At 39.3% G+C, this 115,343-nt stretch carries 102 protein-coding genes and 1 tRNA gene (2 of these 103 cut by a window edge); 56 read left to right on the forward strand and 47 right to left on the reverse strand.

All coding sequences use genetic code 11. The features are described from left to right. The 4 genes from ilvB to atpD all read right to left on the reverse strand — a co-directional run. Nucleotides 1-844, reverse strand: the beginning of a protein-coding gene (ilvB, locus tag BLR27_RS01725) for a biosynthetic-type acetolactate synthase large subunit (RefSeq protein ID WP_090698573.1). It extends 893 nt beyond the left edge of the window; 844 of the gene's 1,737 nt are visible here — the first part of the coding sequence; the start codon lies at nt 842-844; its stop codon lies off the left edge, out of view. Nucleotides 845-906: 62 nt separating this feature from the next. Next, a complete protein-coding gene (gene ilvD, locus BLR27_RS01730; RefSeq protein WP_090698577.1) occupies nt 907-2,586 on the reverse strand; it encodes a dihydroxy-acid dehydratase in 1,680 nt (559 codons plus the stop codon). Between the two features lie 584 nt (nt 2,587-3,170). After that, the gene (gene atpC / locus BLR27_RS01735) at nt 3,171-3,419 is read right to left on the reverse strand and encodes an ATP synthase F1 subunit epsilon (protein ID WP_090698582.1); all 249 of its coding nucleotides are present in this window, start codon (nt 3,417-3,419) and stop codon (nt 3,171-3,173) included. Nucleotides 3,420-3,522: 103 nt separating this feature from the next. Continuing rightward, entirely contained in the window at nt 3,523-5,028 is a 1,506-nt protein-coding gene (gene atpD, locus BLR27_RS01740; protein WP_090698585.1) for a F0F1 ATP synthase subunit beta, read from the reverse strand. A 429-nt stretch (nt 5,029-5,457) separates the two neighbouring features. Here atpD and BLR27_RS01745 point away from each other — a divergent pair, with 429 nt between their 5' ends. The 6 genes from BLR27_RS01745 (at nt 5,458) to obgE (ending at nt 10,033) form a co-directional block, all read left to right on the forward strand. Next, the gene (locus BLR27_RS01745) at nt 5,458-6,318 is read left to right on the forward strand and encodes an amidohydrolase family protein (protein WP_090698590.1); all 861 of its coding nucleotides are present in this window, start codon (nt 5,458-5,460) and stop codon (nt 6,316-6,318) included. 301 nt (nt 6,319-6,619) lie between these two features. Beyond that, complete coding sequence (locus BLR27_RS01750) at nt 6,620-7,528, forward strand: SDR family oxidoreductase (protein WP_090698594.1); 909 nt, start codon at nt 6,620-6,622, stop codon at nt 7,526-7,528. Between the two features lie 88 nt (nt 7,529-7,616). Continuing rightward, a complete protein-coding gene (locus BLR27_RS01755; RefSeq protein ID WP_090698598.1) occupies nt 7,617-8,078 on the forward strand; it encodes a redoxin domain-containing protein in 462 nt (153 codons plus the stop codon). 101 nt (nt 8,079-8,179) lie between these two features. Further along, a tRNA-Arg gene (locus BLR27_RS01760) sits at nt 8,180-8,253 on the forward strand. Between the two features lie 110 nt (nt 8,254-8,363). Continuing rightward, on the forward strand, nt 8,364-8,936 hold the full coding sequence (locus BLR27_RS01765) for an adenylate kinase (protein ID WP_090698600.1): 573 nt from the start codon (nt 8,364-8,366) through the stop codon (nt 8,934-8,936). A gap of 80 nt (nt 8,937-9,016) precedes the next feature. Continuing rightward, entirely contained in the window at nt 9,017-10,033 is a 1,017-nt protein-coding gene (obgE, locus tag BLR27_RS01770; protein ID WP_090698604.1) for a GTPase ObgE, read from the forward strand. A gap of 86 nt (nt 10,034-10,119) precedes the next feature. Here obgE and BLR27_RS01775 read toward each other — a convergent pair whose 3' ends face one another. Next, the gene (locus tag BLR27_RS01775) at nt 10,120-10,338 is read right to left on the reverse strand and encodes a hypothetical protein (protein ID WP_090698609.1); all 219 of its coding nucleotides are present in this window, start codon (nt 10,336-10,338) and stop codon (nt 10,120-10,122) included. Between the two features lie 194 nt (nt 10,339-10,532). Here BLR27_RS01775 and gap (BLR27_RS01780) point away from each other — a divergent pair, with 194 nt between their 5' ends. From gap (BLR27_RS01780) to BLR27_RS01790, 3 genes are read left to right on the forward strand one after another with little or no spacing between them, the layout of a single operon-like run. After that, a complete protein-coding gene (gene gap, locus BLR27_RS01780; RefSeq protein WP_090698613.1) occupies nt 10,533-11,531 on the forward strand; it encodes a type I glyceraldehyde-3-phosphate dehydrogenase in 999 nt (332 codons plus the stop codon). Between the two features lie 9 nt (nt 11,532-11,540). After that, a complete protein-coding gene (locus tag BLR27_RS01785) occupies nt 11,541-11,972 on the forward strand; it encodes a GNAT family N-acetyltransferase (RefSeq protein WP_090698616.1) in 432 nt (143 codons plus the stop codon). 32 nt (nt 11,973-12,004) lie between these two features. Continuing rightward, entirely contained in the window at nt 12,005-13,213 is a 1,209-nt protein-coding gene (locus BLR27_RS01790) for a phosphoglycerate kinase (protein WP_090698619.1), read from the forward strand. 163 nt (nt 13,214-13,376) lie between these two features. On the opposite strand, the gene BLR27_RS01795 is transcribed toward BLR27_RS01790, so the two are convergent. The 9 genes from BLR27_RS01795 to BLR27_RS01835 form a co-directional block, all read right to left on the reverse strand. Further along, nucleotides 13,377-13,835 carry a nuclear transport factor 2 family protein gene (locus tag BLR27_RS01795; RefSeq protein ID WP_090698623.1) on the reverse strand — a complete coding sequence of 153 codons (459 nt, stop codon included), beginning with the start codon at nt 13,833-13,835 and terminating at the stop codon, nt 13,377-13,379. Between the two features lie 9 nt (nt 13,836-13,844). Then, nucleotides 13,845-14,561 carry a hypothetical protein gene (locus BLR27_RS01800; protein WP_090698627.1) on the reverse strand — a complete coding sequence of 239 codons (717 nt, stop codon included), beginning with the start codon at nt 14,559-14,561 and terminating at the stop codon, nt 13,845-13,847. Between the two features lie 250 nt (nt 14,562-14,811). Beyond that, nucleotides 14,812-15,153, reverse strand: coding sequence for a hypothetical protein (locus BLR27_RS01805; protein ID WP_090698631.1), 342 nt, complete (start codon nt 15,151-15,153; stop codon nt 14,812-14,814). A 334-nt stretch (nt 15,154-15,487) separates the two neighbouring features. Next, nucleotides 15,488-16,042, reverse strand: a complete 555-nt coding sequence (locus BLR27_RS01810; RefSeq protein ID WP_090698636.1) for an energy transducer TonB — start codon at nt 16,040-16,042, stop codon at nt 15,488-15,490. 296 nt (nt 16,043-16,338) lie between these two features. Next, nucleotides 16,339-16,845 carry an SRPBCC family protein gene (locus BLR27_RS01815; protein ID WP_090698640.1) on the reverse strand — a complete coding sequence of 169 codons (507 nt, stop codon included), beginning with the start codon at nt 16,843-16,845 and terminating at the stop codon, nt 16,339-16,341. Beyond that, entirely contained in the window at nt 16,823-17,161 is a 339-nt protein-coding gene (locus tag BLR27_RS01820) for an ArsR/SmtB family transcription factor (protein ID WP_090698644.1), read from the reverse strand. Before BLR27_RS01820 ends, BLR27_RS01815 begins: the two co-directional genes overlap by 23 nt. A gap of 236 nt (nt 17,162-17,397) precedes the next feature. Next, nucleotides 17,398-18,156: a DUF1835 domain-containing protein gene (locus BLR27_RS01825; RefSeq protein WP_090698648.1), complete on the reverse strand. Its 759-nt coding sequence runs from the start codon at nt 18,154-18,156 to the stop codon at nt 17,398-17,400. Nucleotides 18,157-18,208: 52 nt separating this feature from the next. Next, nucleotides 18,209-18,544 carry a n-acetylglutamate synthase gene (locus BLR27_RS01830; protein ID WP_090698652.1) on the reverse strand — a complete coding sequence of 112 codons (336 nt, stop codon included), beginning with the start codon at nt 18,542-18,544 and terminating at the stop codon, nt 18,209-18,211. Nucleotides 18,545-18,669: 125 nt separating this feature from the next. After that, a complete protein-coding gene (locus BLR27_RS01835; RefSeq protein WP_090698655.1) occupies nt 18,670-19,641 on the reverse strand; it encodes an NAD(P)-dependent alcohol dehydrogenase in 972 nt (323 codons plus the stop codon). A 353-nt stretch (nt 19,642-19,994) separates the two neighbouring features. Between BLR27_RS01835 and mraZ the strand changes: the two genes are divergently transcribed. From mraZ to BLR27_RS01910, 15 genes are all read left to right on the forward strand, one after another. Then, nucleotides 19,995-20,462, forward strand: coding sequence for a division/cell wall cluster transcriptional repressor MraZ (gene mraZ / locus BLR27_RS01840; protein WP_090698660.1), 468 nt, complete (start codon nt 19,995-19,997; stop codon nt 20,460-20,462). Then, entirely contained in the window at nt 20,455-21,357 is a 903-nt protein-coding gene (gene rsmH / locus BLR27_RS01845; RefSeq protein WP_090699326.1) for a 16S rRNA (cytosine(1402)-N(4))-methyltransferase RsmH, read from the forward strand. The genes mraZ and rsmH overlap by 8 nt, the downstream gene beginning before the upstream one ends. Before the next feature lie 17 nt (nt 21,358-21,374). Continuing rightward, complete coding sequence (locus BLR27_RS01850; protein ID WP_090698664.1) at nt 21,375-21,794, forward strand: FtsL-like putative cell division protein; 420 nt, start codon at nt 21,375-21,377, stop codon at nt 21,792-21,794. Between the two features lie 148 nt (nt 21,795-21,942). Further along, entirely contained in the window at nt 21,943-24,045 is a 2,103-nt protein-coding gene (locus tag BLR27_RS01855) for a penicillin-binding protein (RefSeq protein ID WP_090698667.1), read from the forward strand. Further along, the gene (locus BLR27_RS01860) at nt 24,042-25,505 is read left to right on the forward strand and encodes a UDP-N-acetylmuramoyl-L-alanyl-D-glutamate--2,6-diaminopimelate ligase (RefSeq protein WP_407641174.1); all 1,464 of its coding nucleotides are present in this window, start codon (nt 24,042-24,044) and stop codon (nt 25,503-25,505) included. Before BLR27_RS01855 ends, BLR27_RS01860 begins: the two co-directional genes overlap by 4 nt. Further along, complete coding sequence (gene mraY, locus BLR27_RS01865) at nt 25,505-26,746, forward strand: phospho-N-acetylmuramoyl-pentapeptide-transferase (RefSeq protein ID WP_090698672.1); 1,242 nt, start codon at nt 25,505-25,507, stop codon at nt 26,744-26,746. The genes BLR27_RS01860 and mraY overlap by 1 nt, the downstream gene beginning before the upstream one ends. After that, a complete protein-coding gene (gene murD / locus BLR27_RS01870) occupies nt 26,746-28,098 on the forward strand; it encodes a UDP-N-acetylmuramoyl-L-alanine--D-glutamate ligase (RefSeq protein WP_090698675.1) in 1,353 nt (450 codons plus the stop codon). Before mraY ends, murD begins: the two co-directional genes overlap by 1 nt. A gap of 87 nt (nt 28,099-28,185) precedes the next feature. After that, nucleotides 28,186-29,349: an FtsW/RodA/SpoVE family cell cycle protein gene (locus tag BLR27_RS01875; RefSeq protein WP_090698679.1), complete on the forward strand. Its 1,164-nt coding sequence runs from the start codon at nt 28,186-28,188 to the stop codon at nt 29,347-29,349. Between the two features lie 45 nt (nt 29,350-29,394). After that, nucleotides 29,395-30,492 carry an undecaprenyldiphospho-muramoylpentapeptide beta-N-acetylglucosaminyltransferase gene (gene murG / locus BLR27_RS01880; RefSeq protein ID WP_090698683.1) on the forward strand — a complete coding sequence of 366 codons (1,098 nt, stop codon included), beginning with the start codon at nt 29,395-29,397 and terminating at the stop codon, nt 30,490-30,492. Between the two features lie 12 nt (nt 30,493-30,504). Further along, nucleotides 30,505-31,860, forward strand: coding sequence for a UDP-N-acetylmuramate--L-alanine ligase (gene murC / locus BLR27_RS01885; protein WP_090698686.1), 1,356 nt, complete (start codon nt 30,505-30,507; stop codon nt 31,858-31,860). Beyond that, nucleotides 31,853-32,713 carry a cell division protein FtsQ/DivIB gene (locus BLR27_RS01890; protein ID WP_090698690.1) on the forward strand — a complete coding sequence of 287 codons (861 nt, stop codon included), beginning with the start codon at nt 31,853-31,855 and terminating at the stop codon, nt 32,711-32,713. The genes murC and BLR27_RS01890 overlap by 8 nt, the downstream gene beginning before the upstream one ends. Before the next feature lie 10 nt (nt 32,714-32,723). After that, the gene (ftsA, locus tag BLR27_RS01895; RefSeq protein ID WP_090698695.1) at nt 32,724-34,076 is read left to right on the forward strand and encodes a cell division protein FtsA; all 1,353 of its coding nucleotides are present in this window, start codon (nt 32,724-32,726) and stop codon (nt 34,074-34,076) included. 125 nt (nt 34,077-34,201) lie between these two features. Beyond that, nucleotides 34,202-35,827 (forward strand): cell division protein FtsZ, encoded by a 1,626-nt coding sequence (ftsZ, locus tag BLR27_RS01900; RefSeq protein WP_090698699.1) that lies wholly within the window; start codon nt 34,202-34,204, stop codon nt 35,825-35,827. A gap of 159 nt (nt 35,828-35,986) precedes the next feature. Continuing rightward, the gene (locus BLR27_RS01905; protein ID WP_090698704.1) at nt 35,987-37,228 is read left to right on the forward strand and encodes an aminotransferase class I/II-fold pyridoxal phosphate-dependent enzyme; all 1,242 of its coding nucleotides are present in this window, start codon (nt 35,987-35,989) and stop codon (nt 37,226-37,228) included. A gap of 273 nt (nt 37,229-37,501) precedes the next feature. After that, complete coding sequence (locus BLR27_RS01910; protein WP_090698710.1) at nt 37,502-37,699, forward strand: histone H1; 198 nt, start codon at nt 37,502-37,504, stop codon at nt 37,697-37,699. Nucleotides 37,700-37,750: 51 nt separating this feature from the next. On the opposite strand, the gene dapA is transcribed toward BLR27_RS01910, so the two are convergent. The 3 genes from dapA to BLR27_RS01925 all read right to left on the reverse strand — a co-directional run bounded on the left by dapA (nt 37,751) and on the right by BLR27_RS01925 (nt 41,544). After that, the gene (dapA, locus tag BLR27_RS01915) at nt 37,751-38,635 is read right to left on the reverse strand and encodes a 4-hydroxy-tetrahydrodipicolinate synthase (protein ID WP_090698714.1); all 885 of its coding nucleotides are present in this window, start codon (nt 38,633-38,635) and stop codon (nt 37,751-37,753) included. Nucleotides 38,636-38,731: 96 nt separating this feature from the next. Then, a complete protein-coding gene (gene ligA, locus BLR27_RS01920; protein WP_090698718.1) occupies nt 38,732-40,744 on the reverse strand; it encodes an NAD-dependent DNA ligase LigA in 2,013 nt (670 codons plus the stop codon). Between the two features lie 122 nt (nt 40,745-40,866). Then, the gene (locus BLR27_RS01925; RefSeq protein WP_143007682.1) at nt 40,867-41,544 is read right to left on the reverse strand and encodes an ACP phosphodiesterase; all 678 of its coding nucleotides are present in this window, start codon (nt 41,542-41,544) and stop codon (nt 40,867-40,869) included. Between the two features lie 136 nt (nt 41,545-41,680). Between BLR27_RS01925 and tyrS the strand changes: the two genes are divergently transcribed. The 3 genes from tyrS (at nt 41,681) to BLR27_RS01940 (ending at nt 46,592) form a co-directional block, all read left to right on the forward strand. Next, nucleotides 41,681-42,964, forward strand: a complete 1,284-nt coding sequence (tyrS, locus tag BLR27_RS01930) for a tyrosine--tRNA ligase (protein ID WP_090698725.1) — start codon at nt 41,681-41,683, stop codon at nt 42,962-42,964. A gap of 62 nt (nt 42,965-43,026) precedes the next feature. Next, nucleotides 43,027-44,826, forward strand: coding sequence for a MutS-related protein (locus tag BLR27_RS01935; protein ID WP_090698728.1), 1,800 nt, complete (start codon nt 43,027-43,029; stop codon nt 44,824-44,826). A gap of 545 nt (nt 44,827-45,371) precedes the next feature. Beyond that, the gene (locus BLR27_RS01940; protein ID WP_090698731.1) at nt 45,372-46,592 is read left to right on the forward strand and encodes an alanine racemase; all 1,221 of its coding nucleotides are present in this window, start codon (nt 45,372-45,374) and stop codon (nt 46,590-46,592) included. A gap of 172 nt (nt 46,593-46,764) precedes the next feature. Here the strand turns inward: BLR27_RS01940 and BLR27_RS01945 are convergent, their stop codons facing one another. From BLR27_RS01945 to BLR27_RS01970, 6 genes are all read right to left on the reverse strand, one after another. Next, nucleotides 46,765-47,481, reverse strand: a complete 717-nt coding sequence (locus tag BLR27_RS01945; protein WP_090698735.1) for a 3-keto-disaccharide hydrolase — start codon at nt 47,479-47,481, stop codon at nt 46,765-46,767. Between the two features lies 1 nt (nt 47,482). Further along, complete coding sequence (locus tag BLR27_RS01950; RefSeq protein WP_090698738.1) at nt 47,483-47,893, reverse strand: c-type cytochrome; 411 nt, start codon at nt 47,891-47,893, stop codon at nt 47,483-47,485. Nucleotides 47,894-47,934: 41 nt separating this feature from the next. Next, nucleotides 47,935-48,987 carry a sugar phosphate isomerase/epimerase family protein gene (locus BLR27_RS01955; RefSeq protein ID WP_090698742.1) on the reverse strand — a complete coding sequence of 351 codons (1,053 nt, stop codon included), beginning with the start codon at nt 48,985-48,987 and terminating at the stop codon, nt 47,935-47,937. A gap of 10 nt (nt 48,988-48,997) precedes the next feature. After that, nucleotides 48,998-50,155, reverse strand: a complete 1,158-nt coding sequence (locus BLR27_RS01960; protein WP_090698746.1) for a Gfo/Idh/MocA family protein — start codon at nt 50,153-50,155, stop codon at nt 48,998-49,000. A gap of 187 nt (nt 50,156-50,342) precedes the next feature. After that, a complete protein-coding gene (locus tag BLR27_RS01965; RefSeq protein WP_245704396.1) occupies nt 50,343-51,569 on the reverse strand; it encodes an aldose epimerase family protein in 1,227 nt (408 codons plus the stop codon). Nucleotides 51,570-51,584: 15 nt separating this feature from the next. Continuing rightward, on the reverse strand, nt 51,585-54,986 hold the full coding sequence (locus tag BLR27_RS01970; protein WP_090698749.1) for a ThuA domain-containing protein: 3,402 nt from the start codon (nt 54,984-54,986) through the stop codon (nt 51,585-51,587). A 408-nt stretch (nt 54,987-55,394) separates the two neighbouring features. Between BLR27_RS01970 and BLR27_RS01975 the strand changes: the two genes are divergently transcribed. Genes BLR27_RS01975 through BLR27_RS01995 form a run of 5 tightly spaced genes read left to right on the forward strand, consistent with a single transcriptional unit; the run spans nt 55,395 to nt 61,286 of the window. Then, nucleotides 55,395-56,606 (forward strand): MFS transporter, encoded by a 1,212-nt coding sequence (locus BLR27_RS01975; protein WP_407641176.1) that lies wholly within the window; start codon nt 55,395-55,397, stop codon nt 56,604-56,606. A 5-nt stretch (nt 56,607-56,611) separates the two neighbouring features. Next, nucleotides 56,612-57,493, forward strand: a complete 882-nt coding sequence (locus BLR27_RS01980) for a hydroxypyruvate isomerase family protein (protein ID WP_090698758.1) — start codon at nt 56,612-56,614, stop codon at nt 57,491-57,493. A gap of 50 nt (nt 57,494-57,543) precedes the next feature. Continuing rightward, the gene (locus BLR27_RS01985; RefSeq protein WP_090698763.1) at nt 57,544-59,223 is read left to right on the forward strand and encodes a GMC oxidoreductase; all 1,680 of its coding nucleotides are present in this window, start codon (nt 57,544-57,546) and stop codon (nt 59,221-59,223) included. Between the two features lie 11 nt (nt 59,224-59,234). Then, on the forward strand, nt 59,235-59,807 hold the full coding sequence (locus tag BLR27_RS01990) for a gluconate 2-dehydrogenase subunit 3 family protein (RefSeq protein WP_090698766.1): 573 nt from the start codon (nt 59,235-59,237) through the stop codon (nt 59,805-59,807). Between the two features lie 33 nt (nt 59,808-59,840). Beyond that, a complete protein-coding gene (locus BLR27_RS01995) occupies nt 59,841-61,286 on the forward strand; it encodes a Gfo/Idh/MocA family protein (RefSeq protein ID WP_090698770.1) in 1,446 nt (481 codons plus the stop codon). A 516-nt stretch (nt 61,287-61,802) separates the two neighbouring features. Here BLR27_RS01995 and BLR27_RS02000 read toward each other — a convergent pair. The 3 genes from BLR27_RS02000 to BLR27_RS02010 all read right to left on the reverse strand — a co-directional run bounded on the left by BLR27_RS02000 (nt 61,803) and on the right by BLR27_RS02010 (nt 65,800). After that, nucleotides 61,803-62,798 (reverse strand): LuxE/PaaK family acyltransferase, encoded by a 996-nt coding sequence (locus BLR27_RS02000; RefSeq protein ID WP_090699338.1) that lies wholly within the window; start codon nt 62,796-62,798, stop codon nt 61,803-61,805. A gap of 126 nt (nt 62,799-62,924) precedes the next feature. Further along, entirely contained in the window at nt 62,925-63,293 is a 369-nt protein-coding gene (locus BLR27_RS02005; protein ID WP_090698775.1) for a hypothetical protein, read from the reverse strand. Nucleotides 63,294-63,355: 62 nt separating this feature from the next. Continuing rightward, nucleotides 63,356-65,800: a penicillin acylase family protein gene (locus BLR27_RS02010; RefSeq protein ID WP_090698778.1), complete on the reverse strand. Its 2,445-nt coding sequence runs from the start codon at nt 65,798-65,800 to the stop codon at nt 63,356-63,358. A gap of 223 nt (nt 65,801-66,023) precedes the next feature. Between BLR27_RS02010 and BLR27_RS02015 the strand changes: the two genes are divergently transcribed. From BLR27_RS02015 to glgB, 3 genes are all read left to right on the forward strand, one after another. Continuing rightward, nucleotides 66,024-68,900: a TonB-dependent receptor gene (locus BLR27_RS02015; protein ID WP_090698783.1), complete on the forward strand. Its 2,877-nt coding sequence runs from the start codon at nt 66,024-66,026 to the stop codon at nt 68,898-68,900. 259 nt (nt 68,901-69,159) lie between these two features. Next, nucleotides 69,160-71,616 (forward strand): glycoside hydrolase family 31 protein, encoded by a 2,457-nt coding sequence (locus BLR27_RS02020; RefSeq protein WP_090698787.1) that lies wholly within the window; start codon nt 69,160-69,162, stop codon nt 71,614-71,616. 50 nt (nt 71,617-71,666) lie between these two features. Then, nucleotides 71,667-73,625: a 1,4-alpha-glucan branching protein GlgB gene (gene glgB, locus BLR27_RS02025; protein ID WP_090698791.1), complete on the forward strand. Its 1,959-nt coding sequence runs from the start codon at nt 71,667-71,669 to the stop codon at nt 73,623-73,625. A 145-nt stretch (nt 73,626-73,770) separates the two neighbouring features. Here the strand turns inward: glgB and BLR27_RS02030 are convergent, their stop codons facing one another. The 4 genes from BLR27_RS02030 to pfkA form a co-directional block, all read right to left on the reverse strand. Then, nucleotides 73,771-74,739 carry a Gfo/Idh/MocA family protein gene (locus tag BLR27_RS02030; RefSeq protein WP_090698795.1) on the reverse strand — a complete coding sequence of 323 codons (969 nt, stop codon included), beginning with the start codon at nt 74,737-74,739 and terminating at the stop codon, nt 73,771-73,773. Nucleotides 74,740-74,852: 113 nt separating this feature from the next. Beyond that, nucleotides 74,853-75,851 (reverse strand): type I glyceraldehyde-3-phosphate dehydrogenase, encoded by a 999-nt coding sequence (gene gap / locus BLR27_RS02035; RefSeq protein WP_090698799.1) that lies wholly within the window; start codon nt 75,849-75,851, stop codon nt 74,853-74,855. Between the two features lie 5 nt (nt 75,852-75,856). Continuing rightward, nucleotides 75,857-76,705, reverse strand: coding sequence for a hypothetical protein (locus BLR27_RS02040; RefSeq protein ID WP_090698802.1), 849 nt, complete (start codon nt 76,703-76,705; stop codon nt 75,857-75,859). A 3-nt stretch (nt 76,706-76,708) separates the two neighbouring features. After that, a complete protein-coding gene (gene pfkA / locus BLR27_RS02045; RefSeq protein ID WP_090698807.1) occupies nt 76,709-77,692 on the reverse strand; it encodes a 6-phosphofructokinase in 984 nt (327 codons plus the stop codon). Nucleotides 77,693-77,812: 120 nt separating this feature from the next. On the opposite strand from pfkA, the gene BLR27_RS02050 reads away from it, so the two are divergent. Beyond that, on the forward strand, nt 77,813-78,508 hold the full coding sequence (locus BLR27_RS02050) for an NUDIX hydrolase (protein WP_090698811.1): 696 nt from the start codon (nt 77,813-77,815) through the stop codon (nt 78,506-78,508). A 110-nt stretch (nt 78,509-78,618) separates the two neighbouring features. Here the strand turns inward: BLR27_RS02050 and BLR27_RS02055 are convergent, their stop codons facing one another. From BLR27_RS02055 to BLR27_RS02080, 5 genes are all read right to left on the reverse strand, one after another. Then, nucleotides 78,619-79,653 carry an alkane 1-monooxygenase gene (locus BLR27_RS02055; protein WP_090698816.1) on the reverse strand — a complete coding sequence of 345 codons (1,035 nt, stop codon included), beginning with the start codon at nt 79,651-79,653 and terminating at the stop codon, nt 78,619-78,621. Between the two features lie 51 nt (nt 79,654-79,704). Further along, nucleotides 79,705-80,067: a DoxX family protein gene (locus BLR27_RS02060; RefSeq protein WP_090698821.1), complete on the reverse strand. Its 363-nt coding sequence runs from the start codon at nt 80,065-80,067 to the stop codon at nt 79,705-79,707. A 58-nt stretch (nt 80,068-80,125) separates the two neighbouring features. Beyond that, entirely contained in the window at nt 80,126-80,536 is a 411-nt protein-coding gene (locus tag BLR27_RS02065) for a hypothetical protein (protein ID WP_090698826.1), read from the reverse strand. Between the two features lie 11 nt (nt 80,537-80,547). Continuing rightward, nucleotides 80,548-80,907, reverse strand: a complete 360-nt coding sequence (gene gldC, locus BLR27_RS02070) for a gliding motility protein GldC (RefSeq protein ID WP_090698832.1) — start codon at nt 80,905-80,907, stop codon at nt 80,548-80,550. Between the two features lie 459 nt (nt 80,908-81,366). Then, entirely contained in the window at nt 81,367-82,743 is a 1,377-nt protein-coding gene (locus tag BLR27_RS02080) for a DEAD/DEAH box helicase (RefSeq protein WP_090698841.1), read from the reverse strand. Between the two features lie 234 nt (nt 82,744-82,977). Between BLR27_RS02080 and BLR27_RS02085 the strand changes: the two genes are divergently transcribed. Beyond that, nucleotides 82,978-84,312 (forward strand): dihydroorotase, encoded by a 1,335-nt coding sequence (locus BLR27_RS02085; protein ID WP_090698846.1) that lies wholly within the window; start codon nt 82,978-82,980, stop codon nt 84,310-84,312. A gap of 177 nt (nt 84,313-84,489) precedes the next feature. On the opposite strand, the gene BLR27_RS02090 is transcribed toward BLR27_RS02085, so the two are convergent. Beyond that, on the reverse strand, nt 84,490-84,999 hold the full coding sequence (locus BLR27_RS02090; RefSeq protein WP_090698850.1) for a DinB family protein: 510 nt from the start codon (nt 84,997-84,999) through the stop codon (nt 84,490-84,492). 151 nt (nt 85,000-85,150) lie between these two features. On the opposite strand from BLR27_RS02090, the gene hscA reads away from it, so the two are divergent. Next, nucleotides 85,151-87,001 carry a Fe-S protein assembly chaperone HscA gene (gene hscA, locus BLR27_RS02095; RefSeq protein WP_090698854.1) on the forward strand — a complete coding sequence of 617 codons (1,851 nt, stop codon included), beginning with the start codon at nt 85,151-85,153 and terminating at the stop codon, nt 86,999-87,001. Between the two features lie 137 nt (nt 87,002-87,138). After that, nucleotides 87,139-88,281 (forward strand): tetratricopeptide repeat protein, encoded by a 1,143-nt coding sequence (locus BLR27_RS02100; protein WP_090698858.1) that lies wholly within the window; start codon nt 87,139-87,141, stop codon nt 88,279-88,281. A gap of 130 nt (nt 88,282-88,411) precedes the next feature. On the opposite strand, the gene BLR27_RS02105 is transcribed toward BLR27_RS02100, so the two are convergent. The 4 genes from BLR27_RS02105 to BLR27_RS02120 form a co-directional block, all read right to left on the reverse strand. Next, nucleotides 88,412-88,723, reverse strand: a complete 312-nt coding sequence (locus tag BLR27_RS02105; protein WP_090698862.1) for a hypothetical protein — start codon at nt 88,721-88,723, stop codon at nt 88,412-88,414. 176 nt (nt 88,724-88,899) lie between these two features. Then, nucleotides 88,900-89,484 (reverse strand): riboflavin synthase, encoded by a 585-nt coding sequence (locus tag BLR27_RS02110; protein ID WP_090699341.1) that lies wholly within the window; start codon nt 89,482-89,484, stop codon nt 88,900-88,902. Nucleotides 89,485-89,504: 20 nt separating this feature from the next. After that, nucleotides 89,505-90,989: an acetyl-CoA carboxylase biotin carboxylase subunit gene (accC, locus tag BLR27_RS02115; RefSeq protein WP_090698866.1), complete on the reverse strand. Its 1,485-nt coding sequence runs from the start codon at nt 90,987-90,989 to the stop codon at nt 89,505-89,507. A 93-nt stretch (nt 90,990-91,082) separates the two neighbouring features. Then, nucleotides 91,083-92,117, reverse strand: a complete 1,035-nt coding sequence (locus BLR27_RS02120; RefSeq protein WP_245704398.1) for a threonine aldolase family protein — start codon at nt 92,115-92,117, stop codon at nt 91,083-91,085. A gap of 230 nt (nt 92,118-92,347) precedes the next feature. Here BLR27_RS02120 and BLR27_RS02125 point away from each other — a divergent pair, with 230 nt between their 5' ends. Then, entirely contained in the window at nt 92,348-93,202 is an 855-nt protein-coding gene (locus tag BLR27_RS02125; protein WP_090698870.1) for an N-acetylglucosamine kinase, read from the forward strand. A 102-nt stretch (nt 93,203-93,304) separates the two neighbouring features. Here BLR27_RS02125 and BLR27_RS02130 read toward each other — a convergent pair whose 3' ends face one another. Both BLR27_RS02130 and BLR27_RS02135 read right to left on the reverse strand, forming a co-directional pair. After that, nucleotides 93,305-93,880 carry a DUF421 domain-containing protein gene (locus BLR27_RS02130; RefSeq protein ID WP_176767582.1) on the reverse strand — a complete coding sequence of 192 codons (576 nt, stop codon included), beginning with the start codon at nt 93,878-93,880 and terminating at the stop codon, nt 93,305-93,307. Nucleotide 93,881: 1 nt separating this feature from the next. Beyond that, on the reverse strand, nt 93,882-94,361 hold the full coding sequence (locus BLR27_RS02135; RefSeq protein ID WP_090698872.1) for a methylated-DNA--[protein]-cysteine S-methyltransferase: 480 nt from the start codon (nt 94,359-94,361) through the stop codon (nt 93,882-93,884). Nucleotides 94,362-94,438: 77 nt separating this feature from the next. Between BLR27_RS02135 and BLR27_RS02140 the strand changes: the two genes are divergently transcribed. The 12 genes from BLR27_RS02140 to BLR27_RS02195 all read left to right on the forward strand — a co-directional run bounded on the left by BLR27_RS02140 (nt 94,439) and on the right by BLR27_RS02195 (nt 103,793). After that, entirely contained in the window at nt 94,439-95,101 is a 663-nt protein-coding gene (locus tag BLR27_RS02140; protein WP_090698876.1) for a heme exporter protein CcmB, read from the forward strand. An 11-nt stretch (nt 95,102-95,112) separates the two neighbouring features. Further along, a complete protein-coding gene (gene ccsA / locus BLR27_RS02145) occupies nt 95,113-95,778 on the forward strand; it encodes a cytochrome c biogenesis protein (protein WP_090699357.1) in 666 nt (221 codons plus the stop codon). Nucleotides 95,779-95,841: 63 nt separating this feature from the next. Beyond that, a complete protein-coding gene (locus BLR27_RS02150) occupies nt 95,842-96,057 on the forward strand; it encodes a CcmD family protein (RefSeq protein ID WP_317040413.1) in 216 nt (71 codons plus the stop codon). A 153-nt stretch (nt 96,058-96,210) separates the two neighbouring features. Further along, a complete protein-coding gene (locus BLR27_RS02155) occupies nt 96,211-97,647 on the forward strand; it encodes a Glu/Leu/Phe/Val family dehydrogenase (RefSeq protein WP_090698879.1) in 1,437 nt (478 codons plus the stop codon). 162 nt (nt 97,648-97,809) lie between these two features. Then, entirely contained in the window at nt 97,810-98,220 is a 411-nt protein-coding gene (locus BLR27_RS02160; protein WP_090698883.1) for a cytochrome c maturation protein CcmE domain-containing protein, read from the forward strand. 7 nt (nt 98,221-98,227) lie between these two features. After that, nucleotides 98,228-100,693 carry a heme lyase CcmF/NrfE family subunit gene (locus BLR27_RS02165; RefSeq protein ID WP_090698887.1) on the forward strand — a complete coding sequence of 822 codons (2,466 nt, stop codon included), beginning with the start codon at nt 98,228-98,230 and terminating at the stop codon, nt 100,691-100,693. Continuing rightward, nucleotides 100,693-101,469 (forward strand): Rossmann-like and DUF2520 domain-containing protein, encoded by a 777-nt coding sequence (locus tag BLR27_RS02170; protein ID WP_090698892.1) that lies wholly within the window; start codon nt 100,693-100,695, stop codon nt 101,467-101,469. The genes BLR27_RS02165 and BLR27_RS02170 overlap by 1 nt, the downstream gene beginning before the upstream one ends. 24 nt (nt 101,470-101,493) lie before the next feature. Next, nucleotides 101,494-101,826, forward strand: coding sequence for a 2Fe-2S iron-sulfur cluster-binding protein (locus BLR27_RS02175; protein WP_090698898.1), 333 nt, complete (start codon nt 101,494-101,496; stop codon nt 101,824-101,826). Between the two features lie 12 nt (nt 101,827-101,838). After that, entirely contained in the window at nt 101,839-102,081 is a 243-nt protein-coding gene (gene iscX, locus BLR27_RS02180; protein ID WP_090698903.1) for a Fe-S cluster assembly protein IscX, read from the forward strand. A gap of 117 nt (nt 102,082-102,198) precedes the next feature. Continuing rightward, nucleotides 102,199-102,732 (forward strand): KdsC family phosphatase, encoded by a 534-nt coding sequence (locus BLR27_RS02185; RefSeq protein WP_090698907.1) that lies wholly within the window; start codon nt 102,199-102,201, stop codon nt 102,730-102,732. A gap of 56 nt (nt 102,733-102,788) precedes the next feature. Next, the gene (locus tag BLR27_RS02190; RefSeq protein ID WP_090698911.1) at nt 102,789-103,148 is read left to right on the forward strand and encodes a hypothetical protein; all 360 of its coding nucleotides are present in this window, start codon (nt 102,789-102,791) and stop codon (nt 103,146-103,148) included. 69 nt (nt 103,149-103,217) lie between these two features. Next, nucleotides 103,218-103,793: a Maf family protein gene (locus tag BLR27_RS02195; RefSeq protein WP_090699364.1), complete on the forward strand. Its 576-nt coding sequence runs from the start codon at nt 103,218-103,220 to the stop codon at nt 103,791-103,793. An 18-nt stretch (nt 103,794-103,811) separates the two neighbouring features. Here the strand turns inward: BLR27_RS02195 and BLR27_RS02200 are convergent, their stop codons facing one another. The 5 genes from BLR27_RS02200 to BLR27_RS02220 form a co-directional block, all read right to left on the reverse strand. Continuing rightward, nucleotides 103,812-104,723, reverse strand: coding sequence for a Ppx/GppA phosphatase family protein (locus tag BLR27_RS02200; RefSeq protein WP_090698915.1), 912 nt, complete (start codon nt 104,721-104,723; stop codon nt 103,812-103,814). A 335-nt stretch (nt 104,724-105,058) separates the two neighbouring features. Beyond that, nucleotides 105,059-106,363 carry an ABC transporter permease gene (locus BLR27_RS02205; protein ID WP_090698918.1) on the reverse strand — a complete coding sequence of 435 codons (1,305 nt, stop codon included), beginning with the start codon at nt 106,361-106,363 and terminating at the stop codon, nt 105,059-105,061. 9 nt (nt 106,364-106,372) lie between these two features. Continuing rightward, entirely contained in the window at nt 106,373-107,269 is an 897-nt protein-coding gene (locus BLR27_RS02210; protein ID WP_090698922.1) for an ABC transporter ATP-binding protein, read from the reverse strand. 214 nt (nt 107,270-107,483) lie between these two features. Beyond that, nucleotides 107,484-108,041, reverse strand: a complete 558-nt coding sequence (locus tag BLR27_RS02215; protein ID WP_176767583.1) for a GNAT family N-acetyltransferase — start codon at nt 108,039-108,041, stop codon at nt 107,484-107,486. Nucleotides 108,042-108,100: 59 nt separating this feature from the next. Continuing rightward, nucleotides 108,101-109,207 (reverse strand): AI-2E family transporter, encoded by a 1,107-nt coding sequence (locus BLR27_RS02220; RefSeq protein WP_090698927.1) that lies wholly within the window; start codon nt 109,205-109,207, stop codon nt 108,101-108,103. Between the two features lie 219 nt (nt 109,208-109,426). Between BLR27_RS02220 and BLR27_RS02225 the strand changes: the two genes are divergently transcribed. From BLR27_RS02225 to BLR27_RS02240, 4 genes are all read left to right on the forward strand, one after another. Then, the gene (locus BLR27_RS02225; protein WP_090698932.1) at nt 109,427-112,165 is read left to right on the forward strand and encodes a DUF1553 domain-containing protein; all 2,739 of its coding nucleotides are present in this window, start codon (nt 109,427-109,429) and stop codon (nt 112,163-112,165) included. Between the two features lie 105 nt (nt 112,166-112,270). Further along, nucleotides 112,271-113,776, forward strand: coding sequence for a DUF1501 domain-containing protein (locus BLR27_RS02230; RefSeq protein ID WP_090698936.1), 1,506 nt, complete (start codon nt 112,271-112,273; stop codon nt 113,774-113,776). A gap of 28 nt (nt 113,777-113,804) precedes the next feature. Further along, nucleotides 113,805-114,740: a sugar phosphate isomerase/epimerase family protein gene (locus BLR27_RS02235; RefSeq protein WP_090698939.1), complete on the forward strand. Its 936-nt coding sequence runs from the start codon at nt 113,805-113,807 to the stop codon at nt 114,738-114,740. 18 nt (nt 114,741-114,758) lie between these two features. Further along, nucleotides 114,759-115,343, forward strand: the 5' portion of a protein-coding gene (locus BLR27_RS02240) for a c-type cytochrome domain-containing protein (RefSeq protein WP_090698943.1). It continues 840 nt past the right edge of the window; 585 of the gene's 1,425 nt are visible here — the first part of the coding sequence; the start codon lies at nt 114,759-114,761; its stop codon lies beyond the right edge, outside the window.

Below are 115,343 nucleotides of genomic sequence, written 5' to 3' on the forward strand. Positions count from 1 at the left end.
TCGGGCCATAATTTCCATGCATTCCCAGCATTCCTACGTTCAGCGGATGGTCTGTTGGGATAGCTCCCGCGCCAAGTATGGTCCATGCAGAAGGGATCCCGCTTTTCTCAACAAAGGCCTTGAATTCCAGTTCAGCTTCACCCAGAATAACACCCTGGCCCCAAATGATAAATGGTTTTTTAGCCTGATTGATCAATTCTGCAGCCTGTGTGATATATTCCTTTCTGATCAGAGGTTTCGGCCGATAGCTGCGAATATGATTACAAGGAGTATAGCCGCTGTAATCAAATTTCTGTATCTGAGCATTTTTAGTGATATCAATTAAAACTGGTCCTGGTCTGCCGCTTCTGGCGATATAAAAGGCTTTACTGATCACTTCCGGAATTTCGGTTGCATCAGTGATCTGATAGTTCCATTTAGTTACAGGTGTTGTGATATTGATTACATCTGTTTCCTGAAAAGCGTCTGTACCTAATAAGTGCGCAAATACTTGTCCGGTGATACATACCAGGGGAGTACTGTCAATCATCGCATCGGCAAGGCCTGTAACCAGATTTGTTGCACCTGGTCCGCTGGTTGCAAATACAACACCTACTTTTCCTGATGTTCTTGCAAAACCTTGTCCGGCGTGGATACCGCCCTGTTCATGTCTTACAAGAATATGGTTTAATTTCTCTTTATAGTCGTATAATGCATCATAGATGGGCATTATTGCTCCACCTGGATATCCGAATATGACATCGGTACCCTCTGTGATCAATGCTTCGAGTAGAGCTACAGAACCCGAAACTTCAATCGTTTCCACTCCTGTAGGGTTACCCAATACCTGCTGCTCAGTTTCCATAATATTTCTCTTTATTTTGTTTTAAGCCAAAGGATAGATAATTCATCCGATGGCTGAATTTTTTACTCTTCGTCAGTAACGCAGCCTTCAGTAGCGTTCTTTACCTGTTTAAAATATTTGAATAAAACTCCGTTCTTAACAGGAGGCTCCGGTTGATTCCAGAGTTTCCTTCTCTGTTCCATCTCTTCATCAGAGATCATCACATTGATGGAATTTTTACTTGCACTTATTTCAATGGTATCACCATCTTTTACCAGTCCGATATTACCACCTTCAAATGCTTCCGGAGTCATGTGTCCAACAACAAAGCCATGAGTTCCACCTGAGAAACGTCCGTCTGTGATCAGCGCCACAGATGCGCCCAGACCTGCTCCAAAGATGGCAGAAGTTGGTTTCAACATCTCCGGCATTCCTGGAGCACCTTTCGGTCCTACATTCCTGATCACAACCACATCTCCTGCTTTTACCTTACCACTGCTAATACCATGGATCAATTCAAACTCACCATCAAACACTCTTGCCGGACCGGTGAACGATTCACCTTCTTTACCACTGATCTTCGCTACCGAACCCAGAGGGGCAAGGTTGCCGTAAAGCATTTGCAAATGCCCTGTTTTCTTTACCGGGTTTTCGTATGGAAGAATAACATCCTGTGTGCTGAAATCCAGGTCGGCTGCATCTGCAACATTCTCAGCAAGTGTCTTTCCTGTAACGGTCAGACAGTCGCCATGGATCAGTCCCTTTTGTAAAAGATATTTTAATACAGAAGGCATACCGCCTATCGTATGAACATCTTCCATCATATATTTCCCGCTTGGCTTAAGATCTGCAATTACAGAGGTCTCATCGCTCACTTTCTGAAAATCGGCCAATTCAAGTTTTATACCTACTGATTTTGCCATTGCAATTAAATGCAGAACCGCATTTGTAGAACCTCCAAGTACCATTACCGTGACTATTGCATTGTGGAATGCTTTTCTGGTCATGATATCTCTGGGTTTGATATCTTTTTCAAGCAGTATTCTGATATATTTTCCTGCTTCCAGACATTCCTGTCTTTTCTCTGCACTTAAGGCAGGGTAGGAGGAGCTATAAGGTAAACTCATGCCCATTGCTTCAATTGCCGATGCCATGGTATTGGCTGTATACATTCCTCCACAAGCTCCGGCACCCGGACAGGCATGCTGGATGATACCCTGAAAATCTTCTTCTTCCAGATTGCCAGCCATTTTTTGACCTAAAGCCTCGAATGCAGAAACAATGTTTAAAGATTGTCCTTTATAATTTCCTGAATGAATACTTCCGCCGTAAACCATGATCGCGGGGCGGTTTAAACGGCCCATTGCCATGATCGCTCCGGGCATATTTTTATCACATCCTGGTAAGGCAATCAGACCGTCATAATAGTGACCTCCGCAAACAGTTTCAATAGAATCGGCAATGAGATCCCTCGAAACCAAGGAATAACGCATTCCTTCAGTACCGTTGGTTATACCGTCGCTAATTCCAATGGTATGGAACATCAGTCCTACCAGGTTATTGTTCCATACTCCTTGTTTAACATCTTTTGCAAGATCATTCAGGTGCATGTTGCAGGTGTTGCCATCATAGCCCATACTTACAATTCCTACCTGTGCTTTTGCAAGATCTTCAGTAGTTAATCCTATTCCGTATAACATTGCCTGTGATGCGGGTTGCGTAGGATCCTGGGTAACTGTTTTGCTGTATTTGTTAAGTTCCATCTATTCTTTTATAAATCGTAATCTATTTTCCGTTGCCGGATATATGGATATGTTAATATTATATTTCAATAATTATTGTCTAAAAAAAAAGCCTTTCTTTCTGAGGAAGGCGTTCGATTTTTAGTGTGTTATTAAATCTTAGGCCTTAATGATAGGAATGAGCAGAATAATATATAGAATGTAAATAGCGGAGATTAATCCCGGATTAGTCAGTTTTTGAGATGTAAAATTCAATCTGCCGATCATTATTTAAACCTTTAAAATTTTCTTATTTATTTAAATCTCAATTTAAGTGCTTAAGATTTAACTATCAATAGCAAGAGTAATTATTTTAAATAAGAATAAAATATTGAAAAAATTAAAATAACAATATTTAATATGTCATAATATGCAATTACGTATATATTGTATGGCATAAATAGACCAAAACGGTTTTCGGTTTTCGGTTCAAAAAATGAGATTTTTCAATTGAGAGGAAATTTCTGCCTGAAATCAGAATTATCAATAAAAAAAATGATTTAATTGAAAACAAAAAAGCCCTTCTGATCCGGGGATCAAAAGGGCTTTTTTATGATTTTTTAAGATCAGGAATTTTGGATTCCTTCGGCAAGTACCATAATTGAATTATTCAATACTTCAATTACTCCACCTTTGATATAAATGGTTTCCTCTGTATTGTCTTTACGAATGATCACTTTGCCATCTTCCAGTGTTGAAATAATTGGCGCGTGGTCCTTAAGAACTTCGAAAGATCCCATCGTACCAGGTACGGTTACTGATCTTACTTCTCCTTCGTAAACCTTTTTATCGGGTGTTAATATTTCTAATTTCATATGTTTTTAGAGTTGAGATCTGAGATGTGAGATGTGAGATGTGAGATGTGAGTTTATTCTCCTATCTATTATCTCATGTCTCACATCTCCTATCTAATATCTCCTACGAGTTTGATTCAGCTAATATTTTCTTTCCTTTTTCAATAGCATCTTCAATTGTTCCAACCAGGTTGAAAGCAGCTTCAGGATATTCATCCACTTCTCCGTCCATGATCATATTGAAACCTTTAATGGTATCTTTAATGTCTACCAATACTCCTTTAAGTCCGGTGAACTGTTCAGCTACGAAGAAAGGCTGTGAAAGGAAACGCTGCACACGACGTGCGCGACCTACTACCAACTTATCTTCTTCTGATAATTCGTCCATACCAAGGATGGCGATGATATCCTGTAATTCTTTATAACGTTGTAAAATTTCTTTCACACGCTGAGCAGTACCATAATGCTCATCACCCAGAGTTGCAGCGTTCAGAATGCGTGAAGTTGAATCCAAAGGATCCACTGCAGGATAAATTCCAAGCTCAGCAATTTTACGTGATAATACAGTAGTTGCATCAAGGTGAGCAAATGTTGTTGCCGGTGCAGGGTCAGTCAAATCATCCGCAGGAACGTAAACGGCCTGAACAGATGTAATTGAACCACGTTTTGTCGAGGTAATTCTTTCCTGCATCAATCCCATCTCAGTTGCCAGTGTTGGCTGGTAACCTACTGCAGATGGCATACGACCCAATAGAGCCGAAACCTCAGAACCTGCCTGAGTGAAACGGAAAATATTATCAACGAAGAAAAGAATATCTTTTCCTTGTCCTTCACCTTCTCCATCACGGAAATATTCAGCAACAGTTAATCCTGAAAGAGCCACACGTGCACGAGCACCAGGAGGCTCATTCATTTGTCCGAAAACCAATGTTGCTTTAGAATCTTTTAATGCTTCTTTGTCAACAGATGCAAGATCCCATCCGCCTTCTTCCATAGAATGCTTAAATGCATCACCATAGTTAATAACTCCTGATTCAATAAACTCACGTAAAAGGTCATTTCCTTCACGTGTACGTTCTCCAACGCCCGCAAATACTGATAAACCTGAATATGCTTTCGCAATATTGTTTACCAATTCCATGATCAATACAGTTTTACCTACACCCGCACCACCAAATAATCCAATTTTACCACCCTTTGCATAAGGCTCAAGAAGGTCAATTACTTTAATACCGGTGAAAAGCACTTCAGTTTCTGTACTTAACTCATCAAATTTTGGTGGAGTGTTGTGGATAGGATAACCATCAGAATTATCCATGGTGTCAATTCCATCAATAGCTTGTCCTACAACATTGAACAAACGACCTTTGATCTTGTCGCCAACCGGCATTTTAATAGCAGATCCGGTATCTACTACCTTCATTCCACGAACAAGTCCGTCTGTTGAGTCCATCGCAATAGCGCGAACACGGTCTTCTCCAAGATGCTGCTGAACTTCAAGAATGATCTTTTGTCCATTGTCTTTTACGATCTCTAAAGCATCATAAATTTTTGGCAAGTGTGCATTTTCAGTGAAGCTTACGTCTACTACAGGTCCGATGATCTGTGCAATTTTTCCGGAGTTTGGCATATAAATTTTGTAAAACTTTATTAAATCAACAATTTGAGCCCATTTTAAGAGGCGTTTTTTTGGTCTGCAAAAATACTCTTTATCCCCGTAAATCAAATACTTAATAAAAGTTTTTTTAGAATATTATGCACATACTTTTCCACTAAGGCAGGAAAGGGATTTTGGATAACTGGATATTAGTTGGCTGTTATCTATCAGCTGTCTGTTTTCAGTTGTCAGTAAACGGCTGATTAAAATCCTGTTGATTTGAAATTGTAGCCTTCCCATTAGGATATCCCGGAGTTAATAGAGATATTTAAGAGAGGATGCTAAAGTAGCTGTAATATCATAGGGTTTGGTGAACCTGTGGTTTTTTATCATCCACAATGCATAATTAAATATGTGCGCAAGTTTGAGGAATCCCGGTATTGAATTATAAAAGATATCCAAATGAAATTCATAATTTATATACTGATAATGTTGCTGTTTCTGACTTCATGTGAGGATAAAAATAAGTATAAAGGAGATATATTTGACACCCATTTACATGCAGCTCAGGATATTAATAAACAATTTGCCGGACTTGAAAAACACAAAATTGTAAGAGGTGCTGTTAGCAGTTCATGGGACAATCAAGAGGCATACAGGACAAGTACTAAAACCGGATTCTTAATTGGTTTAATGTTTCCATGCCCAAATGGGATAGTTCCGTATAGCGGACAAAAATGTTTTTCGGACGGTAGAGAATTTCCTGATATTGCCTGGATAAGACAGCAAATTATTGATAAAAAAATCGACTTTTTTGGAGAACTTTTGAATGAATATTATGGCATTTCTCCATCCGATTCAATTATGTTTCCGTATTATGAGTTAGCCCAGGAATTTAAATTGCCTGTAGGAATACATACAGGCTTAGCAGGTCCCAATAATCTTTGTCCAAACTATAATCCATTGATGGGCGACCCTGCACTAATGAAAGATATTCTGATAAGATTCCCGGGACTCAAAGTATGGATTATGCACGCCGGAGCTCCATATTTAAAAGGCACACTTGAAATATTGAGAGATTACCCTCAGGTATATGCTGACATCTCAGTTCTTGCAAATCCTGATATATTCAAGAAGCCTGACTTTAATGCCTACATGAAATCTCTTATTGACTCAGGATTTGAAGATAGATTGATGTTTGGTTCTGATAATGGAGACCTTGACAAAATCATTAATTCAGTTAACGAGCTGGACTTCTTAACCGTCGAACAAAAAGAAAAGATATTTTTCAAGAATGCTGAAACGTTCTTTGGTGTTAATTAAACCTGTGCATAACAAATTGTATAATCAATAGTGTGGTTCAGTGTAAGTTTATGGTTGTAGTTTTCATATTGCTCATGGTTTGATGTATCAGTGATGAGTATCTTCTCTGCAACAACAAACATTGTTAGCGATTTTGAAAGAACCAGACAAGCCTGAAATATAGGTAACACTAATTTGCCAGGTACGCAGGATGACAGCAATTCAGTGCCATCAACTTTCTTAAATCATAATTACCCTATAAGAAATAACCTTTATTTGCAATAATTTCCCTTCTTAAATAAATCTTGTTTTATTTTGAGCTATGAAAAGAATATTGGTAACCGGTAGTAACGGACTTTTGGGACAAAAACTAACCGATTTGAGTCTTGCAGATAAGGAGATTGAATTGATTGCTACTTCAACAGGTCCTGACAGGCATCCGGTGAAGGCAGGATATATATACGAAGAACTGGATATACTGGACAAGGCCCTAATTGATGAGCTTGTTGCAAAATACCGGCCTGATGCAATAATACATACTGCTGCAATGACCAATGTGGATGCCTGTGAAGTTGAACGATCCAAATGTTATGCGCTTAATGTGCAGGCAGTAAAAAATCTTGTTGAAGTTTGTGAAAGCAGGGATATTCAATTGATCCATTTGTCTACAGATTTTATTTTTGACGGAGAGGACGGGCCATACACTGAGGAAGCAGAGCCTAATCCTTTAAGTTATTATGGCGAAACGAAGCTGGAATCTGAGCTGATTTTGAAAAAATCTTCCTGCAGATGGGCTATTTTAAGAACCATCATCGTTTATGGAATTGTGAACGATATGAGCCGAAGCAATATTGTTTTATGGGCCAAAGGCGCACTCGAGAAAGGTGAGCCTATTCATGTTGTGAATGACCAGTGGCGAATGCCTACTCTGGCCGAAGACCTGGCTGAATGCTGCCTCCTTGCAGTTAAGAAAAATGCTACCGGAGTCTATAATGTCTCAGGAAAGGATTTGATGAGTATACTGGAAATAGTTGAACGTGTGGCTGACTTTTACGGACTCGACAAAACATTGATAAGAGCCATCTCAGCCGAAAGTTTAAATCAGACGGCTAAAAGGCCTAAAAAGACCGGATTTGTTCTTGATAAAGCCAGAACAGAATTAGGTTATGATCCACGTTCTTTTGAAGAGGGGATCGCTTTTATGGATATGCAACTTAAATCTTTATTATAATTCGTGAATTGTGTCCTAAAATTGTAAGGAAATCCTATTGAAGATATGTTGGTCGTTAAAAATATTACCTTCGAAAAAAATATATTTTATGACATTATCAAAAGGACAACAAGCACCTGATTTTACTTTATTCAGCTCTGATCTGAAGGAAATTTCATTAGCAGATTTTGCAGGGAAAAAAGTAGTGATACATTTCTTCCCTATGGCATTCACAGGTGTATGTACTACCCAGTTATGCACCATGCGTGATACTTTCGGATATTATGATGGTCTTGGAGCTGAGGTTTTAGCAATTTCTGTTGACTCTCCATTCACTCTAGCTAAATTTAAAGAAGATAATAACTACCAGTTCTCGCTTTTATCGGATTTTAACAAAGAAACGTCACAGGGTTATGGGGCATTTTATGATGAGTTTGTGTTTAATCTGAAGGGCGTTTCTAAAAGAGCGGCATTTGTACTGGATGAAAATCACCAGGTAGTTTATGCAGAAGTTTTGGAATCAGCAGGTGATCTTCCTGATTTTAACGCAATTCGCGTAGCACTTAACTAAATTAAAGGTCTTTGAACCTTGATTTTTAAGGGATTGCGAGAATTTTCAAAAAAACTATGTTAGTTTAAAAAGAAAGCATATTTTTGCAGTCCGTTAAAAAGGCACCTGTAGCTTAATTGGATAGAGCACCTGACTACGGATCAGGAGGTTAGGGGTTCGACTCCCTTCAGGTGCACATAATAAAAGCCTTTTCCATTATGTTGTGGAGAGGCTTTTAATTTTGCATTAAACCACCCTGTCATCAATTCTTTTTGTATTGACCCAACAGGATTAATTAGATATCGAATGCTGAACTTAGTACTGTTTGGCCCTCCGGGAGCTGGTAAAGGAACACAATCCGAAAAGTTGATAGATAAGTATAAACTTATTCATTTGTCGACGGGTGACATTCTTAGATCTGAAATTTCACTGGGTACTGAACTTGGTCTTGAAGCGAAAAAGCTGATGGATCAGGGATTATTGGTTCCTGATGAAGTGGTGATCGGTATGATCAGTAATAAGCTGGATTCTAATAAGGATGCAAACGGTTTTATTTTTGATGGTTTTCCCCGTACTGTTGCTCAGGCTGAAGCACTGGATAGTTTATTAGTTACAAAATCCTCTTCTATTTCTGGTATGATAGCCCTTGTTGTTAATGACGAGGAGTTAGAGAAACGTTTGTTAAACAGAGGTAAGGCTTCAGGACGTCCTGATGATGCAAATCCGGAGATCATTCGTAAGCGAATTGTTGAATATAACTCTAAAACAGCTCCTGTTGCAAATTACTATAAGGACCAGAATAAATTTACAAGCATTAACGGAATAGGCACAGTTGATGAAATATTCTCGTCTATCTGTACCGTTGTTGATACCTTTTAATTGCTGAATAAATCAGTAATTTCATCTTTTTGAGATCAATAAGATTCCTGCCCGGATTTTGTTCTCTGTAAAATTAAATTATGTCTCAGAGCTCAAATTTTGTTGATTACGTTAAAATATGCTGCCGTTCAGGCCATGGCGGAGCAGGTTCTTCACATCTGCATCGTGATATTTTAACTTCAAAAGGAGGCCCGGATGGTGGTGATGGAGGACGAGGCGGGCATATCATAGTAAAAGGAAGCAGCCAGCTCTGGACTTTACTGCATCTTAAATACAGAAAACACATTATTGCCGAGAATGGATTTCCTGGTTCCAGCGGACAGAAGTCTGGCAGGACCGGAATTGATGAGATTCTTGAAGTTCCTTTGGGCACCATTGCACGAAATGCTGAAACTGGTGAGATTATATTTGAGATCACCAGGGATGGAGAAACCAAAATTCTGACACCAGGTGGTCGTGGCGGACTAGGAAACTGGCATTTTAAAACATCGACCAAGCAAACCCCAAGATATTCGCAGCCCGGAGAGCCGGGCAAAGAGGAATGGATGGTTCTGGAGTTAAAGATCCTGGCAGACGTTGGTCTGGTAGGTTTCCCGAATGCCGGAAAATCAACACTTCTTTCAGTTCTTTCTGCGGCAAAACCTGAGATCGCGGATTATGCATTTACTACCCTTGTTCCAAATCTGGGTATTGTTTCCTATCGCGATAATCGATCTTTTGTGATGGCAGATATTCCCGGGATCATTGAAGGAGCTTCAAAAGGTAAAGGGCTTGGAATTCGTTTTCTAAGACATATTGAGCGTAATTCGGTGCTTTTGTTTATGGTTCCTGCAGATACAAACCGCAGTATCACAGAGGAGTATGAAATTCTGCTGAATGAACTCGAACAATACAATCCGGAGCTAATGCAGAAGCCGAGAATCCTGGCTGTCAGTAAATCTGATATGCTGGATGATGAACTAATGACCGAAATGAAAAGGGAATTGCCCGCTATCCCAACCATATTTATTTCCTCAGTAGCACAAAAAGGATTGGTTGAACTTAAGGATATGCTTTGGAAGGTGATAAATGAGCATATTACACCAACTGAATCCTGATTTTATTCAAAATTCAGCTTCATTCCATATATAATTTGGTCAGATAATTGCCAGCTGTGCTATTGATTAATGATTTGAAATTGCAATTATTTGGTTTCTTCTGATTTATCCGCATCCCTGGGACGTATCACTTGTTCACCCTCTTCTCTCTTTTTAGCAGCATCTTTGAAATCGGCATCTATTTTATGATAGATCTTATCGGCATCTTTTACTACGGCTCCCTGATCATCCTCAGTATGCCTGATTTCCTTTTGTTCTGAGTCGCCGGGTACCAGTTTCTCTGTTTTATCAGATGGTTTCTTCATAAATCTACAAACAATGCTTACACTGAAATGTTTTAATTTTCGATGATTTCTAAGCTGATATTCATCAGCATAGCACTTCTATTCATCAGCATAGCACTTCTGAATGATTATAAATGAAATTATTCGTTCCTCTGATTTTTTTAGAGCCTCTTTTTCATTCAATTGAATAACTTTGAACTATTATCGAGTTGAATATGAAAATAGCAATTAATGGTTTTGGTCGTATCGGAAGAATTACCCTTAGAGCTCTGCTTAAGAAAGCAGGCTTAGAGGTATTGGCCATTAATGACCTCTCCGATACCAAAACTCTTGCTCACCTGCTTAAATACGATTCAGTTCATGGCGGTTTTGATGGTACTGTGACTGCTGATGGTGCCCACCTGATGGTTAATGGGAAGCCAATTCATGTGTTTGCTGAAAAAGATCCTTCCTTACTTCCCTGGAAAGAACTAGGTATAGATCTGGTGATTGAATCAACAGGTAAATTTACAAGTTTCGAAGGCGCCGGTCTGCATTTAAAGGCTGGAGCAAAACAGGTTCTAATTTCAGCGCCATCACCGGATAAAGATGTTGCGACAGTTGTACTTGGGGTTAATGATCATCTTGTTGATCTTCTGTCTCCGGTACTTTCCAATGCCTCTTGTACAACCAATAATGTTGCGCCAATGGTTAAGGTGCTTGATGATAACTGGGGAATAATAGATGGATATATCACTACGGTACATTCAATGACCGGAGATCAGAATTTGCATGATGCCCCGCATAAGGACCTTCGGCGTGCCAGAGCTGCTTCGGCATCAATTATTCCTACAACAACTGGTGCAGCAAAAGCGATCACAACTATATTTCCCCATCTGGATGAGAAGTTAGGAGGTGCAGGAATTCGCGTTCCGGTATTGAATGGCTCATTAACAGATTTTACCTGTACCCTGAAAGTTCGTCCAAGTATGGAAGCAATCAATCAGGCATTTAAATTGGCTTCAGAAGGCTATCTGAAAGGTATTCTGGAATATACTACCGACCCTATTGTTTCTGTTGATATTATTGATAATCCCCATTCCTGTGTTTTTGACTCTGAATTGACCTCCGTGGTTGGTGAGCTTGTTAAGGTAGTTGGATGGTACGATAATGAGTCGGGTTATTCAAACCGTCTTGCCGACCTTGTGGTAAAAATTGCTGCTCTTAGGAACTGACCCCTGATTATGATCAAATTTATAAGTTCACAAGATACACTTGCCCTGAGAAGTCCCGTTTTGCGGGATGGAGCAGAACCTGAATTATGCAGTTTTGAAGGAGATGATGACGAATTATCATTTCATCTGGGTTATTTTAAGGATGACATTCAGGTTTGTGTTGCCAGTTTTCATCAACAGGGCAGAGAAGGTTTTAGTGGGACTGGTTATCAGTTGAGAGGTATGGCTACACTTCCTTCTTTTCAGGGAATGGGAATTGGAAATCAGTTGGTAAACTTCTCAATCGTTTATCTTCGCGGACTAAAAGCAAATTATCTGTGGTGCAATGCTCGTAAGGCAGCGTTTCGATTTTATACCGGATTGGGTTTTGAATTTATTTCAGAAGAATTCGAAATACCAGGCATCGGTCCGCATAGGGCGATGTATGTTAAAATTCAATAAATACGGCGGTCATTCGCTTAAAACATAATGATATGAATACAATAGATTTTTTAAATTTTTCTGGCAAAAAGGCATTAATAAGGGTAGATTTTAACGTTCCCCTTGATGACCACTTTAATATTACTGATGATAACCGTATGGTAGGTGCTGTACCAACTATTGAGAAGATATTAAAAGATGGTGGTTCTGTGATATTAATGTCGCATTTGGGAAGACCAAAAGATGGTCCGGATGATAAATATTCCCTGCGACATATTGTTAAACACCTGGCTATTTTATTGAACAGGGATGTTCATTTTGCTCCTGATTGTATCGGAGAAGATGCGATCGCAAAGTCGAAGGCATTAAAGTCGGGCGAAGTTTTGCTGCTCGAAAACCTGCGTTTTTATAAGGAAGAGGAGAAAGGTGATGAGGCCTTCGCCAAAAAATTGGCACAATTGGGTGATGTTTATGTAAATGATGCCTTTGGAACTGCTCACCGTGCACATGCTTCGACGGCTATTATTGCAAAATTCTTCCCTGATGCAAAATATTTTGGATACCTGATGGCTGGGGAACTGGCTAATGCAGAGAAGATTCTGAATCATGCCGAAAGACCTTTCACAGCCATTATGGGTGGAGCTAAAGTTTCGGATAAGATCCTGCTGATCGAGAAATTACTGGAGAAGGTTGATAATTTGATCATTGGAGGTGGTATGGCCTATACGTTTGCGAAAGCACAGGGCGGACAGATCGGTACATCACTATGTGAAGATGATAAAATGGCTCTAGCTCTTGAGTTAATGGAAAAAGCAAAGCAGAAGAAAGTAAACCTGATTTTACCAGTAGATACGATCATTGCAGATGCATTCTCTCCGGATGCTAAGACAGCAGTAGTTAAAACTGGAACCATACCAAGTGATTGGATGGGATTGGATATCGGTCCGGAGACAGCTAAACTATTCAGTGAAGTGATCAAGAACTCCAAAACTATTCTTTGGAACGGCCCAATGGGGGTTTTTGAAATGGATAAATTTGAAGTAGGTACCAAAGCAGTTGCAGTAGCGGTTGTAGAAGCTACAAAAAATGGAGCCTTTTCCTTGATCGGCGGCGGTGATTCAGCAGCGGCTGTGTCAAAATTCGGATTTGAAGATCAGGTAAGTTACGTTTCTACCGGTGGTGGTGCTTTACTTGAATACATGGAAGGTAAGGAATTACCGGGGGTGAAGGCTATTTACCATTCCGGCTCAGGGCCGGAATGACACTGGAGCGGATAAAAGAATAGCGCGTTGGTAGTAAATTATCTGAGGTCTGAGGTCTGATGACTGAAGTATGAAGTAAGAAGTCTGAGGTCTGAAGTCTGAGGTTGGAAGAAATGCTGATGATTTCAAAAAAGTAATCATCAGCCTGAACCTGATCCGTCTGTCATTCCGGACTCGATCCGTAATCCATAGTAAAGGCAATTGTTGATATTTTCCATCCTTCATTTGTCTTTAACAAAGTAAAAACATCTACTCCGGTGTGGCTAAACTTACTACTGATGTTTAATGTATAGGGCACCCATGCCATAGCTATTTGTTTATGGATTTTTATTTCTGAAGAAAGCATCTTTTCCTGTATCACTCTTGCAGGATTTATGAATGTTTTCAGTCTGTCGCGAAACTGACTCATAGAATATTTTACACTGTTTTCTTTCTCAGAAATCGACCACATTTGTCCCTCTGGCAATAAGATCGACTTAAAAAGTATCGTATCCTGTGTTTCCAATGCATCAAAGAACTGCTGTACTTTCAAGAGGATTTCTTTCTCTTCCTGATTGTGCTTGTTTTGGGCAAAAGAATTAATGCTGATTGCCAGCAAAATGAAAAGGAATAATTTTTTCATGATTGATTTTTAAATGTTCAGATAGGCAAATGCGTTCATTATTTTAGTCCACCATTCCCATTGTGAAGCAAAATTCATCAGTAAATGCTGAAGCATGAATAAAAATAATGCTAATAGGTAAGGCAGGCGTATCTTTCCTGTTTTCTTATCATCCAGTATTAACAGAACCAATACAATTTCGATAAGTATATAACTGATATTGAGTGATTTGTCAAAATTGTTTATATAGGGGATTCGGAAAAGCAGGCGGGTAAGTGCGGGAATTAAAGGCCCAAGCACGGTACAAGCCATATAACGTGCATGAAGCTGAATTTCCTTTCGTTTGTAAATTGCCAGGATGTAGAATAGCAGAAATTGAATTAGGGTTACGAAATCTATGAAGGCAAGCTGATAAGCTTTATGTGGGGGATAGTTTGCCTGATTGATCAGCATGATCTGTACCATGTTTAAGGCACTTATTATTATTAGAGGCACTAGTATAAAGGAGATCTTACCGATCATCCGATGCCACTTAAGCTTACCTGCCTGATATAAATATGGTTGTATGATAAGCAGGATCAACCAAAGTGTGGCTGTAATTCCGTGAAAGTGATGAGCACTGTCTGTGACTGTTAAGCGATAAAAGTAGGATGGTAGGAAAGCGAAAATTGTAATCGCAGCGGCGAGTATAAAATACAGATATGCATTTCTGTAAAAAGGCTTTCCTTTTGTTTTAGAATCCTCCATAAAAATTGCTTTAAATTGAAATTACACTTTAATATCTTTCTTTTTATAAAAGGAGGAAATAAAATTCGTCTCTAATAAAGCATCAATCCTGTAATTTATATCCCACCATTTTGATCACAGCAAATTCACTTAAGGATATATTGGCCCGGTATAACAGTTATAGACCTGTTTTTTTTAATAATAGAATTATTTATCATGTATAATCAGGTTTCCTTTGAATTGAAACGCTTAAAATTATTAACCTGAAACCTCAAATTTTCGTTGTTTGCCTGTTTGAGATCAAAGCAAAAACAAAACTTCCTAAAAAAACAGGCACTATTGCAATAAGAAATACCGGCAGATCTTTTTTGATAAATATTTCCACTTGACCTGCAAATGCAATGCTTAAAATCGTCAGGCAAAATGATGGCCCAACGATCCATATACCCCAGCGCCAGGATTCTCCAGGCCAAAAAAATCCGAATGCTCCTGCTACTAATAAGCAGAAAAGGACAAGAGGGATCGGAAAAGGTTCAATTCCCGCTGTCAGGGGTATAATGAAGCCTGAAATTATCGCTAAAAGGTAGGATATTTTTGAATATTTCGAAGTCATATTGGCTTTTCTTAAAATTGAATTTAGCCAGGATTTTCTTTTATTTCAACAAGTTGGATACTCTTTTTGTTGAAATAGTTGCTCTAATGCGAAATCATTCAACAGAAATAAAGCAATTTCAAACATTTCTCATGTAAAGAATGATTTATTCCAGTATCAATAATCTGGCAAGAATTTCTCAAGAATCCCATTGATCAGAACTCCTGCAGCAAGGCTTAGCTTTAGATTAAATATCTCTAATCTATTATAAATAAGTAGTCCTGGGAAACCCCATTGAATTAACTTCTTGTGTAAAACAGAGACAATGATCGTTAAATTCCCTGACTGTTCTTTGTCATTGTAACCTGAATAAAACTGGTATTGTATGAATAACATTCACCTTTTTGCCGTTCAGCATACCTGGGATCCATCTGTCAGGGATTGATTTTACAGTGCTAAGTGCCATTTCATCACAGCCACCTCCAATTCCCTTAGTTATTTTATAATTCGATGCTTTTCCCTGATCATCAATTAAAAAAGAAATCCAAACGGTTCCCTGAATTCGATATTCTCTGGCTTCCGGAGGGTATTTGAGGTATTCACGGAATGTTTTGCCCACAGTTGCCGGACCTCCGATTAAAATAGGAAAGGAATCCAGCTTGGTTAGGATGGTATCTGAGCCTGTAATTACCTGATGTTTAAATGTTTCTGATTTTTTTACTTGCTTTTGATAGACTAAGCTATCTCCTGTAAAATCATAAGTTTGTTCTAATTCTCCTTTTGCATCATAGAATTCCCAAATACCTTTAGGTTTCCTGGGAATCTCATCTTTCCAGTAATTTTTTTGAACCTTTTGTGCTAATGTGGAAGTTGAAAGGAGAACAAACAGTAATAACAGCTTGATTTTCATTTTATGAAAGTAGAATTTATTTCAGACTTTTCGTTTAACCTAATTTCTCAGGTTAATATGGGCTTCTTCTGAGTTCTAATCAGAGCCTATACCTGTCTGTCGCTGGATGTTATGCCGAACACAGGATAGTAACTTTATACTAGCCAATTATGCGTATCCATTCACGAAGGTCCCTCACCTGCTGAAGGGCAGGTTTCGGGAAGACACAATTGTTATTTGATTGATTCAATCTTTAATAGGCAACATTCCGTCATTTCGGACCTGATCCGCATGTCATTCCGGCCTTGAGCCGCTTGTCATTCCGGCCTTGAGCCGGAAAAATACTCATCCAGATTTTCCATTGCCAAAGTCATTCCTTCTTTAAAGCCCATTTGCAGGGTTGTTTCCAGTTGTGCCAGATCGGGGAAAGTAATGACATAATTTACCAGTGTCTTTTCGCCCCGGTTGGTAAAGTCAACACCCCAGGCCGACTGAGGTAATTCTTTATTGATGTTACCAGCTTCATCTGCAAATCCGTCCAATCCATTGTAATGCTTTTGCGGATGAATTTTAAGATAATCTGCCCAGCACCAATGTATTTCCCCTTCCGGTCCAACCATGGCATAGTGCCAGTGCCCGCCTTCTCTGAAATCCTGGCTTTTGGTTTTAGTTTTCCAGGGTTTTGGTGCCCACCAGAGGTCCATGATCTCGCTTTTAGTGTAAGCATCCCATACCAGTGGAAGTTCTGCTGCAAATTCTCTTTTGATCGTAATGGTGTTGTTTTCCTTGTCCACGGAAAAGTCAAACGCTGGATTGTGGCTCATGTTTGTCTTTTTTAAGAGTTAATAATACATAGTCGAGTTCGTTAAAGCGTTCTTCCCAGATCTTTTTAAATTGCTCCAGCCATTGGTCAATTTCTTTCATTTTATTGACTTCAAGCTGGTAATAGATCTCTCTGCCTTGCTGCTCTTGTTTTATCAGTTTGCACTCAGTTAATATTTTTAAATGTTTGGAGATTGCTTGTCTGCTTGTGTCGAAATGTTCAGCAATTGCATTGGGTGTTAAAGCCTGTAAGGCTATCAATCCAATGATTGCCCGCCTTGTGGGGTCTGCAATTGCCTGAAATATATCTCTTCTCATCTTTATCTGGCTCAAATTGTGAAACTAATCGGTTGCTAATATATGCGCAATCAATTAGCTTCGCAAATTTATTTTCAATTTCTGCTGACAATTTGTAAAGAACAGGTTAATATTCTGAGTAAATAAAATCTTAAAAATACTGGCTTTGACTAAAAGTAAAAGGCAAACAGCTTGTTTCTTAAGTATTTATCTCTGATAGCATAAAATTGATAAACTATAGAATTGCTGAATGTTTTTTAGTGCTGTTGCATTAGTTTGTCATACATGTTTTTTACCTGCAGATCTCCAAAACCATAAATGCCTTCTCTTTCAGAAAATGCGGAAAAAACTTCCTGAAATTCCTTTGAGTAGGTGTTTATTAATTCTGATACCACCCTTTCTGGTCTGCCTAATGCATGATCGGATGGAAACCTGTCGCTATGAGCCTGACAAACCTCCTCCAAATATTCAAAGCAGTTGGATTGAGTTTTAGATAGTTCATGCAATTTTTTTAAGTCGCCATTTTGATAAGCGATCCATAAATTCTTTCCTGATTCAATATCATCGGGTGAAAATTGAATTTTTGTACTAAAGCTTTGCTCAAGTCTTTCGGAGGTTGATCCTCCAAAACCTTTCCAACGGTCAGCTTTGCTTTCAATAGTTGGAAAAACTCTGAAAAGTTTGAGACCTGGCTTCTTTGAAAGAATTGAGATGGTAAACCACATATTAGTCTGACAAAACAAGTCGTTTTCAAACCAAAGACAGACTTCAGAGTAATCAGGCAGTGCATCTATTTTTTGCAATTCTGTTACTGTTTTACTGTAATATTCTGCTGTGGAAACATTAAAATAATCTGAAATAAATTTTGCCCTGACATCCCAAAAATCATCAGGATTCTCTGCAATTAGTGGTCCCTCAATCAGACATTCTCTGCAAACAATAAAGTCCTGATTGATTTTTGTATCTCTTAATTGCACTGCAAGGCAATCGCCGTTTAAAATATGATAGGTTGACATTTAATATTTTTGTTTTTCAAAATTGCTATATTTATTCCTGGCAGATTTTAATTTATTGTTCCTCTAATATTGATTGGCCTTTTGATCGATCACCCGAGGTCCACTGCCAATTTTCATGTAGTCTGATTTTTCCATTTGAAAGTATTTCCGGTTTAGATGTACAGACACCTGTCATGATTTCGTTTTTGTTATTGATCTGGTGGTAACTCATGTCAATATTTCCATTTTGATCAACAAGGCCAATTAAATGACCTTTAATGATTGACAAGCCAAAATATTCGCAGCTAAGTATCGGTCCGTTTTGTTTGTAATGGAAAATTGTTTCTTCAGATGTCTCGCCGTTTTCTGTGGAATAAACAGGTCTGAATATCTTATTATTATAATTCATTTTCTATTCGTTCAATCAGTTTAATACACTTTTTAACATTGAAATAATCCGCCGGAAAAGAATTTCAACCCGGAGCAAAAATAAAAACTTCAGGATAAAATTTCTGAGTAGTGCAGCACTTTCTTCTATAGCTGCTCTCCGATTTCCACAACTACATTTCCTTTTTTATGTCCGGCTTCCACATAGCGGTGAGCGTCAGCAATTTCCTCAAGGCTATAGATCCTGTCAATGACCGCATGGAGATGTCCATCTGCCATTAAGTTCTGTATATACCTGATTTCTTCAGGTTTTTCCATGGCTAAGCCCGAGATGACTTTGTGCTTGCCGCTGATATTGCTGAGAATGCCCTGAAGAGTTTCCGAAATTCCTGCCGAGCCCAGGATCAATATGCCCTTCTCTTTCAGGCACTTAATGCTATCCGCAAAAGACTGTTTGTTTACTGTTTCAAAAACTATATCGTAACGTTTGCTTCCCAATTTAAAAGTTTCCTGAGTATAATCAATATGATGATCTGCTCCAATTGCCTTAACAAGAGCTTTATTGGAGGCACTGCAAACTGCAGTAACTTCAGCGCCAAAATATTTTGCCAGTTGTATGGCAGCGGTACCCAATGCACCTGAGGCTCCATAAATCAAGATACTTTGTCCCTTTTGAATATTGGCCTTTCGTAAAAAATGAAGAGAAGTGGTAGCACCAAATGGAATAGACGCAGCTTCACAGAAATTGAAATTAGGTGGAATCAAACCAATCGGACTATTCTCAGCGACACATACATATTCAGCATAGGTGCCCATTGCCATCCCTGTCATTCCAAATACCCTGTCGCCGGCTTTGAAGCCTGTAACTTTGCTGCCGAGCTCTTCCACAATGCCGGCAAATACACCACCCAAAATTTGTTTGCTCTTTTTTGGATTGAACAATCCAAAGACAAGCCGGACAGCAAAAGGGTCGGGCTTGCGTAATCTCCAGTCGGCAGAGTTCACAGAAGTTGAATAGTTTCTGATCAGGACTTGATTTTTATTTGGCACAGGTTTCTTTACCTCTTCAATATGAAGTACTTCAGGTGGACCATATTTTTTAAAGATTGCGGCTTTCATAAATTCTCCCGGGTTATTTTTTGCTATCAGGATTTATTCTGATGTATTTCCATTCGACAAAGTTTTAGCTGATTTGTTTCAGGAGTGAGTCTGGCTCGCGAATAAAGTATTTATGGCAGGTATAATATATCACCTGATCTCTCCATGCTTTGGCGTTTCACCCTATGAATAACCCTGACACAACCAAAAGCACTTCAATCGATGATTATCCCCTCTAAGCCAAACCCCTGATTATCCGCTATGTGGGAGAAAATTAACCCTGAAAACTGTGGAAAACTTTTTTTGTGGGAGATAGTGGTAAAAAGTGGTAAGTTATTTACTTTTACAATTGAATTAAAGAGTAAAAACCGATAATGTCCCATTTTTTAGGAGAATTTGATTGTAAACTTGATGCTAAAGGCCGGATGATGGTACCATCCAGCCTGAAGAAACAGCTTCCCGAAGCTGAGCGTGAAGGACTTGTGATCAATCGTGGCTTCGAGAAACATCTGGTTATTTACACTAAAAAGGAATGGGATACCATCACGGAAGAGCTGAGTAAATTGAATGCTTATGAAAAGAAAAGCCGTGAATTTATTCGCTATTTTACCCGTGGCGCGACCGACTTAACATTAGATTCCGCAAATCGTATTCTTCTCCCTAAGGTATTAATGGATTATGCAGGTATCACCACAGAGGTGGTTCTTTCCTGTGTATTGAATAAAATTGAAGTCTGGGCCAAAGAGGCTTACGATAATCAGCTGGATAGTGAACCTGAAAATTTTGCCAATCTTGCCGAAGAGGTGATGGGAAATGCAGGAAGAAGGGGGGCTCATGACTGACTATCACAATCCCGTGATGCTGCAGGAATGCATGGAAGGCCTGAATATCAAACCAGACGGGGTATACGTTGACGTAACATTTGGGGGTGGAGGCCATTCCCGCGAAATATTAAAACATTTAGGTCCCAAAGGCCGCCTGCTTGCATTTGACCAGGATGCAGACGCACAGAAGAATTTACCCAAAGATGATCGATTGACCTTTATTGATCAGAACTTCCGCTACCTCAAAAATAATTGCCGTTTGCAGGGCGCCATTTCTGCAGATGGTATTCTGGCTGATCTGGGTGTGTCATCACATCAGTTTGATCAGCCAGAACGGGGGTTCTCTATTCGCTTTGATGCAGATCTGGATATGCGTATGGATCAGGCCGGTTCACTTACTGCTAAACAGATCGTCAATAATTACAGCGAAGAGCAGCTGCACCGTATTTTTGGAATCTATGGGGAGATCAAAAATGCCAAAACTTTGGCCAATACCCTGGTTACTCAGCGACTGAATAAGCCGATCAATACTGTGGATGAACTGAAGTTCGCAATCGCAAAATTAATCCCGAAAGGGAAAGAAAATAAATACCTGGCTCAGGTTTTTCAAGCCCTTAGAATTGAAGTTAATCAGGAATTAGAGGCTTTGAAAGAGTTTTTAGAGCAATCAGTCGATGTTTTGAAACCGGGTGGCAGATTAGTAGTGATGTCCTATCATTCATTAGAAGATAGGCTGGTAAAGAATTTTATTGCCAAGGGTAAATTTCATGGTGAAGTTGAAAAAGATTTCTTCGGAAATCAGATCAAGCCTCTTGAAAGTTTAACGCGTAAGGCAATTGTAGCCTCGGAAGAGGAAATCCAGCAGAATAACCGTGCACGGAGTGCGAAACTGAGAATAGCAGTAAAAAATTAGGCTTTTAAGCTTGATATATGAGTAACCAATTTAGGAGCAATAAAACAGACGAAGAGATTGAATCTCAGGTTGAAGATGGGATTCTTCCGGAGGTAAATGAAAAGGCAGAAATTCCTCGGAATTTCTTTACCCTGATGTTTACCGAAGGTGTGATATCGAAGCAGGCAGCTACAGATATGTTGCCCTTTATCATCTTCATTGCTTTTTTAGGGATGATCTATATTGGCAACCGTCATTTTGCTGAGAATAACATTCGTGATATTGATAAGCTTGGCAAGGAAGTCAAAGAGTTGAGCTGGGATTTTAAAACATTAAAAGCCGATCTGATGTTAAAAAGCACACAGACTGAAGTAGCCAAAGAGGTGGATACTCTTGGCTTATTGGAACCCAATGAACCACCTAAAAAAATTGTAATAACCGAAGGAGAATTTAAATAACTGACAAAAGACCAATTGAACCAGGAACCAGGAACAAAGAGCCAAGATGAGGAAGTGCTAATTTGAAATCAGCAGTATTTCTTCAGATAACAGATAACTGATAACGGGCAACTAACCAACTAACCAACCAACAACTAACCAACAACCAGTGAATATAAGAACCGACATATTGCTCCGAGTGTACATCGCCTTTGGCTTGATCGTGCTTTTGGCCTTTGCGGTACTTTTTAAATTATTCCATGTCCAGTTTGCGGAAGGTGAAAAATGGAGAGCAATGGCCGACAGCCTTTCTACCCGTTTTGCTAATGTGGAAGCTGCCCGCGGAAATATCTATTCTATTGATGGCAGCCTGCTTGCTACTTCAGTGCCGGAGTACGAAGTCAGGATGGACATGCTTGCAGGAGGTATTGAAAAGGATGATGTTTTTTATGAAAAGGTCGATTCTCTTGCTGCCAAGCTATCCGTTTTTTTTGGCGATAAATCAAAAAAGCAATATTCAAGGATGCTTCGTGAGGCACGTGAAGATAAAGCACGTTACATGCTCCTCAAAAGGGACGTTACTCATCAGGAGTTAAAAGCGATCCGTAAGTTTCCAATTTTTAATCTTGGGCGTTATAAAGGGGGACTAATATCTGTTCAGCAAAATAAGCGGATCCTGCCATTCCAGTCCCTTGCAAAACGTACCATTGGCTATAAGAATAAAAATGTGCAGCCTGTTGGCCTGGAAGGTGCTTATAGTGCTTATATAGACGGTGAAAGCGGTAAAAGAATGATGCAGCGTATTGCCGGCGGTGTTTGGATGCCTGTGAATCAGGATATTGAAATTGCCCCAAAAGAGGGTGCTGATATTATTTCCACCATCGATATCAATATGCAGGATGTTGCCCAAAGAGCATTGAAAAAGCAATTGATCACCAGCGATGCTGATCATGGTTGTGTGATCCTTATGGAAGTCGCAACGGGTGAAATTCGGGCGGTTGCAAACTTCAGTAAAGTTAGAACCGGTGAATACGAGGAACAGTTTAATTATGCGATCGCTGCAAGTCAGGATCCGGGTTCAACCTTCAAACTAGCATCCTACCTTTCATTACTTGAAGATAATAAGGTTGATACAAATTCAATGGTAGCAACCGGCGATGGAACCTATCGTATTCCGGGTCATACCATTCGTGATTCTCATGGGGGTATCGGTACAGTTACCGTTAAAAAAGCCTTTGAGGAGTCTTCGAACGTGGCTATTGCCAAAATGATCAATGCCGCTTATCAGAATGATCAGGGAAAATTTTCAGAACACCTTTACGAATGGGGGCTCAACAAAAAGCTGATGCTACAGATTCCCGGAGAGGGGCAGCCTGTCATAAAAAATCCTGAGAACAGGAGCTGGAATAAAAAACAAACCCTTCCGCAGATGGCTTATGGCTATGAAATGCAGATCACGCCATTACAAATGCTTGCTTTTTATAATGCGGTTGCAAATGATGGAAGGTATATCGCTCCCATTTTCGTTCGTGAGATCAGGCGACTCGGAAATACTGTTGAACAGTTCAGGGCTCGTGTGATCAATGAAAAGATCGTTTCAGATAAAACTATTAAAAAGGCTCAAGCCCTTCTGGAAGGTGTTGTGACTGAAGGAACAGGCAAAGGTATTGCTTCACCTTTATATCGGATTGCAGGAAAGACCGGTACAGCTCAGGTTGCTGATGCCAATAAGGGTTATCGCGTAGACAAAAAATATCAGGCATCGTTTTGCGGATATTTCCCCGCTGATAATCCAAAATACTCCCTGATCGTGGTGGTTAATAATCCTCGTAAAGGAACCTATTATGCAGCTTCCGTTGCAGGTCCGGTTTTCCGTGAGATCGCCGACCGTGTTTATGCCAGTGATGTGAACATGTATGATGCATTGAAGGATCAGAAGTTTGCAGGAAACTTAAAAATGCCTGAGTCTAAAACTGGAGAGAAGAAAGCAACACAAAACGTTTATAAAGCATTCGGAATCAAGGCTTTATTTGCCGCAAATTCTGATTATGTGATGGTGGATACAAATAACGGAATTGCAAATAAGGAAGTAAAGCTCATTGAAGGTTCAGTTCCGGATGTGAGCGGGATGGGCTTAAAAGATGCATTGTATGTTTTGGGTAATTCTGGCTTGAAAACCCTGGTTCGCGGAAGCGGAAGAGTGGTTAAGCAGTCATTGCTTGCCGGAACACGGTTTGCAAAAGGTGAACCGATTATTTTAGAACTTGAATGATGAACATACTCAAGGACTTGTTGTATGGAGTATCCCTTAAAAAGGTAATTGGCTCTACTGAATTGGAGGTTGAGGCTATATGCTTTGATTCCAGGAAGGCAGCACCTGGTGTATTGTTTGTTGCTGTTCGTGGCACAGAATCTGACGGACATGCCTTTATCGAAAAAGCGATAGATCTTGGGGCTGCAGCCATTCTGTGTGAAGAGCTTCCTTTAAATATCAGGGAGAATATTAGTTATTTCCTGGTTGAGAATTCAGCAAAGGCTTTAGGTATCATCGCATCCAATTTTTACAATAAGCCTTCAGCAAAACTAAAATTGGTAGGGGTTACGGGTACCAATGGAAAAACAACCATTGCTACTCTTCTTTTTCAATTGTTCCGGGATCTGGGTTATAAAACTGGATTGCTTTCAACAGTTCAGAATCAGATAAATGATCTGATCATTCCTGCAACTCATACCACTCCTGATCCGGTAGCATTAAACCGTCTCTTAAGTGATATGGTGGAAAGTGGATGCGATTATTGCTTCATGGAAGTTAGTTCGCATGCTGTTGCACAATCAAGAACTGAAGGACTTGAATTTGCAGGTGGAATATTTACCAATCTGACGCATGATCATCTTGATTTCCATAAAACATTCGATTCCTATTTAAAGGCTAAAAAAGGATTTTTTGACAGACTTGATAATAAAGCATTTGCACTGACCAATGTGGATGATAAAAACGGGATGGTGATGCTTCAGAATACTAAGGCGCATAAAAAAACCTACGGACTGAAGAATATTGCTGATTTTAAAGCAAAGATCATCGAAAACCATTTCAGTGGTTTACTGCTGAATATTGAGAATGAAGAGGTCTGGTTTAAAATGGTCGGCAGTTTCAATGCCTATAATTTACTTGCTGTTTATGCCGCAGCACTTTTGCTTGAACAAGACAGATTAAAGGTATTGACCTCTCTCAGTCGCTTAAGTGGTGCTGAAGGAAGGTTCGATTATATGATATCACCTTCTGGTATCATAGGTATTGTTGACTATGCGCATACACCGGATGCGGTTCAGAATGTGTTAAGCACTATTCAGGATATCCGCAAAGGTACTGAGCAGGTTATTACGGTCATTGGTTGCGGTGGCGACAGAGATAAAACAAAGCGTCCTATTATGGCACAGGTGGCCTGCGATTGGAGTAATAAAGTAATTCTTACCTCTGATAATCCACGAACTGAAGTCCCTGAGCAGATAATCAGAGATATGGAGGCAGGAGTAATGCCCCAGAATAAGAGAAAAGCACTTTCTATTACCGACAGAAAAGAAGCGATCCGGACAGCTTGCCATCTGGCAAAACCAGGCGATATCATTGTGGTGGCTGGTAAAGGGCATGAAAAATATCAGGATATCGGAGGCGTTAAGCTTCCATTTGATGATAAAGAAATATTAACTGAATTTTTAAATCTGGTAAGCTAATGTTGTACTACTTATTTACCTGGCTTGATAAGCAATATGATATTCCCGGAGCAGGGTTGTTCCAGTTTATATCATTCCGTACCGGCATGGCTGTGATCTTATCACTCATTCTGACTACCGTTTATGGCAGCCGTCTGATCAGGATATTGCGTGCCAAACAAGTTGGGGAGTCAGTAAGGAACCTTGGTTTGGAAGGCCAGATGCAGAAACAAGGAACTCCAACAATGGGTGGCTTGATCATTCTTCTTGGGATTCTGGCGCCAACCCTTTTGCTGGCCCGTATTGATAATATTTATATAATTCTAATGCTTATTACCACAGTTTGGATGGGGGCTATAGGATTTGTTGATGATTATATCAAGGTATTTAAAAAAGATAAAGAAGGCCTCGCCGGTCGTTTTAAGATCATGGGCCAGGTTGGATTAGCCCTGATCATTGGCTGGACTATGTATTTTCATCCGGATATTGTTGTAAGAGAGCAGGTTATATTGCCTGCGAAAGTACAGGCTCCACTGGATGTTCATAAACGTGGTGAGCAATATTATTATACTCAGGACATTAAGTCAACCATTACCAATGTGCCTTTTTATAAGGATAATGAGTTTGACTATGCCAAGGTACTTACTGTTTTTGGCGATCAATATGAGAAGTATTCATTAGTTGTTTTCCTGCTGTTTGTTATCGTTATTGTCACAGCGGTTTCAAATGGTGCAAATCTCACGGATGGCATCGATGGATTAGCAACAGGCACATCGGCTATAATTGGTATTACGCTGGCCATACTGGCTTATGTTTCGGGAAATACCATTTTCGCCGATTACCTCAATATTATGTACATCCCCTATTCAGGAGAGCTGGTGATCTTTGCTGGTGCCTTTGTAGGAGCTTGTGTAGGATTTTTATGGTATAACTCTTATCCTGCCCAGGTATTTATGGGAGATACCGGTAGCCTCGCTATCGGTGGGATCATCGCTGCTTTTGCGATCATGATCAGGAAGGAACTCCTTATCCCTGTGCTATGCGGAGTATTCCTGGTTGAGAATCTTTCGGTGATCATGCAGGTCTCTTATTTTAAATACACAAAAAAGAAGTTCGGAGAAGGACGCCGTATTTTTCTGATGTCGCCACTGCACCATCATTATCAGAAAAAAGGATATCATGAGGCCAAGATCGTAACCCGGTTCTGGATCGTTGGAATTATGCTGGCTATTTTAACCATTGTGACTTTAAAGCTAAGGTAATGGGCGAAAAGAGATATATAGTTATTCTTGGAGCCGGCGAAAGCGGAGTTGGTGCAGCCTTATTGGCGCAGAAGGAAGGTTTTGAAGTGTTCGTTTCAGATTTTGGTCCTATTGCGGATCACTATAAGAAAGACCTGGAGAATGCTGCTATCTCATTTGAAGAAAATGGCCATTCTGAAGAACGTATTTTAAAAGCCTCCGAGGTTGTAAAGAGTCCGGGAATTCCTGATAAGGCACCGATCATTAAGAAATTGACAGAAAAGAACATTCCAATTCTATCTGAAATCGAGTTTGCAGGGCGTTACTCCAATGCAAAGATGATCTGTATTACGGGTTCCAACGGAAAGTCGACAACTACAATGCTGACCTACCATATCCTGAAGAACGCAGGGCTGAATATAGGCCTTGCCGGGAATATTGGCAAGAGCTTTGCACGGCAGGTAGCATTCGAAAATTTTGATTTCTATGTTTTGGAGATCAGCAGCTTTATGCTTGATAATATGTATCAGTTCAGGGCTGATATTGCTGTATTACTGAATATTACACCTGATCATTTAGACAGGTACGACTATAAAATGGAGAATTATGCTGATTCCAAATTCAGGATCATTCAAAATCAAAAGCCGGGAGATGTATTTATTTATTGTGCCGATGATGCGGAAATTCAGAAGGGACTTTTAAAACATCAGATCAACGCCGATACCTATCCGTTTTCCATTGAGAAAGCTCTTGATAATGGAGCCTATTTGCAGGATGACCAGATCATAATTAACCTACACCACAAAAACCAAGAATCATTTACTATGTCAATTAAAGATCTAGCTCTTCAGGGCAAGCACAACATTTACAATTCTATGGCTTCGGGCATAGTTGCAAAAGTGCTTGAATTAAGAAATGAAACCATTCGCGAGAGCATGGGAAGTTTTACAAACATTGAGCACAGGCTTGAACATGTGGCTCGTATCTCCGGAATTGATTTTATCAATGATTCTAAGGCTACTAATGTGAATTCTACCTGGTATGCGCTTGAAAGTATGCCGGGAGAAGTTGTTCTTATCCTTGGTGGGGTGGATAAAGGCAATGATTATGACATGCTTAAAGATCTGGTAAAATCGAAAGTGAAAGCTATTGTCTGTCTTGGTAAGGATAATAAGCGAATTCATGAAGCATTTGAAGATGATGTGGAAGTGATCGTAAATACATTTTCAGCAAACGAGGCGGTACAGATCGCCTATCATTTAGCGACAAAAGGAAATACGGTACTCTTATCGCCTGCCTGTGCAAGTTTCGACCTGTTTAAAAATTATGAAGACAGGGGAAACCAGTTTAAGAAGGCTGTAAAAGAGCTTTAATAACGGAAAGTGGAGTATGTTAGTGTTTACTAACCAACTAACCAACTAATAACAGACAACAGACAACTGATAACAGACAACTAAATAATGGAAAGACTAATAAGCAAAACAAAGGGAGATCGCTGGATCTGGCTCATTGTGATCTTACTATCAGTATGGTCGCTTTTGGCTGTATACAGTGCTACCGGAACTCTTGCCTATAAAAAAGGAGTTGCCAGCGAGCAGTTTCTGATCAAGCACCTTGTTATGATCATAGGAGGTATTGCTTTAATGTACTTTTCTCATCTTCTGGATTACCGGTACTATGCGGGTATCAGCAAAATTTTGATGGTTATTACTATTCCTCTTTTAGCATATACCTTACTTTTCGGAGCTAACGTGAATGAGGCAAGTCGCTGGGTTACAATTCCGATCATCAATCAAACTTTCCAAACCTCGGATCTTGCCAAACTTGCCCTGATCACCTTTTTGGCAAGGAGCCTGAGCAGGAAACAGGAAAATATTAAGGATGTTAAAAAGGCATTCCTCCCTATCATGGGTTCGGTTTGCGGGGTGTTTGTATTGATTGCATTGGCTAATCTTTCAACTGCCTTAATGTTATTTGGTGTGAGTATCCTTCTGCTGATCATTGGCCGGATAAGTATTAAGCAGATATCGATTGTATGTCTCGCCGGACTCATTCTGTTGAGTGGAGTAATGCTGCTTGGTCCGCGGCGTAAAACCTATATCTCAAGGATCGAAACATTTTTGCATCCTGAAAAGGCTAACCCTGATAAGTCGTTCCAGGCAAATCAGGCTAAAATTGCCATTGCAACAGGTGGAGTATTTGGGAAAGGTCCCGGAAACAGTACTCAAAGAAATTATTTGCCTCACCCATATTCAGATTTTGTGTTCGCACTGATTATTGAAGAATATGGCATGATTGGTGGCGTTGGGCTAGTACTTCTGTATCTGGTATTTCTTTATCGATGCGTTTTGATTGTGACGCAAAGCCCCAAGGCGTTTGGGGCATTGCTGGCAGCAGGATTAAGTTTTAGCTTAACCATTCAAGCCTTTGCCAATATGGCCGTGGCTGTTGGATTGGGGCCGGTAACCGGTGTTCCGCTTCCCCTGGTGAGTATGGGTGGAACTTCAATCCTGTTTACAAGTGTAGCCTTCGGGATCATACTTAGTGTTAGCAGAGATAATGATGAAAAGAAGGAAAAAAGTCAGGAAAAGGTGATTGTTGGTGAGATATCGGCATTGGCTTAGTAAACTTTATAAAAAGGGTATTAAAACCTGTGTAATAAATATAAAATGGCAAAAAGAGTAATCATAAGCGGAGGCGGCACTGGCGGGCATATTTTCCCGGCTATTGCAATTGCTAATGCATTGAAAAAGATCGACCCGGAAACGGAGATCCTTTTTGTCGGTGCCAATGGACGAATGGAGATGGAAAAAGTTCCGGCGGCTGGTTATAAAATAATTGGTTTAGATATTCAGGGATTTCAGCGTGGTTCTCTTTTAAAGAATGTACTGCTGCCATTCAAGCTTTTCAGTAGTGTATTAAAAGCCAGAGAAATCATTAAGGATTTTAAGCCCGATGTAGCAGTAGGGGTTGGTGGTTATGCATCAGGACCATTGTTATATGCAGCCTCTCAGATGAAGATTCCCTATCTGATTCAGGAGCAGAACTCTTTTGCAGGTATCACAAACAAATGGCTTGGTAAGGGTGCTTCAGTGATCTGTGTGGCTTTTGCAGGAATGGATAAGTTCTTTCCTAAAGACAAGATACTGATCACCGGGAATCCGATAAGGAAGGAAGCTGTCGATATTGAAAATAAACGATTTGCTGCGGCTGAACTTTTAAGCCTGTCACCTCTTAAGAAAACGATTCTCGTGACCGGAGGCAGTCTTGGTTCAGGTACTTTGAATAAAAGCGTGCTTGCCGGCATGGATAAGATCATCGCGGCAGATGTGCAGTTGATATGGCAAACTGGTAAATATTATTATAAGTCAGTCACAGAACAATTGGCAGGAAAAGAACATCCCAATATTAAAGTGCTTGAATTTTTACATCGAATGGATCTGGCCTATGCGGCATGTGACCTGGTGATCTCAAGGGCAGGTGCCGGAACAATTGCTGAATTATGCGCAGTGAAGAAACCGGTCATCCTGGTTCCATCACCAAATGTGGCAGAAGATCATCAGACAAAGAATGCACTGGCACTGGTTGAGAAAGATGCTGCCATCCTTGTTGGAGATAATATGGCAGAACTTGAGCTGCTTGATATTGCGCTGCTTCTGATTGAAAACAAGAATAAGTGTAAGGAATTGGCTGATAACATAGGTAAAATGGAATTGCCTGATGCAGACAAAATTATAGCGGAAGAAGTATTGAAATTAGCAAAATAGATAGCTTATACTATGGAACTGGAGAATATACAGAGGGTTTATTTAGTAGGTATCGGTGGAATCGGTATGAGTGGCCTTGCACGATATTTTAAAAAGCGTGGATGTGTGGTTTGCGGGTATGATAAAACGGGTACTCCACTTACAGAGAAGTTAATGAATGAAGGTATTCCAGTTGTTTTTCTGGATGATGAAGATAATATTAAAGTTAGTTTCCAGGAAAAGGACCCCAATACATTGATTATTTATACACCAGCTATACCTTCAAATTCCAGGATTCTGAATTATTTCAAGAATGGTGGATTCACCATGAAGAAGCGGTCAGAAGTGCTGGGTATTATCAGTAAGGGTATGTATACCATTGCCGTGGCAGGTACTCATGGCAAAACCACTACTTCCAGTATCATTGCACATGTTCTTAAGGATAGCGGATACGATTGTTCTGCCTTTCTTGGCGGAATTGCATCCAATTATAACTCAAATGTACTCTTCGGAGAAAATAATACTATGGTAGTTGAAGCGGATGAATATGACCGCTCTTTCCTGACTCTTCATCCTGATATTGCTATTGTAACGTCTATGGATGCTGATCATCTGGATATCTACGGTGATAAATCACATCTGGTTGAATCGTTTAAGCAATTCACATCCCAGCTTAAAGAGGGTGGAAGGCTTATCTACAGGAAAGGACTAGACCTGAGTGGAGGAAAAACCTATTCCGCTAATGTCGTAGCTGATATACAAGCTGTGAATGTTCGTATTCAGGACGGTAGTTTCTACTTTGATTTTAAGAACGGTAACCTGGTCATTGAAAATATTCAGCTGGGCTTACCCGGACTTCACAATATTGAAAATGCTGTTGCTGCTATTGAAGTTGCCTTGCATTTAGGAATTGAAGCGGATAAGATCCGTAAGGCTCTGGCAAGTTTTTTGGGTGTAAAACGCAGGTTTGAATACGTAGTGAAGGATGCAAATCACGTTTATATTGATGATTATGCACATCATCCGGAAGAGTTAAGAGCCTGTATTAAAGCCGTGAAAAGTTTATACCCGGATAAAAAGCTGACAGCTATTTTTCAACCTCATTTATTTACCCGTACCAGAGATTTTGCGGATGGCTTTGCTGAGGTTCTGAGTATGATCGATGACCTGGTCATGCTGGATATTTACCCGGCCAGAGAATTGCCTATTGAAGGAGTTACTTCGGCCATGATATTGGATAAAGTTAAGAATGAATCAAAGCAGAACCTGAGTAAACAGGATGCGATAGAATATATACGTGCCAATAAGCCTGAATTACTGTTAACAGTTGGTGCAGGAGATATTGACACATTGATAGAACCTTTGAAAACAATACTTCAGAATGCTTAAACGAATTAACTGGAAGGGTATTTTATATGGTTTCCTCTGGCTTGTCAGCCTGAGTGGACTTGTCCTGTTAATGAGTTTTATTGAAGTAAAAAAGGGAGATCAGAAATGTAAGGATGTAAAAGTGATCCTTCCCGGGCGCTATAATTTTATTGAGCGCGATGAGGTTGACAGGATCCTTTTGGAAGCAGGCGGCGCACTGGTTGGAAGGGATCTCAATGATATTAATATTCATAAACTGGAAAATACGCTTAAGAATAATCCATTTATTGAATTCGCCAAGGTTTACGCTGATATGGATGGTATTGTACATGTTCAGATAAGACAAAGAGAGCCTCTATTAAGGGTGATCAACATGGCTAATCTTCATTATTATATCGATGGAAACGGACTGAAAATGCCGCTTTCTGAAAATTTTACAGCGAAGGTATTAGTGGCAAATGGTTTTATCGATGAAGACTTTTCAGGCAAGGTTGATACCCTAAGCTCTAAACTCGCAAAAGATCTGTATCGGATGGCCCTGTTTATTAAGGCAGATACGCTTTGGGATAATCAGATCGAGCAGGTCTTTGTGAATCTGAATGGAGACATTGAACTGGTACCGCGGGTTGGAGATCATAAGATCATTTTTGGAGATGCTGATTCATTACAGACCAAGTTCAGAAATCTGCTTGTATTTTATAAGAAGGCAATGCCAAAAGTGGGTTGGGATACCTACAAAACCATCAATCTGAAATATGCCAATCAGATAGTTTGTGAAAAGAACATCATCGATACAAATAAAATAACTACGGTAATCAGTCTGCCGCTTGCCGATAGTTTAAAATTAGAAAGTCAGGAATCAACAAAAAATTAATAATAAGCATATGGATCAAATTAACTCAGCTTCAGCCAAAAATTCACCAATTGTTGTCGGTCTCGATATCGGAACAACTAAAATCTGCGTTACTGTGGGACGTAGAAGCGAACATGGTAAGATTGAAATTTTGGGTATGGGTAAAGCCGAATCGGCAGGGGTGACCCGCGGGGTGGTTTCCAATATTCAGAAAACTGTTCAGGCTATCATGTTAGCTGTGGAAGAAGCCAGCGCACAGTCCAATGTAGATGTAAAGATCGTTAATGTCGGTATCGCAGGCCAGCATATTAAAAGCCTTCAGCACCGCGGAATTCTGACCCGTAAGGAGTTGAACACCGAGATCCAGCGTAAGGATATCGACAAGCTGATCGAGGATATGTACAAATTGCTTATGCCTCCTGGTGAAGAGATCATCCATGTGTTGCCTCAGGAGTTTACTGTTGATAATGAGCCTGGAGTAAAAGATCCCATCGGTATGGCCGGAGTACGACTTGAAGCAAATTTCCATATCATCTCTGGTCATGTTAGTGCGGTGAAGAACATTCTGAAATGTGTTGGTAATGCCGGACTTGAAACTCAGGAACTGATTCTTGAGCCTTTAGCTTCATCTGAGTCGGTGTTAAGTGATGAAGAAAAAGAAGCTGGTGTTGTTCTGGTAGATATAGGTGGCGGTACTACTGATCTGGCTATTTTTCATGAAGGTATCATCCGCCATACAGCGGTGATCCCTTTTGGTGGAAACAGTGTTACCGAAGATATACGTGAGGGTTGTTCCGTAATGCGTAATCAGGCAGAATTACTGAAAACGCGTTTTGGATCTGCACTTGCAGATGAGAATAAGGAGAATGAGATCATTTGTGTTCCTGGTCTTAGAGGAAGAGAACCAAAGGAGATATCTGTAAAAAATCTGGCTTACGTTATTCAGGCGAGGATGGAAGAGATCATTGAACACGTTTATTACGAGATCAAGTCTTCCGGGTATGAAAAGAAGCTGATCGCAGGAATCGTGATCACAGGTGGTGGAGCACAGTTAAAGCATTTACCTCAGCTTGTTGAATTTGTAACCGGTTTAGACAGTCGTATAGGTTATCCAAATGAGCATCTGGCTAAAAATGACGTGCTGCCTAAGAATGTTTACGATGAATTAAAAAGTCCGATGTACGCTACTGGTATTGGCCTCCTGATCAAGGGTATCCAGAAGGCAGAACTTGTGGAAGATTCTAAAGTAAATGGCAGTGTTAAAATAGAAAAAATTGTTGTCGCCGATAAGCCTAAAAAAGGACAGGGATTGTTTGAACGGATCCTGCAATCAGGTGCGAAATTCATCAAGGATGATATCAAGGACGAAGATTACATCCGGTAATTATCCACAATTCGGGAGTTTCCCACATTCTAACAATTGTGGAAAACCTATGTGGATAAATAGCTAATATTACAGTATAAACTGTCTAAGAATGAACAAGATTTACTCAACTGATAATTAAGGATATGCAGTTTGAAATGTTAAAAGAAAAGTCATCGATCATCAAGGTAATTGGTGTTGGTGGCGGCGGCGGTAACGCTGTGAATCATATGTACCGTCAGGGAATCACTGGTGTTGATTTCATTATTTGTAATACCGATGCTCAGGCACTTGAACTTAGTCCGATACCAAATAAGGTTCAGCTTGGTGCAAGTTTAACTGAAGGTATGGGTGCCGGCTCGATTCCTGAGGTAGGGAAAAATTCGGCCATTGAAAATATTGATGATATCAAGCGAATGCTTGGTTCCAACACCAAGATGCTTTTCATTACTGCCGGAATGGGTGGTGGTACCGGAACAGGTGCCAGTCCGATCATTGCCAAAGCAGCAAAAGAACTGGATATTCTTACTGTTGGTATTATTACCACTCCTTTTTCTTTTGAAGGTAAGCGCAGGAAGAATCAGGCTGAAGAAGGCTTAGAGGAATTCAAGAAATATGTTGATTCATACCTGGTTATATCGAATGACCGCTTAAGGGAAATATTCGGTAACCTGACCCTTGGATCTGCTTTTGCACAGGCTGATAATATATTAACAACGGCAGCAAAAGGAATTGCTGAGATCATCACTATTCCGGGATATATAAACGTTGACTTTAAAGATGTGCGCACCGTGATGAAAGAAAGCGGAGTTGCCATTATGGGAAGTTATGCTGCTGAAGGTGAAAATCGTGCTTTGAGAGCAGTTGAAGGTGCATTGGCATCTCCATTGCTGAAAGATAATGAAATTGAAGGGGCACGTTATATTCTTTTGAATATCAGCTCCGGAGATAAAGAAGTAACCATGGATGAGGTTAGCATCATCACAGATTTTATTCAGCAGGAAGCAGGCTTAGCTGCGGATCTGATTTGGGGTAACTGTACAGATGAAGGACTAGGTGAGAAGATCTCGGTAACGATCATAGCTACTGGTTTTCAAACTAAGGAAGAGCGCGAAGTTGAGAAGAGTCAGGTTCGTAAAGTGTCTCTATTGACTCCGGAATTAGCTCCAATGGTTAAGCCTGTTCAGGCTAATACCTTTATGGAATTTAAAAAAGAAGAGATCAATGAGCCTGTTCTTAAGTCTGTAGAAGAAAGTCAGGTAGATCTTTTTGCAGGTTATTTTCATAGTACTCCAAAAGTAGAGGAAGAAAAAGCTTCTGAATCAGAGTATGTACGCCATACCTTGAATGATGAAATTCCGTTAGATTTAGTACATGTTGAGAAATCCTTTGAGTTCGAGATTAAAACTGAAGATAACTTTGAAGAAGCAAAGCAAATAGTAGAAGAGGAAATTGTTGCTGAAGTTCAACCAGAAGAAATTCCTATGGCTTGGCATAATCCGGATGAAAATAAAACGGACGAGTCAATTGAAGAGCAGTTACGCAAGTCTAAAGAAAGGATCCTGCGCCTGAAAGACCTGAGTATGAAGTTACGTACTACGAATGGACTGCAGGAACTTGAGAATGAGCCGGCTTACAAACGCAAGCAAATGTCTTTGCATGATGTGCCACATTCTTCTGAATCACAGGTATCCAGATTTACGTTAAGTAATGATGAAGGTGTCACTGAGATCAGGCCTAACAATTCCTTCCTGCACGACAACGTAGATTAAGGAAAGGTTTTATATTATTAAAAAAGGCCTTTATCCCCTGGATTCAGGCCTTTTTGGTTTGAGGCATACAATTTGTATTAGTCTTAATTAGCTTTTGATAATCAGACTGCTAAATCTTAACTTTGCGCGAAATAAACGTTAACAATAAAATTATAAAAATTGGATTTATTTGATAAAATTTCGAAAAATATGGGACCTCTGGGCCAGCACCAGAAAATGGCTCATGGTTATTTCTCTTTTCCTAAATTAGAGGGTGAAATAGCTCCACATATGATGTTCAGAGGTAAGGAGCACCTGGTTTGGAGTCTTAACAATTACCTCGGACTTGCAAATCATCCGGAAGTTCGTAAAGCAGATATAGAAGGGGCCACAGAATTTGGTCTTGCTTATCCGATGGGTGCCCGAATGATGTCAGGTAACTCAAATAATCATGAGGCTTTAGAAAGAGAACTTGCAGACTTTGTAGGAAAGCAGGATGCATTTCTTTTGAATTTTGGTTATCAGGGAATTATGTCGGCAATCGATGCATTGGTTGACAGACATGATGTTATTGTTTATGATGCAGAGTCACATGCCTGTATCATTGATGGTGTTCGTCTTCATCAGGGTAAACGTTTCGTTTATACCCATAATGATATGGAAAGCCTGGAAAAACAATTAGAGAGGGCAACAAGATGGGTTGAAAATACCGGTGGAGCAATACTTGTAATTACTGAAGGTGTATTCGGTATGTCAGGCGCTCAGGGTAAATTGAAAGAGATCGTTGAACTTAAAAAGAAATTCAGCTTCCGCCTTTTAATTGATGATGCACATGGTTTTGGTACTATGGGTGATACCGGTGCCGGAACTCATGAAGCACAGAATTGTATTGAAGAGGTCGATATATATTTTGGAACCTTTGCTAAATCAATGGCTGGTATTGGAGCTTTTATAGCTTCAACTGAGGAAATCACCAATTTCCTTCGGTACAATATGCGTTCTCAGATCTTTGCAAAATCACTGCCAATGCCAATGGTTGTTGGTCTGCGTAAAAGGCTTGAACTGTTAAAGAGCCAGCCTGAACTTAGAGAGAAACTTTGGTTTATAGCTACAAGCCTTCAGAATGGTCTTAAAGAAAGGGGATTTGATATTGGTGTAACAAATACCATGGTGACTCCCGTGTTCCTTGAAGGCGAACTTCAGGAGGCTACAGCCATTACCATGGATCTAAGAGAGAACTATGGTATCTTCTGTTCTATTGTGGTTTACCCGGTTATTCCGAAGGGTTTGATCATGCTTCGTCTCATCCCTACAGCCCTTCATACAATTGAAGATGTAAACCGTACGCTTGATGCTTATAGTGAACTCGCTGTGAAACTTAAAAAAGGACATTATAAGGAAAAAAGCCTTTTAGATGCATAAATAAAAATGAGTAATAAAACTCAATTTTAAACTATAAAATATGCCCTCAGATAGCCTCTGATGGCATATTTTTTTTACAATAATTTGTAATTTGCTGAATCAGAATATTTTAGCTTTTAAAATATTGTAGTTTTTGTGAATAACTGCCCTGAATGTGGAAAAAAACGCCAAAATCGCATGATTTTATTTTTTTCAATTATTCATTATTTAAAAAAAACATTATAAATTAGCTAATAGATAACGTTACTAACCTTAAACTAAAAGAGTAAAATCATGAAAAAATTCACTGAAGCAAAAAATTTATTCGAGTCTTTAGAAGCAGATGCAGACAAGTTTTATAACAAGGCTAACAGCGCAGCTGGTACCCGTGTTAGAAAAGGAATGCAAGACTTGAAAAACCTGGCTCAAGCTATCCGTCTTGAAGTACAGGAAATGAAGAATAAAGAAGCAGCGAAAGCAGCTAAGAAATAATTTTCTTCCCTGATAAAGAAGGCCCGCTATTGAAAGCGGGCCTTCTTTATTTTACAGCAAATTTAATTGCTCAAGTTTAGCTCTTATCTGGTTTTCGGTACCCTCACTAATATTGACCAGTGGTAATCGCATGGTGTCACCACAAATACCTAATAGTTTCATAGCTGATTTTACTCCACCGGGATTTCCCTCCACAAAACATAAAGATGTAATCTCTGTCAGGCTATGATGAAGTGGCTGTGCCTCAATAAATTTACCATCCAGGCACATGCGAACCATCGTTGAAAATATACCAGGAAGGGCATTCCCGATAACAGATATAACACCTGCTGCACCCATCGCGATCAATGGTAATGTTATTGGGTCATCACCTGAAATGAACAGAAAGTCTTCAGGCTTATCTTTTATGATCTTGTTAAATTGTTCGAAATTGCCCGATGCCTCTTTCATAGCAATGATGTTTTTATGATCATGGGCTAAGCGAAGCGTAGTTTCAGCAGTCATGTTAACTCCCGTTCTACCCGGAACATTGTAGAGAATGATCGGAAGGGAACTATTATCAGCAACAGCTTTGTAATGCTGATAAATTCCTTCCTGGGTAGGTTTATTATAATATGGGCAAACAGAAAGTACTGCATCGAATCCATTGGAATCGAACTTTTTCAGATCTTTCAACACCTCTGATGTATTATTCCCTCCTATGCCTGCAACAAGACTTACTCTTCCATTAACATGGGATACTGTAGTTTCCCAAACAGCCTTTTTTTCATCACTGTCCAATGTTGCTGCTTCTCCGGTAGTGCCTAAAGAGACAATATATTCTGCTCCGCCGTTGATGATATGATCAATCACAGTTTTGAGGGCAGTATGATCAACAGATCCATCTGATTTGAAAGGAGTAATAATAGCTACTCCGGTTCCATGAAATTTATTCATTGTATTTTTATTTACTCAAACTGTTCTTTTGCGAATTTAAGCGGAAAAGGGCCAATTATGAAACAATTTTTTAAATAATGGACTATTCTATCAAAATTATTGCAACATATTAATTAAATCATCGTCCGAAATGATTGGAATTTGAAGTTTTGTCGCTTTTTCAAGTTTTGCGGGCCCCATATTATCACCGGCAACCAGAAAATTTAACTTAGCTGAAATACTGCTAAGTATTTTTCCACCATTTGCTTCAATAATATCTTTTAATTCATCCCGACTGTAATTTTCAAACACTCCCGAGATAATAAATGATTTTCCTTCAAGTTTAGTGCTTTCTAATTGAACAGTATTCTGTACTGACTCGAATTGTAAACCATAACTCCTGAGCAATTCTATCTGTTCTCTATGTCGTGGTTCCTTAAAATATTCGATCAGGCTTTCTGCAATACGCTCGCCTATTTCATCCACTGCTTTTAACTCTTCAAAATTCGCATTCATCAGACTGTCAATATTCTTAAAATATGCGGCAAGTTTTTTAGCGACAGTTTCACCTACATACCGGATACCTAGTCCGAAGAGAACCTTTTCAAAAGGCATCTGCTTTGATTTCTCAATGCCTTCAAGCATATTGCTGATAGATTTTTCACCAAAGCGATCGATCTGTTTTAGGAGGTCTTCCTTTTTATAAAGTGTATACAGATCACTGATGTGCTCAATAAACCCTCTTTTGTAAAAAGCTTCGATGGTTTCATCTCCTAATCCATCTATGTTCATTGCTTTTCGTCCAATAAAATGCTGCATTTTGCCAATGATCTGCGGTGGGCAGCCTTCATCGTTCGGACAATAATGAACAGCTTCTCCTTCTTTGCGGATAAGGGGAGTTTTGCATTCCGGGCATACCTCAGGATAGATGACTCTTAATGCAGAATTATCACGTTTTCCGGTATTTACTGCAATTATTTTAGGAATAATTTCTCCTCCTTTCTCCACCAATACTGTATCGCCTTCATGGAGATCCAGGCGTTTGATCTCATTGGCATTGTGAAGTGTTGCCCTTTTTACAGTCGTGCCAGCTAAAAGTACAGGTTTAAGATTCGCTACAGGAGTTACAGCTCCAGTTCGGCCTACCTGGTAACTGACCTTTTCAAGTATGGTCTCAACTTCCTGGGCTTTATATTTATAGGAAATGGCCCATCGGGGTGATTTTGCTGTAAACCCGAGTTCCTGTTGCTGACTTAGATTGTTAACCTTGATAACAATACCATCAATTTCATAACTTAAACCAAAGCGGTGCTCTTCCCAATATTGGATAAATTCCAGAACATTATCCATGTTCCTGCATAATTTAGTATGCTCGCAGACATGAAAGCCCCATTTTTTAACAGCCTCCAGGCTTTCCCAATGGGTGTTAAAGCTATGTTTCTCAGTGTATAAAAAATATAGAAAGCAATCCAGTGGCCTTTTTGCCACCTCTGTTGAATCCTGCATCTTCAAGGTTCCTGAGGCGAAGTTTCTTGGATTTGCAAAAGCAATTTCATTGTTCTCAATACGTTCATTATTAAGCCTTTCGAAGGCCGCACGGTGCATGAAGACTTCACCACGTATATCAAATGAATCAGGATATCCTAAAGCCTTTATATCTTTTGGGATACTGCGGATGGTTTTAACATTATTTGTTACGTCATCTCCCTGAGTACCATCACCACGGGTTACCGCCCGCAGCATCTTTCCATTCTCATAGCTAAGGCTAATAGAAAGTCCATCGAACTTCAATTCACATACATACTCGAAATCATCACCTATGGCTTTTCGTACCCTTTCATCAAAGTCCTTCAGATCTTGTTCATTATATGTGTTACCAAGCGAGAGCATGGGCCACTTATGCTTAACAGTCTGGAATTCTTTAGTAATATAACCACCAACCTTAATGGTAGGGGAGTCAGGGTCAAGATATTCCGGATATTCCTTCTCCAACTTCGCAAGTTCTTCCAGCTTTTTATCGTATTCAAAATCTGTAATTGCGGGTTGAGCCAAAACATAATATTTGTAATTATGCTCATTCAGCTCTTTTACGAGGCTCTCAATACGTTCTTTAATTTCAAAAAGTGACATGTAGCGAAGATAATTTTTTCAATTGACAATTGTAAAGACAGTTGAGAATTGCCTTAAATTGATCTGTATTTGGATTAAATAATTGTTTTAATGCATTATTCAACAGCCATTCTCAAATTACACTATGAATTGTCAATTATCAGTGAAATTTCGTCAAATATTTCCATGTAATTATCCTGTAGCTTTTCATGGTATTCACTCAGGATCAAAGAAAGGTTCTGCATCTGACTTTCATTTAGGGGATCCTTCCAGATGCGCATGCAGATCCGGTTCAATGCATACATCATGTTATGGCTTTCGCGATAACTATTCAGGTAATTTGCCTGGATGAATTTATCAAAGAACTTAAAAAAATGGTCTGTATCATCCATATTATTTAGTTCAAAAAATCGGTTCATGCCCACTCTGTCCGCTTGTCGCAGATGTATGTAAAGATCTTCGGCTACGATGTGATTTTCGGTCAGAAGTGTGCTGTCGAGCATGAGCTCCAGCGAAATATGCGCTAAAAATGAAGGCCTTACAACTGAATTATGTAAAGCGGGTGCAATGCGCTCCCGTATTGCTCTGGTGTGCTCAAAAAAGAAACCTGAATTATGAAAATGGCGGTCAACTGCGAGGTGTCTCTTCCAGCCATTAAGAATAGAGTTTTCAATATCGCTTGTAAATAATTCTGTTTTTTTTTCCGGGTGCATATTCCAGTCCTTTCTTGCATTTTTTACCAGATCCGGCAAAACCGTACCCAGCACCAGGTGTGGGTCTTCGCTATGTCTGTCAAAGTAAAAGTGAGATAGGAAATTCATTTTTTGTTATTTTGGAAGATATGCTTAGCATATCTTCCGGCTTGGTTAGCATTAGCATAAAAATACGAAAATATTTGCGATGCAGTGGTTTTATCAATTCTGTTATATTTGCAGTTCTAATGATCCTTAAGATAAAATGAACTTTGTAGAAGAATTACGCTGGCGGGGAATGCTGCACGATATAATGCCCGGTACTGAGGAAGAACTGAATAAACATATGACCTCCGGGTATATAGGTTTTGATCCAACAGCAGATTCATTACATGTAGGGCACCTGACTCAGATCATGACCCTCATTCATTTTCAGAGAGCAGGGCATAAGCCTGTAGCTCTTGTCGGTGGTGCAACAGGTATGGTAGGTGACCCTTCCGGGAAGTCGGCAGAACGTAATCTGCTTTCTGAGGATGTATTGAATCATAATGTGAAATGCCTTGAAGATCAGCTGAAGAAGTTTCTTGATTTCAACAGCGGTCCCAACAGCGCAGAAATGGTTAATAATTATGACTGGTTTAAAAACTTCACTTTCCTTGATTTTATTCGTGATGTAGGTAAACACCTGACAGTCAATTATATGATGGCTAAGGATTCTGTTAAGAAGCGTTTGGAAGGTGAAACTGGTATGTCTTTCACAGAATTCAGTTATCAGCTGGTTCAGGGTTATGACTTTTACTATTTATGGAAAGAAAAGAATTGTCAGGTACAAATGGGCGGTTCAGACCAGTGGGGTAATATCGTTACCGGAACAGAATTGATTCGCCGGAAGGCTGCTGGTAATGCATTTGCTATCACTACTCAATTGATCAAAAAGGCTGATGGTACCAAATTCGGCAAAACTGAGAGCGGTGCGGTATGGCTGGATCCTGCCAAAACATCTCCATATAAATTCTACCAGTTTTGGTTAAATACTACTGATTCAGATGCAAAAAGTTGGATCAGGATATTTACACTTAAATCGCAGGCTGAAATTGAGGAACTTGAAAAAGAGCATGACCTTGCCCCGCATTTAAGGATTCTTCAGAAGGCGCTTGCCGAAGAAATTACAGTTCGTACCCATTCTTTTGATGCACTTCAAACGGCCCTGAAAACTTCTGATTTCTTATTTGGGAATGGTTCTTTGGAGTTTTTAAATTCCTTAAGCAAAGAAGATGTGCTGGAAGTATTTGAAGGCTTACCTCAATTCACTATTAGTAAAGATGAATTTTCAGCAGGTATAAATGCGACCGATCTGCTGGCAGAAAAAACTACGGTATTCCCATCCAAGGGAGAAGCTCGCAAAATGATCAGTGGGGGAGGAGTTTCCATCAACAAGGAAAAAATAGCCGATCCTGCTCTGATCCTAAATACAGAAAATCTGATCAATGGTAAATTTCTGGTAGCTCAAAAGGGAAAGAAGAACTATTTTCTGATCATGGCTGAATAGTATTTAAGCTGTTCCCGTATGCCTGAGTCAAGCATGAACTGGAATAAACCATTAAATTAAGCATGCAAGAGCAGATAAGTGACTATTACAGGGCAAATAAGGCCAAATGTGATGAAGAAATAATAAGACTTGATCGGAAGATCAATATCTATTCCTTTATGCGCCTTTTTGCTTTAGCAGCAGGTATTATCCTGTTCTATCAATCCATTAAATATGAACTGATCTGGTTGTCGTTCTTAATCGTTCCTATCTTTATTCTTGGCTTTGCCTGGCTTGTTTCCAAACAAAGTATGTTTCAGAAGCAAATGAATTATTTCAGAAATCTGGGAGATGTTCATGCCAATGAACTTAACAGCCTTGAAAGAAAGTCAAATTTATATCCTGATGGTTCGGTTTATGCAGATGATCTTCACCCGTATACATCCGATCTGGATATTTTCGGAAAAGGATCTCTTTTTGAGATGATGAATCGCTGTGCTACTGTATCAGGTAATTTCAAATTAGCCGGCTGGCTCATGAAGCCTGCTACAGTGAGTGAAATCAGAGAAAGACAAATACTCCTATTCGAGCTCGATTCAAAATTAAGCTGGAAACACCATTTTCAGGCAGTATTACTGTTCTCTAATAATTCATCTGAAGATCAGGTCAAAGAATTATTCAGGTATTTAAAAACCGCCCCGGAAGAGTCAGGATCCTGGATTAAAAAATACGTTCGCTGGATTCCCTGGTTATTTTCAATAGTAGCCATCGGAGCCTGGTTTGTCCCATCATTACTAATTGCTCTGCTGGTACTCCTGGTTGTCAATCTGACCCTTATGCAAAACTATGATGCAAGGATTGCAAAAACAGATAGTATGATTGGCAAAATGAGCAGGATCCTCGATCATTTTTCTGAAGCTATTTCAGCGGTGAGAGATGAAGAATGGAAATCTCCGTTAAGTGAAAATCTGTCTGCTGATCTGAAGGATAATAATAATGGGAAGCTTTCTGAGCAGATTAAACGATTTTCACTTCTGATAAGCCATCTTACATTCGGGCAGACCGGGGTTGGTGCAATTCTCAATGCCATTATGTTATGGAATATCCGTCAGATCTTTGCTATTGAAGATTGGAAAAAGGATAATCATGACAATTTAAAACAGGCATTTGATGTCATTGCCACATTTGAAGCATTGATCAGTCTGAGTAGCTTAAAGACCAATTATCCTGAATGGTGTTTTGCTGGTATCAATGAGGGTGAACATTATACTCTGAAAGCTGAAGATATTGGTCACCCTTTGATCCCATCACAGGTAAGGGTAAATAATGATTATAGCTTAAATGCTGAATTGAAGATTGATATTATTACCGGTTCTAATATGGCCGGGAAAAGTACATTTTTACGAACTCTGGGGATCAATACGGTTCTTGCTCTTTGCGGTGCGCCTTCCTGTGCCTGTAAAATGGAAGTGAGCAGAATGCTTGTCTTTACCTATATGCGAATCCGCGATTCTTTGAATGAAAGCACCTCTACTTTCAAGGCGGAACTTGATCGTTTACAGGCTTTGCTTAAGATGTTAGAAAGCACTGAGAAGATCTATTTTCTGATCGATGAAATGTTAAGAGGAACCAACTCAGTTGATAAATACCTTGGATCTAAAGCTGTTATTGAAAAGCTGATCGCTCAAAATGCGGTGGGAATTGTGGCTACACATGATCTGCAGATCGCAGAGCTGGAAAAAAAATATCCAGATTACATCCGTAACTATTATTTTGATATTCAAGTTGAAGGAGAAGAAATGAACTTTGATTATAAGCTGAAGGCTGGTGAGTGCAAAACCTTTAATGCTTCATTGTTACTTAAAAGAATAGGGATCTATTAGTGCTTTGAAAGTTTAAGTTCATTCTATATTGAGACTGTTCAAGCTTCATATTCTTTAATACATGTGACATTTTTTAAACCCAATTAGTTCACTGTGCTTTTCCAAATAACCAGATTGATATAGTCCTGCTTCATTATAGCTCTTAAGTAAAGGTTTACTATCGGTTTTAAAATAGCTAATGGAACTATAGAAGAATAATTCTCGGTAAAGATCCGGATATAATTCCAGAATTTTTAAGTATCAATAATGGTACATGGATATTTTGTAATGCTTATTGTATGCTTCCAAATAATAGATGTTAATGATTTGATACTGGTTACGTTTTAGTTAATTAGTTGAAAATCAGTTTGTATTGAGGTTTATTCCCTTTGCATATTTTGTTTTATTTTAACCTTATTAACATATGCTTGCATTCCAATTCAATGTTTTATTTTTTTCATTAAAGAATTTATGATTTGTATTAGTCTCTATTGTAGGTCGATACGATTTTTTTTCATTATTTTTTTTAAATTTAGAATATAAACTAAAACTAAAAACCCAGTAAAATGTCTGATTCCCTAAACCGCCGTAAATTCCTGCAGGCCACTGCTGTTGCCGGTGCTGCTTCATTGTGGTCGCCATCTCTAAGTGCTGAAACTTTATATGAGGCAAATGTCTCGGATATTGGAAAATCTAAATGGGATCTTGATTCTCCGGCACTTTGTGTTGACCTTGATAAAATGGAGAAGAACCTTAAAGCAGTTCATACGGCTTTAAAAGGGACGGGTGTTGGTGTTCGTCCGCATGTTAAAACACATAAATGCCCTGCTATTGCAAAAATGCAGATCGCTGCAGGTGCTGTTGGCGTTTGTGCTGCTAAGCTTAGTGAATCAGAGGTGATGCTGGTTAACGGTATTCAGAATGTATTGATGACTGGCGTAAATGTTACGGCCTCAAAGATCAAGCATGCGATGGAACTGAGGAAGAAATACAAGGGCTTTATTCAGGCGGTGGATAACATGCAAAATGCAAGAGACCTGCAGGATGCTGCAAAGGCTGCTGGTATTGTTGCTGATGTTGTGGTGGATCTGGATGTGATCAAAAGATCGGGTGTGAGAAACGGACAGCCGGCATTGGAACTTGCTCAATTTGTCGACAAAGCTCCGAACCTGAAATTTCATGGTGTCCTTGCTTATGATGGAGCAGTACAGCACGTTGAAGGTTTCAAAGCTCGCAGAGAGCAGGCATTAAAGACATTTGAGCCGGTAGTTAATAGCTATGAGCTGATGAAAAAGGCTGGATTAAATACGGAAATTTTTAGTGGAGGTGGTACAGGTACCTATGATATCATGACTGAAGTTCCCGGATTTACAGATGTTCAGGTTGGCAGTTATTTGTTTATGGATCATCAGTATATGGTTATTGGTGGTAAAAATAATGAAAAAGAGTTTGATGATTTTGCACCTTCTTTGACCGTTATGGCCACCATTATTAACAATAGTAACGAAGGAAAGTACGTAACTGATTCGGGAGCAAAAGCTTTAACTCTGAACGTTCCTCATGGAAAAATAATCGGGGAGCCTGATTTTGATTATAATGCAGGTTCAGATGAATATGGATCAGTAAAAATTATCAATCCAAACAAGAAATATAATGTAGGCGATAAGTTTGAAGTGATTGTTCCACACTGCGATCCTGTGGTTAACCTGTATGATTTCATGTATGGGATCCGCAATGGAAAGGTTGAGAAGATCCTTCCAATTCTTGCACGCGGAAAATCTCAATAGGATTAATTTCAATTTTACACATCACCTTCCTGAATTTGTAAAAATTGATCTGAAGAATAGCATTTAATAAACATTATTTTACTAAATAAAAAAAGCTCAATGAGGTCTAATCATTGAGCTTTTTACTGAACTTGTTTTACTAATTATTGATCAAACTGTCGACCAATAATTTTTAAAGTTTCTTTATTTCAATATTTCTATACCAGACTTCATCTCCATGATCCTGAAGAGCGATCTTACCTGATTTGTAAATAGCAAATCCGGGCATGGTTTTGAACTTACTTCCGGCAACCATACTGTTCCATTGAGCATCCCACATGGTAGTTGAAACGATGTTTTTACCGTTCATTTTGAAGTCGAGTTTGCCATTGTTGGAGATGATCTCAACCTGATTCCATTCACCTACTGGATTTACTGGCTCAGAACTGCTGGCTATCAGATCATACAGATCTCCGGCGCGGTGTTTATAGATCTTTCCATCTGCATGGCCATCATTATCCAATACCTGCATTTCAGGACCAGTATTGTACGAAGAAGGGTATTTTGAGAGATCTTCTTTTACGAAGAAGATTATCCCGCTATTTCCATTTTGAGAGATCTTCCATTCCAGCTTAAGATGGAAATTTCCATATTCTTCGTTGGTTGTAATATCTCCACCTTGTCCTTCTTTTTTATTTTTAGCATCCAGATACAGGGTACCATCGCTCACTTTCCATGCCTGGCCAACTTCAGTTTTGCCATAAGTATGCCATCCAGCGGTTGTTTTTCCATCAAATAGTTTTTGCCATCCCTTTGATGCAGTATTTGAGGAGCTATTCATACCGTTTTTACTTGATCCGCAACCGCTAAACAAAATTGCAGAGAGAATGATCAGGCTGAAATATTTCATATTAATTAGTTTTTAGAGATAATATATATTTAATCATCTCTTTTGCATCATCTGTGCTGATAGCCGGATGTGGTGCCATTGGAATTTCGCCCCATGAACCTGATCCACCCTTGATTACTTTGCCTGCAAGCATTTCAATGTTTGCGTCTGTTGCTGCGTATTTGTTGGCTACATCAATGTAAGATGGACCCACAAGTTTAGCATCAACCTTATGACAAGTTAAACAGTCTGATCCACTGATCAATTGTTCTCCTTTTGCTGATCCAACTGATGCGGTTGCTGCTGTTGAAGTAGTATCAACAGGTGCTGCAACTGCAACTGTACTTGTATCTTCTGTGCTTTCTGATTTTTCGCTGCTTGTACAAGCAAAAATTAAGCTGCAGATTCCGAAAATTGCTATTATTTTTTTCATGAATTATATATTTTATTTTAATGTAAAAATAGTGAATTAAATTAAATGCCCAGAATTTTTCGGTTAAACTCATCGTCACTTCCGCGACCAGCGAAATCATCAAAGGCCTTTTCTGTTACTCTTATAATATGATCTTTTATAAAGGCTGCACCTTCACGTGCTCCATCCTCAGGATGCTTGATACAGCATTCCCATTCCATTACAGCCCAGCCTTTAAAGTCGTATTGGGTCAGCTTGCTAAAGATTTTTTTGAAATCAACCTGTCCGTCTCCCGGAGAGCGATACCGTCCTGCACGATTTGCCCAGCCCTGGTATCCTCCAAATGTTCCCTGTTTTCCTGTTGAGTTGAATTCAGCATCTTTCACATGGAATGCTTTAATTCTTTCGTGGTAATGGTCTATATATTGAACATAATCAAGGCATTGAAGAACAAAATGGGATGGGTCATATAATAAACATGCTCTGGGATGGTTATTGACCTTTTCCAGGAACATTTCATAGGTTACCCCATCAAATAAGTCTTCACCGGGATGGATCTCATAGCAAACATCAACTCCATGCTCATCAAAATGATCCAGAATAGGTAACCACCTTTTTGCTAGTTCTTTGAACCCTGCATCAACAAGTCCTTCTGGTCTCTGTGGCCATGGATGCCAGGTATGCCAAAGCAAAGATCCGCTGAAAGTTGCATGAGCAGTAAGCCCCATGTTTCTGGAAGCCATTGCACCATACTTTAATTGCTGAACGGCCCATTCTGTACGGGCTTTCGGATTATTATGCACAGAGGCAGGGGCGAAACCGTCAAAAAGAAGATCATAAGCCGGGTTTACTGCTACTAGCTGTCCCTGTAAATGAGTTGACAGCTCAGTGATCTCCAGACCACATTCATTCACTAATCCTTTGATCTCATCAGCATAGGTCTTGCTTTCTGCTGCTTTTTGAAGATCAATGCAACGCGGATCCCAGGTTGGGATCTGTACTCCAGCGTATCCGAGGCTTTTTGCCCATTTGCAAATTGATTCCAGGCTGTTAAAGGGGGCTTCATCACCTAAAAACTGCGCAAGAAATATTCCAGGTCCTTTTATTGTAGTCATTTTCTATAGATTAAACTTCAAAATTTGTCCATTTTTCATTACTTAAACTGCTTTTAACCACATTGTCGATAAAAGCCATTCCTCTGATCCCTTCATCTACTGATGGGAAATCAAGAGCTTCTTCAGGAGGAGTGGAGCCATCGATCCTGGCAGAAAGACATAAAGCAAAATTCCGGTAAAGGTTGCCAAAGGCTTCCAGATATCCTTCAGGATGTCCGCCTGGTGTGCGACTATTGAAAGCAGCATAATTAGTAAGATTATGCCCACCCGTCCTTAAGATCTGCGCAGGTTCATCCAGCCATTTTAAAATTAAGGTGTTCGGTTCCTGCTGTGCCCATTCCAATCCGCCTTTTTCTCCATAAACTCTGATCCTTAAGGCGTTCTCCTCACCTGCAGCTATTTGCGATGCAACAAGTACTCCATTGGCTCCATTATCAAATCGAAGAAGTACATTTCCATCATCATCTAATAACCTACCATCAACAACAATATTAAGATCGGCACATAGTTTACTGATCTTTAATCCGCTAATATATTCTGCAAGATGGGCTGCATGTGTTCCAATATCTCCCATACAACCGCTTTTACCAGATCTTTCAGGATCTGTTCTCCAGGCGGCCTGAGGGTTACCATCTTTCTCAGATAAACGGCTTAACCATCCCTGTGGATATTCTACTAAGATCTTTCTGATCTTACCCAATTCTCCGGATTTGACCATTTGCTTAGCCTGCTTCACCATGGGATAACCGGCATAGGTATGGGTAAGTAGTAACAGAAGCCCCGTTTCTTCTACCTTTTTCTTTAATTGTTTCGCTTCATCAAGAGTAAAAGAGATCGGTTTATCTATTACCACGTGAAATCCATGGTCGAGAGCCATCATGGCCGGAGCAAAATGGGCATGATTTGGAGTTACTATGGTTAGAAAATCCATCCGCTGATCTGCAGGCAGCTGACTTTCATTTTTGATCATTTCTTCGAAGCTATGATAGGTCCTGTCCTCAGCAAGGAACAGCATTTTGCCGCTCTCATCAGCCTTTTCAGGACTGGTACTGAGTGCTCCACATACAAGTTCTATCATGCCGTCCATATTGGCGGCTATGCGGTGAATGGCTCCGATAAAGGCTCCCTTTCCTCCGCCAACCATTCCCATTCTTAGTTTTCTGTTCATATGTATCTAATAAAATGTTCTTCGCTTTTCAGTATTTGCTAAAACGATCTATAAGGTGAAAAAATGTTCTAATTAAGAATTTAAGCCCCAATGGGAGCGATCCTAATAACAGGCTCAATATAATAATAGAGTACGGAATTTAAATTCAATAAATGCTTTTTTCAGATAAGACCACTTTGTTTTCCACCTATTTCTTTATTGAAAATTTATAAACAGTGCTGGTATTATACTTTTCTCCGGGATTTAAAACTGTACTCGGAAAGGCAGGCTGATTTGGCGAATCCGGGAAATGCTGTGTTTCCAGACAAAATGCTGTTCTGAAATCGTCTTTTGAGCCACCCTTAAATGTGTTTTTACTCTCCATGAAATTTCCACTGTAAAATTGAAGCCCAGGTTCCTTTGTGAAAACTTCCATGATAATGCCCGATCTGTCGCCTTTCGCAATAGCTGCCAGATGCATTTCATTGCTTTTTACAATATTCAAAACATAATTATGGTCATATCCCTTACCGTTCTTTAGCTGTACATTAACATCCGAGATTCTTTGTCCTATGGCTGAAATTTTTCTGAAGTCAAAAGGGGTTCCCTCAACTGATTCATGCTTTCCAAATGGAATCAAAGTTGAATCAACGGGAGTGTATAATTCTGCATTGATCTGAAGCATATGATTTAATATCGATCCTGAGCCTTCACCATTTAAATTAAAAAATGCATGGTTGGTTAAATTTATAACAGTCTTTTTATCAGTTGTTGCTTCATAGCTAATCTTTAATTCATTATAATCTGTCAGGGTATAAATAACTTTTACCTTTAGATTGCCAGGATAGCCTTCCTCCATATCTTTTGAAAAATAACTGAACTCTATCGTTTGTTCATTCGTTTGACTGGCATCCCATATAACATCCTGAAATCCTTTTTTACCACCATGGAGAGAGTTTACACCATTATTTATAGGAAGGATGTAAGTCGTTCCATCCAGGCTGAATTTCCCTTTTGCGATTCGATTACCATACCTGCCGATTGTTGCTCCAAAATAGGGTTCAGTTGATTTAATATATTGATCAACACTAGAAAATCCAACAATTACATCTGTCTGAACGCCATTTTTGTCAGGCATTTTCAGACTAATTATTCTCGCTCCGTAATTGGTAAATGCAGCTTCTACTCCATTTTTGTTTTTTAAAATAAAGAGATCAGTATTTTTTCCGTCAATACTTTTTTGAAATGCTTTTGGGGATAAAACATCTGTTTTTGCGATTGTATCAGTTTTTTCTTCCGGTTTTTTTGGGGAGCTGGTATTGCAAGCACTTAAACTATACAGGCAAAGCAATAACAAAGAAAATTTGAAATGCACTTTCATCACGTTTTCTGGCTTTAATTTATAAGCAGCTGATGTGATTCGTAGAAACCACATCAGCTGCATTTCAGTTTATAGTAATTTAGCCGGGATGAACTTTATGGTTCTGAGTAGTGGCCTTTGTTTTACATTTTTGGGTTCTGAAACGATATGAATATACAGATTATGTAATTTTCTATCAATTACCGGTTTAACTGAAATTGAAGTGTTTTTCTGCAAATTGAAAGTTCCATTATCTATAAAATTACCTTTCCCGATCAATAATCCTTTTTCTGAATCAAGGCGAAGTTCAATTGTATAATTTCCCGCTTGACCTTTTGAGATGTTCTCCAGTTCAACCTGGCTGATTCCTGAAAGATCTATCTGGTTCAATTTCAACCAGCCATTATTTTCCGGATAGACCAGGAAGCCACTATTGGTAGAATCTTTTAATGCAATTCTTGTTCTTTCTGTAAGTTCTCTGGCATTAAATATATTGCTTCGCAGATTAACACTTGCAGAACCTGATAGAGGTTTTAAACCTGATGCTCCCTGGTCAGTATAACTCGCATACAAACCGAAAATGGTATTTTCTCCATCAGTTGTTGAAGTTGCAGGCATGATTTTTCCCTGAATTGGAAGTGATGCTTTAGCGACTGCTTTGTTTTCTAAGGATAAAACCCATTGGGCGATCTTTTTAGAATCTGAATCACTCATAGTAGGGTGGGCTGACATTGCTACTTCTCCCCAAACTCCGCCACCACCTTTGATGATCTTTGCAGCCAAATAGCTGACCGCATTAGGATCTTTCTGGTATTTTGCAGATACCTGAGTGAATGATGGTCCTATAGATTTCTTATCAACCTGATGGCATGCCTGGCAATCTGATTTAAGCATTAATGCCTGCCCTGCCTGAGTTTCAGAATAAGCCTGATGTCCCAGGGATGAACCTGCCAGGTCAGTACCTTTAGTATAATTATTAGCTACATAAACAGTGTTCTTGTTTACTACAGCACCCTGATCACTGACCAATACCTGGTAATCAACTGGTCTTCCCGCAAAGTAGAAGCTTCGGTTTCCTTTTAAAACGATATCAACCTTGGGGCCAGCATTACCGGCAGTAACCTCAATTGAGCTGCTATTAGAACTTGCCATCTGTTTGTCGGTCAGCTGAACGCTAACAGGGTATTCACCAGCCTTTGTGTAAATATATTCGATGGATGGAATTGTGGTGGTTTTCTTAACGCCATTGCCCAGGTCCCAAACATAATTTATCTCATCTCCGTCAGGATCATTGGCATCAACTTTAGCCTGCAGCTTATAAGGAACTAAGCCGCTGGTATTTTTTATGATGAGCTTATTGATTTTCGGAGGGCGGTTACCAGCTATATAATCAATCCTTGAAATTCCTGCATCATCATTCTTAGAGAACCATCCTTTACCATATTCTAATACATAAATTCTGCCATCAGGTCCTACTTCCATATCAACAGGAGCTGCAAAAGATGTAGACGGCATGAAATCTTCCATACTGTCATAGTCTCCATTGGGCTTCATTGTAACAGGTTTGATCCAATTTCTGATCCACTCGTAAAAAAACAGTTTGTTATTATAATAATCCGGATATCTGGTTTCTTTAGGATACAGTTCATTATGATATACAGGTCCCGCCATAGCAGTCCTTCCGCCTGTTCCAAGCTTTGGGAATTCTTTTGATACGGCGTATGGATACCATATAAATGCCGGCTGAACCGGTGGAAGATTTTTTAAGCCTGTATTATTCGGGGAATTATTTACGGGTTTTTCCGGGTCGAATGCAGCTCCGGCTGTTCCTGTTTTATAATCGTATTCTCTGTATGGATAGTTTTTGCCAACAAAATATGGCCAGCCGAAGAAACCGGCATTTCTCGCCTGATTTAATTCATCATAACCTCTTGTTCCGCGTTCCGGACTATCAGCATTTGCATCGGGACCAACCTCACCCCAGTATAGAAATCCTGTTTTACTATCAACAGAGATACGGTATGGATTACGGTTACCCATTACATAGATCTCAGGCCTTGTACCCGGAGTATTGGGCGGGAATAAATTGCCCTGAGGTATCTCATAGCTGCCATCTTCCTTTACCCTGATCCTCATGATCTTTCCCCGAAGGTCGTTGGTATTCCCTGAAGATCTGCCTGCATCGTATTGCTCTAGTCCGGGTCTGTTGTCCATTGGCCCATATCCTTTATTGACAAATTGTTGCTTTGGAACATCAAATGGCGTAGTATTATCACCTGAAGAGACATACAATAAACCATCTGGTCCGAAGGCGATTGATCCACCAGTATGACAACATATTTCCCTTTGAGAAGCGACATCTAATATGACCTTTTCAGATGAAACATCTAATTTGTCGTTTATAAACTTGAACCTAGACAGGCGGTTAACGGAAATACCTATCGGACTATAATATATGTAAACAAAATTATTTTCCTTGAACTTCGGATCTGCTGCCAGCCCCAAAACACCCTCCTCTGCATTCACACCCTTTACTGAAGTTTGAGAATAGGTTTTTAATACTCCAGCCTGGCTAACACTTTTTGTACTTGCTTTATATAGCATGATCTCTCCTCTTCTTTGAACCAGTAGGATGTCCAGATTAGGAAGAATGGTCATTTCTGTTGGTTCAAACAATGTTCCAACAGTTAAAACAGTTTTCACCAGACGATTCTCTTCCGGTACTTTTGGTGTTAAAGCTTTTGAATAATTCAGGGGAGTATTATTTCCGATGGCATATTTAATCCCTCCCAGAACATGTTTCAGATATAATGGGTCTGAGTAAGATTCGTTGGTATGCCCCAATCCTGTGTAAAAAGCTCTGCCACCATCAAATTCATGAAACCAGGATATCGGATGATTTTCGCCATTCTTACCTCCCTGGTAGCTTTTCTCATCCAGCGAAATAAGTACCTTAACATTCTTGTTCAGTTCTTTGTAGTTATACCACTCATCTTTTCGTATCCATTTTTCAGGAAGGTGTTTTGATGAAATATGGGTTTTGTCAACCACATTTAAGGTTGCATCCTGAATTTGCGGGTGACTCAGGAAATAGCCGCCTGCCAATTTTCCATACCAGGGCCAGTCATATTCTGTATCCGCTGCAGCATGAATCCCTGCATAGCCTCCTCCTGCCTGAATAAATCGTTCAAAACTGATCTGCTGAGGGCTATTTAATACATTGCCGGTGGTGTTCAGGAAAATTACCGCCGAATATTTTTTTAGTGAATCTTCATTGAAATAATTTTCATTCTCGGTGGTATCAACCAGAAATCCATTTTCTTTACCCAGTTTAATGAGGGCTATTTTTCCTGCATTGATCGATTCATGTCGGTATCCTGCTGTTTTACTAAAAACAAGTACCCTTGGCTTAACAGTCTGTTTCCAGGTGTTAAAAGCGAATAGTGAAAGTACGACGATTACTGCCGGTATTAGTTTTGTTTTATTTATCATTTTTATGATTGATTGTCTTTTATCTCTCTTTTTGGGATTTATTTATTTAATGTTCATTTCAATCTTATTCTGGTATATTTTAAGAAAAAAACTTAAAATATTAGAAGTTCAGGAATACTTTGATTTACGGATGAATATTCAACGATGAAATTTAATTGAGTATGAATATTAAAAATAAAAATATACATTTATTTTAAACAAACTAATAGAAATTACCCAATCCACAAATCAACAGACTGGGTTATTTTTTAAATGATGTATTTAGATGATCGGCTTTGAATTGAGGGAAACTTAACCTGTTATTTTATTTTTTAAAGATTTTAATGCTAATTTTTCTCCATTCAATTTCAAAACAACCGAATTCAAAAGAATATGATCCTAAGTAACCGAATTAAATTATCATTCATGATGTTCCTCGAATTCTTTATCTGGGGCTCATGGTTTGTTACTCTTGGAACATTTTTGGGAAAAGACCTTCTTGCCGATGGTTCACAAAGCGCAGCAGTTTTTTCAACTCAATCATTTGGGGCTATAATCGCACCATTCATTATTGGTATGATTGCCGACCGTTACTTCAACGCTGAAAAGATCCTTGGTTTCCTGCATCTTATAGGGGCTGTTTTAATGTTTCAAATGTACAATTCTACTGATTTTGCAGATTTCTACCCCTATGTATTTGCATATATGATCATGTTCATGCCGACACTGGCACTTGTTAATTCTGTTTCCTTTAATCAGATGAAAGATCCTGAGAAAGAATTTTCATCGATCAGGATATGGGGAACAATCGGCTGGATCGTAGCTGGTTTATGTATTAGCTTTTTATTTCACTGGGATTCAGCAGAGGCTGTTTCTGAAGGACTATTGAGAAATACATTTCTGATGGCATGTATCGCCTCTATCACACTTGGGATATTTAGTTTTACTCTTCCTGCCACTCCTCCAACAATAATTAAGGGGGAGAAAGTTACTTTTTCAGATATTCTTGGCTTAGATGCGCTCAAATTATTAAACAACAAAAACTTTTTGATCTTCTTTATATCTTCCATTCTTATCTGCATTCCGCTTGCTTTTTACTATCAGAATGCCAACCTTTTCTTATCAGAACTCGGAATGGAAAATCCAACAGGTAAAATGACGATCGGACAGATATCTGAAGTGTTATTTCTTTTATTATTGCCTGTTTTCTTTTCCAGATTCGGTTTCAAGAAAACAATTCTGGTTGGTATGATCGCCTGGGCCCTCAGATACACATTGTTTGCATACGGTAATGCAAATGAGCTCTCTTCAATGCTGCTGGTTGGTATCGCTCTGCATGGCATATGTTACGATTTCTTCTTTGTTTCCGGACAGATATATACGAATTCAAAAGCTGGCGAAAAATATAAAAGCGCCGCACAAGGTTTAATTACACTGGCTACTTATGGTGCAGGAATGCTGATCGGTTTCTGGGTTGCAGGTTTTGTAAGTGATGAATATAAACTTTCAGATACAAGCCATGATTGGGAGAAGATATGGATGGTAGCTGCTGGAATAGCAGCTGCAGTAGCCGTGCTTTTTGTCATTACATTTAATCAGGACAAGGAAGATGCTCTTAAACATAAAGAGGAGGTATCTTAAGAACAATGATAAATTTATATAGGAATCGCAGGCAAGCGATTAAAAATATTCTAGCCGGAACTGCATTCGTAGGTGCTGCAGGTTCGCTTTCTTCTTTCAAAATGAAAACTAATTTTCAAGCTTTAAAAGGCAATATCAACCATTCTGTTTGCCGGTGGTGCTTTAATTCTCTAACCATTGATGAGCTATGTAAATTGGCTAAGGAAATTGGGCTTCAGGGTATAGATCTGGTTGGGCCAAAAGACTGGCCGGTACTTCAAAAATATGGTTTACAATCGACCATGTGTAATGGAGCTGAAATAAGTCTTGAAGAGGGGTGGAACAATAAAATGAATCATTCAGTTCTTTTAAAGAATTACCGGGAAATGATTCCTCTTGTTGCAAAAGCAGGATATAAGAATCTGATCTGTTTCAGTGGCAACAGAAATGGCCTGGATGATGAAACTGGCCTGAATAATTCTGCTGATGGCTTAAAGCAGCTCATGCCTCTTGCTGAAAAGCATCATGTTACCATTGTAATGGAGCTGTTAAATAGCAAGATCGATCATAAGGATTATCAATGTGATAAAACTAAATGGGGAGTGGAACTCGCAAAAATGATCGGTTCTGATAATTTCAAACTATTGTACGATATTTATCATATGCAGATTGATGAAGGAGATGTGATCAGGACGATCAGGGAAAACCATCAATATATTGCCCACTATCATACAGCTGGAGTACCCGGAAGGAATGAGATCGATGATACGCAGGAATTAAATTACCCGGCAATCATGAAAGCTATTCATTCAATGGGTTTTAAGGGTTATGTAGCTCAGGAATTTATTCCGCTTCATGCTGATAAGGCAGATTCCCTAAGGACTGCTGTAAGGATCTGTGATGTTTGAAGAATGAATATTGAATGAAGAACAAGGATTAGAGAATTAAAATTAAATATATGGCTGATAATATTTATGATGCAATTGTCATCGGTTCAGGAATAAGCGGTGGCTGGGCTGCCAAAGAACTTACTGAAAAGGGACTTAAAACCATTATGCTTGAACGTGGAAGAAACATTGAGCATATTAAAGATTATGTAAGTGCTACGAAGAACCCATGGGATTTTCCTCACCGGGGCGGCCGTACGCAGGAGATGATCGAAAATTATCCGGTTTTAAAGAGAGACTACGCGCTTAACGAAAAAAATCTTGATTTTTGGGCCAGCGATAAGGATAGTCCTTATACGGAAGTAAAGCGTTTCGATTGGTACAGAGGCTACCATGTTGGTGGACGTTCTCTGATGTGGGGGCGCCAGAGTTATCGTTTGAGTGAAATGGATTTTGAGGCTAATGCCAAAGAAGGAATAGCCGTTGACTGGCCAATCAGATATAAGGATCTTGAAAAATGGTATGGTCATGTGGAGCGATTTGCAGGGATCAGTGGGTCAAGAGATGGGCTGTCGCAATTACCTGATGGTGATTTTCTTCCTCCTATGGAAATGAACGTGGTTGAAAAAGCAGTTGCTGCCCGCATCAAAGATCATTATAAGGAAAGCAGACATATGTTAATCGGAAGGGCAGCTAACCTTACAAAGGCTATTCCAGGCCGAACAAATTGTCAGTATCGTAATAAATGCTGGTTAGGATGCCCTTTTGGAGGATATTTTAGTACCCAGTCATCTACCTTGCCTGCAGCAGTTGCAACAGGAAATTTAACCTTGCGTCCATTTTCAATTGTGACAAAGATCCTTTATGATAAGGATACCAAAAAGGCTACTGGGGTAGAGGTTCTGGATGCGGAAACCAACCAAACGTATGAATATTTTGCTAAAGTTATATTTCTGAATGCCTCTACTCTAAACTCTACCTGGGTATTGATGAATTCAGCAACTGATGTTTGGGAAGGCGGACTAGGAAGCAGCAGTGGCGAACTGGGACATAACCTCATGGATCATCACTTCCGTTTGGGAGCATCCGGAAGGATGGAAGGGTTTGAGGATAAATATGTTTTTGGTCGCCGGCCGAATGGTATTTACATCCCTCGTTTCAGAAACCTGGGTAATGAAAAACGCGATTATATTCGTGGTTTTGGCTATCAGGGCGGAGCAGGCAGAGAAGGCTGGGGCCGTAATGTTGCAGAGTTAAGTATCGGTGGAGACTTCAAAGATGCATTATGCGAACCGGGAGGCTGGACAATGGGCATTACAGCCTTTGGTGAAACACTGCCTTACCATGAAAATAAAGTTACGCTCGATAAAACTAAGAAAGACAAATGGGGATTAAATATTCTTTCTATCGATGCTGAGATCAAACAGAACGAGATCAATATGAGGAAGGATATGATGGCCGACGGACAAGAGATGCTTGAAATGGCTGGATTAAAAGATGTAAAAACATTCGATACAGGTTATACACTCGGTATGGGAATACATGAAATGGGTACAGCACGTATGGGTCTGGATCCAAAAACATCTGTACTTAATAAGTTTAATCAGGTTTGGGATGCGACAAACGTATATGTTACAGATGGATCAGCGATGACCTCTGCAGCATGTCAAAATCCATCATTGACCTATATGGCTATGACTGCCCGTGCTGTCGATCATGCCTTTACCGAGTTGAAAAAAGGAAATATTTAATTCAGGATTTTATGAACAGAAGAGAAGCAATATCACAGGTTAGCTGGATCCTGGGAGGTACAATTATAGGCTCAAGTATTTTTCTTGAGTATGGATGTAAATCAAGTCCTGAGCAGAAACCGGCATTTTTTGATCAAAAGACAGTTGACCTGCTCAATGAAATTGGAGAGACCATTTTGCCTCAAACAAGCACTCCAGGTGCTAAAGAAGCAAAAGTGGGTCAATTTATGGATATCATGGTAAAAGATTGCTATACCAAAGAACATCAGGGGATCTTTCTTGAGGGAATTAAATCCATTGATAAGGATTGCAAAACTAAGACAGGTAAATCCTTTATGGATAGCAGTACTCTGGAGCGAACAAGCTTCCTGACAGAGCTCGATACGAAGCAAAAGGCATATATGGAAACTAAAAAAGCTGAAGAGCCGCCACATTATTTTAGAATGATGAAGGAACTTACACTTCTTGGATTCTTTACCTCAGAAATTGGATCAACAAAAGCACTCCGCTATGTAGAAACTCCCGGAAGTTTTGATGGTGATGTTCCCTATAAAAAAGGCGATCGTGCATGGGCAAATGCATAATTATTAGTACGTTTTAATAATGAAAAAACTTGTATGAAAGAAAAAACTAATTCAAGAAGAGATTTTGTAAAAACAGCCTCTATTGCAGCGGCGGGTTTCATGATCGTTCCCCGCCATGTGTTGGGAGGCAAAGGTTTTATTGCGCCCAGCGATCGACTGATCGTTGCAGGTGTTGGTGCAGGTGGTAAAGGTGAAAGCGATCTCACCGGTTTTGTGAGTGGTGGGAAAGCTGATATTGGGTTTTTATGCGATGTTGACGACCGCCGTGCTGCAAACTCTATAAAAAGATTCCCCAAGGCTAAGTATTATAAGGACTGGCGTGAGATGTTTGATAAGGAATCTAAAAACTTTGATGCGGTTTCTGTTTCAACTCCGGATCATAACCATGCGATTGTCACACTTTCTGCCATGCAGCTGAAAAAGCATGTTTATGTTCAAAAACCTCTGACTCATGATATTTATGAAGCACGAATCCTGACAGAAGCGGCTGTCAGGTATAAAGTGGTAACTCAAATGGGAAATCAGGGATCGTCAAGCGATGGTTCCCGAAAACTAATGGAGTGGTATAATGCCGGAATTATTGGTGATGTGCATACTGTTTATTGCTGGACTGACCGGCCTGTTTGGCCACAGGGTATTCCATGGCCATCAACAAAAGCCGATATACCAAAGGAGCTCGACTGGGATCTGTGGCTGGGTACAGCACCACAAACAAATTACATAGACAAACTCGTTCCTTTTAACTGGCGCGGATGGTGGGATTATGGAACAGGAGCACTTGGAGATATGGGTTGTCACCTGGTTGATGCACCTTTCAGAGTATTAGGTTTGAATTACCCTACAGATGTAGAATGCAGTGTTGGAAGTGTTTATGTTGATTCATTTAAACGTGGATATTTCCCTGAAAGCTGTCCTCCTTCTTCTCATGTTATCATGAACTTTAATTCATCCAAACAGAATAATGCCCCGGTAAGGATGCATTGGATGGATGGTGGAATTCAACCCGAACGACCACAAGAACTGGGTCCGGATGAGATATTCGGTGATGGTGGTAATGGCGTATTATTTATCGGTACCAAAGGAAAGATGCTTTGCGATACTTATGGTAAAAATCCAAGGCTATTGCCACTTTCCAGAAATGCTGAGGTTAATGTTCCTTCAACTATTCCATTGGTGCCTGGTCAGGAATCCGGTCATTATACCCAATGGGTTGATGCTGCAATTGCAGGCTATGGTAAAATGGAAGTCAGTTCTGATTTTTCTGTTGCAGGTCCGCTTACTGAAGCACTGCTTATGGGTAACCTCGCGATTCGCGGATTCGATATCCGTAAAGCCAATGCTTCCGGAAATGGGTTTACTTATCCGGGCCGGTATAAAAAATTACTTTGGGACGGTCCCAATATGAGAATTACAAATTTTGATGAAGCTAATCAGTTTGTGAAACGTCAGTACCGTTCTGGATGGACTTTAGGAATGTAGTTTTGATTTGTATTTATTCTGCTTCTTTAATACTTAGCAGAAATCGGCACTAAAAAATAGCTGATAGCACATATTCATCCGATGATTTGAGGGGCGTAAAGCCTGGCAGTTCATCGGATGTTTTTTTAATCTGCTTTTTGTGTTTAAAAGATGATTTCCTGCGGTTGCTGTTATCCACCAATCGCTTATAAAAAATGTGTTTCATAGGGTCATTACGGATTTAATGCCCGGAACAGATTACCCTTATTTTAGCGCCCCCGAATGTCCGTATCTTCAGGACAAAACATCGGAAAATTTTAGCAATTTCAGAACGAAAAAAGGATCATCTTAGGTTCGTTTAGTGTTCGTTTAGTGTTCGTCTGGTGACCGTTCAAAAATAGCTCAAAATTTATGGGTGAAATCAGCAGGGAATGAGGCGTAAATTATGCCATCATTCCGACGGAAATTTGACTTAAAATACTCTCTTATCCGAGAGTTCAGCAGAACCTCTACGGATGTTCAACATAAAAGTGTCTTTTAGCTCTGCACAAGTAAATTGCATCCCCTGATATCGCTATTGTCAAATCTTCCCAAAATTTCGAAGCTGCCATCATAAAATGTTCGGCCAAGATCCTGAGTAGCTAAAAAGGAGCAGGAATTGATATTGGCAAGGTCAATGATATTGATTCCGCCAGTTTGCTCATAGCCTAATAAACAAAGCGGGTCATTTGTGTCCCTTGTACTGATCTTCATCCATGGAGGACAATGGAAAATTCCTCCACCCTTGGAATAGGCCTGTGATAATAGTTCAGTCATTCCATATTCAGAATGTATTGCTGGTACTCCGAATCCGGCACAGAGGATCTCATGCAGTTCTGTTCTTAGTATTTCCTTTCTCCTGCCTTTCATACCACCGGTCTCCATGACAATCAATTCAGGGAATTCAATGGAATTACTTTCTGCGAAATCAAGCAATGCATAGGTTACACCAATAAGAAGAGTAGGTGTTTTGCTTTCCTTCAACTCTGCAAGTGTAACCTTTAATGAATGATGATCATATAAAAAATATCCGCTCTTCACCTGATTGCTCAGCCCGATCAGGTCGTCAACCATGTAGATAAGAGATGATCCCTCCCGTTCCTGGTAGGATGGGAGTAGGGCCAGAATGGCATATTTACTAACATCTCCGTAAAATAATTGGAATGCTTTTCTATAACTTTTAATGTAAACTGAGATATCCTTTACCAGATGCAGGCTTTGAGTCATGCCGCTTGTTCCGGAACTGCTGAAGATCTCTTCGGCATCTGAAGGTCCGCAACTGATTTTCTGACTCTTGAAAAATTCAATGGGTAGGTAGGGGATACTCTTCTGGTCTTTTATCAGTTCCTGGTCAATTCCAAGATTCCCGACAAAGCGGCCATAAACTTCACAATGTTGTACCTGATATTTAAAAACCTCAAGTGATAGTGCCTCGAATTCCTGAAAATCAGAAATAGAAAAAAGACGATCGGTGTCTATATAATCCACGTTCAAAGATACGAATCCTTTTTTAGGGAGTTGACTGTAGCGTATTGGGAATTTAGAATAGAACAACGCAAAATTGAATTCTACTCTACGATCTCTGCTTTCAGCTTTTCCTTTTAGCCTGATAAAACAACTTTACAATTTCTTAATTTCCGCTTTCGCCCCAATTGCTTCTTTAGCAAAGAATCCTGCCAAAGCAGAAAATCCAGAAGCAAGTCCCCCAATTATTCCGGTTAGCAGTAAAACGATTGTCCAATTGATTGAGTTTTCAGGAAGGTTTAACATGGTGCCTACCCGGTTAGCTAAAATATTTTCATTTGGAATGGTATGAATTAAGCCTGCAACGATCCATACCAGAAAAATAGCAAAGAAAGCTGAACCGAATGCATTTTTTCCAGAACTGGCTTTCCATGCTGCCAGGCCGAATGCAACCGGTGCAATGATCCACCAGGGTAAGAATAATTGTAAGATCAGGGAAATTACAGCGATGAGAAGGAAAAGCATGATTATTAATATTTAGCGTTAATTGTAAAGAGAATTTCTTTGATGGATATTCCCTGTTAATTTTATTTTTTAGAGAATTTCCAGGTTGAAATAATGCGTTCAGATTTTTCATCTTTTGCCTTTAAGAAAACAAGTTCGTTTAACTTACCTTCTGACCAGGTGTCAACCATATCATCATAATAATGACTTCCAGGATTGCCGGACTCCCCACCCGGGAAAACACCATAGGCTTTTACATTCTTGCCGAGGGCAACGATCATTCTCCATGAAGGGCCATTGCTTTCGCTAACAGCATTAACTGAAGTTTTGGAACCACCATTATTTAAGAATTTAGATCCAAAGCCAGCTATTTTTGCAAGATGCGGAACATTTGTATGCTTTAAATTGCCCCATGCCCAGTCTTTATCGATCGGACCGTATTTACGTTGTAAACTATCGATCGCAAATTTAAATGCTGCATTGACTACATCAGAACGGGTTTCTTTTTTAGCTGTTTTGATATTATCATACCATACTGCATCTGGTTCATTGAGGAGCATTTCCACATTTCTATCCCGTGATGGGAATCTCATCGGCGTTTTTGGATCACCAAAATCATCCTGCCAGATCTGGATCGCAAGGTTTTTATGCCATAGTTCAAATATACTGGCTCCAATTTCTCCAGCATCAAAGAACTTATTCCATTTGCTGACAATATTGAATCCTTCGCGTTCACTTGCGTTTAAATTATCAGGATCCACCAGACTTGTCAATGTTGGCATAATATTCTCGGCAAGGATACTGTAATTATCATTCTGCAAATTCTGTAAACTGTCAATATTAGCCTGGGTCATTACAGAAAGTCGCTTATTTATTCTGTGAGATCGTTCATAACCTGAATACTCCCAATTGATATAATAAGGGTAGCTGGGATCATTGGGAAACTGGTTTGCGGAGCTTACAAAATTTCTGGACGGGTTCTTCACAGTTGGATTCTGATCTGCAGGAATTCTTCCCTGCCAGTCATTTGCCGGATCTGTGCCGTCCAATAAGAACTTGCCTTGTCCACGCCATTTAAGGGGTAAATAACCATTGGGTGTAATGGCAATATCATTTTCAGCGCTGGCGAATATGAAATTTTGTGCAGGGGCTGAGTAATAGGTCAAAGCCTTCCGGTAGTCGGCATAATTTTTTGCCCGGTTAAGCATGTAAAATGTTCGGGTATCGTTTGATCCGTCATGCGCCACCCATCTAAGAGCATGTCCGGTAGGAATATTATTGATCTTTGAAAAATTATCCGGACGCTGCTGGCTTGTATAAACCACAGGGCCATGGTGAGTGTACATAACTGTATCGGTTAGTGTTGTGCCTCCGGTAACCTTGATCGTTTCTATTCTGAGCTTTACAGAATTCCATTTATTATTGTACCAGTACTCTTTTTTTGATTCATCTTTAAATTTAATATTATACCAATCTAAAACGTCTGCACCAACATTGGTAACTCCCCAGGCTACATCCTGATTAAAGCCAATGATAATACCCGGAGCACCAGGAATAGAAACTCCGCAGGAATTCATATCTGAAGAAGCTAACTGAATCTGGTACCAGATAGAAGGAAGGGTGAGGTCGAGGTGAGGGTCATTTGCAAGAATTGGAAAACCACTGGCAGATTTCTGGCCGCCAACTGCCCAGTTATTACTTCCTATACCTTCTTCAATTTCTCTTGTTTTGATAGTGTATGCAGTTTTGTTTGATGGACTTAATTCAGGTGCTTCAGGCACTTTTATGGGATCAAAGTCCCATTTGGTACCAACCGGAATGATCGGGTCTTCTCTGAAAGGATAATCCGGAAATAGATTTTTTGTTATCTCGGGCCCATATTTGTTCAGAATGTTATTCATATAGAACTCATTGGATCCACCTGCAAGTGTAGCCGACATCAATTTTAAAAGAAGTGCTGAATTTAATGGCTGCCAGTCTTCCGGTGCATAGTTCAAAAGTTTAAACTCAAATGGATAATCGCCAGGTTTAAGCGAATGGATATAGGCATTAACTCCAGCAGTATATGCATCCATTGTTACTTTGATCTCCGGATCATCCATCATGGCTTTTACCATATTCTCAGCACCGAAGGTCATTCCCATTCTGCGCTGATAACGATCAAGCTCAAGTGCTTTCGGTCCAACAACCTCAGAAAGTCGTCCGGAAGCAAAGCGGGTTTGAAAATCCATTTGCCATAATCTGTCTTTGGCGGTAATATAACCCTGAGCAAAATATAGGTCATGATTATTGTCTGCGAAAATATGCGGGATCATCTGGTCATCAAACCGGATTTCAACAGGCCCGTTTAAACCTTCAATATTTAATTCCTTTTCAGGATTTTGTTTTTTTCCTTCAGCATTTTTCCAGAATCCCTGAAAAGGATCAAGAAATTTAGCCAGAGGGGGTATGTCACCAAATTTGGTATTCAAAACTATGACCAATACAAGTGCAAAAAATCCTGACAAGACTGCTTTAACTATTTTCATAAAAAATCAATAAGGTTTAAATATCCTAAAAAATAATAGGTTTTTCAAAATATTGTTTGCTTAATTACATTTAAGTCAGGAGTAAATTTCCTCGTTTAGAGGTATTTAATTCAATAATTTTACTATGCATGCATAAAAAAAATAAAATCATCTTGTTAGAATTAAAATATTGCATTAGTTTTATTGATTAATTAAAAAAACAACCAAAATAAATCCGGGAATTATGAATAAAACATTTACTCGTTTAGCCTGCATTCTATTCTTACTTATTGGCACTATGAAAATGGGTTTTGCTCAGACTACGAGCATATCCGGAATAGTATCTGATAAATTAACGAATGAAACATTACCAGGCGTTGCCATCACAGTGAAGGGCAAAACAATTGGAACTTCAACGAATTCGGAAGGAAGGTTCAACCTTAGTACTTCAGAAAAAACACCATTTACAGTTGTGATCACCTATATTGGCTATAAGACCATTGAGCAGGAAATTGCCGGTTCGGTATCCAATTTGGAGATCAAAATGGAATCTCAGTCTATCCTCGGTCAGGAGGTTGTAGTTGCTGCTTCACGTACCCCGGAGCGAATACTGGAATCACCGGTGTCAATTGAACGATTCGGACTTGCTGCGATCCGTGAAACTGCTTCAGCATCTTTTTATGATGCACTTAATAATTTGAAAGGTGTAGAAATGAGCGCTCAAAGTTTAACCTTCAAATCTATCAACACAAGAGGATTCAATGCAAACGGTAATACCAGATTTAATCAATACATAGATGGTATGGATAATCAGGCACCAGGCTTGAACTTTGCTGTTGGAAATATTATTGGTATTTCAGAGCTTGACCTTGACAATGTGGAACTTTTACCGGGTGCTTCATCTGCTTTATACGGAGCAGGTGGTATAAATGGTACCATGTTGATGACTTCAAAAGATCCTTATACTTCACAAGGAGTTAGCTTTTCATTAAAAAGTGGAATCAATCATGTAAATGATCCATTGCAAGGCTCAGCGCCTTTCAAAGAGGCCGGAGTAAGAGTTGCAAAGGCATGGAATAAATTTGCATTCAAAACCAGTTTCTCATTTTTAGAAGCAGACGACTGGCAGGCAGCAAATAATACTAATTTCGATCGTACCTCACGTACCGTTAAATCAGGTAACAGAAGTTCTGACCCAAACTATGATGGTATAAACGTATATGGTGATGAAGTAAATTCAAATATGCGTAATGTTGCTAACTCAGTTCAATCAGCAACAAATGCCGGGGTAGCAGCAGCTACAGGAGGAGCCATTCCGAATATAATTGGAATGATTACTGCTGGTTTGCCTGTTACATCAACTCCTGCACAAATTGGAGCTTTCTTAGGTAATTTCCCGGCAGCTTTAAGGCCTACGATTCAAAATCTTATTCCATTTAACTTTGGTTTAAGAGCAGGATTAATACCTGATCAGTCGGTATCACGTACAGGTTATAATGAACAAAACCTGGTTGACTATAATACCAAGTCGATAAAAACCTCAACTTCATTGCACTATAAACTAAGCAATACTGTTCAGGCTGTTCTTCAGGCAAACTGGGGTACTGGTACCTCTGTTTACACAGGTTCAGATCGTTATTCATTACGTAATTTCAGTATAGGACAATATAAACTTGAATTGAAAGGACAAGACTTCATGGTACGTGGTTATACCACACAGGAGCATTCCGGTGATTCTTATATTTCGTCTATACTTGGTAGTTATATCAATGAGGCTTCTAAAGCCAGTACAACATGGTTCCCTCAATATGTTGGAAATTATGTTGGTGCCCGTTCAGCAGGTGCTCCGGATGCTCAGGCTCATGCTTTGGCTCGTACCGCAGCTGATGTTGGAAGATTTCAGCCAGGAAGTCCTCAGTTTGAAGCCGCAAAAAATACCATTAAGAATACCAATATTAGTTCGGGTTTAGGTGCCAGATTTAATGATAAAACAAACCTTTATCATTACGAGGGTATGTATAATTTCACTGGTGCTTTGAAAGAAGCTTTTGAACTTCAGGTTGGAGCTTCATACAGAAGATATGATTTAAATTCTGCAGGAACTATATTCGATGACCTTAACCGTGAGATCAATATTGATGAATATGGTGCTTTTGTTCAAATGGGTAAAAAACTGGCTGATGCATTTAAGTTGAGCTTCTCAGGACGTTATGATAAAAATGAGAATTTTGAAGGTCGTTTTACTCCAAGAATTACAGGAGTTTACACTGTAGCACCAAACAATAACATCAGATTATCTTATCAGACAGGTTATCGTAACCCTACAACACAGAATCAGTATATCGACCTTTCTGTTGGTGGGGGTTCAACACGATTAATTGGAGGCTTGCCTGAAAGTTTAGTGAAGTATAATTTATATGGAAATAAGCCATATACAGATGTTAGTTACCGAAGTTTCCTAGCTTCTGCATCTGCAGGTGCGGCAAATCCGGCTTTACTTAAAACGTATACATTTACTCCAGGTGGTGTAAAGCCTGAAAGCGTAAAAGCTTATGAATTGGGTTACAAAGGTCTGTTAGGCAGCAATGTTTTAGTTGATGCGTACGGATACTACAATACATACAGTGATTTCATTACTGCTGTAGAAGTATTCCAGCAAAATGGAACTTCATTTACAAAGTTTGGTGTTCCTGTTAATGCTGAAGGTAAAGTTACCTCTTATGGAACAGCTCTTGGAATTGACTATTTGATTGGAAAATATAATCTGAGCGGAAATATTTCTTACAATAACATAGGCGATATTCCTGTTACTTATGTGAATGATTTCAATACTCCAAAGGTTCGTTATAATTTAGGTATCAGCAATCGTAATATTGTTAAGAATGTTGGTATGAATGTTTCTTACCGCTGGCAGGATTCATTCTACTGGACTTCATCTTTTGCTTCAGGCGATGTGCCTTCATTCGGTACTGTTGATGCACAGGTTAACCTGAAAATTCCTTCTGTTAATGGAATGATCAAGATTGGTGCTTCAGACCTTTTAAATAAGTATTATGTAACGTCTTATGGAAATCCTGAGATGGGTGGTATGTACTACGTAGGGTTTACATTTAACCAATAATTTCAAAAATCATCATCGAAAGATGAAGGACTGATCTTTTTGTTCTGAAATTGTGCAAATCCCGCTCCGTATTTCGGAGCGGGATTTGTTGTTAATTACATATGGCATATTTCGATTTTTATTTCTATCTATGTGTCTTAACTGATTTTTGCAGGTACCAGTGATTGGAACTGCATCATATTTTTGTCCCTGATTATTCGATTTCAATTCTCATGATACTAAATCGGGACAATATTAAAATAACAATAGATTGAATATTATGGAAGTAAGTGAGGATCCATTATCTGCGCAGCAAGGTATGAATGAACAAGAAGAAGATCTGCAACATATAAACAATCCGATTTTGGGTCTGGAACCTATTGTCAAAAAGTATCTTTTGTCAGTAAAGAGTTATAGACAGGATTCAAATCGATTTTTCTTTTCAGACGGGACTGCAGAAGTTGAGGTTAAAGTTGTCAGTAATGAAATTATTAGGGTCAGGCTTGCTCCCGGAGGAGTATTTCTGGAGGAGTTTTCCTACGCAATTGGTAATACGGGGCATACCATTTCGGTATTTTCCTGCAAAGAGCTTGAGGATAGTTATCGGGTAGAGACTAACTCTGTTGCCTGTGTTATTAATAAAAATACTTTTTTGATCTCTTTTGAGGATATCAACGGAGGATTAATCAATGAGGATAAGATTCCGATGCACTGGGAAGAAAACATAGACTTCGGTGGTTATTATGTTTATGCAACCAAGAAATGTCAGGATGATGAGAGTTTCTTTGGCCTCGGTGATAAATCAAGCGATCTGAATCTTAGGGGTAACAGATACCTTAACTGGAATACAGATGCTTATTCTTATGGTAAGGGTCAGGATCCGCTTTACCGCACCATTCCTTTCTATATGGGAATCAATAATGGGATTAGCTATGGAATTTTCTTTGATAATACCTTTAAAAGCCATTTCGACTTCGCTCATCAGGATCATGATGATGTTAGTTTCTGGGCAGATGGAGGTGAGATGCAGTATTATTACATACACGGGCCCCATATGATGGACGTGGTAAAGCGTTACCATAGCCTAACCGGAACTCACCAGATGCCTGCAAAATGGGCTTTAGGATTTCATCAGTGCCGCTGGAGCTACTATCCTGAAAAAAAAGTAAAGGATATAGCGCGTAATTTCAGGGAACGTAAAATTCCTTGTGATGCAATCTATCTTGATATCGACTACATGGATGGATACCGCTGTTTTACCTGGAATAAAAAATATTTTCCGGATCCTGCCAGAATGATGAAAGAATTGTCAGCTGATGGATTTAAAACCGTTGTTATTATTGATCCTGGAATCCGGGTTGATGAAAACTATCGGGTTTACAGTGAAGGGAAGCAGAATAATTATTTCTGCCGGCGTTGTGATGATTATTTTATGGAAGGGCACGTGTGGCCAGGAAGGTGTCAGTTTCCTGATTTTACAAATCCTAAGGTTAGAGAGTGGTGGGGTGGATTATTTAAAGAATTGGTTGATGCCGGTGTTGCCGGAGTATGGAATGATATGAATGAACCGGCTGTTTTTGGTTCCGGGACATTCCCAGTGGATGTTCGTCATAATTATGATGGCTTCCATGGCTCTCATCGTAAAGCTCATAATGTTTATGGGATGCAGATGGTCCGGGCAACTTATGAAGGACTAAAAAAACTCCAGAAAAATAAAAGGCCTTTTACTATCACCAGAGCAGGGTATTCCGGAGTTCAGCGATATTCTTCGGTATGGACCGGAGATAATGTAGCGTCATGGGAACATCTTAAGATAGCGATTATACAATGTCAGCGATTGTCAATGTCGGGTGTTTCCTTCTGCGGATCAGATATTGGTGGTTTTAGTGGTGAACCTGATGCTGAATTATTTACCCGCTGGATTCAGATGGGAGTATTTTCTCCATTCATGCGTGCACATTCAGCAGGTGATACTTCAGAACGTGAACCATGGAGCTTTGGAAAGGAATATGAAGATATAAACCGCAAGTTCATAGAACTGAGATACCGATTGTTGCCTTACATTTATTCTGCTTTCTGGGAGCATCATCGCCATGATTTTCCAATTCTCAGACCCCTGGTCATGCATGAACAGGAAAATATTCTTACTCATTCTATCCAGGAAATTTTCACATTCGGAGATAAGATCCTGATTGCCCCGGTAAGTGATCCGGGAGCGAGAAGTAAAAATGTTTATTTGCCTGCAGGAAGCTGGTATAACTATTGGTCCCATGAGCATATGCAGGGCGGAAGAGAATATCAGGTGGCTGCTCCATTAGATTCTATGCCTATTTTTGTGAAGGCCGGTTCTGTTATTCCAGAATCTCCTGTGATGCAATATGTAGGTGAATTTGAAATCGAAGAATTGATCTTTCAGATCTATTATTCAGATTACGAAGCGAATTCATTCTATTTTGAAGACCATGACGATACATTTGCCTTTGAACAGAATATCTATCTGGAGAAAAAATATGTTGTGAATGGCGACTCAAAATCTATGACCATAATTCAATCTGTAGAGGGTTTATTTACACCACGTTATGAAACCTATGATCTTAAGATAATTGGTTTACCTTTTACACCGGTAAAAGTTTTGATCGATGGAGCTGAATATAAGGGTGAACTTACTTTTGATGAACTGAAGAGGGTCAGAATTAAATCCAATAAGAATTTCAAGCGAATTGAGATACTGGCCTGATCTTTATTGAATAAAGGGTATATTCATTAAAATGATTTAAAATTTCAAGGATGGCAAAAAAAAATAGTGCTATTACACCCCTGCCTTCGGTCGAAACATCAGTTCCGGCTGCATGGTATTCCCGTTTTACTGATTTTGATATCAGTCTTTTTAAATCGGGGAAGCACTATAAATTATATGAGAAACTGGGTTCTCATGTAGTAAGTCATGAAGGAACTTCCGGTACTTATTTTGCAGTTTGGGCTCCAAATGCAAAGAAGGTTTCTGTTGAAGGTAATTTTAACGGTTGGAACCGGGCCTCTCATCCAATGCAGGTGAGATGGGATGAATCAGGTATTTGGGAAATTTTCATACCCGGAATCAGTAATGGAGAGGTTTATAAATACTACATTATTTCCAATTCAGGTGAGACTCTTGAAAAGGCAGATCCTTTTGCACTCAGGTGGGAAGAGCCACCTTCTACTGCTTCCATTGTTTGGGATACCTGGTATGAATGGACTGATGGGCCATGGATGAAGAAAAGGCATGAAATAAATGCCCTGAATAAGCCCATGTCTGTTTATGAAATGCATTTCGGATCATGGGTCCGTAGCGTTGAATCTCCCGATGAGTTTTTAAGCTATAGGCAAATGGCTGATAGCCTGATTCCTTACCTGAAAGAAACCGGATTTACCCATGTTGAGTTCCTTCCATTAATGGAACATCCATATTATCCCTCATGGGGATATCAGATCACAGGATACTTTGCAGCGTCTTCCCGATATGGTACACCACAGGATCTGATGTTTTTGATCGAGGAATTACATAAGAATGGTATTGGAGTTATTCTTGATTGGGTTCCGTCTCATTTTCCTGGTGATGAACATGGCCTGTACCGATTTGACGGAACACATCTTTTTGAGCATGCTGATATGCGCAAAGGATTCCATCCCGACTGGAAGTCATATATTTTTAATTATGGCAGGAATGAAGTAAAATCCTTTCTGATAAGTAATGCAATTTTCTGGCTTGAACGGTTTCATGCTGATGGATTGCGTGTTGATGCTGTAGCTTCGATGCTTTATCTGGATTATTCACGCAAGGAAGGAGAGTGGGTACCGAATGAACATGGAGGTCGTGAAAATCTGGAAGCTATCAGTTTTATCAGGGAATTTAATGAAGCTGTATATGCTCATTTTCCTGATGTTCAGACCATTGCAGAAGAGTCGACTGCTTTTCCAGGTGTAAGCAAGCCTGTTTATTTGGGCGGACTTGGTTTCGGGATGAAATGGATGATGGGCTGGATGCATGATACTCTTGAGTATTTTGGGAAAGACCCTGTGCATCGTAAGTTTAATCATCAGGGTATTACATTCAGTACGCTTTATGCTTTTACTGAAAATTTCATGCTCCCATTTTCTCATGATGAAGTAGTACATGGAAAGGGTTCGCTTCTTGATAGAATGCCTGGCGATGAATGGCAGAAATTTGCCAACCTTCGGGTGCTTTATCTTTATATGTTTACTCATCCCGGAACAAAGTGCCTTTTTATGGGCAATGAGATCGCTCAGTCTGCCGAATGGAATTTCAATCAATCTCTCGACTGGCATTTATTGGAATACGCTCCTCATCAGGGTGTTAAGCAAATGGTAACCGATCTGAACTCCTTATATAGGTCAGAACCAGCATTGTATGAAAAGAGTTTTGATGCTGATGGTTTTGAATGGATCGAAGGTGGTGATGCAGAAAACTCTGTTCTGGTGTATTCGCGTAAAGGCAACGACACTGAAAATGATATTCTGGTAGTTCTTAATTTAACACCTGTGCCCAGAAAAGTTTGGCGTATCGGACTGCCGGCTGAAGGGAAGTGGAAGGTTATTCTTAATTCGGATGATCAGCATTTTTATGGTTCCGGTTTATTCAATGATCAAATTGTTTTTTCAGAAGAGATCTCATGGCATGGAAAACCTCAGTCAGGTTTGATGAATCTTCCGCCTTTGGGAGGCTTGGTTTTGAAGAAAGTAATTTAGATTAATTGATCATAAAAATCTCTCCATGGAGAGTGGATAAAGTAAAATTATTAAATCCACCCTTTTTAATTTCCCCGGTAATTGGTTTACTCCTGTGGGATGCAAAAGGGCTGGATCTGAGCTATGAGGAAATATGAAGTTCTGATTATTGGAGTTTCCCCACAATTTTATCCATCATCTTCATTACAATAAGAGCATCAGTCCCCGAACAAGGATTTGGGCCTTTATCAAGAAAATAATTAACCACTTGCTCGATCATAGGCTGCTGAACATGTGGTAAATGCTCAAATGTCAGGGATTTAGTTTCTCCGTTCAGGCTAAGTTCACAGAGGTCGCTGAAAACACCAAATCGTAAAACACCATTTTCTCCTTTGATCTCACAGATATCTTCTTCCTTATCTTTACTGACATCAAAGTCCCATACTCCTTTATACAAAATGTTATTCCTGAAAATAATTTCTGCACTGACATAATCGTCAGCATGGTAACTTTTGCTTTTATTTAATGAATTACCATAGATGGAAACAGGCTCGCTAAAAAAATAAAGCATCAGGTCAAGCTGATGGGGAGCAAGGTCATGGAAAAGCCCTCCGCCAGAAATGGCTGGATTTACCCTCCATGTTTCTGCTAAACCCGGAGTAGGGGCAAGTGCCATTTTCATATCTACTGAACTTATTTTGCCCAGTATCTGCTCATCAATGATACGTTTAATCTCCAGGAATCTTGGTTGTGCTCTGCGGTAATGGGCCACACTTAGTTTACATGAATACTTTACAGCTGCTTCCTGCATCCTTTGGGCTTCGATTGAGTTTAATGCCATCGGTTTCTCCACATAAACTGGCTTACCTGCCTTGAAAGCTGCCAGAGTATATGCTTCATGGGAATCGGGAGGAGTTGCAATATAGATCGCATTGATCTCTGGATCCTGTATCAGCGACTCAGCATCTGAATACCATTTTTTTACCTGGTGCCTGTTGGCATAGTCTTCAGCTTTAACCTTGTCGCGACGCATTACAGCTGCCAGAAAAGAGTTTGGAACCTTGTTGAATGCTGGTCCGCTTTTTACTTCAGTTACATTGCCGCAGCCTATGATTCCCCAGATTATTTTTTCCATTTTTGAATTTTATCCTGTTATATTCCCGAAAATAGAAATTAAAATTCAGAAAAAAACCCTGTTCCAAAATTGAAACAGGGTTCAGGTTAGTATAAAAATTTTTAAATATTGTTTTATTTTACTGTTCCGATATGCTGAACAAGGTCGATCAGTTTGTTTGAATAACCCCATTCGTTATCATACCAGGCAACAACTTTCACGAAATGATCATTCAAAGCAATACCAGCTTTTGCATCGAAAATAGAAGTACGTGCATCACCAAGGAAATCGGTAGATACAACTTCATCTTCAGTATATCCTAAAATTCCTTTTAGTTCACCTTCTGATGCATCCTTCATTGCTTTTTTAATTTCCTCGTATGTTGCAGCTTTTTCCAGACGTACGGTAAGGTCAACGACAGAAACATCTGCAGTTGGCACACGGAAGGCCATTCCGGTAAGTTTTCCTTTTAACTGAGGAATTACAAGAGTTACAGCTTTTGCCGCTCCTGTAGATGATGGGATGATGTTCTGATAAGCTCCTCTACCACCTCTCCAGTCCTTTGCCGATGGTCCGTCAACTGTTTTTTGAGTTGCTGTTGCAGCATGAACAGTGGTCATTAGACCTTCTGCGATACCAAATTTGTCATTTAACACTTTAGCGATCGGTGCCAGGCAATTGGTTGTACATGATGCATTCGAAACTATTGTTTGGTTTGCAGTCAGATCCTTATGATTTACACCCATCACAAATGTTGGGGTATCATCTTTTGCAGGTGCAGAAAGAACTACTTTTTTGGCTCCTGCCTGAATATGCTTTTGAGCATCAGCCTGAGTTAAAAATAATCCGGTTGACTCAATGATCACTTCGGCACCAACTTCATTCCATTTAAGGTTTGCCGGATCCTTTTCCGCAGTTACACGGATAGTTTTTCCATTGACAACTAAATGTCCGTTTTCAACTTCGACAGTTCCTTTAAACTTTCCATGAGTTGAATCATATTTTAACATGTATGCCATGTAGTCTGGTTCAACAAGGTCGTTGATACCCACTACTTCAACTCCTTCTCTTTCAATTGCAGCTCTGAAAGCTAAACGTCCTATACGGCCAAAACCATTTATTCCAATTTTCATTTTTATTAATTTTTGTTAGAGTAATATTTTAATAGGTTATATATGGGCTCTTTAATAACTGAGCTTACTTCTAAATTGTTGCTTTTTGCCACTTCGATCAGGTATTCCTTAAAACCTGCAGCGACCGTCCCCAGCATGTGAATCTGACTATTGGGATATTGCTTTTTTAATGGAATGATATAAGTTTTAAAATATCTGTCAAAACCATCTGTAACCAATTTTTTAACGAATGGTTCATTTTGATTTTCCATCAGGAAGTCAGAAAAAGAACTCAAAAACAATGCCGGTTGTGGCTGTCTGTATACTTTGTCCAGGATTTGTGTTCTGTCGAGGTCATATTTTTTCTTGAATTTTTCGGCAAACTCAGCTGGCATCAGATCATTTAAATATGATTTTAAAAGGCGTCTTCCGAGCCAGTTGGCTGAGCCTTCATCTCCAAGGATGTAACCCAGACCATAGTTATTTTCAACGATTTTTTTACTGTCGAAATAGGCTGCATTTGAACCGCTTCCTAAAATACCTATTATGCCTTTTTCATCGCCGCATGCAGCCAGTGCAGCTGCTTTAAGATCATGGTCGACAACTATTTTACTGAACCTGAAGAAGTTTCCCAATGCATTGGTAACAATATCCTGACGTTCTTTGGATGATGCTCCCGCTCCGAAAAAATATACGCGGTTGATCTTCTCGGCATTATTTATAAGTTCAGCATTTTTATTGAGGAACTGGGTAATATGATTCTCATCATTAAAAAATGGATTGATTCCCGGAGTTTTAAACTCAGAAATGATCTTTCCTTTTTCTGCCAGTTTCCAGTCAGCATGCCTTGATCCGCTATAAACTACCGCAATCATATATTAAATAGATAAAACACTCACCATTTCCATTAAATCATCTTCCAGTTTAAAATGAGATGCATTTAAAGCCTCTTCAAGAGGTGTTAATACAATTGAATTACCCCGGAGTCCTATCATCTGACGGGTTTTACCATTGAGTAATTCTTTTACTGCTGCGAAACCTAATCTGCTTGCCAGAACCCTGTCAAAGCTGCTAGGACTGCCGCCTCGTTGTAAATGCCCTAATATAGTGACTTTGATGTCGTAAAAATTAAATTTTTCTTTTACATGTTCTGCAAGTTGGTAGGCTCCGCCGCTTTTATCTCCTTCCGCAACGATCACGATGCTTGATGTTTTTTTATTTTTGGCGTCTACGGATAATTTGCTGATCAGCTCATCAACTCCTGTTGCTCTTTCTGGCAGAAGGACAGCTTCAGCACCACCGGCAATTCCTGATCTCAATGCAATACAGCCTGAATCACGACCCATAACTTCTATGAAAAATAATCGATTATGTGATGCTGCAGTATCCCGAATCTTATCAATCGCTTCAATTACTGTATTAGTTGCAGTGTCGTATCCCAGAGTAAAATCTGAACCATAAAGATCATTATCTATAGTTCCGGGAATACATATGGTTGGAATTTTGAAACGGTTTGAAAGTCGTTCTGCCCCTCTGGCAGTACCATCTCCACCTATTGCAACAAGTGCATCAATACCATATTCTTTTAAATTATTGTAAGCCTTTTCAGTGCCTTCATCGGTCATGAATTCAGTACATCTGGCCGTTTTGAGGATTGTTCCGCCGAGATGGATAATATTGCCCACTGATCGTGCGTCCATATCCCAGAAATCACTTTCCAGCATTCCCTGGTAACCTCTTCGAATTCCAACTACTTCAACTCCATAGAAAACTGCCGTTCTTACTACTGCCCGTATACAGGCATTCATCCCCGGAGCGTCTCCCCCTGAAGTAAAAACTCCTATTTTCTTTATTTCTGACAATTTTATTTATCAATAATTTAATACGAATATAGTGTGTATTTTCTACACTAAGTAATTTTTAAATCTTTTTTCACACAGTTATGACTAAACCTTATATATTTAGTTTTTAATCTTAAAATTTTGGAAACGCTCCTGCCCAAGTTTGATTCTGTATTTTCTATTGATTGTGTAATTTTTGGCTTCGATGAAGGAGAGTTAAAGATCCTTCTTATCGAGCGGAATGAAGAGCCATTTAAGGATTGGTGGGCTTTGCCTGGTTATATTGTAGAGCAGGAAGAAAGTATTGATCATGCTGCTGAGCGGATCTTATATGAATTGACCGGACTTAGAGATATTTATATGGATCAATTTTACACGTTTGGCGATGTAAACAGGCATCCTCAGGGAAGGGTTATCACGGTAGCCTATTATGCTATGATCAGGTTGAACGGCAGTAAGGAGTTAAAACCCATCAGTAATTATGCTTCAAAAGCAGTTTGGATATCTGTTAACGATCTGCCAAAACTTGCATTTGATCATGAAAAGATCTTTTCACGTGGATTTGAGAAGATCAGAAATAAGATCAGTTATCAACCCATTGCATTTGAGTTGCTTCCTGAGAAATTTACCCTCACTCAGTTACAGCAATTGTATGAAGTTATCTTAAATAAAAAGCTGGATAAGAGAAACTTCCGTAAGAAAATGCTGAACTATGGAATTTTGAAAGAGCTTGACGAAAAGCAAAAGGGCGTTTCATACCGGGCTGCCAAACTCTATAAATTCGATAAACGGAAATACACCCGACTATTTCAGAAAGAGCTAACGTTTGGGAAGTGATTGCGATGCGGATCAAGCCCGCATTGACATCGGATCAAGCCCGCATTGACATCGGATCAAGCCCGCATTGTTGGCGGAATAAGTCATTGCGGACCCTTGATCCGCAATAGTCATTTCTGACCCTTGATCCGCAAATTTACCAGTCTGAACCACAGGGGTGGGATCAGGGCAGGCAAGAGCATGCTTGCATATCCTCCGGGAAGTACCGGACTATCAGGATAGGAAACTAATTTGTTAAATGGTTTAGCTGCATGGAAATGATGGTCTGAATGACGACTCAGATCGATCAGGAAAAAGCGGCTGATAAGCTTGTCACTTTGCCATGAATGCCGCTCATTCACCCGTTCATTATCATTCCTGCTCAATCCGTAATGTTCAATATAATTTGTGTACTCAAGTAATAAATTAGCAAAAATTGCCTGGGCTAACAGTGCAAAAGAAACCTCCCATCCGGCGAGCATTCCTGCAAAGATCAATACTGCGAAATATCCCATCAAACAGCTCAGCATATAATTATTCAGGCCAAAAGCTGATTTTCCTTTAGCAAGGCAACGTTGTTTTTCTAGTTGAAATGATTGTTTTATTTGACCTGTAATTGAACGAACTAAATAGTGATAATAGCTTTCCCCAAACCTTGCAGTTACCGGATCTGAGTCAGTTCCCACGTATTTATGATGTATTCTCAGGTGATGGATATAAAAATAGGGATTGAATACACTGAAAAGCAGGAATCTTCCTGCGAAATTCCAGAGTTTATCTTTTCTGTGGATAAGTTCATGTGCCACTACAATGGCTAAAGTACCTGAAGAGGTACCCGTAGAAATTGCTGCGGCAATGATCCAGTACTCCCTGATCGTGCCAGAATAAATACCATATATCAGGCTTAGTATTGATAGCAATTGTGCTAAAACAGAAAGGAACATCAGAATTTCAGGGAGTTCATCTTCTACCACATCATCATTCGTTCGGTCTTCTGGAAGAATGATTTCGGCGATTCCCAATACAGCAAAAGAAAAAATAAAATTCAATAAAGTGAACCATCCACCAGTCATATTTCCATATATAACCAGTAAAACCGGGAATAAATTGAGGAAGTATTTCCAGTTTCTGAATGATCTCTTTTTAGCTGTGATTTCTATATCCATTAATTCCTTTCTGTTTTTAGAAGAAATTAGTTTATGGGCTTTGCCATGCTGTTATTTGGAGGAGGAATTTCCGATAAACAGAGCGCCTGCCATCAATGCAAAATCTTTAAGTAAACTACCCATTGCATTTTGATCTCCGCCTAATACAGCGGGTAAATGGGTGGTAAGAATGAAGATAAGCATTAAACCTCCAAGTACATAACCTGCCATTTGAGCAGATTTATTAAGAATGAAGCCAATAGCTCCAACGATTAACAAAACACCTGTGACGTAGACCCAGATAACTCCGCCTGGAACATATGCCGGGACCATTCCCTGCATTGCCGCAGCATTCATCAGATGCATGATTCCGAATACCGCAAAGGGTATCGCGAAAAGAACTCTTAAAAGACCGTTAGAAAGAATTTGATTCATTTTTTTTAGGTTTAAGTTTAGAATTCAGTTAATTAAACTATACCTAATTTAAATAAAATCAATCGACTTTTAATTTTTTATTCTTTCCCGAAAATATGATCATGATAATGGCTCCTGAAGAAATAAGCGCCCATCCTAGCCAGCGGTAATGAATTATTCTGCTTGCTGCAGCTGCCAGTTTTTTCAGGGGAATAAAACTGAAGTAATTATTCACCTTGAAATAAACAGCAACGAAGGTGAAGGCCAAAACCAGGAGCAAAGCCCATCCACAGAAGCGTAAAAGACCTCTTTTATTGCTTGCTGAGGCAATTAATGCCAGAGTAGCCAATGCATAGATTATCGAAGCTAGGACGGTATCAAGATCCCAGTAATTCCAGTTCCCTATAATTGGCAGATGAAGCATTGGCGATAGACCACCGGCAATTACCAGCAATGCACCAATTATTCCTGCATAATTTTTAAATGTCATGTCAATCAGAATTAGCCCTTCAGAGCAGACTGGGGATTGTTTCCTTCGGTTAATTCCATTTTCTCTGCAAAATGAGCGCAATAGTCGCGGAGATCCTCAACGATGGCTTCTTCTCCTGTTGCGCGAAGGAAGCTGTCGCCCATTGTCTGCAGGGTTTCATAAAAGAATCTTTTCATCTCGTCAACTGGCATATCCTTGGTCCAGAGGTCAATACGCAAAGAATTTTTGTAATTATGATCCCAAAGTGCAAGCATCATTGACTTTACAGGCAGAGCTTCTTTAGTTTGAGAGTCGGTAGATTCCCATAATATATTTTCAGGGATGTTTTGATCATCAAGTTCTATAGTGAGTTTTATTTCGGCTTTTTTCATTATCGAGTTGTAGGTTATAAGTAATAAGTTGTAGGTTATAAGTATTAAGTTGCAGCTAAATGACATGAGCTGCTATTTATGGGATTGTATTTCTCTGCGTTTAATTTGTTATCTTTATCAGTTGCCATTGATTCATTATTTATAAATCTCAATATCCTGGTTCTTCATTCTCAACCCGATAGCTATCGGGTGTCAACTATCAATTGAAAATATACAATTTAATCAGAATCATCAAAACAGCCACAAAGATGAGAAATAGAAGTTCAATTAACCAAATGCGTTTTAGCTCTGGTATGAATCGACGGAATACCTGATCAGTAATAAAACAAAGAATAATCAGAATGAATAATGGAATTCTTCCTAACTCACGGAACCCTTTTACATCAGGAAATTGGGGCAGGAATGCAGCACTGACAATTAAGAGGGAAGTAAGAATGTTAAGCGGAGTTAAACGCAATTTCATTTTTTCCGGTCTTTTTTATGAACAGCATCAAATTTTACGCTTTTTTTCCTTCGGGCTGCACCGGGTTTATTATTTCTGACCTTGGCTTTTGGTTCAACCTTTGTTGTTTTAACTCCCTTGGAATTCTTGGCCTTTTTCTCATGGAATGCACCTTTAAATTCCGGATCATCTCTTCTTTTCTGAAGATCGATCTCTCTGGCAATATTCTGACGTTCTTCGTAGGGTGTATCATCAATAAATACATCCTCCGGCATTTCGCGCAAAGGAATATTCTGTCTGATCAGTTTTTCAATTTTTTCAACATAGTATTCCTCAGAAGGGCTGCAGAATGTAATGGCATCACCGGTTTGCAAAGCACGTCCGGTACGGCCAATTCGGTGAACGTAATCCTCAATGATGATCGGCACGTCAAAATTGATCACATGACTTACATTGGTGACATCCAGTCCGCGGGATGCCACATCAGTAGCAACCAGAATACGTATTTGACCGTCTTTAAAAGCATTGATCGAATTGATCCGGGTGTTTTGCCCTTTGTTGGCATGAATTACACGAACCTGTTCAGCGCCATATCTGCGTTCCAGAAAATGGAAAATATTATCTGCAACAGTTTTGGTTTTACAGAAAATGATGAGCCGGGTAAAATCTTCAGTGTCTTTTAAAAGATGCTGAAGCAGATTTAATTTGGTCTTTAGATTAGGAACTTTATACAAAACCTGACTAACCGTATCTGCCGGAGTTGCCTGTGCAGCCACCTCAATTACAGTAGGATGTTTCAGGAAATCTCCCGAGATCTTATGCACCAGCTCACTCATAGTAGCCGAAAACAAAAGATTCTGACGTTTTCTTGGAACTACTTCAAGAATTCTGTGAATGGACCCGATAAAGCCCATGTCCATCATCTTGTCAGCCTCATCCATAACCAGGAATTTGAGGAATTGTGTATTTATATTTCCTTCCAGGTAAAGGTCCAGAAAGCGGCCAGGCGTGGAAATAATGATATCTACCCCCTTTTTTAACTCAGCGATTTGTGTCTTTGGTCCAAGTCCTCCAAAAAGTACCACCGTACGCAGGTCGGTGTATTTGGCAAATGTTTTAACATTTTCCTCGATCTGCATGGCTAATTCACGGGTAGGAGCGATGATCAATGCCCTGGCATCATTTCCCTGAGCAAATTTTAGCTTCATGAGAATAGGCAGCACAAAAGCAGCGGTTTTGCCTGTTCCTGTTTGTGCGATTCCCATAATATCCTGTCCGGATAAAATTGGCATGATTGCCTTTTCCTGAATTGGAGTAGGTAAAGTATAACCCGCATCCGCAACAGCATTCAGGATCTGTTTGTTCAGCTTAAAATCTTCGAAAGATATTGACATAGCCGCAAAGATACGTGTTTGATTTTATGTGGTGCCTTATACCTCGCAGGTTTTATGTTTTGCCTGGAATATTCAGCTCCCTGATCTATGCTGGAATGTATATTAATTTTATATATGAATAAGTTAGCGGTTAATAATAGATCATTTCAGATCGTTTGGAATTGCAAAAGACCAATAAAAAGAAAAAAAATCCGAAATTGCGGTGTATTTAGTTCATCCTTAATTTTTCTCTGCATGTCCTCTATTCTTATCAAATCAGCAACTATTGTTAATGAAGGCAAAATAGTTGTTTCAGATGTGTTTGTAAAAAACGGTATCATCGAACAGATCGGTCCGAACCTTAGTCATCCTGCTGATAAGGAGATCAATGCTGAGGGGCTTCACCTTTTTCCGGGTTGTATCGATGATCAGGTCCATTTCAGAGAACCGGGATTAACACATAAGGCCGATATATTTACAGAAAGCAGGGCAGCAATTGCGGGAGGCATCACCTCCTTCATGGAAATGCCAAATACGGTCCCCAATACCCTGACTCAGGAATTATTGGCTGATAAATATGCGATCGCTGCACGCACTTCCGCTGCCAATTACTCCTTTTTTATGGGCGCCGGCAATGATAATCTGGAGGAAGTGTTGAAAACCGACCCGCATAATGTTTGTGGAATCAAGGTTTTTATGGGTTCTTCTACAGGCAATATGCTGGTAGATAATGAAAAGACTCTCGAGGGGATCTTCAGTCAGGCGCCGATACTTGTTGCCACACATTGCGAGGATGAAGCAACTATACGTGCAAATGCAGAACGTTTTAAAGAACAATATGGTGATAATTTAAGCCCGGAAATGCATCCTCTGATTCGCAATGCTGAAGCTTGTTTTATTTCTTCTTCTTTTGCAGTCGGACTTGCAAAAAAGTATGATACTCGATTGCATATTCTGCATATTTCCACTGCCATCGAGACCTCATTATTCGATAATACTTTACCTCTGAATAAAAAAAGGATCACTGCTGAAGCTTGTATACATCATTTATGGTTTTCTGATGCCGATTATGCTGAAAAAGGAAACTGGATCAAGTGGAATCCTGCGGTTAAAACTGCTGCCGACCGGGAGGCTATTTTTCAGGCGGTTTTAGACGACCGGATCGATATAATAGCAACAGACCATGCGCCGCATACCATTGAGGAAAAATCACAAACCTACAGTAAAGCACCTTCCGGTGGCCCGCTTGTTCAGCATGCATTAATTGCGATGCTTGAATTTTATAAAAGAGGAAAGATCAGCCTGGAGAAAATAGCTGAAAAGATGGCTCATAGTCCGGCAATCTGTTTTCAGGTGGATAAACGTGGATTTGTTCGGGAAGGTTACTGGGCAGATCTGGTTCTGGTTGATCTGAATAAACCTTATGTGGTTAGCAGGGAAAATGTTTTATCAAAATGTGGCTGGAGCCCCTTTGAAGGTGAAGTATTTGGTTCAACCGTGATCAGTACCATTGTTTCAGGTAATCTGGTATATGAAAATGGTCAGCTAAAGGATGGGATCTATGGAAAAAGATTGGCTTTTAACCGTTAGAGGTTATAGTCGTCTTATGTTTGTATGATATTGATTATCAGTAAATTTATTGCATAAGAAAGGGGTAATGATTAATTCGCGCCATTTCGATGAGCGAAATATTTATTCCTTTAAAGAATAGAGTTGATGCGAGGAGAAATTCGTTGAATGGAACTGGAAATCAATAGATAAAATCCATCATTCGGTCATCTGAAGACCTTTTTCCCTTAAAAACATAATAAAATCACTTGCCGACTGGTCGGTGTATCCCACATGCCTTAACATGGAGATCACCTGCCCCCGATGAAATGTTGAATGGTTCATACAATGCAGAATGATCTCCGCATTATTCTGGCTGAATTTCTTTCCTTTCAGGTTTATATATTCTGTGCTTTCCATGAAAAATTTTTCTTCCTGTGCACTTGCAAAATCTATAAAATCACTTGAATTACGCCTGACCAATCCACATATACTGCCCAGGTTTCCGCCTATGTCAAGGTTGTGCATGTGAGGGATGTTTTCTCCGTTTAGACGGGCAAGCCAGGTTTGTTCGCCATCAGCAATATGCATGATTATCTTTTTGATCGTCATGTATTCATTCTGCTTATTGGCAGCTATATCCAGATCATCAATTCCTGCAAGATATTTGCACATTTTTTCATTTGCCCAATGGTTGTATTCGAGATAATTGATCAATAGTGATTTCATAAACAGGCATATTGTTTATCTTAAATTTACACTATTTTCTGCTTATTGCCTTATCAAAAACTAATCGGATTGTAATAAAATATCAAATAGACTGGAATAGTTCTGTATTGAGACTAAACTCCCTACCTTTGCGGCTTGTTGAAAAGCGTTTATGGCTAAAGTATCTATTAATATTGCAACCGGATCTGTACAGAAAGAGGAATTAATCGTTGGGATAGATCTTGGTACAACCAATAGTTTGGTAGCATTTATTAACCCCGATGGTAATCCGCAGGTTATTAATGATACAGGAAAAGGGCTGCTGGTGCCTTCTGTAATACATTTCCAGCCAGATGGTAGTGTGATCGTTGGAAATGAAGCCAAAGAATTTCTAATCTCAGATCCACAAAATACCATCTTCTCTGTCAAGCGCTTATTAGGCCGTTCTTACCAGGATATTGAAGCCCACAGCGGCTTGTTTTCATACAAAATCATTGATGATGATAGCGAAAGCCTGGTAAAGATCAATGTTGGCGATAAATATTATTCACCCATTGAACTTTCTGGAATGATCCTGAAAGAGCTGAAAGAAAGGGCTGAGCATGCACTTAAAACTGCAGTTAACAGGGCAGTTATCACTGTTCCGGCCTATTTCAATGATAGTCAGCGTCAGGCTACCCGCGATGCAGGTAAACTTGCAGGATTGGATGTTCTTAGAATCGTTAATGAACCAACAGCTGCTAGTTTAGCTTATGGTATCGGCCTTGATCCTGAAGAGGAAAAGATCATTGCTGTTTATGACCTGGGTGGTGGTACGTTTGATGTTTCAATCTTAAAGATCCAAAACGGAATTTTTGAAGTTCTCTCGACCAATGGAGATACATTTTTAGGTGGCGATGATTTTGATCAGTTAATAGTTAATTATTGGGTAGAACAAAATCTGCTCCAGGATACTATAAATGATTCTTCTTTGAATCAGGCTTTGCGTCTAAAGGCAGAGGAAGCAAAAAAAGCACTGACCACACAAAATCTTTTCAATGGTCTTGTTGGAGGTATTTCATGTGCAATAACTAAAATAAAATTTGAAGAACTCATCTCTTCTAAAGTTGATCAGACCATAAAATGTTGTAATAATGCATTGAAGGATGCAGGATTGGGCATTGCGGATATTCATGAAGTGGTAATGGTTGGTGGCTCAACACGCACTCCTCTGGTAAAACTGCGGGTAGCAGAATTTTTTCAAAAGGAAGTTCATGACCAGATCAATCCGGATGAGGTTGTGGCTTTGGGTGCTGCAATTCAATCGGATATTTTAGCCGGTAACCGGAAGGATATTTTATTACTTGATGTTACTCCTCTCTCCTTAGGGATAGAAACAATGGGAGGGCTCATGGATGTGATCATCCCCAGAAATGCAAAGGTTCCTACTAAAGCCGGCAGGCAATATACCACCTCCATCGATGGGCAGGTCAATATGAAAATTTCTGTTTATCAGGGAGAACGAGATCTGGTGAGCGAGAACAGGAAACTGGCTGAATTTGACCTGAAAGGGATCCCGGCAATGCCTGCAGGTTTTCCGAAAGTGGATATTAATTTCAAACTGAATGCAGATGGGATACTCACGGTTGAAGCGGTTGAATTACGTTCAGGTGTCAAGCAGGAAGTTGAAGTAAAACCAACTTATGGCTTAACCGACGCGGAAGTAGAGAAAATGCTGATCGATAGTGTTGAAAATGCCAGAGAGGATGTCAGCAAACGAATGCTGATTGAAGCCCGGACAGAGGGTGAGCAAATGGTTTATACTGTTGAGCGTTTCCTTTCCAAAAATCAGGAACAGGTGTCAGATCAGGAAATTATTGATACTCAGAATTTAATAGTAAACCTGAAAACTGCTCTTGGTTCCGGTGAAAAGGATCTCATATTGAAAAGCATTGACGAGTTGAATGAATTTACCCGTCCTTTTGCAGAACGACTGATGAATACGGCAATATCATCTGCGATGAAGGGGAAGGCAATTGAGTAAATGCAGGTAGTCTGTTGTCAGTTGTCTGATGAGATAGTGCTAATTTGGGAATCAATAATCATTGTCTTGAATTCTGACTCTTGGCTCTTAGTTCCATTATTAATGTTGAATAATTAAACCATTTCGGAGGTTTTTCTATGAGAATCATCTTATTGATAGCCATTTTACTTCTTTCACTGAAGGGTTCTGCCCAGAATACAGCTTCGGATAATTTGCTGATACTCGAGCTTTTGCAGAATCAGCGATATGATGAAGCTTCCGATTATCTCAAAAAGGTATATCCTGAACCTCTAAAAGACATAAAAATATTATCCCGTATCGGCTATAGCCTTCGAATGGCTGGTAAATTGTCTGAAGCTGAAACTTATTATGAGCGTATCCTGGAACAGGATCCGGCAGAAATTTCATCTCTTTTCAGTATGGCCGGGATCAGTCAGCGGAAAGGTAATTTTTTGAAAGCAAAGGAATATTACAAGCAAATATTGGCGGTCGACAGCACCAATTTTTCTGTTTATAAACAGTTAAGCGACATGATCGAGTCGTCGGAAGGCTTGCTTTTTGCAACTGCCTACCTTCAGAAAGCAAACAGCCTTAACCCGGCTGATGGAGATATTGCGTACAGCTATTCAAAGGTCCTGAAAGATCTTAAACAATATGATTCAGCAGCCAAAGTATTGGATGAGGCTATTCGCTCTGATTCCACAAATCTGATCCTGCTGAGAGGAAAGACAGAGCTGGCTTATGCCATAAAAGACTGGAATGTGGTGATTGACATGTCTGGTTTAATTATTAAGGATGGTGACCGAAGTGCCAATATTCTTAAGATGCTGGGTGAAGCATATTATTCCATTGGTAAATATCAGCAGGCAATAGACATACTTCAGGGTTTGGAAGCAAATGATATGAAGACAGAGTCTACCTTGTATTTCATTGCTATGAGCTATAAGAATCTCAAAAACTTTAATAAGGCTGTAGAATACCTCAATAAAACAATAAGTGAATCTGTTTCACCAAATACCTCAGGTTATTATGCCCAGATGGGTCTAGTTCAGGAGACAAATAAACAGATCAGGCAGGCATTGGAAGCATATCAGAAAAGTTTATTTTTTGAAAATAAACCATTAACACTTTATTCAATGGCATTGATCTATGATCAAAAATTGAAGCAAAGTAAATCTGCACTGACCTATTATAAGAGGTATATCAATTCAAAACCTCCATCATCTCAGAAGTCGTATATTGAGTATAGTGAATACAGGATCACCGAACTGAGTAAATAAATATATCCGACGACTCATAGCCATCGGATATATTTTGTTTTTCTCATTAGATATATTTTCCGGCGATTTCACCTGATTGTTATCGCTAGAGTATCGTTGTTACCTATCAATCATCATTGCAAGCTCAAAACTAGTTCTTCGAACCGCCTTCCATAGCTTCCCTTATCGTTTCCTGCTCTTTTAAAGCTTCAATGTTGTTTTTCTTGCCGTATGTATCTTTAGCTTCTTCAAAACTGCTTAAGATCTCAGCGATTTTATCGAGGTTATCTGCAACATTTTGATGCATTGCAGGAAGAATGCGCTCAAGAGTCTTATTTCCAAGGTCGAAATTGTCGATCTCTATTTTTCCGATCTTTTGTACGATAGCAGTCTGACTGTTTTTCAGATCTTCCAGTTCGTTCGTGATCTTCTCCATCAACTCAAATTTTTTCAACTTATCCATAATATTTTTTAATTGTTAATTACAACTATCATTTACAATTATGCTGCCACGAAGTTTTTTTAAGAATAAAAAAGAAGCTTTATAGAAAATTAAGGCATTAGAATTTAAATTCTCAGCAAGAATTCCGGGTGTGAAAAAGAGGGCTAATGCTTGTTAATATTGCTTAAGGGTAATTTTTACTGTTTCATTAAACGCGCAACGTACTTTCCAATAATATCAAATTCAAGATTTACCGTATCGCCTGTTTTTATCTGTTGCATATTGGTATGCTCGTAGGTATAGGGTATAATGGATACAGAAAAGGAATTTTCTTTGGAGTTTACTACTGTCAAACTAATACCATTGACGCAAATTGATCCTTTTTCAACAGTAACATTGCCGGTTGACGAGTCATAGCTGAATGTGTATTCCCAGCTTCCTGCCATCTCATTTGCTCCGGTACAGCTTCCGGTTTGATCTACATGTCCCTGTACAATATGCCCGTCAAGACGCCCATTCATTTGCATGCAGCGTTCCATATTGATCAGATCACCTACTTTAAGTTTACCAAGATTGGATTTGTTCAGGGTTTCTGATACAGCTGTAACAGTATGTGTTCCATCAGCCAAAGCTACAACAGTTAAACAGACACCATTATGTGCAACTGACTGATCAATTTTTAATTCATTTGAAATATCTGATTCAATAACCAGATGCAGGTTATCCTGATCTTTTTGGAGATCAACAACTTTACCTATTGTTTCTATTATGCCTGTAAACATTCTTGAGTCTGAAATTGTATTTAATATTCTTTCCTGTTTTTCTTCCATTGAGAATGCACCTGATTAACTTCATTGCCCTTTGCGACATTGTTTTTTGATTCCATGAAGGAGGAACCGATCAAAGCCGCTATCATCGCTTCTTCTTCATCATCCTTTGTCAAGTGTTCGGGAAGAAAATACTTGCCGACAAAATGAGTGTCAAAATTTCCTGATACAAAAGCCTCATGCTGCATTACAAATTTCCCGAATGCCAATGTAGTTTGAATTCCGGTGATCTGGTATTCATCAATTGCCCGGATCATTCGTTCAATGGCCTCTGTCCGATCTTTCCCATAACTTACCAGTTTGGCAATCATGGGATCATAATAGATCGGAATATCCATGCCCTGCTCAAAACCATCATCCACACGAATTCCAGGCCCTTTTGGGGTAATATAGGTTTGTAAATTACCAATATCAGGAAGGAAGTTGTTTGCGGGATCTTCAGCATATACTCTTACTTCAATGGCATGGCCTTTTATCTTCAGATCATCCTGTGTAAAACTTAAAGGCTCTCCGCACGCAATTCGAATTTGCTCTTTCACCAGGTCAATGCCAGTGATCATTTCCGTTACGGGATGTTCCACCTGCAGGCGTGTGTTCATCTCAAGAAAGAAAAAATCGAGATTTTCATCCAGGATGAACTCAACAGTTCCTGCACCAGTGTAGTTACATGCACGCGCGGCGTTTACCGCACTTTCACCCATTTTCTGTCTTAATTCCTCAGTAAGAATCGAAGATGGTGCTTCTTCTATCACCTTTTGATGCCTTCTTTGTACTGAGCAATCACGCTCAAAAAGATGGACAATATTGCCATAGTTGTCTCCCAGAATCTGAATTTCGATATGTCTTGGCGAAGAAACATAGCGTTCTATGAAAACAGAACCGTCACCAAAGGCTGATGTTGCTTCAGATACAGCAAGATCCATTTGCTCGATAAAATCAGATGCCTTTTCTACGATCCTCATTCCTTTGCCGCCACCGCCTGCCGCAGCTTTGATAAGAATGGGAAAGCCAATTTCAATGGCTCTGTTCTGTGCCACATCAATGTCTGTAACTGCTTCCTCTGTGCCGGGAACCATCGGTATATTATAGGTCAGAGCCGCAGCTTTCGCAGATAACTTATTACCCATGATCTCCATTGCTTCAGGCGATGGCCCGATAAGGATTAGTCCTGCTGCTTTAACCTGTCTGGCAAATGCAGCATTTTCTGATAAAAATCCATAACCGGGATGGATTCCCTCTGCACCTGTTTTCAGGCAGGCCTCAATGATCTTTTCTCCTGACAAATAGGACTGGGCAGAAGGTGCAGGACCAATGCAGATTGCTTCATCAGCATATCTGACATGCAGTGCATTGCGATCAGCTTCCGAGAATACTGCAACAGTTTTGATGCCCATTTCACGCGCAGAACGCATTACACGAAGGGCTATTTCTCCCCTGTTGGCTATCAGAATTTTTTCCATTTATGCTTGTAATTTTAGATCGCCTGCAAGAAAGGCAAATTCTGCATTATTATTATGCTGACAATGTCATTTTAAGTATTGTAAACCCAATCCTTAGTGAATTTTCTTTAAGGTTTGTACGGTATAATCGATCATCGCATCGTTGATATCCAGGTGGGTAACAAAACGGATCATCTGCTTACCGAAGGTGTTACACTTGATACCATAATGACTTAATTTCTCAACGAATTCTTCCGGATCGTGCTTTTCATCAAGCTCAAAGATCACAATATTGGTATCAGCCGGCATGCAGCTTTTAACATAAGGTAAACTCTGTAAAGTGTCAGCAAGGATCTTAGCATTTTTATGATCGTCTTTCAACCTGTTAATATGGTGATCCAGGGCATATATTCCTGCAGCAGCAAGAAATCCTGCCTGACGCCAGCCTCCACCAAATACTTTACGGATGCGTTTGGCTTTATAGATAGTTTCTTTACTTCCCAAAAGAACTGAACCTACCGGTGCTCCAAGGCCTTTTGAAAGACAAACAGAAATACCATCGAACATCCTTCCATATTCTTTAGGATCATCGCCTGTTTCTGCCAGTGCATTAAAAATTCTTGCCCCATCAAGATGAAGGCTCATGTTTTTCAGGCGGCATAAATGATAGATCGGCTCAATTTGATCCAGCGTGTAAAAGCTTCCTCCTCCACGATTTACAGTGTTTTCAAGTACTACAAGGGTGCTTTTAGGGTAATGCACATTATCAGGATTGACATGCGGTTCTATCAGGTCAGCATTCAAACGGCCACGGTCGCCATACAATAAACGGACAGATGCGGAAGAATTGAAGGCAATGCCTCCACCTTCATAACGGTACACATGGGCAGTTTCATCACAAATTACCTCATCCATCGGATTGGTAAAGCATTTAATCCCTATTTGGTTGGTCATGGTGCCCGAGGGACAAAACAAAGCGTCTTCCATACCAAAAAGGTCTGAGAGCTTGTCCTGGAGTGCATTTACAGTCTCATCTTCTCCAAATACATCATCACCAACTTTTGCGCTGTACATAGCTTCCAGCATTCCGGCAGTTGGCCGGGTAACCGTATCACTGCGCAGGTCTACGATCATTTTATTCTCATTCATGCCTAAAATTAGATTTTATCCTTGTTATCCGGAATTTTTTTGTTGTAATATGTATGAAGGGTTTAAATTTAAATCTGTTTTTTGAAGTTATATGCAGAAATAATGATTTTCAGGTGTGGCTGCTTAGTTTATTTATACATTTAAGAGAATTTCATTTTATTAATATTGCAAAGTGTTTTATTGACAATAAGTATTAATTCATACATTTAACTTTTTATTATAAAATATTTATGATCATTATTGCTGACGGCGGGTCTACCAAAACCAATTGGTGTTTATTGAATGAATCTGGTCAAAAAATCTATTTTAATACAGAAGGTTATAACCCATACTTTGTAAGTTCAGACTATATTGTTGAATCCCTTTTTAAGGATCTTCCATCTGATCTTGATCTGGATAAGGTGACCGAGGTCAACTATTACGGAGCAGGTTGCTCCACTGAGGATAAAGTAAAGATCGTTTCGGATGCAATGGCAACGGTATTTACCAATGCAAGCATTTATATCGGACACGATCTGCTTGCAGCAGCCCGTGCTCTATTAGGATTAGGCACCGGCTTCGCAGCTATTTTAGGAACAGGAACCAATACTGGAATATATAATGGTAAGGATATTTCACTCAATATCGACTCAGCTGCCTATATTTTAGGAGATGAGGGTAGTGGCTGTTATATAGGAAAAAAATTATTGACTGATTACTTGCGTGGATATATGCCTGAAGTTGTCAGAGAGCGTTTCTGGGAAACATATAAATTGACTCCTGATGAAGTTACTGATCAGGTTTATACCAAGCCATTAGCGAATCGTTTTTGTGCCAGTTTCAGTAAGTTCGTGTATGATAATAATGTTCATGCAGAGTATTCAAGAAAAATTGTAAAAACATCTTTTGTTGATTTTTTTGAAAATCTGGTCAGCCATTATCCCAACTATAAAGATTACACATTTAATTGCATCGGGTCTGTTGGGTATAATTTCAGAAATGTACTCGAAGAAACTGCTGTTGAATATGGTATGAAAGTAGGGAAGATCATTCGATCCCCTATAGATGACCTTGTAAGATATCACGTTGAATTAGCGCCAAGGTAATGCGGGTCAAGCCCGCATTGACAGGTGGGTCAAGCCCGCTTTGACTTAAGTTAGATTTAGACCGGCATTGTCATTGCTGAGTTGATCCGCAACATGGCGAACTTAATCCGGGCTGTCATTGCGGACCTGATCCTTATTGTCATTGCGGACCTGATCCTTATTGTCATTGCGGACCTGATCCGCGTTGTCATTGCGGACCTGATCCGCGTTGTCATTGCGGACCTGATCCGCAATAACACTGATATTTCCGTCTACTTCCAAAATAGCCAGCTTCACATTTTTATAAGATTCAATTCCATGTTGCCGTATAGCTTCTTCCAGTTCGTCCATGTTGATGCTTTCTTCATGCATATTACTTACATCTACTTTTCCATTATATATCAGAATCACCGGTTTACCTTCGATCATGTTTTTTATGCCTTTAGACCGAAACATTATGATTTTTAATAGATAATTTAAAATAAACAATACAGTAGCGGCAATAATTCCTCCCAATAAGCTTGTATTGGGTCCAACCATTGCATTCTGTACGGAATTACTGATCAGTACAAGGAAAACCAGATCAGTTGTAGAAAGCTGTGACAATTCCTTTTTGCCGAAAATCCTGATAGCGAAGACCATAAAAACATAGACAGCAACACTTCTTAAAATAATATCCAGATAGGGGTTAATCTCCATTTTATAATATTAAAGTAGATTGTCCGATTGAAGTTATTCTTGCTTCGTGTTCAAGCAGCCATTTTTTACGCCATAATCCGGCTGAGAACCCAACAAGTTCTCCATTGCTGCCTATTACACGGTGACAGGGTACTGCGATCATCAGATTGTTTTTACCGTTAGCAGAAGCAATTGCCCGAATGGCCAGCGGATTTTTCATTCTTTTAGCTAAGGCAGCATACGTGATCGGTTTCCCTGCATCAATTTTACGTAGTTCAAGCCAAACCTTTTTCTGAAAATCAGTTCCTGTTTGAAGCATCGGAAAATCAAAATCATTCCTCTTGCCTTCAAAATATTCAATGAACTGTTTTTTAGCCAGCTCACTGATCTCATTAGGGCTCTCGTCAGAAAAATGTTCCGGGAAATTTATTGAATATACTTCCTGTTCAGTTGCTTTTATGATCATGTGCCCGATCGGGCTTTCAAGTATTGAAAAAAACATCTTCACAAATTACATAGAAATATCCGAATCCGCTATTGAATACCTGAAACTGAAATTCAAAGTATATATTTGCTCCGATGGATTTATTCAACCAGGTGAAGTTTCTGATCCGTAAAGAGATCATGCTTGAGTGGCGTTCAAAATATGCTTTGAATGGAATACTCCTGTATGTTGTTTCTACTGTTTTTGTATGCTATCTGGCTTTTCGTGAGATCAGCAGTCCGCCAACGTGGAATGCTTTATTCTGGATCATTATGCTATTTGCTTCTGTAAATGCAATTACAAAAAGTTTTATTCAGGAAAGCAGAGGAAGGCAGCTATATTATTACACAATTACTGGTCCGCAGGCGATCATCATCTCCAAGATAATATATAACATCCTGCTGATGCTTATGCTTTCAGTAATTGCTTTGGGATTTTATACTCTTGTTTTTAAAAACCCATTGGGTGACCCATTGTTCTACATGCTTTCTGTACTATTGGGAAGTATAAGTTTTGCTTCTGTTTTTACAATGATATCCGGTATTGCATCCAAAGCAAGTAATGGAGGAGGGTTAATGGCCATTTTAAGTTTCCCCGTAATCATACCTCTGCTGGTCGTTCTGATCAAATTGTCTAAAAACGCAATGGATGGATTAGACAGGTCGGTTTCTTATGATGAGATCGGTGTGCTTCTGGCTATAAATGTTATCGTAATTACTACTTCTTTATTGTTATTTCCTTACCTTTGGCGCGATTAAAATACATGATTATGAATAAAAGCTGGTGGAAAATTCTGGCTACAGTTCTTGTACTGTTCTCCATTATTGCGGGTTTTTTATTTCATGTTCCAGCTAAGCCAATTCTGAACGAAACTATCCGAAATATTCATTTTCATGTTCCCATGTGGTTCTCTATGATCGTGATGCTGACCGTTTCTTTTATTTATAGTATCCGCTTCCTGAACTCCTCCAATGAGAATGATGATCTGATGGCAGTGGAAAGTGCTAACGTAGGTATTGTTTTTGGAGTTCTCGGACTGGTAACTGGTGCAGTTTGGGCTAAATTTACCTGGGGAGAGGCCTGGAGCAATGACCCGAAACAAAATAGTGCTGCAATTGCATTGCTGGTTTATCTGGCTTACCTGGTTCTTAGAAATTCACTCGAAGAAGAACAAAAAAGAGGAAGAATCTCAGCTGTTTATAATATTTTCGCTTTCCCGATCATGGTGGTGTTATTATTCATATTGCCCCGGATGACGGATTCACTTCATCCCGGAAACGGAGGTAACCCTGGCTTTAATACCAAGGATATGGCTCCTGAATTACGCCCTGTATTTTACCCTGCAGTTCTTGGATGGATATTGATCAGTACCTGGATCGCTACGATAAGGTACCGTATCCGAAAAATTGAAAATAAGCAGTATGATAATAATTGACAGCCCCAAACTGTAATAAAAATTTATTTTAATAACCAATACCAGTAAAATATAAATTCGAACATGATGAAAAATTTTATTCTAACGATCTGTTTAATGGTATCATTTTCTTTGGTCAGTTTAGCACAGAATTCAAATGGTGTTGATATGGCCAGCGAACTTAGAGAATCAGGAAAGATCTATGTAGTTGTGATGGTTATTGCTGTAATTTTCATCGGACTGGCAATTTATCTGTTCTCAATAGATAATCGATTAAAAAAAATCGAAAAGCAAAAATAGCCTGAAATCAAGGTTTAAATTCTTTTAGTAAGCTTTTTCTTGTACTTGGTTAATATGTACAATATACACTAAGTGATTTTGATTTTCAGTATCAGTTTTTTTCTGTCAACTTTGCAGTTGAAAACCAATTATTCAAATTAATAAATTTATTTTATGGCTAAGTCTATAGACGCAGCGCACTCAGAAACTTCATTTTTTGGTGACGTTTGCCAGTTTTTTGATCATGCAGCACAATTTACTTCCCATCCGGAAGGATTACTTGACCAGATCAGATCATGTAATAGTGTTTATCGTTTTCGTTTCCCAATTCGCCGTGGAAATGGTTTCGAAGTTATTGATGCCTGGAGAGTAGAGCATTCACATCACAAATCTCCTACAAAAGGTGGTATCCGCTACAGCGAAATGGTTAATGAAGATGAGGTAATGGCACTTGCGGCACTCATGACCTATAAATGCGCAATTGTAAATGTTCCTTTTGGTGGAGCTAAGGGTGGTATAAAGATCAATCCTAAAGAATACACAACAGCTGAGCTTGAAACAATCACCCGCAGGTATACTGTTGAATTGATAAAGAAGAATTTTATAGGCCCCGGAATTGATGTTCCTGCCCCAGATTATGGATCAGGTGAGCGTGAAATGAGCTGGATAGCCGATACGTATCAAACTATGAATCCCGGACAGCTTGATGCACTTGGATGTGTTACAGGAAAGCCTCTGGCATTGCACGGCATTGCAGGAAGGAAAGAAGCAACCGGACGTGGTGTAGCTATTGCCATTCGTGAATGTGTGGACGTAGCGGAAGATATGAAGAAACTGGGTCTTTCTGCAGGTATTTCAGGAAAGCGTGTTATTGTACAGGGTCTTGGTAATGTAGGATATCATACAATTAAGTATCTTCTTGAATTTGGTGCTACTGTAGTTGGTATCTGTGAATTTGAGGGTGCGATCTATAATTCTTCAGGTTTAAATCTGGATGAAGTATTCACTCACCGTAAATTGACTGGTTCAATTCTTGACTTTGCCGGTTCTCAACAAGAATTTAAAAATTCTGCCGAAGGATTGGAGCAGGATTGTGATATTCTTGTCCCTGCAGCCCTTGAAAATCAGATCACGATTGCTAATGTCGCAAATATTAAGGCTAAGATCATAGCTGAAGCAGCGAATGGACCAACAACTCCCGATGCGGCAGAAATACTTATCAATAGAGGTTGTATCATTATTCCTGATATGTATTGCAATGCAGGCGGAGTAACCGTATCTTATTTTGAGTGGCTAAAAAATCTTTCTCACGTTGCTTTCGGAAGAATGGATAAGCGCTACGAAGAAAATGCTAATCTAAACCTGGTAAACATGGTAGAGAAAACTACCGGTGTTTCCCTTGACGCAGCGCAGAGAAGTATGATCATTAAAGGTGCTTCAGAGCTTGAATTAGTTAATTCAGGATTGGAAGATACCATGATCAGATCATATCATGAGATCAGAGAAGTTCAACTTAGTAATCCTAAAATTGACGGACTCAGAACCGCAGCATTTGTCAGCTCTATCGATAAGGTGGCAGTTTCCTATATGAATATGGGTATCTGGCCTTAATTTTGCTGGCTTATTAATATTATGGAGCGGAATTTAATTGTTTCGCTCCATTTTTTATTTAGAATGATTCTAATATAGAAACAATCTTGTTATCATTGCACTGTAAGTATACTATTTAGTACTTTTGTAATTGCATTTAATTTCATTATTTAAAGCAAAGCCATGAAAAAAAGTTCAATCGCCGGTATAGTAATCATCGCATTAGCGATCGGTATAATCATCAGTACTTATGCAGATTCAAGTACTTATGGCTCATTTACTGATGCCAAAGAAACTGAATCTGAATTGCATGTTGTTGGTCAGCTAAATAAAGAGAAAGAACTTTTTTATGATCCTCAGCAAGATGCTAATTACTTTGCTTTTTACATGAGAGATAATCAGGGTTTGGAAAGTAAAGTTGTGTTCAATGGTTCCAAACCGCAGGATTTCGAGCGTTCAGAGCAAATAGTTTTAACCGGTAAAATGGTTGGTAATGAATTTCATGCCTCAAAAATTTTAATGAAGTGCCCTTCAAAATACACTAAAGACGAGGTAGAAGTTACGGAAGTATCTGCTTCTACTGCAAAAATTTAACTCTTAAATGGATATACAATACATTGGAGAAAACCTTCTTCCAGGGAAGCTAGGTCAATTCTTCATCATTTTATCATTTTGCACGGCCCTGCTTGCAACTATCTCCTATTATTTCGCAACTACTACCAACCTGTCTAAAGATTCTCTTGTTAGAGCAAATTCCGATGGATGGAAACGTATTGCCAGAATTGCCTTCCTGATAAACATTGCTGCAGTAATTGGGATTGGATCTTCTTTATACTACATTATTTATAATCATTTATTTGAGTACCACTATGCCTGGGCTCATTCATCCAAAATACTTCCCGTTTATTATATTATTTCTTCTTTCTGGGAAGGACAGGAGGGTAGTTTTTGGTTATGGATGTTCTGGCAGGCCTTCTTGGGTTTCATAATTCTTAGAAAAGGTAAGAGCTGGGAAAATTCAGTAATGACCACCATCATGCTGTCGCAGGCATTTATAGCTTCTATGCTTGTTGGAGTAGAGGTTTTTGGATTTAGAATAGGAAGTTCACCTTTTATTTTGCTTAGAGATGCAGTTCCTGGACCGATCTTCCAGCGTGGCGATTACCTGAGCCTGATTACGGATGGTAATGGTTTGAATCCATTGCTTCAAAATTACTGGATGGTCATTCACCCACCGACATTGTTTTTGGGCTTTGCATCGATGATCGTTCCTTTTGCTTATGCCATTGGCGGACTTTGGGAAAAAAGATATTCTGATTGGATTAAACCTGCATTGCCATGGACATTGTTTGCAGTTATGATCCTTGGAACTGGTATCATAATGGGTTCATTCTGGGCATATGAGGCCCTGAATTTTGGAGGTTTCTGGGCATGGGATCCGGTTGAAAATGCCTCAATTATTCCATGGATGACTTTAATTGCAGCTGTGCACGTTCTTATCGCTTACAAAAATTCCGGACATTCATATTTTACAGCTACTTTCCTGGTTTTGATAAGTTTTGTGCTCGTATTATATGCATCATTTCTGACCAGAAGCGGTATCCTGGGTGAAACATCTGTTCATGCCTTTACCGATCTTGGAATGTTTTGGCATCTGGTATTATATGTTCTGGCCTTCTTGTTTATCGCAGTAATTTTTCTGGTTATTCGCTGGAAAGAACTTCCGATTACAAAAAAGGATGAGGAAACATACTCGCGCGAGTTCTGGCTTTTTATCGGTGCTTTGGTTATTTCTATTGCCTGTCTGCAGATTCTGGCAACTACATCAGTTCCGGTATTTAATGCCATTTTCGGTACTGAGATAGCTCCGCCTGCAAACGTAATTGCACATTATAATAAATGGCAGGTTCCGTTTGCTGTAGTTATCGCATTTATTTCAGCATTCTCTCAGTTTCTGAAGTATAAGAAAACAGATCCGAAGAAATTCTTTATCAGCATTTCCGTATCGCTTGTTATCTCTTTATTCATTACAGCTGCAGCCGTTTACATCATGGATATCTATACCAATGTGATGTATATTATTCTAACCTATGCTTCTGTATTCTCAATTATTGCAAACGCCAGGATACTCGGAGATGCATTTACCGGAAAATGGAGACTTGCAGGTTCTGCAGTTGCCCATATCGGATTCGCCATGTTATTGGTAGGTGCACTGGTTGCTGCTGCAACTAATAAAGTGGTTTCAATTAATAATACAGGGATTGGTTTTGGTGATGAATTTGCCAAGAATAATAACCCCCGTGAAAATATCATTCTTTACAAGGATGAACCAGTAAAAATGGACAGGTATACAGTAACCTATCTTGGCGATTCTGTTGAAGGGGTAAATACTTATTACAGGATCAATTACAAGGTTATTAATGAAGAAACCGGTAAGGAAAAGGAGAATTTTACCTTATATCCCAATGCTCAGCAAAATGCCAAAATGAGGCAGATCATTGCATCGCCTGATACAAAACATTATATGTTCCATGATATTTATACGCACGTTAGCAGTGTGCCATTAAAGGAAGAAGATCATGAGGAGCATGAAGGCCATTCGGATGATGAGAGTTATGAAAAGCCACTTACCTATGAGATAAATGTTGGCGATACTGTCAGATTCAGAGAAGGATTTATTCTTGTTAAAGGAATTAACCGCGATGCCCAAATTCAAAATATACCTGTAGGTGAAAAAGATATTGCTATCGGACTGCAGTTAGAAGTGAATTCAGATGGTAAAGTATATCCATCTGAACCAATTTATCTTTTAAAAGACGGATCAAAATTTGATTTTGGCAAAAAAGTAGATGAAAAAGGATTGAAATTTCGTTTTACAAATGTATTCCCTGATAAGAACAAATTAGAGTTAATGGTTTACCAGAAGCCAAAGCCTGAAAAAACCTGGGTAGTGCTAAAAGCTATTGAGTTCCCTTATATTAATTTATTCTGGGGTGGTACAATCATTATGGTTATTGGATTTATATTATCCATTTTCCGACGAAATAAGGAAATAAAGCAAGCCTGATGAATATAGTATTAGTGGGTAGTGGCAATGTGGCTACTCAATTAGGCCGGGCCTTTAAAATGGCCGGACAGGATATTGTTCAGGTTTGGAGCAGGAACATTGATCATGCACGTGAGTTGGCAGATACTTTGGCTTCAGAACCGATTTCTGATCTGTTTGATCTGGATAAAAACGCAGATCTATACATTATTTCTGTTAAAGACGAAGCCATTAAGCAACTGGCCCATGAATTAAAAGTTGGAGATAAACTGATCGTTCATACTTCCGGATCCACCGGAATGGATGTCCTTGAGGGCTCTTCAACTAAAATTGGTGTTTTTTATCCTTTGCAGACCTTTTCAAAGGTTAAATCTGTCGATTTCAGGCTAATTCCAATAGCCATTGAAGGAAATACGCCAGAGGTTGCATCAACCATTCATGCTATCGCGGATCGATTGTCTGAAAAAGTTATCGAATTAAGTTCTGAACAAAGAAAAGCACTTCATATTGCAGCTGTATTTGCATGCAACTTTACCAACCATCTTTTTGCTTTATCGCAGGAATTACTCAGTGAGCAAAATCTCGATTTTGATCTTTTAAGACCATTGATCACAGAAACTGCCAGCAAAGTTCAATTAAACGATCCGATTACTATGCAAACAGGCCCTGCAGTACGGAGAGATCAGTCGACAATGGATGCCCATCTTGATTTGCTTAGCGATAAACCTGAGTTGAAAGAGCTTTATCAAAAACTAAGTCAAAGCATAGTCAATTTACACGAGCGATCTCAAGGCTGAATTTAAATTGCTATTTTTGCAACAATGAACATTTTCAAGTTAAAAATCAATTTTGAGGAAACTTCAAAGCCATCTTTGGAGTTACCCATTGCTGAAGGAGAATCAGTTTTGGATGTCTGTCTCGATAATGGGATAGAATTACAACATAATTGTGGAGGAGTTTGCGGATGCAGTACTTGTCAGGTTTATGTTAATTCCGGTATGGATTTCCTTCAGGAGATATCAGATAAAGAGGAAGATTTTATTGACCGGGCAGTTAATCCACGTATAAACTCACGTTTAGGTTGTCAGTGTGTAGTTATCGATGGGAATATCGAGGTTACACTTCCGGATCAGCATCAATTTTTAGGACATTAATAAGGTTTACAAATGGCAAACGACAAATTTGAATTACCAATTCACTGGAAAGATCACGAAGATATTGCTATGGGACTTTACGAAAAGTTCGGTGATGATTTTGGTGAATCCCAGATCTATAGAATACGCTTTACAGATCTGCTTGAGTGGATCTTAAGTCTTCCTAATTTTGTGGGTACCCGCGAAGAAAGTACTGAAGGTCATTTAGAACAGATCCAGTCTGCCTGGGTTTACGAATGGCGCGATAACCAATAAGATTTCGGAAGTTGGAGGTCGGAAGTCAGAGGTCTGATGTCGGAAGTCTGAAGTCGGAAATCATACCTCAGTCCTCATACTTAAGTCCTCAGTCCTCATACCTCAAATTTCAACAATATGTTCCTCGAAAAACTTAAACATCTTAAAGCTATTGTTCTGGATGTAGACGGTGTTCTTACAAATGGAATTTTGCTGCTTACCGAATCCGGAGAGCAACTCAGACAATTTAATATTAAGGATGGCTATGCTTTGCAGCTTGCCGTAAAAAAGGGAATTAAGATCGCAGCTCTGTCTGGCGCACGCTCTAAGGGTGTTGAACATCGTTTAAGGGGTCTGGGCATTCAGGATGTTTTTCTGGGACTTGACTCAAAGCTTGAAGTTTATACAAATTACCTGCTTCAGAATGACCTGACTCCTGATCAGGTATTATTTATGGGCGATGATATTCCCGATCTTCAGGTTATGAAACTTGCTGGTCTTGCTGTTTGTCCTTTGGATGCTGTGGAGGAAATAAAAGCTATTTCACACTATATTTCTTCCAAAAATGGAGGCGAAGGATGTGTCAGAGATATTGTTGAGAAGGTCTTAAAGATTCAGAACTTATGGATGGATACGGATCCTTCTGCTGCTGATGGATCTGGAACAGTTTAATTTTCTTAGGATTAAACTTTTTGTTTATATTTCTGTCCTATCAAAAAACTAAACAGATGAAAAGACTATTTATTATTTTCGGACTCTTCCTTAGTTTCACAACTATTGCAAGTGCTCAGGGCAGAATGCAAATGGGAACACCTGAAGAAAGAGCAACACGTCAGCTTTCACAACTAGAATCTTTAAAACTCAGTCAGGAGCAGAAAGTAAAATTGGCTTCTGTTTTTCTTTGGTCGGCGACTAAGGTTGACAGTATTAGAACATCACTTAATGGTGATTTTGAGGCAATGCGTCCAAAGATGATGCCTGTTCAGGTTGAAACTAATAAAATGGTCAATTTGATTTTGAATGAAGAGCAAAAAAAGGCTTATGAAGCGATCCTGGAAGAGCGCCGCAGCAGAATGAGAAATAACTAATTTTAGATTTTATATGATTGAAAAGCGGCTTCTGGCCGCTTTTCTTATTTTTGCTGAAATTTTATGGATATGATCGAAAAATTCCCTCCTATTATATTGGCTTCCAAATCACCACGCAGACAGGAATTGCTTCAGCTGATGGGAATTGATTTCACTGTCGTTCTAAAGGATGTTGATGAAAGTTATCCTGCCGGACTATCACCATCAGAGATAGCAGTTCATATTGCAGAAAAAAAAGTGAGAGCATTTGATGAAGCGATAAGCAATGAAATTGTCATAACAGCTGATACGATCGTTTCGCTTGAGGGACGAATTCTTGGTAAACCTGAAAATGCAGATCATGCTTTTGAAATCCTTTCGGATCTTTCCGGGAAAAGACATGAGGTTATTACAGCGGTAAGCTTGCTAAAACATCATCAGGTTAAAAGTTTTTTCGAGGTTTCTGAAGTATTCTTTAAACCCATTAGTGCTGAACAGATCAGTTATTATATTTCTACTTACCATCCAATGGATAAGGCAGGAGCTTATGGCATTCAGGAATGGATCGGGCTTGTTGCTGTTGAGAAGATCATTGGTTCCTATAGTAATATTGTCGGACTTCCAACGCACCGGCTGTATGAGGAGTTATGCATGCTTGTTGATTGATCTCCTCGGGTACAGAAATCATATCATTTCAAATAGTATTCCTTCTTTCAGGGAATACGTTGAAAGTTTTAGAGCTTTAAACGTGTAAGTATTGAGGATATATCGGGTTAATAATGTTGCGACAACAATCATATCTACCCTAACTGCTGGAATGCTAGCGGTCATAGCCCGTTCTTCATGACTACTGCCAATGATGAATTTTGCTATTCTTTCGAATTGATTTAGTTCAATATTAAATTCAGGTTTTTCGAATAGGATACTGAATTCCGGATCGATCATGCTAGCAAATGTTTCAAATGCCCCGGCTGAGCCTATAAGTTGTATTGGTTTGTAAATATCCAACTGAATTTTTAAATCGCTAAGAATGGAATTCAGAAAGGAATAGAGCTCGTTTATATTCGATTCAGAAATCGGGTCTGATTTGTGAAACTGGTCCATAAGCCTTGCTGCTCCTATGTCAAAGCTTTTTTTCCAGAATATCTGATCTTTATCGCAAATGATAAATTCAACACTTCCACCACCAATATCCATGATCAAACTGTTTTGGTCTTTCATGTTGAGCGCTGCCCGAACACCAGAAAAGATCAATTCTGCTTCCCGGTTTCCGTCTATTATTTCTATTTCTATTCCTGTTTCTGCCAAAACTTGCCTGATAAATTCAGCGCCATTTGAAGCAGATCGTAATGCAGAGGTGGCAACAGCTTTAACCTGAACTGCCTTATGTTGATCAATGTTCTTCTTAAACTGCCTGAGGGCAGAAATGCCACGTTCAAAAGCCGAAATAGTGATTTGGCCATCTCTCATTCCCCCTTCGCCAAGTTTCACTGGAATGGTTTCCTGAAATATGATTTCCGGTCTTTTCACATTAAGCTCTGCAATCAGTAAATGAAAGGTATTGGTACCCAGATCAATGATGGCAATGGAATTCATTGGTGAGTTGTAAGTATTAAGTTATAAGTTTTAAGTAATAAGTTTTAAGAAATTAGTAATAAGTTATATGTTAAAGGCGAATTTTGCCGCTTGTTGTTAACTTTCAGCTTTCTCATTTCAGCTTTTAACTTTCAGTCAAAAGACAAATTTTATCTACAGCAGAATTAAATACTTATAACATAATACTTACAACTAATTAATTAATAAGTTAACAATGGAGCATAAATTTAGCTTTTACCTTTCAGCTTTCGCCTTTCAGCCAAAAAGCTAAATTTTATCTACAGCAGAATTAAATACTTACAACTTAATACTTACAACTTATAACTATAAAAACCTCACTCCCTATACATAAACCACTTACCCAACTCCTTAAAGCTTACCTTTTTTCCATACATCAGAATGCCGACCCGGTAAATACGTGATGCGACCCATGTAGTAAATATAAATCCTCCGATCAGCAGGAAAATGGATAAGGCGAGTTCCCAGTTTGGAACCCCGAATGGAAGTCTGACCATCATGGCAATAGGTGAAGTAAAAGGAATAATACTGAGCCAGAATGATAAACTGCTGTCAGGATTGTTTACAATAAAGCTAAATGACATGATATAGGTAAAAAGAAGGGGCAGGGTAATTGGCAGCATAAATTGCTGGGTTTCCGTATCACTGTCTACCGCTGATCCCACCGCCGCGAAAAGAGCAGAGTAAAGCATATACCCACCAAGGAAAAATATGATGAATACAGGTAGAATATACGTCCATTGAACCGTTTGAACTGCCTTAACAATATCCATTCCAGGACCGTCATTTTGAACTGTCTCCATCTGTTTAGACATTGGCATTTCTGATTTCACCTGCTCAACTTTATCCTTAAATAAGATAGTTGTGGCAAGGGTCATTAGGCTTGCTGAAAGCACTATCCACAACATAAATTGAGTTAAACCAACTAATCCAATCCCAATGATTTTACCCATCATAAGCTGGAATGGTTTTACGGATGAAATTACCACCTCAACAATTCTGCTTGTCTTTTCTTCAATAATGCCTCTCATTACCTGAATGCCATAAATAAAGAGTGACATATAGATCAGTATTGCAGCAGCAAAGCCAACTGCCATTGCGGCACCAGAACTACTGTCTTTCTCACCTTCAATGGTTAGTTCTTTAGATACTACAGACAGATTAGGCTTGATTTTGTCGAGAGTTTCTGAATCTATGCCTGCATCTTTTAATAGCTTAATGCGCATTTGGTCGTTTAACTGCCTTTCTATGGTACTGATGACAGATAATCCGGCCTTTTTCTGCGCGAACATCTCAATACTACCTCCGGTACTGATATCTTTTGGAATATAAAGTACGAATGCATCTTCGTTATTAATTACCTTCTTTTTGGCTTCAGTTAATGAAAGTTCAGATGCCTCGAAATTTACAGACTTTTTATCTTCAAAGTTCTTGTTAAATATTCCGCTTTCATCTATTACCTCAACTGTTGGAATATTATCCCCTCCACTCATTGATAAAGCAAATATCAGGGCATACATTCCGATGATAAGCATTGGAACCAGAAAGGTCATTATCAGGAACGACTTCTTTTTAACCCTGCTGAAATATTCTCTTTTTATTATTAGTAGCGTTTTGTTCATGATGAAGAATTAATTTTTAACGTTCTGAATAAAGATGTCGTTCATGCTTGGGATGATCTCCATAAGTTCAGTGATCTGCACTTGAGGGATTAAAAAATTAAGCAGATCGTTGACTGAATATTTCGGATTGATCTGAATGGTCAGATGGGTGATCCCATCTTCGATTTTTTCATCATTGATACTGAATATTGGATTCTCCGGAGCATTGATTCTTCCTGTAAATGCGATCCGGTAGGTATTATTTCTATAGATGTTCTTGATATCCTTAACTTTCCCATCAAGTATTTTTTTCGATTTATGAATCAGGGCAATGCTATCACATAATTGTTCAACCGACTCCATCCGGTGCGTAGAAAAGATAATGGTAGCACCTTTACTATTTAATTCAAGTATCTCATTGGTAATAAGTTGGGCATTTACCGGATCAAAGCCTGAAAAAGGTTCATCCAGAATAATAAGTTCAGGACCGTGTACCACAGTAGCAATGAATTGAACTTTCTGCTGCATTCCTTTACTCAGATCCTCCACTTTCTTATTCCACCAGCTCTGGATGCCCATTTTTTCAAACCAAAATTTGATTCTGGCTGTAGCATCCGATTTTGAAAGTCCTTTGAGCTGTGCCAGATAAAGCATTTGCTCACCTATTTCCATTTTCTTGTATAATCCGCGCTCTTCCGGCAGGTAGCCAATAGTGGATATATGTGATGGATTTAATTTCTCCCCATTCAGAAATATCTCACCCTGATCGGGCGCAGTGATCTGATTGATGATACGAATCAGCGAGGTTTTGCCTGCACCGTTCGGACCCAGGAGCCCGAAAATAGATCCTTTTTCTACCTCAATAGAAACATTATCTAAAGCACGATGGTTAGCATATTGCTTAACGATATTTCTGATACTCAGCATTTTTTTGATTTATTTTTTTTTGATTTTTAGATACTGCTTTTTACGCTTTGTTACATTTTCCTGATTAAATAAACCTTCAAAACATAGCAGTCAGTTTAGTTTTTTCAGATTTGTTTATCAGGGTTGACCAGGACGAATTTAGGACAATGCCTGGAAAAAAAATAGAATGCCGGACCTGCTGAATACGTTCAGCCTGAATTTTGTAAGTTTAATATCAGGTCTTATTTGAGTAATTAATGTTCTTCATCTCGTACAATACACAAATTTTAAGCCTTTCATTATTTGTTAACATTGAATGCTCAAACTCGTAAAGTTTTTTCATCCCGATATTGGTCATGATGTGTTCCGACCTCGAATTTACTTTTGGCGCTATTGAATAAATTTTTTCAATTTTCAGATCATTAAAAGCATATTCTAAACATTTTTTCGCACCCTCGGTTGCAAAACCTTTATTCCATTCCGAATTTTTTAGTCTCCAGCCAATGTCTATACAGGGTGTAAATTCAGCTTTATAGTTTTGTTCTGAAAGCCCGATGAAGCCAATAAATTCATTGGTGTCAAGTTTGTCTACAGCAAAATAACAAAATCCTTTTGCCTCAAACTGTGATCGCATTCTATCGATAAAGTTTAATGTCTGCTCTTTGGAATTTACATCCGGGAAAAACTCCATGACTTTTTCATCCGCATTGATTCTGGCCATAGGTTCCAGGTCTGATGTTAACCAATTCCTGAATCCTAGTCGCTCTGATTTAAAAATATAGGTTCTTTTCACCCCTAAGAAGTCATTTTATGAACATGAAATGATCGCAAAATCCGATATTGCAAATATAATCATGTTTTTTTTTGTCCCCTAAACAGGTTTTGAAGTCTTTTTGAAAGTAAAACATCTCCTTTACTTTTTTCTTTTTCTATAAGATATCCAAAAGGCTTAAGCGGTGTAACATGGTCGCAAATGATCTTTACTATCCCTAGCATGGGAATAGCCATGATCATTCCCGGAATTCCCCATATAATTTCCATAAATACAAGAACCAGTATAGTAAACAGAGGATTGATATTTACTTCTGATCCAACAACCAATGGTTCCAGAATATAAGTTTGAATGAACTGAATCATCATATATGTAATAAATACTCCAAGAACCATCCCGTTACTTCCGCCCTGTGAAATAACCATTAAAATGGTAAGGCTTGTACCAGTCAAATTTCCAATGAAGGGAACGATCTCGAGTAATCCACATAATACAGCAAAAAATATGGCGCTTTCTACTCCAACAATGCTGAAACCTATTCCATACATCAGCCATAGAATGGCAATCATCATCCCAAGTCCGGAAAGATATTTTTGAGAAACTTTACCGGCATCAGAAATGATCTTTTCTGTTTCTTTAACATCCGTAGCCGGAACAAGCATCAAAATGAATTTCTTTAAATGAGAACGTGAGCTAAGAAATAGAAACACGTAAACAAGTACCAGAATACATTTGACCATAATGCCCATCAGGGAACTAAGCAATGATCCTGCTATACCTATTGCCCCAGATCCGCTGGATGGTTGTCCGTTCATCCATTGCATTTGGGTTTCTTTTGAGATCCCGATATTTTCGGCAACGAATTGCCTGATATCTTCAATAATTTTCTCTATCCGGTTACTTATCTGATACAGATTCTCAGATATTCCTGATGCTTGCCATGAAACAAGATAAATAATGCCCCCAAGTATAGATATCAGAAAAAGTAAACATAGTAAGCTTGCTAATGTTCTGTGAAGGCCTTTGTTTTCAAACCATCTTGATAATGGGACCAACAGCATTGCGAGAAGAGCGCTAATTGCAATCGGAATCAAAAATTGACGGGCAAAGTATAATCCACTAATAACTAAAAAAATAAAAATAATGACGGAGATACTTTTTACAAGTGATGGTGAGGTATTAAACATAGTTCAATGATTGGCCAATTCTCTTAAATATAGCCTGAAAAATTATGTTTTGGTAATTTCTTTTAATTATTAACAGATAATCATTGATTAGAATCTTTTATGTCCATTTTAATGATTTAATACCTGAGTTATTAGCACGGCTATTTACAATTCAGGATAATTAGGTTGTAGATTCAATTATTAATCAGGAATTTATATCTTTAAAATAACGATTGCATTATGAAGCTGTTCTATTCAAAAAAACTCATCATTATAGCTTCGCTGCTCATCATTGTAGCAGTGTTATATAAGTTAGCAATACCTGATCCTCAGGTCGACTATAATACTCAGGTTAAACCAATCATTAATAAAAAGTGTATTTCATGCCATGGCGGAGTAAAGCAGGAAGCTGGATTTAGCTTGCTTTTTCAGGAAGAGGCTCTGGGTATAACAGAATCCGGAAAACCGGCAATACTGCCTGGAAATCCGGATGAAAGTGAACTTATAAAAAGGATATCGCATACAGATCCTGACGAAAGGATGCCCTACAAGCATGAAGCCCTTTCAGAGGAAGAAATAGATATTTTACGTCAATGGATTAAGGAAGGAGCAAAATGGGGCGAGCACTGGGCCTATATTTCAGTTAAGAAACAGGATGTTCCTGATTACAGCAGTAAATGGATAAGGAATGATGTTGATCAGTTTGTTTATCAAAAATTGGATGAAGAAAATCTAAAGCCTTCATCTGAAGCTGACAAAGCAACATTGCTCAGGCGGCTTAGCCTTGATCTCATAGGTATGCCCGCTTCTGAACAGATAGCTGCAAAGTACCTTAAAGATAATTCCGACAAGGCCTATGATAACCTTGTCAATGACTTGATGGCATCTTCCCGCTATGGAGAAAGGTGGACCAGCCTCTGGCTCGATCTTTCCCGTTATGCAGATACAAGAGGTTATGAAGCAGACCGTGGAAGAAATATCTGGAAATACCGCGACTGGCTTATTAATGCTTTCAATACAGATAAACCTTATAATGACTTTTTAATAGAGCAGCTAGCGGGCGACCTGATGCCGGATCCTGATGATGCAAAATACATAGCTACCGCTTTTCATCGCAATACCATGACCAATGATGAAGGCGGAACAGATAATGAAGAATTCAGAACTGCTGCAGTAATGGATAGGGTAAATACCACCTGGACTGCCTTAATGGGGACCACTTTTAACTGTGTTCAATGCCATAGTCACCCTTATGACCCTTTTAAAAGTGACGAATATTATAAATTCCTGGCCTTCTTTAATAACAGCCGTGATGAAGACACCCAGTCGGAATATCCGGTACTGCGCCAGTACAATACTGCGGATAGTTTAAAGTTCAGTCAATTGATCGGATGGTTAAGGAATAATGTTTCTGAAGCAGCAGCAAGAAAATATCATGTCTTTCTAAAAACCTGGCAGCCAACAATAAATTCCTTGCAATGTGATCAATTTGTGAACGGAGCACTGATCAGTAGCTGGTATGCCGGTTTGCGTAATAAGGGTACCTGCCGACTGAAAAATGTAGTTCTGGAGAATAAAAACCAACTCATGTTTCGCTATAACAGCAATTATGATGGTGGTAAATGGTTTATTTACCTGGATAGTTTAAATGGGCAATTAGTAAAAACAATTCCACTGTCAAATACAAAGGGTCAATGGCAGATAATAAGTACCACGTTTCCGCAAATAAAGGGGAAACATAATCTGTATTTTAAATATTATAGTCCTGCCATAAAAACAGCAGATGAAACTGGTGTACAGTTCGAGTGGTTTCAGTTTGATCAGAATTTTCCCGGTAAAGGCAAGCCCGGATTTGAACTTGCCTATAAAGATTTTAATTATTTAATGCAGGCAAAAGTGGATGCAACACCAATAATGTTTGAAAATAACGGAGATCAATACAGAGCTACCCATGTTTTTGAAAGAGGAAACTGGATGGTTAAAGGCAAGGCAGTTAAAGCTGATGTTCCTGATATTATGAATCCGCTACCACCAAATGTGCCGAGAAACAGGTTGGGGATGGCACTTTGGTTGACTGACAAGAAAAATCCTTTGGTTGCCCGTACAATGGTCAATCGTTTATGGGAACAGTTATTTGGATATGGATTAGCTGAAACACTGGAAGATCTGGGAACCCAGGGTATTTCACCAACTCATAAGGAATTGCTGGATCATCTTTCATGGAAATTTATGAATGAATATAACTGGAGTATCAAGCGACTGTTAAAAGAGATCGTAACATCCGCAACTTACAGACAAGATTCAAAAGTGAATGATGAGCTGATCAAAAAGGATCCGAATAATAAATTTTATGCCCGAGGCTCGAGGGTTAGATTATCTGCTGAACAGCTGAGAGATCAGGGGCTTGAGGTAAGTAACCTATTGAGTAAGAAAATGTATGGCAAAAGTGTCATGCCATTTCAGCCAACAGGTATTTGGCGTTCTCCATACAACGGGGATGTTTGGAAGATGAGTGAAGCTGAGGATCAGTTTAGAAGAGCACTTTATACCTATTTAAAGCGAACAGCACCTTACCCTTCAATGATCACATTTGATGGAGGTGCCAGAGAAGTTTGTATCCCAAGAAGAATAAGAACCAATACTCCTTTGCAGGCATTAACATCATTAAATGATTCTACTTCTCATGTTATTGCCAGAAACCTTGCGTACCGGATGCAGAAAACAGGTGGTAAAGAAGCCAATAAGCAGATACAGAAGGGCTATGAAATTATGATGTATAAGCCCATCTCGCCAGTCAGGCAAAAGGCTCTTGTAGATCTGTATAATGCAGCATTGAATAAATTTAAAAAGGATCATAAGGCAGTTAATGAAATTGTAGGCCTTAAGGACAAAGAAAAAGGCAGCAATGCAGAAACAGCAGCTATGGTAGTTGTTGCAGGGGCTATGTTGAACATGGATGAGTGGCTGAATAAAAATTAGTTTTATGCTTTCTCCTGATTTCAGGCTGATGCTGGTATGGTCGCACAAAGAGGTAAATATTGACATTTATGCTATCATTTATTTGAGGCAAAATCATTTTCGATAATGAAGAATGAAATTTTAATTCAACGGTTATTAAAGGAGGCTGAACAAGCAGCTCTGCAACAGCATACAAGGCGGCATTTTCTGAAAGAAAGTGCGATGGGCTTTGGTGCTTTGGCCTTAGGGTCATTGCTGGGTAGTTGCGGGACCAATTCATCAGAAGCATCCAGTAGTTTGTTTGATGCATCGAATCCGCTGGCACCCCGGTCTCCGATGTTCCCGGGTAAAGCTAAATCTGTCATTTATTTACACATGGCAGGCGCACCTTCCCAGCTGGAGTTATTTAGTTATAAGCCTGAACTGGCTAAGCTGGATGGTCAGGATTGCCCGCAGTCACTCCTGGAAGGTAAAAAATTTGCATTCATTCGTGGTGTACCGAAGATGCTTGGTCCACAAGCTAAATTTAAACAATATGGCCAGAGTGGTTTATGGTTATCTGATAATTTACCCCATCTGTCAACAGTAGCAGATGAAATTGCTATGCTCAATGCAGTAACGACAGATCAGTTTAATCATGCGCCGGCGCAATTATTAATGCAGACCGGTTCTGCAAGATTAGGCCGGCCCAGCATCGGTTCATGGGTAACCTATGGGATGGGATCTGAGAATAAAAATTTACCGGGCTTTGTTGTTTTAACCTCAGGTGGTAATAATCCTGATGCTGGGAAAAGCGTTTGGGGCAGCGGATTTTTACCAAGTGTGTACCAGGGAGTACAGTGCAGGGGAGAGGGTGATCCGGTTTTATTTATTAAGGATCCGGATGGGATGGATAGAGACTTGCGTAAAGCTTCAATTGATGCGATCAATAAAATAAATCATGATCAGTACGCGGAGTACCAGGATCCTGAAATACTTTCCCGGATCGCACAATATGAAATGGCCTATAAGATGCAGATATCTGTACCTGAGGTGATGAATATCAATGATGAACCGGCTTATATTCATGAGATGTATGGAACAGAACCAGGTAAAACCAGTTTCGCAAACAATGTATTGCTGGCAAGAAAGCTCGTGGAAAAAGGTGTCCGCTATATTCAGCTTTTTGACTGGGGCTGGGATACACATGGAAATTCTGCCAGTGGTTCTGTTGATATTGGTTTGGTAAATAAATGCCGAAGCGTTGACAAGCCGATAACAGCATTAATACTCGATCTGAAACAAAGAGGATTACTTGATGAAACTTTGATCGTTTGGGGTGCAGAATTTGGAAGAACACCCATGCAGGAAAATCGCGAAGGTAAAGATATGCCTTATAAAGGCAGAGATCACCATGCCGGAGCATTCAATATGTGGATGGCAGGCGGCGGAATTAAAGGAGGAACTTCTTATGGTGAAACTGATGAGATCGGCTATGATATAGTGAGCGGAAAGACTGAAGCATTTGATATTCAGGCTACTATATTAAATCAGCTGGGCTTTGATCATGAGAAATTAACATACGAGTCTCAAGGGCGTCCATTCCGTTTAACAGATGTGGGAGGTAAAGTGATAACAGATATTATTTCTTAGAAATTCAGTTCGATCCCTTAACAATATTATGAAACAAGATAGAAGAGAATTTATTAAGACCTCTGCAGCCGGTTCTGCTGCATTATTATTATCCTCAATGGAATCATTCGCGAATCAGACTGAACCAATGCCTGAGACCAATAAAAATTATGCATTAAAGATCTTAGCTACCAGCTGGGGTTTTGTGGGAACGATGGATGCATTTTGCGCTAAAGTGAAGAAAGAAGGGTATGATGGGATAGAGTTATGGTGGCCAACAGATAATAAAAAGGCTCAGGATGATATTTTTGCCGCCTTGAAAAAGTACGATCTTGAAATCGGCTTCTTATGCGGCGGATCCCAGGTAAACCCACAGGAACATCTTGCATTCTACAAGAAAATGATTGATGCGGCAGCCAGACAAAATATCCAAAGGCCGTTGTATATTAACAACCATTCAGGAAGAGATCATTTTAGTTTTGATGACAACAAGAAGTTCATAGAACATACTCAGGCACTTGCCAAAGAAACCGGAATCCTGATCTGTCATGAAACTCACAGAGGGAGAATGTTATTTGCAGCTCATATCACAAGAAAGTTCATCGAAAGCTTCCCTGAATTGCGTTTAACATTAGATATTTCGCATTGGTGCAATGTTCATGAAAGTTTATTGGCCGATCAGAAAGAAACTGTTGAAATGGCTTTGAGCAGAACAGATCATATTCATGCCAGAATAGGGCACCCGGAAGGTCCGCAGGTGAATGACCCCCGCGCACCTGAATGGGAGCCGGTAGTCAGGCAGCATTTTGAATGGTGGGATAAGATTGTGGAGAGAAAGAAGAAGAATGGAGAGGTAGTAACCATACTTACCGAATTTGGACCACCTGATTATATGCCCACTTTGCCTTATACAAAACAACCTTTAGGAGATCAATGGGCTATAAATGTACATATGATGCACCTGCTCAGAAAAAGATATTCCTGATCCTTTTATTCCTGCTGAATGATTATTAGCTCTGTTATTTTAGAGAACATTACCGAATTTATTGGAAGGTTCCATCCTGTTCTGGTTCACCTGCCGATTGGCGTATTATTAGTTGCTGCACTTTTTCAATGGTTATCCAGTAAGGAGAAATATCAATCCTTATCAATAGCAGTGAGCATTGCCTTATTCTGGGGAATGATCAGTGCTATTTTATCCTGCATCAGCGGTTATCTGCTTTCCAATTCCGGCGATTATGATGGGGACCTTATCTCTAATCACCAATGGTTTGGGATCGCTGTAGCCAATATTTCAATTCTTGCTTACGGCCTGAACAGAAGAAAGAAGGATAACATCTGGGTAACGGGACTGATGGTATTGCTGATCATTATTACCGGGCACTTAGGCGGATCAATCACCCATGGTTCGGATTATCTTTTTAAGGCTTTTTCAAATAGTGATAGTAATGCTATCACAACAAAAAGGATACCTATCCCTGATATTAATGAAGCTCTTGTGTACAATGATGTCATCAGGCCGATACTGACAGCCAAATGCTATAAATGCCATGGTCCTGATAAGCAAAAAGGTAAATTGAGACTGGAT

This window comes from Daejeonella rubra (genome assembly GCF_900103545.1).
GTDB lineage: Bacteria > Bacteroidota > Bacteroidia > Sphingobacteriales > Sphingobacteriaceae > Daejeonella > Daejeonella rubra.

What these genes read in the sequence shown, in the direction of transcription:
- gap (WP_090698613.1), top strand. Translation starts at nt 10,533, where the DNA reads ATGAAAATAGCAATTAATGGTTTTGGTCGTATCGGAAGAATTACCCTT.
- BLR27_RS02010 (WP_090698778.1), bottom strand. Translation starts at nt 65,800, where the DNA reads ATGAAAATAGTTAAAGCAGTCTTGTCAGGATTTTTTGCACTTGTATTG.
- BLR27_RS01825 (WP_090698648.1), bottom strand. Translation starts at nt 18,156, where the DNA reads ATGTCAACCTATCATATTTTAAACGGCGATTGCCTTGCAGTGCAATTA.
- mraY (WP_090698672.1), top strand. Translation starts at nt 25,505, where the DNA reads ATGTTGTACTACTTATTTACCTGGCTTGATAAGCAATATGATATTCCC.
- BLR27_RS02155 (WP_090698879.1), top strand. Translation starts at nt 96,211, where the DNA reads ATGGCTAAGTCTATAGACGCAGCGCACTCAGAAACTTCATTTTTTGGT.
- atpC (WP_090698582.1), bottom strand. Translation starts at nt 3,419, where the DNA reads ATGAAATTAGAAATATTAACACCCGATAAAAAGGTTTACGAAGGAGAA.
- BLR27_RS01990 (WP_090698766.1), top strand. Translation starts at nt 59,235, where the DNA reads ATGAACAGAAGAGAAGCAATATCACAGGTTAGCTGGATCCTGGGAGGT.
- BLR27_RS02120 (WP_245704398.1), bottom strand. Translation starts at nt 92,117, where the DNA reads ATGAATGAGAATAAAATGATCGTAGACCTGCGCAGTGATACGGTTACC.
- BLR27_RS01890 (WP_090698690.1), top strand. Translation starts at nt 31,853, where the DNA reads ATGCTTAAACGAATTAACTGGAAGGGTATTTTATATGGTTTCCTCTGG.
- BLR27_RS02085 (WP_090698846.1), top strand. Translation starts at nt 82,978, where the DNA reads ATGTCCTCTATTCTTATCAAATCAGCAACTATTGTTAATGAAGGCAAA.
- BLR27_RS01800 (WP_090698627.1), bottom strand. Translation starts at nt 14,561, where the DNA reads ATGGAGGATTCTAAAACAAAAGGAAAGCCTTTTTACAGAAATGCATAT.
- BLR27_RS01995 (WP_090698770.1), top strand. Translation starts at nt 59,841, where the DNA reads ATGAAAGAAAAAACTAATTCAAGAAGAGATTTTGTAAAAACAGCCTCT.
- BLR27_RS01875 (WP_090698679.1), top strand. Translation starts at nt 28,186, where the DNA reads ATGGAAAGACTAATAAGCAAAACAAAGGGAGATCGCTGGATCTGGCTC.
- gldC (WP_090698832.1), bottom strand. Translation starts at nt 80,907, where the DNA reads ATGAAAAAAGCCGAAATAAAACTCACTATAGAACTTGATGATCAAAAC.
- BLR27_RS02105 (WP_090698862.1), bottom strand. Translation starts at nt 88,723, where the DNA reads ATGGATAAGTTGAAAAAATTTGAGTTGATGGAGAAGATCACGAACGAA.
- BLR27_RS02170 (WP_090698892.1), top strand. Translation starts at nt 100,693, where the DNA reads ATGAATATAGTATTAGTGGGTAGTGGCAATGTGGCTACTCAATTAGGC.
- accC (WP_090698866.1), bottom strand. Translation starts at nt 90,989, where the DNA reads ATGGAAAAAATTCTGATAGCCAACAGGGGAGAAATAGCCCTTCGTGTA.
- BLR27_RS01850 (WP_090698664.1), top strand. Translation starts at nt 21,375, where the DNA reads ATGAGTAACCAATTTAGGAGCAATAAAACAGACGAAGAGATTGAATCT.
- BLR27_RS02225 (WP_090698932.1), top strand. Translation starts at nt 109,427, where the DNA reads ATGAAGCTGTTCTATTCAAAAAAACTCATCATTATAGCTTCGCTGCTC.
- tyrS (WP_090698725.1), top strand. Translation starts at nt 41,681, where the DNA reads ATGAACTTTGTAGAAGAATTACGCTGGCGGGGAATGCTGCACGATATA.
- BLR27_RS02140 (WP_090698876.1), top strand. Translation starts at nt 94,439, where the DNA reads ATGGATTTATTCAACCAGGTGAAGTTTCTGATCCGTAAAGAGATCATG.
- BLR27_RS01785 (WP_090698616.1), top strand. Translation starts at nt 11,541, where the DNA reads ATGATCAAATTTATAAGTTCACAAGATACACTTGCCCTGAGAAGTCCC.
- BLR27_RS02210 (WP_090698922.1), bottom strand. Translation starts at nt 107,269, where the DNA reads ATGCTGAGTATCAGAAATATCGTTAAGCAATATGCTAACCATCGTGCT.
- BLR27_RS01970 (WP_090698749.1), bottom strand. Translation starts at nt 54,986, where the DNA reads ATGATAAATAAAACAAAACTAATACCGGCAGTAATCGTCGTACTTTCA.
- BLR27_RS02235 (WP_090698939.1), top strand. Translation starts at nt 113,805, where the DNA reads ATGAAACAAGATAGAAGAGAATTTATTAAGACCTCTGCAGCCGGTTCT.
- murC (WP_090698686.1), top strand. Translation starts at nt 30,505, where the DNA reads ATGGAACTGGAGAATATACAGAGGGTTTATTTAGTAGGTATCGGTGGA.
- BLR27_RS02220 (WP_090698927.1), bottom strand. Translation starts at nt 109,207, where the DNA reads ATGTTTAATACCTCACCATCACTTGTAAAAAGTATCTCCGTCATTATT.
- BLR27_RS02060 (WP_090698821.1), bottom strand. Translation starts at nt 80,067, where the DNA reads ATGAATCAAATTCTTTCTAACGGTCTTTTAAGAGTTCTTTTCGCGATA.
- BLR27_RS02040 (WP_090698802.1), bottom strand. Translation starts at nt 76,705, where the DNA reads ATGATTGCGGTAGTTTATAGCGGATCAAGGCATGCTGACTGGAAACTG.
- BLR27_RS02065 (WP_090698826.1), bottom strand. Translation starts at nt 80,536, where the DNA reads ATGACATTTAAAAATTATGCAGGAATAATTGGTGCATTGCTGGTAATT.
- mraZ (WP_090698660.1), top strand. Translation starts at nt 19,995, where the DNA reads ATGTCCCATTTTTTAGGAGAATTTGATTGTAAACTTGATGCTAAAGGC.
- BLR27_RS02165 (WP_090698887.1), top strand. Translation starts at nt 98,228, where the DNA reads ATGGATATACAATACATTGGAGAAAACCTTCTTCCAGGGAAGCTAGGT.
- BLR27_RS01790 (WP_090698619.1), top strand. Translation starts at nt 12,005, where the DNA reads ATGAATACAATAGATTTTTTAAATTTTTCTGGCAAAAAGGCATTAATA.
- BLR27_RS02005 (WP_090698775.1), bottom strand. Translation starts at nt 63,293, where the DNA reads ATGCTTTTCCTTCTCATCGCTGTAATTTCCCTGATCTTACAATTATTC.
- ilvD (WP_090698577.1), bottom strand. Translation starts at nt 2,586, where the DNA reads ATGGAACTTAACAAATACAGCAAAACAGTTACCCAGGATCCTACGCAA.
- BLR27_RS01860 (WP_407641174.1), top strand. Translation starts at nt 24,042, where the DNA reads ATGATGAACATACTCAAGGACTTGTTGTATGGAGTATCCCTTAAAAAG.
- BLR27_RS01950 (WP_090698738.1), bottom strand. Translation starts at nt 47,893, where the DNA reads ATGAAAAAAATAATAGCAATTTTCGGAATCTGCAGCTTAATTTTTGCT.
- ftsZ (WP_090698699.1), top strand. Translation starts at nt 34,202, where the DNA reads ATGCAGTTTGAAATGTTAAAAGAAAAGTCATCGATCATCAAGGTAATT.
- BLR27_RS02020 (WP_090698787.1), top strand. Translation starts at nt 69,160, where the DNA reads ATGGAAGTAAGTGAGGATCCATTATCTGCGCAGCAAGGTATGAATGAA.
- BLR27_RS02030 (WP_090698795.1), bottom strand. Translation starts at nt 74,739, where the DNA reads ATGGAAAAAATAATCTGGGGAATCATAGGCTGCGGCAATGTAACTGAA.
- BLR27_RS01795 (WP_090698623.1), bottom strand. Translation starts at nt 13,835, where the DNA reads ATGAAAAAATTATTCCTTTTCATTTTGCTGGCAATCAGCATTAATTCT.
- ftsA (WP_090698695.1), top strand. Translation starts at nt 32,724, where the DNA reads ATGGATCAAATTAACTCAGCTTCAGCCAAAAATTCACCAATTGTTGTC.
- BLR27_RS02090 (WP_090698850.1), bottom strand. Translation starts at nt 84,999, where the DNA reads ATGAAATCACTATTGATCAATTATCTCGAATACAACCATTGGGCAAAT.
- BLR27_RS01960 (WP_090698746.1), bottom strand. Translation starts at nt 50,155, where the DNA reads ATGAACAGAAAACTAAGAATGGGAATGGTTGGCGGAGGAAAGGGAGCC.
- hscA (WP_090698854.1), top strand. Translation starts at nt 85,151, where the DNA reads ATGGCTAAAGTATCTATTAATATTGCAACCGGATCTGTACAGAAAGAG.
- BLR27_RS02015 (WP_090698783.1), top strand. Translation starts at nt 66,024, where the DNA reads ATGAATAAAACATTTACTCGTTTAGCCTGCATTCTATTCTTACTTATT.
- BLR27_RS02100 (WP_090698858.1), top strand. Translation starts at nt 87,139, where the DNA reads ATGAGAATCATCTTATTGATAGCCATTTTACTTCTTTCACTGAAGGGT.
- BLR27_RS02150 (WP_317040413.1), top strand. Translation starts at nt 95,842, where the DNA reads ATGATGAAAAATTTTATTCTAACGATCTGTTTAATGGTATCATTTTCT.
- BLR27_RS01940 (WP_090698731.1), top strand. Translation starts at nt 45,372, where the DNA reads ATGTCTGATTCCCTAAACCGCCGTAAATTCCTGCAGGCCACTGCTGTT.
- BLR27_RS01830 (WP_090698652.1), bottom strand. Translation starts at nt 18,544, where the DNA reads ATGAATTATAATAATAAGATATTCAGACCTGTTTATTCCACAGAAAAC.
- BLR27_RS01980 (WP_090698758.1), top strand. Translation starts at nt 56,612, where the DNA reads ATGATAAATTTATATAGGAATCGCAGGCAAGCGATTAAAAATATTCTA.
- ccsA (WP_090699357.1), top strand. Translation starts at nt 95,113, where the DNA reads ATGAATAAAAGCTGGTGGAAAATTCTGGCTACAGTTCTTGTACTGTTC.
- BLR27_RS02080 (WP_090698841.1), bottom strand. Translation starts at nt 82,743, where the DNA reads ATGTCAATATCTTTCGAAGATTTTAAGCTGAACAAACAGATCCTGAAT.
- BLR27_RS02185 (WP_090698907.1), top strand. Translation starts at nt 102,199, where the DNA reads ATGTTCCTCGAAAAACTTAAACATCTTAAAGCTATTGTTCTGGATGTA.
- BLR27_RS01805 (WP_090698631.1), bottom strand. Translation starts at nt 15,153, where the DNA reads ATGACTTCGAAATATTCAAAAATATCCTACCTTTTAGCGATAATTTCA.
- ligA (WP_090698718.1), bottom strand. Translation starts at nt 40,744, where the DNA reads ATGTCACTTTTTGAAATTAAAGAACGTATTGAGAGCCTCGTAAAAGAG.
- atpD (WP_090698585.1), bottom strand. Translation starts at nt 5,028, where the DNA reads ATGCCAAACTCCGGAAAAATTGCACAGATCATCGGACCTGTAGTAGAC.
- BLR27_RS01745 (WP_090698590.1), top strand. Translation starts at nt 5,458, where the DNA reads ATGAAATTCATAATTTATATACTGATAATGTTGCTGTTTCTGACTTCA.
- BLR27_RS01985 (WP_090698763.1), top strand. Translation starts at nt 57,544, where the DNA reads ATGGCTGATAATATTTATGATGCAATTGTCATCGGTTCAGGAATAAGC.
- BLR27_RS02160 (WP_090698883.1), top strand. Translation starts at nt 97,810, where the DNA reads ATGAAAAAAAGTTCAATCGCCGGTATAGTAATCATCGCATTAGCGATC.
- BLR27_RS01910 (WP_090698710.1), top strand. Translation starts at nt 37,502, where the DNA reads ATGAAAAAATTCACTGAAGCAAAAAATTTATTCGAGTCTTTAGAAGCA.
- BLR27_RS01935 (WP_090698728.1), top strand. Translation starts at nt 43,027, where the DNA reads ATGCAAGAGCAGATAAGTGACTATTACAGGGCAAATAAGGCCAAATGT.
- glgB (WP_090698791.1), top strand. Translation starts at nt 71,667, where the DNA reads ATGGCAAAAAAAAATAGTGCTATTACACCCCTGCCTTCGGTCGAAACA.
- BLR27_RS01955 (WP_090698742.1), bottom strand. Translation starts at nt 48,987, where the DNA reads ATGACTACAATAAAAGGACCTGGAATATTTCTTGCGCAGTTTTTAGGT.
- BLR27_RS01820 (WP_090698644.1), bottom strand. Translation starts at nt 17,161, where the DNA reads ATGAGAAGAGATATATTTCAGGCAATTGCAGACCCCACAAGGCGGGCA.
- BLR27_RS02230 (WP_090698936.1), top strand. Translation starts at nt 112,271, where the DNA reads ATGAAGAATGAAATTTTAATTCAACGGTTATTAAAGGAGGCTGAACAA.
- BLR27_RS02125 (WP_090698870.1), top strand. Translation starts at nt 92,348, where the DNA reads ATGATCATTATTGCTGACGGCGGGTCTACCAAAACCAATTGGTGTTTA.
- BLR27_RS02195 (WP_090699364.1), top strand. Translation starts at nt 103,218, where the DNA reads ATGATCGAAAAATTCCCTCCTATTATATTGGCTTCCAAATCACCACGC.
- obgE (WP_090698604.1), top strand. Translation starts at nt 9,017, where the DNA reads ATGTCTCAGAGCTCAAATTTTGTTGATTACGTTAAAATATGCTGCCGT.
- BLR27_RS01755 (WP_090698598.1), top strand. Translation starts at nt 7,617, where the DNA reads ATGACATTATCAAAAGGACAACAAGCACCTGATTTTACTTTATTCAGC.
- BLR27_RS02130 (WP_176767582.1), bottom strand. Translation starts at nt 93,880, where the DNA reads ATGGAGATTAACCCCTATCTGGATATTATTTTAAGAAGTGTTGCTGTC.
- BLR27_RS01765 (WP_090698600.1), top strand. Translation starts at nt 8,364, where the DNA reads ATGCTGAACTTAGTACTGTTTGGCCCTCCGGGAGCTGGTAAAGGAACA.
- murD (WP_090698675.1), top strand. Translation starts at nt 26,746, where the DNA reads ATGGGCGAAAAGAGATATATAGTTATTCTTGGAGCCGGCGAAAGCGGA.
- gap (WP_090698799.1), bottom strand. Translation starts at nt 75,851, where the DNA reads ATGAAAATTGGAATAAATGGTTTTGGCCGTATAGGACGTTTAGCTTTC.
- dapA (WP_090698714.1), bottom strand. Translation starts at nt 38,635, where the DNA reads ATGAATAAATTTCATGGAACCGGAGTAGCTATTATTACTCCTTTCAAA.
- rsmH (WP_090699326.1), top strand. Translation starts at nt 20,455, where the DNA reads ATGACTGACTATCACAATCCCGTGATGCTGCAGGAATGCATGGAAGGC.
- BLR27_RS01835 (WP_090698655.1), bottom strand. Translation starts at nt 19,641, where the DNA reads ATGAAAGCCGCAATCTTTAAAAAATATGGTCCACCTGAAGTACTTCAT.
- BLR27_RS02200 (WP_090698915.1), bottom strand. Translation starts at nt 104,723, where the DNA reads ATGAATTCCATTGCCATCATTGATCTGGGTACCAATACCTTTCATTTA.
- BLR27_RS01925 (WP_143007682.1), bottom strand. Translation starts at nt 41,544, where the DNA reads ATGAATTTCCTATCTCACTTTTACTTTGACAGACATAGCGAAGACCCA.
- BLR27_RS01815 (WP_090698640.1), bottom strand. Translation starts at nt 16,845, where the DNA reads ATGAGCCACAATCCAGCGTTTGACTTTTCCGTGGACAAGGAAAACAAC.
- BLR27_RS01775 (WP_090698609.1), bottom strand. Translation starts at nt 10,338, where the DNA reads ATGAAGAAACCATCTGATAAAACAGAGAAACTGGTACCCGGCGACTCA.
- BLR27_RS02175 (WP_090698898.1), top strand. Translation starts at nt 101,494, where the DNA reads ATGAACATTTTCAAGTTAAAAATCAATTTTGAGGAAACTTCAAAGCCA.
- BLR27_RS02135 (WP_090698872.1), bottom strand. Translation starts at nt 94,361, where the DNA reads ATGTTTTTTTCAATACTTGAAAGCCCGATCGGGCACATGATCATAAAA.
- iscX (WP_090698903.1), top strand. Translation starts at nt 101,839, where the DNA reads ATGGCAAACGACAAATTTGAATTACCAATTCACTGGAAAGATCACGAA.
- BLR27_RS01975 (WP_407641176.1), top strand. Translation starts at nt 55,395, where the DNA reads ATGTTCCTCGAATTCTTTATCTGGGGCTCATGGTTTGTTACTCTTGGA.
- BLR27_RS02205 (WP_090698918.1), bottom strand. Translation starts at nt 106,363, where the DNA reads ATGAACAAAACGCTACTAATAATAAAAAGAGAATATTTCAGCAGGGTT.
- BLR27_RS01965 (WP_245704396.1), bottom strand. Translation starts at nt 51,569, where the DNA reads ATGTGGTTTCTACGAATCACATCAGCTGCTTATAAATTAAAGCCAGAA.
- BLR27_RS02055 (WP_090698816.1), bottom strand. Translation starts at nt 79,653, where the DNA reads ATGGATATAGAAATCACAGCTAAAAAGAGATCATTCAGAAACTGGAAA.
- murG (WP_090698683.1), top strand. Translation starts at nt 29,395, where the DNA reads ATGGCAAAAAGAGTAATCATAAGCGGAGGCGGCACTGGCGGGCATATT.
- BLR27_RS01750 (WP_090698594.1), top strand. Translation starts at nt 6,620, where the DNA reads ATGAAAAGAATATTGGTAACCGGTAGTAACGGACTTTTGGGACAAAAA.
- BLR27_RS01810 (WP_090698636.1), bottom strand. Translation starts at nt 16,042, where the DNA reads ATGAAAATCAAGCTGTTATTACTGTTTGTTCTCCTTTCAACTTCCACA.
- BLR27_RS01945 (WP_090698735.1), bottom strand. Translation starts at nt 47,481, where the DNA reads ATGAAATATTTCAGCCTGATCATTCTCTCTGCAATTTTGTTTAGCGGT.
- BLR27_RS02110 (WP_090699341.1), bottom strand. Translation starts at nt 89,484, where the DNA reads ATGTTTACAGGCATAATAGAAACAATAGGTAAAGTTGTTGATCTCCAA.
- BLR27_RS02190 (WP_090698911.1), top strand. Translation starts at nt 102,789, where the DNA reads ATGAAAAGACTATTTATTATTTTCGGACTCTTCCTTAGTTTCACAACT.